The 115,343-nt window shown below is 69.5% G+C and carries 97 protein-coding genes and 1 pseudogene (2 of these 98 cut by a window edge); 49 read left to right on the top strand and 49 right to left on the bottom strand.

Features of this window, described 5'->3' with window-relative positions; translation table 11 throughout:
• A protein-coding gene (locus ACUZ2Y_RS26025) for a hypothetical protein (RefSeq protein ID WP_476323719.1) crosses the window boundary here: on the top strand, positions 1 to 1,009 show its 3' portion. The gene continues 98 nt to the left of window position 1, outside the view; only the last 1,009 of its 1,107 coding nucleotides appear in the window; its start codon lies beyond the left edge, outside the window; the stop codon is at positions 1,007 to 1,009.
• 73 nt (positions 1,010 to 1,082) lie between these two features.
• On the opposite strand, the gene ACUZ2Y_RS26020 is transcribed toward ACUZ2Y_RS26025, so the two are convergent.
• The 7 genes from ACUZ2Y_RS26020 to ACUZ2Y_RS25990 form a co-directional block, all read right to left on the bottom strand.
• Positions 1,083 to 2,099, bottom strand: a complete 1,017-nt coding sequence (locus tag ACUZ2Y_RS26020) for a carboxymuconolactone decarboxylase family protein (RefSeq protein ID WP_476323716.1) — start codon at positions 2,097 to 2,099, stop codon at positions 1,083 to 1,085.
• A gap of 13 nt (positions 2,100 to 2,112) precedes the next feature.
• Entirely contained in the window at positions 2,113 to 3,318 is a 1,206-nt protein-coding gene (locus ACUZ2Y_RS26015; RefSeq protein ID WP_476323713.1) for a methyltransferase, read from the bottom strand.
• A gap of 107 nt (positions 3,319 to 3,425) precedes the next feature.
• Positions 3,426 to 4,808: a cytochrome P450 gene (locus tag ACUZ2Y_RS26010; RefSeq protein WP_476323710.1), complete on the bottom strand. Its 1,383-nt coding sequence runs from the start codon at positions 4,806 to 4,808 to the stop codon at positions 3,426 to 3,428.
• A complete protein-coding gene (locus ACUZ2Y_RS26005; RefSeq protein ID WP_476323707.1) occupies positions 4,805 to 5,833 on the bottom strand; it encodes an enediyne biosynthesis protein in 1,029 nt (342 codons plus the stop codon). Before ACUZ2Y_RS26005 ends, ACUZ2Y_RS26010 begins: the two co-directional genes overlap by 4 nt.
• Before the next feature lie 8 nt (positions 5,834 to 5,841).
• Positions 5,842 to 7,812: a CRTAC1 family protein gene (locus ACUZ2Y_RS26000; RefSeq protein WP_476323704.1), complete on the bottom strand. Its 1,971-nt coding sequence runs from the start codon at positions 7,810 to 7,812 to the stop codon at positions 5,842 to 5,844.
• Entirely contained in the window at positions 7,809 to 8,771 is a 963-nt protein-coding gene (locus ACUZ2Y_RS25995) for a DUF1702 family protein (protein WP_476332072.1), read from the bottom strand. Before ACUZ2Y_RS25995 ends, ACUZ2Y_RS26000 begins: the two co-directional genes overlap by 4 nt.
• 100 nt (positions 8,772 to 8,871) lie before the next feature.
• Entirely contained in the window at positions 8,872 to 9,933 is a 1,062-nt protein-coding gene (locus ACUZ2Y_RS25990) for a DUF1702 family protein (protein ID WP_476323701.1), read from the bottom strand.
• A 290-nt stretch (positions 9,934 to 10,223) separates the two neighbouring features.
• Here ACUZ2Y_RS25990 and ACUZ2Y_RS25985 point away from each other — a divergent pair, with 290 nt between their 5' ends.
• On the top strand, positions 10,224 to 16,055 hold the full coding sequence (locus ACUZ2Y_RS25985; protein WP_476323698.1) for a type I polyketide synthase: 5,832 nt from the start codon (positions 10,224 to 10,226) through the stop codon (positions 16,053 to 16,055).
• 9 nt (positions 16,056 to 16,064) lie between these two features.
• Positions 16,065 to 16,529, top strand: a complete 465-nt coding sequence (locus tag ACUZ2Y_RS25980; RefSeq protein ID WP_476323695.1) for an acyl-CoA thioesterase — start codon at positions 16,065 to 16,067, stop codon at positions 16,527 to 16,529.
• A 213-nt stretch (positions 16,530 to 16,742) separates the two neighbouring features.
• Here the strand turns inward: ACUZ2Y_RS25980 and ACUZ2Y_RS25975 are convergent, their stop codons facing one another.
• A complete protein-coding gene (locus ACUZ2Y_RS25975) occupies positions 16,743 to 17,543 on the bottom strand; it encodes a winged helix-turn-helix transcriptional regulator (protein ID WP_476323692.1) in 801 nt (266 codons plus the stop codon).
• Positions 17,544 to 17,789: 246 nt separating this feature from the next.
• Here ACUZ2Y_RS25975 and ACUZ2Y_RS25970 point away from each other — a divergent pair, with 246 nt between their 5' ends.
• The gene (locus ACUZ2Y_RS25970; RefSeq protein ID WP_476323689.1) at positions 17,790 to 18,476 is read left to right on the top strand and encodes a hypothetical protein; all 687 of its coding nucleotides are present in this window, start codon (positions 17,790 to 17,792) and stop codon (positions 18,474 to 18,476) included.
• Between the two features lie 75 nt (positions 18,477 to 18,551).
• On the opposite strand, the gene ACUZ2Y_RS25965 is transcribed toward ACUZ2Y_RS25970, so the two are convergent.
• From ACUZ2Y_RS25965 to ACUZ2Y_RS25930, 8 genes are all read right to left on the bottom strand, one after another.
• Positions 18,552 to 20,183: an FAD-dependent oxidoreductase gene (locus tag ACUZ2Y_RS25965; RefSeq protein ID WP_476323686.1), complete on the bottom strand. Its 1,632-nt coding sequence runs from the start codon at positions 20,181 to 20,183 to the stop codon at positions 18,552 to 18,554.
• Complete coding sequence (locus ACUZ2Y_RS25960; RefSeq protein ID WP_476323683.1) at positions 20,180 to 20,731, bottom strand: DUF5987 family protein; 552 nt, start codon at positions 20,729 to 20,731, stop codon at positions 20,180 to 20,182. The genes ACUZ2Y_RS25965 and ACUZ2Y_RS25960 overlap by 4 nt, the downstream gene beginning before the upstream one ends.
• A gap of 124 nt (positions 20,732 to 20,855) precedes the next feature.
• Positions 20,856 to 21,905: an SDR family NAD(P)-dependent oxidoreductase gene (locus ACUZ2Y_RS25955; RefSeq protein ID WP_476323680.1), complete on the bottom strand. Its 1,050-nt coding sequence runs from the start codon at positions 21,903 to 21,905 to the stop codon at positions 20,856 to 20,858.
• An 87-nt stretch (positions 21,906 to 21,992) separates the two neighbouring features.
• Entirely contained in the window at positions 21,993 to 22,541 is a 549-nt protein-coding gene (locus ACUZ2Y_RS25950; protein ID WP_476323677.1) for a flavin reductase family protein, read from the bottom strand.
• Positions 22,538 to 23,008 carry an acyl-CoA thioesterase gene (locus ACUZ2Y_RS25945; RefSeq protein ID WP_476323674.1) on the bottom strand — a complete coding sequence of 157 codons (471 nt, stop codon included), beginning with the start codon at positions 23,006 to 23,008 and terminating at the stop codon, positions 22,538 to 22,540. The genes ACUZ2Y_RS25950 and ACUZ2Y_RS25945 overlap by 4 nt, the downstream gene beginning before the upstream one ends.
• A gap of 114 nt (positions 23,009 to 23,122) precedes the next feature.
• A complete protein-coding gene (locus ACUZ2Y_RS25940; protein ID WP_476323671.1) occupies positions 23,123 to 23,545 on the bottom strand; it encodes an SgcJ/EcaC family oxidoreductase in 423 nt (140 codons plus the stop codon).
• Between the two features lie 31 nt (positions 23,546 to 23,576).
• Positions 23,577 to 24,755: an acyl-CoA dehydrogenase family protein gene (locus ACUZ2Y_RS25935; RefSeq protein WP_476323668.1), complete on the bottom strand. Its 1,179-nt coding sequence runs from the start codon at positions 24,753 to 24,755 to the stop codon at positions 23,577 to 23,579.
• Positions 24,756 to 24,987: 232 nt separating this feature from the next.
• A complete protein-coding gene (locus ACUZ2Y_RS25930) occupies positions 24,988 to 26,313 on the bottom strand; it encodes a multicopper oxidase family protein (RefSeq protein ID WP_476323665.1) in 1,326 nt (441 codons plus the stop codon).
• 329 nt (positions 26,314 to 26,642) lie between these two features.
• Here ACUZ2Y_RS25930 and ACUZ2Y_RS25925 point away from each other — a divergent pair, with 329 nt between their 5' ends.
• From ACUZ2Y_RS25925 to ACUZ2Y_RS25910, 4 genes are all read left to right on the top strand, one after another.
• Positions 26,643 to 27,998 carry a condensation domain-containing protein gene (locus ACUZ2Y_RS25925; protein WP_476323662.1) on the top strand — a complete coding sequence of 452 codons (1,356 nt, stop codon included), beginning with the start codon at positions 26,643 to 26,645 and terminating at the stop codon, positions 27,996 to 27,998.
• Between the two features lie 159 nt (positions 27,999 to 28,157).
• On the top strand, positions 28,158 to 29,321 hold the full coding sequence (locus ACUZ2Y_RS25920; RefSeq protein WP_476323659.1) for an acyl-CoA dehydrogenase family protein: 1,164 nt from the start codon (positions 28,158 to 28,160) through the stop codon (positions 29,319 to 29,321).
• A gap of 64 nt (positions 29,322 to 29,385) precedes the next feature.
• Positions 29,386 to 30,963, top strand: a complete 1,578-nt coding sequence (locus ACUZ2Y_RS25915; RefSeq protein WP_476323656.1) for a 4-hydroxyphenylacetate 3-hydroxylase N-terminal domain-containing protein — start codon at positions 29,386 to 29,388, stop codon at positions 30,961 to 30,963.
• A 197-nt stretch (positions 30,964 to 31,160) separates the two neighbouring features.
• A complete protein-coding gene (locus ACUZ2Y_RS25910; RefSeq protein ID WP_476323653.1) occupies positions 31,161 to 31,709 on the top strand; it encodes a dihydrofolate reductase family protein in 549 nt (182 codons plus the stop codon).
• 109 nt (positions 31,710 to 31,818) lie between these two features.
• On the opposite strand, the gene hppD is transcribed toward ACUZ2Y_RS25910, so the two are convergent.
• The 4 genes from hppD to ACUZ2Y_RS25890 all read right to left on the bottom strand — a co-directional run bounded on the left by hppD (position 31,819) and on the right by ACUZ2Y_RS25890 (position 36,645).
• Positions 31,819 to 32,907, bottom strand: coding sequence for a 4-hydroxyphenylpyruvate dioxygenase (gene hppD, locus ACUZ2Y_RS25905; RefSeq protein ID WP_476323650.1), 1,089 nt, complete (start codon positions 32,905 to 32,907; stop codon positions 31,819 to 31,821).
• 81 nt (positions 32,908 to 32,988) lie between these two features.
• Positions 32,989 to 33,198: an MbtH family protein gene (locus ACUZ2Y_RS25900; RefSeq protein WP_476323647.1), complete on the bottom strand. Its 210-nt coding sequence runs from the start codon at positions 33,196 to 33,198 to the stop codon at positions 32,989 to 32,991.
• A 16-nt stretch (positions 33,199 to 33,214) separates the two neighbouring features.
• Complete coding sequence (locus tag ACUZ2Y_RS25895; protein WP_476323644.1) at positions 33,215 to 34,969, bottom strand: non-ribosomal peptide synthetase; 1,755 nt, start codon at positions 34,967 to 34,969, stop codon at positions 33,215 to 33,217.
• A gap of 302 nt (positions 34,970 to 35,271) precedes the next feature.
• Positions 35,272 to 36,645 carry an FAD-binding oxidoreductase gene (locus ACUZ2Y_RS25890; RefSeq protein ID WP_476323641.1) on the bottom strand — a complete coding sequence of 458 codons (1,374 nt, stop codon included), beginning with the start codon at positions 36,643 to 36,645 and terminating at the stop codon, positions 35,272 to 35,274.
• A gap of 148 nt (positions 36,646 to 36,793) precedes the next feature.
• On the opposite strand from ACUZ2Y_RS25890, the gene ACUZ2Y_RS25885 reads away from it, so the two are divergent.
• The 8 genes from ACUZ2Y_RS25885 (at position 36,794) to ACUZ2Y_RS25850 (ending at position 46,270) form a co-directional block, all read left to right on the top strand.
• Positions 36,794 to 38,224, top strand: coding sequence for an extracellular solute-binding protein (locus ACUZ2Y_RS25885; RefSeq protein ID WP_476323638.1), 1,431 nt, complete (start codon positions 36,794 to 36,796; stop codon positions 38,222 to 38,224).
• A 219-nt stretch (positions 38,225 to 38,443) separates the two neighbouring features.
• On the top strand, positions 38,444 to 40,045 hold the full coding sequence (locus tag ACUZ2Y_RS25880; RefSeq protein ID WP_476323635.1) for an MFS transporter: 1,602 nt from the start codon (positions 38,444 to 38,446) through the stop codon (positions 40,043 to 40,045).
• Positions 40,046 to 40,254: 209 nt separating this feature from the next.
• Complete coding sequence (locus ACUZ2Y_RS25875; RefSeq protein ID WP_476323633.1) at positions 40,255 to 40,710, top strand: SRPBCC domain-containing protein; 456 nt, start codon at positions 40,255 to 40,257, stop codon at positions 40,708 to 40,710.
• 209 nt (positions 40,711 to 40,919) lie between these two features.
• Entirely contained in the window at positions 40,920 to 42,227 is a 1,308-nt protein-coding gene (locus ACUZ2Y_RS25870) for a cytochrome P450 family protein (RefSeq protein WP_476323631.1), read from the top strand.
• Between the two features lie 721 nt (positions 42,228 to 42,948).
• Positions 42,949 to 44,421, top strand: coding sequence for an AMP-binding protein (locus ACUZ2Y_RS25865; RefSeq protein WP_476323628.1), 1,473 nt, complete (start codon positions 42,949 to 42,951; stop codon positions 44,419 to 44,421).
• The gene (locus ACUZ2Y_RS25860) at positions 44,418 to 44,681 is read left to right on the top strand and encodes an acyl carrier protein (RefSeq protein ID WP_476323626.1); all 264 of its coding nucleotides are present in this window, start codon (positions 44,418 to 44,420) and stop codon (positions 44,679 to 44,681) included. The genes ACUZ2Y_RS25865 and ACUZ2Y_RS25860 overlap by 4 nt, the downstream gene beginning before the upstream one ends.
• Before the next feature lie 45 nt (positions 44,682 to 44,726).
• The gene (locus tag ACUZ2Y_RS25855) at positions 44,727 to 45,107 is read left to right on the top strand and encodes an ectoine synthase (RefSeq protein WP_476323623.1); all 381 of its coding nucleotides are present in this window, start codon (positions 44,727 to 44,729) and stop codon (positions 45,105 to 45,107) included.
• A 20-nt stretch (positions 45,108 to 45,127) separates the two neighbouring features.
• Positions 45,128 to 46,270, top strand: a complete 1,143-nt coding sequence (locus tag ACUZ2Y_RS25850; protein WP_476323620.1) for an acyl-CoA dehydrogenase family protein — start codon at positions 45,128 to 45,130, stop codon at positions 46,268 to 46,270.
• A gap of 128 nt (positions 46,271 to 46,398) precedes the next feature.
• Here ACUZ2Y_RS25850 and ACUZ2Y_RS25845 read toward each other — a convergent pair whose 3' ends face one another.
• The 6 genes from ACUZ2Y_RS25845 to ACUZ2Y_RS25820 all read right to left on the bottom strand — a co-directional run bounded on the left by ACUZ2Y_RS25845 (position 46,399) and on the right by ACUZ2Y_RS25820 (position 51,532).
• A complete protein-coding gene (locus tag ACUZ2Y_RS25845) occupies positions 46,399 to 46,692 on the bottom strand; it encodes a hypothetical protein (RefSeq protein WP_476323617.1) in 294 nt (97 codons plus the stop codon).
• Between the two features lie 138 nt (positions 46,693 to 46,830).
• Positions 46,831 to 49,023 (bottom strand): PLP-dependent transferase, encoded by a 2,193-nt coding sequence (locus ACUZ2Y_RS25840; protein WP_476323614.1) that lies wholly within the window; start codon positions 49,021 to 49,023, stop codon positions 46,831 to 46,833.
• Positions 49,013 to 49,624 carry a 1,2-dihydroxy-3-keto-5-methylthiopentene dioxygenase gene (locus ACUZ2Y_RS25835; RefSeq protein ID WP_476323611.1) on the bottom strand — a complete coding sequence of 204 codons (612 nt, stop codon included), beginning with the start codon at positions 49,622 to 49,624 and terminating at the stop codon, positions 49,013 to 49,015. Before ACUZ2Y_RS25835 ends, ACUZ2Y_RS25840 begins: the two co-directional genes overlap by 11 nt.
• A gap of 12 nt (positions 49,625 to 49,636) precedes the next feature.
• Entirely contained in the window at positions 49,637 to 50,245 is a 609-nt protein-coding gene (gene mtnB, locus ACUZ2Y_RS25830; protein ID WP_476323608.1) for a methylthioribulose 1-phosphate dehydratase, read from the bottom strand.
• A complete protein-coding gene (gene mtnA / locus ACUZ2Y_RS25825; protein ID WP_476323606.1) occupies positions 50,242 to 51,258 on the bottom strand; it encodes an S-methyl-5-thioribose-1-phosphate isomerase in 1,017 nt (338 codons plus the stop codon). The genes mtnB and mtnA overlap by 4 nt, the downstream gene beginning before the upstream one ends.
• A 25-nt stretch (positions 51,259 to 51,283) precedes the next feature.
• Entirely contained in the window at positions 51,284 to 51,532 is a 249-nt protein-coding gene (locus ACUZ2Y_RS25820) for a hypothetical protein (RefSeq protein ID WP_476323603.1), read from the bottom strand.
• A 197-nt stretch (positions 51,533 to 51,729) separates the two neighbouring features.
• On the opposite strand from ACUZ2Y_RS25820, the gene ACUZ2Y_RS25815 reads away from it, so the two are divergent.
• Together ACUZ2Y_RS25815 and ACUZ2Y_RS25810 are read left to right on the top strand one after the other, a co-directional pair.
• Positions 51,730 to 52,746 (top strand): GNAT family N-acetyltransferase, encoded by a 1,017-nt coding sequence (locus ACUZ2Y_RS25815; RefSeq protein WP_476323600.1) that lies wholly within the window; start codon positions 51,730 to 51,732, stop codon positions 52,744 to 52,746.
• Positions 52,743 to 53,984, top strand: coding sequence for an MFS transporter (locus ACUZ2Y_RS25810; RefSeq protein WP_476323597.1), 1,242 nt, complete (start codon positions 52,743 to 52,745; stop codon positions 53,982 to 53,984). The genes ACUZ2Y_RS25815 and ACUZ2Y_RS25810 overlap by 4 nt, the downstream gene beginning before the upstream one ends.
• A 374-nt stretch (positions 53,985 to 54,358) precedes the next feature.
• On the opposite strand, the gene ACUZ2Y_RS25805 is transcribed toward ACUZ2Y_RS25810, so the two are convergent.
• Positions 54,359 to 55,564: an acyltransferase family protein gene (locus ACUZ2Y_RS25805; RefSeq protein WP_476323594.1), complete on the bottom strand. Its 1,206-nt coding sequence runs from the start codon at positions 55,562 to 55,564 to the stop codon at positions 54,359 to 54,361.
• A 196-nt stretch (positions 55,565 to 55,760) separates the two neighbouring features.
• Complete coding sequence (locus tag ACUZ2Y_RS25800; protein ID WP_476323591.1) at positions 55,761 to 56,297, bottom strand: dihydrofolate reductase family protein; 537 nt, start codon at positions 56,295 to 56,297, stop codon at positions 55,761 to 55,763.
• Between the two features lie 54 nt (positions 56,298 to 56,351).
• Between ACUZ2Y_RS25800 and ACUZ2Y_RS25795 the strand changes: the two genes are divergently transcribed.
• The 8 genes from ACUZ2Y_RS25795 to ACUZ2Y_RS25760 all read left to right on the top strand — a co-directional run bounded on the left by ACUZ2Y_RS25795 (position 56,352) and on the right by ACUZ2Y_RS25760 (position 64,230).
• Positions 56,352 to 57,266: an SDR family NAD(P)-dependent oxidoreductase gene (locus tag ACUZ2Y_RS25795; RefSeq protein WP_476323588.1), complete on the top strand. Its 915-nt coding sequence runs from the start codon at positions 56,352 to 56,354 to the stop codon at positions 57,264 to 57,266.
• 44 nt (positions 57,267 to 57,310) lie between these two features.
• Positions 57,311 to 58,741: an FAD-dependent oxidoreductase gene (locus ACUZ2Y_RS25790; RefSeq protein WP_476323585.1), complete on the top strand. Its 1,431-nt coding sequence runs from the start codon at positions 57,311 to 57,313 to the stop codon at positions 58,739 to 58,741.
• Between the two features lie 88 nt (positions 58,742 to 58,829).
• Positions 58,830 to 61,004, top strand: coding sequence for a molybdopterin-dependent oxidoreductase (locus ACUZ2Y_RS25785; RefSeq protein ID WP_476323582.1), 2,175 nt, complete (start codon positions 58,830 to 58,832; stop codon positions 61,002 to 61,004).
• A gap of 42 nt (positions 61,005 to 61,046) precedes the next feature.
• Positions 61,047 to 61,271, top strand: coding sequence for a hypothetical protein (locus ACUZ2Y_RS25780; RefSeq protein ID WP_476323579.1), 225 nt, complete (start codon positions 61,047 to 61,049; stop codon positions 61,269 to 61,271).
• A gap of 122 nt (positions 61,272 to 61,393) precedes the next feature.
• On the top strand, positions 61,394 to 61,714 hold the full coding sequence (locus tag ACUZ2Y_RS25775; RefSeq protein WP_476323576.1) for a putative quinol monooxygenase: 321 nt from the start codon (positions 61,394 to 61,396) through the stop codon (positions 61,712 to 61,714).
• Positions 61,715 to 61,734: 20 nt separating this feature from the next.
• A complete protein-coding gene (locus tag ACUZ2Y_RS25770; RefSeq protein ID WP_476323573.1) occupies positions 61,735 to 62,913 on the top strand; it encodes a helix-turn-helix domain-containing protein in 1,179 nt (392 codons plus the stop codon).
• 98 nt (positions 62,914 to 63,011) lie between these two features.
• Entirely contained in the window at positions 63,012 to 63,293 is a 282-nt protein-coding gene (locus ACUZ2Y_RS25765; RefSeq protein ID WP_476323571.1) for an AMED_5909 family protein, read from the top strand.
• A gap of 145 nt (positions 63,294 to 63,438) precedes the next feature.
• A complete protein-coding gene (locus tag ACUZ2Y_RS25760; protein WP_476323568.1) occupies positions 63,439 to 64,230 on the top strand; it encodes a TIGR03084 family metal-binding protein in 792 nt (263 codons plus the stop codon).
• Between the two features lie 40 nt (positions 64,231 to 64,270).
• Here the strand turns inward: ACUZ2Y_RS25760 and ACUZ2Y_RS25755 are convergent, their stop codons facing one another.
• Positions 64,271 to 64,918, bottom strand: coding sequence for a class I SAM-dependent methyltransferase (locus tag ACUZ2Y_RS25755; protein ID WP_476323565.1), 648 nt, complete (start codon positions 64,916 to 64,918; stop codon positions 64,271 to 64,273).
• A 265-nt stretch (positions 64,919 to 65,183) separates the two neighbouring features.
• Between ACUZ2Y_RS25755 and ACUZ2Y_RS25750 the strand changes: the two are divergent.
• Positions 65,184 to 65,483: pseudogene (locus tag ACUZ2Y_RS25750) on the top strand (response regulator transcription factor); the annotation flags it as partial.
• Between the two features lie 117 nt (positions 65,484 to 65,600).
• Here ACUZ2Y_RS25750 and ACUZ2Y_RS25745 read toward each other — a convergent pair.
• From ACUZ2Y_RS25745 to ACUZ2Y_RS25735, 3 genes are read right to left on the bottom strand one after another with little or no spacing between them, the layout of a single operon-like run.
• The gene (locus ACUZ2Y_RS25745) at positions 65,601 to 67,835 is read right to left on the bottom strand and encodes a heavy metal translocating P-type ATPase (protein WP_476323562.1); all 2,235 of its coding nucleotides are present in this window, start codon (positions 67,833 to 67,835) and stop codon (positions 65,601 to 65,603) included.
• Positions 67,836 to 67,854: 19 nt separating this feature from the next.
• A complete protein-coding gene (locus tag ACUZ2Y_RS25740; protein WP_476323559.1) occupies positions 67,855 to 68,799 on the bottom strand; it encodes a hypothetical protein in 945 nt (314 codons plus the stop codon).
• A gap of 27 nt (positions 68,800 to 68,826) precedes the next feature.
• The gene (locus tag ACUZ2Y_RS25735) at positions 68,827 to 69,036 is read right to left on the bottom strand and encodes a heavy-metal-associated domain-containing protein (protein WP_476323556.1); all 210 of its coding nucleotides are present in this window, start codon (positions 69,034 to 69,036) and stop codon (positions 68,827 to 68,829) included.
• 160 nt (positions 69,037 to 69,196) lie between these two features.
• Between ACUZ2Y_RS25735 and ACUZ2Y_RS25730 the strand changes: the two genes are divergently transcribed.
• Complete coding sequence (locus ACUZ2Y_RS25730) at positions 69,197 to 69,673, top strand: DUF4396 domain-containing protein (protein WP_476323553.1); 477 nt, start codon at positions 69,197 to 69,199, stop codon at positions 69,671 to 69,673.
• Positions 69,674 to 69,679: 6 nt separating this feature from the next.
• Here the strand turns inward: ACUZ2Y_RS25730 and ACUZ2Y_RS25725 are convergent, their stop codons facing one another.
• Together ACUZ2Y_RS25725 and ACUZ2Y_RS25720 are read right to left on the bottom strand one after the other, a co-directional pair.
• Positions 69,680 to 70,699: a sulfite exporter TauE/SafE family protein gene (locus ACUZ2Y_RS25725; protein ID WP_476323550.1), complete on the bottom strand. Its 1,020-nt coding sequence runs from the start codon at positions 70,697 to 70,699 to the stop codon at positions 69,680 to 69,682.
• 64 nt (positions 70,700 to 70,763) lie between these two features.
• Positions 70,764 to 71,213, bottom strand: coding sequence for a hypothetical protein (locus ACUZ2Y_RS25720; protein ID WP_476323547.1), 450 nt, complete (start codon positions 71,211 to 71,213; stop codon positions 70,764 to 70,766).
• A gap of 4 nt (positions 71,214 to 71,217) precedes the next feature.
• Between ACUZ2Y_RS25720 and ACUZ2Y_RS25715 the strand changes: the two genes are divergently transcribed.
• From ACUZ2Y_RS25715 to ACUZ2Y_RS25700, 4 genes are all read left to right on the top strand, one after another.
• Complete coding sequence (locus tag ACUZ2Y_RS25715) at positions 71,218 to 71,565, top strand: DUF305 domain-containing protein (protein ID WP_476323544.1); 348 nt, start codon at positions 71,218 to 71,220, stop codon at positions 71,563 to 71,565.
• A gap of 196 nt (positions 71,566 to 71,761) precedes the next feature.
• Entirely contained in the window at positions 71,762 to 73,021 is a 1,260-nt protein-coding gene (locus ACUZ2Y_RS25710; RefSeq protein WP_476323541.1) for a pyroglutamyl-peptidase I, read from the top strand.
• 367 nt (positions 73,022 to 73,388) lie between these two features.
• Positions 73,389 to 74,507 (top strand): hypothetical protein, encoded by a 1,119-nt coding sequence (locus ACUZ2Y_RS25705; protein ID WP_476323538.1) that lies wholly within the window; start codon positions 73,389 to 73,391, stop codon positions 74,505 to 74,507.
• Positions 74,508 to 74,720: 213 nt separating this feature from the next.
• Entirely contained in the window at positions 74,721 to 77,096 is a 2,376-nt protein-coding gene (locus ACUZ2Y_RS25700; protein ID WP_476323535.1) for an immune inhibitor A domain-containing protein, read from the top strand.
• A 60-nt stretch (positions 77,097 to 77,156) separates the two neighbouring features.
• Here ACUZ2Y_RS25700 and ACUZ2Y_RS25695 read toward each other — a convergent pair whose 3' ends face one another.
• The 3 genes from ACUZ2Y_RS25695 to dinB form a co-directional block, all read right to left on the bottom strand.
• The gene (locus ACUZ2Y_RS25695; RefSeq protein ID WP_476323532.1) at positions 77,157 to 77,585 is read right to left on the bottom strand and encodes a type II toxin-antitoxin system VapC family toxin; all 429 of its coding nucleotides are present in this window, start codon (positions 77,583 to 77,585) and stop codon (positions 77,157 to 77,159) included.
• Entirely contained in the window at positions 77,582 to 77,836 is a 255-nt protein-coding gene (locus ACUZ2Y_RS25690; RefSeq protein WP_476323529.1) for a type II toxin-antitoxin system Phd/YefM family antitoxin, read from the bottom strand. The genes ACUZ2Y_RS25695 and ACUZ2Y_RS25690 overlap by 4 nt, the downstream gene beginning before the upstream one ends.
• 74 nt (positions 77,837 to 77,910) lie before the next feature.
• Positions 77,911 to 79,107, bottom strand: a complete 1,197-nt coding sequence (gene dinB, locus ACUZ2Y_RS25685) for a DNA polymerase IV (RefSeq protein WP_476323526.1) — start codon at positions 79,105 to 79,107, stop codon at positions 77,911 to 77,913.
• A 73-nt stretch (positions 79,108 to 79,180) separates the two neighbouring features.
• On the opposite strand from dinB, the gene ACUZ2Y_RS25680 reads away from it, so the two are divergent.
• A complete protein-coding gene (locus ACUZ2Y_RS25680; RefSeq protein ID WP_476323523.1) occupies positions 79,181 to 79,924 on the top strand; it encodes a hypothetical protein in 744 nt (247 codons plus the stop codon).
• Between the two features lie 4 nt (positions 79,925 to 79,928).
• Here the strand turns inward: ACUZ2Y_RS25680 and ACUZ2Y_RS25675 are convergent, their stop codons facing one another.
• Positions 79,929 to 81,167: an RNA polymerase sigma factor gene (locus tag ACUZ2Y_RS25675; protein WP_476323520.1), complete on the bottom strand. Its 1,239-nt coding sequence runs from the start codon at positions 81,165 to 81,167 to the stop codon at positions 79,929 to 79,931.
• Between the two features lie 43 nt (positions 81,168 to 81,210).
• Positions 81,211 to 81,552, bottom strand: a complete 342-nt coding sequence (locus tag ACUZ2Y_RS25670; protein ID WP_476323517.1) for a YciI family protein — start codon at positions 81,550 to 81,552, stop codon at positions 81,211 to 81,213.
• 137 nt (positions 81,553 to 81,689) lie between these two features.
• Between ACUZ2Y_RS25670 and ACUZ2Y_RS25665 the strand changes: the two genes are divergently transcribed.
• Together ACUZ2Y_RS25665 and ACUZ2Y_RS25660 are read left to right on the top strand one after the other, a co-directional pair.
• Complete coding sequence (locus ACUZ2Y_RS25665; RefSeq protein WP_476323514.1) at positions 81,690 to 82,130, top strand: GNAT family N-acetyltransferase; 441 nt, start codon at positions 81,690 to 81,692, stop codon at positions 82,128 to 82,130.
• Positions 82,131 to 82,156: 26 nt separating this feature from the next.
• Positions 82,157 to 82,507 (top strand): RidA family protein, encoded by a 351-nt coding sequence (locus tag ACUZ2Y_RS25660; RefSeq protein WP_476323511.1) that lies wholly within the window; start codon positions 82,157 to 82,159, stop codon positions 82,505 to 82,507.
• 272 nt (positions 82,508 to 82,779) lie between these two features.
• Here ACUZ2Y_RS25660 and ACUZ2Y_RS25655 read toward each other — a convergent pair whose 3' ends face one another.
• Positions 82,780 to 85,761, bottom strand: a complete 2,982-nt coding sequence (locus tag ACUZ2Y_RS25655; protein ID WP_476332070.1) for a glycine--tRNA ligase — start codon at positions 85,759 to 85,761, stop codon at positions 82,780 to 82,782.
• A gap of 59 nt (positions 85,762 to 85,820) precedes the next feature.
• On the opposite strand from ACUZ2Y_RS25655, the gene ACUZ2Y_RS25650 reads away from it, so the two are divergent.
• Positions 85,821 to 86,570 (top strand): thioesterase II family protein, encoded by a 750-nt coding sequence (locus tag ACUZ2Y_RS25650; RefSeq protein ID WP_476323508.1) that lies wholly within the window; start codon positions 85,821 to 85,823, stop codon positions 86,568 to 86,570.
• 278 nt (positions 86,571 to 86,848) lie between these two features.
• Here the strand turns inward: ACUZ2Y_RS25650 and ACUZ2Y_RS25645 are convergent, their stop codons facing one another.
• A complete protein-coding gene (locus tag ACUZ2Y_RS25645; protein WP_476323505.1) occupies positions 86,849 to 89,644 on the bottom strand; it encodes a helix-turn-helix transcriptional regulator in 2,796 nt (931 codons plus the stop codon).
• 574 nt (positions 89,645 to 90,218) lie between these two features.
• Between ACUZ2Y_RS25645 and ACUZ2Y_RS25640 the strand changes: the two genes are divergently transcribed.
• The 3 genes from ACUZ2Y_RS25640 (at position 90,219) to ACUZ2Y_RS25630 (ending at position 95,348) form a co-directional block, all read left to right on the top strand.
• Entirely contained in the window at positions 90,219 to 92,387 is a 2,169-nt protein-coding gene (locus tag ACUZ2Y_RS25640) for a CHAT domain-containing protein (protein WP_476323502.1), read from the top strand.
• 2 nt (positions 92,388 to 92,389) lie between these two features.
• A complete protein-coding gene (locus ACUZ2Y_RS25635) occupies positions 92,390 to 93,862 on the top strand; it encodes an alpha/beta hydrolase (protein WP_476323499.1) in 1,473 nt (490 codons plus the stop codon).
• A 163-nt stretch (positions 93,863 to 94,025) separates the two neighbouring features.
• Complete coding sequence (locus tag ACUZ2Y_RS25630; RefSeq protein WP_476331683.1) at positions 94,026 to 95,348, top strand: IS4 family transposase; 1,323 nt, start codon at positions 94,026 to 94,028, stop codon at positions 95,346 to 95,348.
• A gap of 170 nt (positions 95,349 to 95,518) precedes the next feature.
• Here the strand turns inward: ACUZ2Y_RS25630 and ACUZ2Y_RS25625 are convergent, their stop codons facing one another.
• Complete coding sequence (locus ACUZ2Y_RS25625) at positions 95,519 to 96,259, bottom strand: SDR family NAD(P)-dependent oxidoreductase (protein ID WP_476323496.1); 741 nt, start codon at positions 96,257 to 96,259, stop codon at positions 95,519 to 95,521.
• Between the two features lie 292 nt (positions 96,260 to 96,551).
• Between ACUZ2Y_RS25625 and ACUZ2Y_RS25620 the strand changes: the two genes are divergently transcribed.
• The 3 genes from ACUZ2Y_RS25620 to ACUZ2Y_RS25610 are packed head-to-tail and all read left to right on the top strand — an operon-like array spanning position 96,552 to position 100,485.
• Complete coding sequence (locus ACUZ2Y_RS25620; RefSeq protein ID WP_476323493.1) at positions 96,552 to 97,952, top strand: family 2B encapsulin nanocompartment shell protein; 1,401 nt, start codon at positions 96,552 to 96,554, stop codon at positions 97,950 to 97,952.
• A gap of 39 nt (positions 97,953 to 97,991) precedes the next feature.
• Positions 97,992 to 99,386: a family 2B encapsulin nanocompartment shell protein gene (locus ACUZ2Y_RS25615; RefSeq protein ID WP_476323490.1), complete on the top strand. Its 1,395-nt coding sequence runs from the start codon at positions 97,992 to 97,994 to the stop codon at positions 99,384 to 99,386.
• Positions 99,387 to 99,444: 58 nt separating this feature from the next.
• A complete protein-coding gene (locus ACUZ2Y_RS25610; RefSeq protein WP_476323487.1) occupies positions 99,445 to 100,485 on the top strand; it encodes a family 2 encapsulin nanocompartment cargo protein polyprenyl transferase in 1,041 nt (346 codons plus the stop codon).
• 484 nt (positions 100,486 to 100,969) lie between these two features.
• Here ACUZ2Y_RS25610 and ACUZ2Y_RS25605 read toward each other — a convergent pair whose 3' ends face one another.
• Genes ACUZ2Y_RS25605 through ACUZ2Y_RS25575 form a run of 7 tightly spaced genes read right to left on the bottom strand, consistent with a single transcriptional unit; the run spans position 100,970 to position 108,369 of the window.
• Entirely contained in the window at positions 100,970 to 101,413 is a 444-nt protein-coding gene (locus tag ACUZ2Y_RS25605; RefSeq protein ID WP_476323484.1) for a carboxymuconolactone decarboxylase family protein, read from the bottom strand.
• Entirely contained in the window at positions 101,410 to 102,990 is a 1,581-nt protein-coding gene (locus ACUZ2Y_RS25600) for a class I adenylate-forming enzyme family protein (RefSeq protein ID WP_476323481.1), read from the bottom strand. The genes ACUZ2Y_RS25605 and ACUZ2Y_RS25600 overlap by 4 nt, the downstream gene beginning before the upstream one ends.
• Entirely contained in the window at positions 102,987 to 103,775 is a 789-nt protein-coding gene (locus ACUZ2Y_RS25595; protein ID WP_476323478.1) for a class I SAM-dependent methyltransferase, read from the bottom strand. Before ACUZ2Y_RS25595 ends, ACUZ2Y_RS25600 begins: the two co-directional genes overlap by 4 nt.
• On the bottom strand, positions 103,768 to 105,084 hold the full coding sequence (locus tag ACUZ2Y_RS25590) for a protoporphyrinogen/coproporphyrinogen oxidase (protein ID WP_476323475.1): 1,317 nt from the start codon (positions 105,082 to 105,084) through the stop codon (positions 103,768 to 103,770). Before ACUZ2Y_RS25590 ends, ACUZ2Y_RS25595 begins: the two co-directional genes overlap by 8 nt.
• The gene (locus ACUZ2Y_RS25585; protein ID WP_476323472.1) at positions 105,081 to 106,019 is read right to left on the bottom strand and encodes a UbiA family prenyltransferase; all 939 of its coding nucleotides are present in this window, start codon (positions 106,017 to 106,019) and stop codon (positions 105,081 to 105,083) included. The genes ACUZ2Y_RS25590 and ACUZ2Y_RS25585 overlap by 4 nt, the downstream gene beginning before the upstream one ends.
• Positions 106,016 to 107,140 carry a DegT/DnrJ/EryC1/StrS family aminotransferase gene (locus ACUZ2Y_RS25580; RefSeq protein WP_476323469.1) on the bottom strand — a complete coding sequence of 375 codons (1,125 nt, stop codon included), beginning with the start codon at positions 107,138 to 107,140 and terminating at the stop codon, positions 106,016 to 106,018. Before ACUZ2Y_RS25580 ends, ACUZ2Y_RS25585 begins: the two co-directional genes overlap by 4 nt.
• The gene (locus ACUZ2Y_RS25575; RefSeq protein WP_476323466.1) at positions 107,137 to 108,369 is read right to left on the bottom strand and encodes a DegT/DnrJ/EryC1/StrS family aminotransferase; all 1,233 of its coding nucleotides are present in this window, start codon (positions 108,367 to 108,369) and stop codon (positions 107,137 to 107,139) included. The genes ACUZ2Y_RS25580 and ACUZ2Y_RS25575 overlap by 4 nt, the downstream gene beginning before the upstream one ends.
• A gap of 225 nt (positions 108,370 to 108,594) precedes the next feature.
• On the opposite strand from ACUZ2Y_RS25575, the gene ACUZ2Y_RS25570 reads away from it, so the two are divergent.
• The 7 genes in view from ACUZ2Y_RS25570 to ACUZ2Y_RS25540 are tightly spaced (at most 1 nt apart) and all read left to right on the top strand, a layout consistent with a single transcriptional unit that may run on beyond the window.
• The gene (locus tag ACUZ2Y_RS25570) at positions 108,595 to 109,581 is read left to right on the top strand and encodes a Gfo/Idh/MocA family oxidoreductase (protein ID WP_476323463.1); all 987 of its coding nucleotides are present in this window, start codon (positions 108,595 to 108,597) and stop codon (positions 109,579 to 109,581) included.
• Positions 109,581 to 110,417 (top strand): sugar phosphate isomerase/epimerase family protein, encoded by an 837-nt coding sequence (locus tag ACUZ2Y_RS25565; protein WP_476323460.1) that lies wholly within the window; start codon positions 109,581 to 109,583, stop codon positions 110,415 to 110,417. The genes ACUZ2Y_RS25570 and ACUZ2Y_RS25565 overlap by 1 nt, the downstream gene beginning before the upstream one ends.
• A 1-nt stretch (position 110,418) precedes the next feature.
• A complete protein-coding gene (locus ACUZ2Y_RS25560) occupies positions 110,419 to 111,696 on the top strand; it encodes a M20/M25/M40 family metallo-hydrolase (protein ID WP_476323457.1) in 1,278 nt (425 codons plus the stop codon).
• Entirely contained in the window at positions 111,683 to 112,804 is a 1,122-nt protein-coding gene (locus ACUZ2Y_RS25555; RefSeq protein WP_476323454.1) for an Ldh family oxidoreductase, read from the top strand. Before ACUZ2Y_RS25560 ends, ACUZ2Y_RS25555 begins: the two co-directional genes overlap by 14 nt.
• Positions 112,804 to 113,712 carry a Gfo/Idh/MocA family protein gene (locus ACUZ2Y_RS25550; RefSeq protein WP_476323451.1) on the top strand — a complete coding sequence of 303 codons (909 nt, stop codon included), beginning with the start codon at positions 112,804 to 112,806 and terminating at the stop codon, positions 113,710 to 113,712. Before ACUZ2Y_RS25555 ends, ACUZ2Y_RS25550 begins: the two co-directional genes overlap by 1 nt.
• On the top strand, positions 113,712 to 114,113 hold the full coding sequence (locus ACUZ2Y_RS25545) for a DUF6917 domain-containing protein (RefSeq protein ID WP_476323448.1): 402 nt from the start codon (positions 113,712 to 113,714) through the stop codon (positions 114,111 to 114,113). The genes ACUZ2Y_RS25550 and ACUZ2Y_RS25545 overlap by 1 nt, the downstream gene beginning before the upstream one ends.
• Positions 114,110 to 115,343, top strand: partial view of an NAD(P)/FAD-dependent oxidoreductase gene (locus tag ACUZ2Y_RS25540; protein WP_476323445.1) — the 5' portion only. Its footprint extends 95 nt past the window's final position; the window shows 1,234 of its 1,329 coding nt (coding positions 1-1,234); it begins with the start codon at positions 114,110 to 114,112; the stop codon falls past the right edge of the window. The genes ACUZ2Y_RS25545 and ACUZ2Y_RS25540 overlap by 4 nt, the downstream gene beginning before the upstream one ends.

Below are 115,343 nucleotides of genomic sequence, written 5' to 3'. Positions count from 1 at the left end.
GACCGGGGCCAACTCGGTCACCGTGAAGCTCGGCGCGGACGGCGCGGTCAACCTGTACAACCACGGCGCACCCGTCCACCTCATCGCCGACGTCAACGGCTGGTACGCCAAGGACCGCCTCTGCTGCAACACCTACATGGGCGGCCAGTACCACCCGCTGGCCAATCCCGGGCGACTCGTGGACACCCGCGACTGGGGCATCGGGCGGGTCCCGGCCGACTACTACGTCAAGGCGATCGCGTCCTGGGGCTCCACGATCAACCCGAAGATCCGCGCGTTCGCGGTCAACATCACCGCCACCGACCCCGTCACCTCCGGCTATCTCAGCGCCTGGAACGGATATAACGGCACCGCGCCGAACACGTCCACGCTGAACTACACCAGGGGCACCACGGTGTCGAACTTCGCGGTCGTGCCCGCCATGGCGTGCGTGGACTGCGGCAGCCTCACGGGTGCGCCGTCGATCGCGGTGTACACCAACAACGACAGCCACATCATCGTGGACATCGTCGGGGTCTACGACGACGGTTCGCTGCCCGACGGGCTGCGGTTCGAGCCCGTCGTGCCCACCCGGATCACCGACACGCGGATCGGCCAAGGCTGGCCCGCGGCGCTCGGCCCGGCGGCCACGGCGAGCATCGCCACGCCCGACACCATCGCCGGGGCGGACACCGAGGCGCTGGCCACCAACGTCACCGCGGTCCAGCCGACGGCCTCGACGTATCTGACGGTGTGGCCCACGGGCGCCGCGACCAGGCCCGGCACGTCCAACCTGAACCCGGCCGCGGGTTCGATCGTGCCCAACGCCGTGCAGACCATGGTCGGCCCCGGAAACGGGTTCCGCGTCTACAACAACGCGGGCACGACCCACTTCCTCGTGGACGTCGTCGGCACCTTCTACCGGTACCCGTCGAGCGCGCCGGCGGGACCGTCGGTGCAGTCGGCGGAGTCCGCGCATGAATTGGCGTCCCCGAAGGCGATGCCGGAGAACCGTTTCCACCGCGCCTGACGCTCTGTCCAGGCGGAAACGCCGCACACGCGACAGCGTGTGCGGCGTTTCGCATTCCGGGTTGAACGGCGGACTACGTGGGGTTCACCGCCTGGGCGGCGAGCCTGACGCTGATCCGCCGGGCCGCGGTCATGCTCGCCCACGCGGCCAGTTCGATGAGCGTGTCGTCGCCCGGCGCCGTGTGGCGGAACTCGTCGACGAGGGTTTCGTCCACCTGGTAAGACGCGTGCGCGATGAGTAAGGCGAGCTTGCCCGCCGCCCGGTCGGGCTCCGGCAGCCCGGCCACCGCCTCCTCCACCCATGCCCGACTGATGCCCGGCGCCTCTCCATCCCAGGTGGACAGTCGATTGTGGACGAGGGTGCGCACGCTCGATGGCACCGACCGCTCCCCCGCCGCCTCGACCGCCGCGTAGGCGCGGGCGAACGCGTCGGCGACGGACGGGTTGGCAAGTGCCCAGGACAGGTCCTCCGGCAGCGGCACCGCGGGCAGCAAGTCCAGCGACGCACCGGGTTGCGCGCCGCCGTCCGACGGGCGCAGGACCCCGCCCAACACGTGCCGCGCCTTCGGCTTGGCCGATTCCGGCACGTGCGAGGGGAACGGCGAGTCGCGCAGGAAGACGTTGACCATGCGGTTGTAGTACTGGAACGCCACAGCGACGCCGATCAGTTCCGGGCCCTGCTCCGGGGGGAACGGCGGCACGACCGCGGCGGTCGCGGACGTCTGGGCCCACGCCTCAAGCTCGGAGCTGTCCGACGCGTCCGCCATGGCGGCCAGCGTCATGCCGTGTACATCGGCGCAGTACGGGCATTCGTTGGCCACCGACACCCCGGTGGCCACCGCCTCCTTGCTCGCCCGGTCGGCAACGCCTTGGGCCAGCAGGGTTTCCCGCAGGATCATCCACGACGCGGCCAGCACCTCCGGGGCCGCGGAGTGCAGCGCCACCGGCGGTGCGAGCATGCGGAAGTCCCGCTCCACCTGCCGGTACACCTCGGCGACCACCCCACTTGCCTTGCGCGGGGCCACGACCTTGACATGCCGGGTGTCGCGGAGCGACCGCCGCACCGCCAGCCGGACCAACATGGCGACCATCGTTGCTCCTTGATCAGTCCGTTGGGTTCGCTCGGGCCACCACGGCGCCCACCACGAAGTCCGGGTATTTCTCGGCGATCGCGTCGACGTCCGGAAGCACCGTCACCTCGCCGAGGCCTGCCGCCTCGAACGTGGCACGCCATGCCGCGGGCGTCAGGAAGCCGTGCGTCGGCCGTTTCACCGGTTCGGTGATGACGTCGGTGAAGCTGTCCAGGAAGTCGAAAATGATCTCGGCGTGGATGGGCCGCGCCAGCTTCGTCGGGCGGACGCACTCGGAGACGACGACCGCCCCGCCCGGCTTGAGTGCCTTCGCCGCCTCGGCGATGACGAAATCGAGGTCGGGCGCCACATGGAAGCAGTTGACCGAGTAAACCGCGTCGAACGTGCCGGGCTCGACGCCTTGGGCCTCCCACGAGGTGGTCATGTCGAGGCGTGCGGTCTCGACGACCGTCGACGGCGACGCCGCCGCCTTCGCCGCCGCGTCGCCGTGGCGGGCGAAGGTTTCGGCGACCTCGGTGAACCGGTAGCGCGTGACGTCCGCGCCGAGTTGGCGCAGCGCCCGTTCGGCGGCGCTGCCGCAGCCGCCACCGATCTCGAGGATCTCGAACGGGCCACCGTCCGCGGGCACCAGCCGGGCGAGGGCCTCCGCGCCGATCTCGTTGTTGATGGCGTACAACAGGTTGTCGTTGGAGAAGTACTTCAGCCAGAGCGGAAGCTGCTTCGGGGCGAAGAGGATCTCGTCGCCCGTCGCCGCGCCGCTGAAGTAGCGGTCCGCCTCGTCGACCAGCGTCCGCAGGATCTCGGCGGCCACCGCGGCGCCCGGCTCACGCTCGGCGAGCTCGGCCGCGACGGTGTCGAAGTCCTCCACCGGAACCATCCCGGGGAAGTACCGGCCGTCCTGTCGCTCCAGGATGCCGGTGTCCGAGAGCTTCTCGTACAGGAACTTCAGCGGAACCGTGCGGCGCCACGGGATCGAGAGTTCCTTCTTGGCCTGCTGGACGGTGATGCCCGTCGGCTCGGGCAGCGCGTCGATCGAGGTGAGGATGCGGTACGCGGTCGCGTCGACGAGGCGGGCGAAGATCTCGTTCGCCTCCAGGAACCGAAACGGGAAGAGCTCCCGGACCCGCTCGTCGGCGATGGCGGCGCGGAGCTCCGCCAACCTCGCCGCCTGGGCCTCCGGGTCGGGTCGACCGTGCGGGTTCGCCGCGGGATTGCTCAAGGTGTTCACCCACTTCGTGACTAGGGGAGATCTCGGCCGCGGTGACGTCTCGGGTGCGTGAACGCGCCGACGAAGTCTGGCGTGTTCACGTGCCCGAGACGTCACCTTTAGGCGGCCGAGTCGCGCTCCCGGAGGGAGCGCCATGTCTCGACGGTCAAGGGGAGTCCGCCGCCGAGGCGCAGCGACATCATCGGCTCCGGCTTGACCTCGACGCCGGGCACCTTCTCCAGCCGCAGGTCGCGCATCAGCGTGGAGATGATGAAGGCGGACTCCATCATCCCGAGGTGGTTGCCGACGCAGAACCGGGGACCCGCGCCGAACGGGATGTGCGCGTACCGCGGCCGGTTCGACGGCAGGTCCGGGTCGAACCGCTCGGGGTTGAAGCGGTCCGGCTCCGGCCAGTACCTCGGGTGCCGGTGCAGGGTGTAGGGGCAGATGAGCACCTCGGCGCCCGCCGGCACGTGGTAGCCGCCGACCTCGTCGTCGGCGAGCGCCCGCCGAGGCAGGATCCACACCGGCGGGTACAGCCGCATGGCCTCTTCGAGCACCATGTGCGTGTACCGCAGCCGGGTCAGGTCCTCGTAGGCCGGGCGGCGGTCGCCGTAGACCGCCACCGCCTCCTCGTGCAGCCGCTGCCGGACGTCCGGGTGCTTGCTCACCAGGTTCAGCGTCCAGCCGACCGTGCTCGCCGTCGTCTCGTGCCCGGCGAGCAGCAGCGTCACCAACTCGTCGCGCATCCGGCGGTCGGCGACCCGCTTGTCGGGTTCCTTGGCGGTGGAGGCGATGAGCCGGGTCAGGACGTCGTCGCCGGACTCGATCGGGTTGCCTTTGCGTTGCGCCACCAGGGTTTCCACGATCCGCTCAAGATCAACCCTGGCCTTGCGGAGTGCCCGCTGCCCCTTGAGCGGCAGCCATTGCGGGACCATGCCGAGGGTCTCCATCTCGAACATGGCCTGGTCCTGCACGGCCTCGAAGGAGTGCCCGATCGACTCGAACGCGCCGAGGTCGGCGTCGAGCAGGGTGCTGCCGAGCACGCCGAGGGTGAGCGCGGTGACCTCGTTGAGCACGTCCACCGGCCCGGCGCCCTGGTGCACGCGCAGCCGCTCCACCAGTTCGAGCGCCTCGTCGATGATCACGTCGGCCCGCCCGGCGATCCGCTTGTGCTGGAACACCGGCTGGATGGCACGCCGCTGCTCCTTCCACAGCGCGCCCTCGCTGGTCAGCAGCCCGTCGCCCAACGCCCGCTTGGCCTCGGTGTAGCCGATGCCCTTGTGGTAGTTGGCGGCGTTGTCCGCGAGCACGTGCTTGGCGTGGTCGGGGTGGTTGAAGATGTAGAGCGTCTTCGGGCCGATCGCCACCCGGACCGCGTCGCCGTACTCGCGGACCGCCCCGCTCATCAGGCCGAGGCGGTCCGCGCGGAGCTGGCGCAGGATCCCCGGGGCCGCCCGGCGGGGCGGCCCCGGTGGCACACGGCGGGTCGAGGCGGTCATGCCGCGGCCGGGTGAGCGGCCTGCCCACCGTCGTCGCGAACAACCGCGACCGGCGGCTTGGCCGACTCGGCCTCGACCTTGGCCGCCTGCTCAGCCTCGAACTGCGCCTTCGCCTTGTTCACGAAGTGCAGACCCCACAGGAACATCCCGCGGATCAGGCAGACGATCGCGGTGGCGAAGAACAGGCCGTACGCGACGTGGGCCACCATGAAGATCCCGTACACGATCGCGACGCCCCCGCCGAACGCGAACTGCGCCCACGGCTTGGACGGCGTCGTGCCGGGGTCGGTCACCATGTAGTTGGTGTAGAGGATGAACGCGACACCGGTCATGACCGACAGCGCGCCGGTGATCGCCGTGTCGAACAACAGCCCGCGGACGATGGCCTGCAGCGCGAAGATACTGAGCCAGCCGAAGATCAGCCACATGCGGCCGGTCAGCTTCGCGTTCAGCATCGTGCCGGTGATGATGATGACCGCGGGCAGGATCCAGCTGCCGATGTCGTTGAGGCCTTCGGTGAAGTGGTACGGCGGCGCGATGCTGCCCCAGGGGAACAGCACGAGCACCATCAGGATTCCGAAGTTGGACGGGTTCATGTAGTGGCGCAGCTTGCCGCGCACCGGGGCCCGCAGGATCCACTTGGTGGCCACCGCGAGGGTGACCGCGAAGATCATCACCCAGATCCGGTCGTTGACGTAGATCAGCATGTTCACGGCGATGGCGGTGATGTGCGCCGGGAACAGGAACTCGATCAGACCCTTGAGACCGCCGCCGCGATAGCGGGGATCCCGTCCCTCGACTCGGGCGCCGATCGTCTCGAACACGAGCTCGGTGGCGTAGCCGGTGGCGATCGCCACGAACGGCCAGATCCACGGCTGCTCGAACCCGAGGAAGATATAACCGACGATGTTGAACACGGAGATCGAGATGGCGAACCTACGCAGCGCCTTGATGATCTTCGGGTCGTGCCGCGGCGGGCCGCCCGCGGGCGGTTTCCCGCCGGGCTTGGCTTCCTGGATAACCATTTCCCTGCTCACCTCTCCTCAGCGGTGTCACCGAGCACGAGCGAGTGCTTGCCCTGATCGAGCCGCAGCACCTGCTCATGCGCCTTGCCCTGGCGATCCCGCCAGTTCAGCTGCACCTGGACCGCGCCCTTCGCGTCACCGAGGCCGATGTGCACCTCGCTGCTGCGCTTGCCGCCGTGGCCGCTGCCGCCGTCGACCCGCTGGATGTACTTCTTGCCGTCCGCCGTGGTCACCGTGACCTGGGCGCCGGTGGCGGGCGAGCCTGGCGCGGGGGCGCTGCCCGCCGACGCAAGCTGCTCGTGGGTCAGCGCCAGGTTCAGGTAGCCACCCGGAGCGCGCGCCTCGTTGTGGTAGAAGATCGGCTCGCCGTACTGGCGGGCCACCGCGAAGTCGAGCAGTCCGTCGCCGTCGGCGTCACCGGTGGCGATGCCGCGGGTCGGGATCGGCACGGCCAGGCCCAATTCCGGGGCGAGGTCGGTGTAGCGGCCGTCGGCGCCCTTGACGAAGAAGCGCATCGTCTCGCTGCCCGCGATGTCGTCGCCCGCGTTGGCGTTGGGCCAGAAGGACGGGTTGGCCACCAGGGCGTCGTTGGCCATGGCCAGTTCCTGCAGCTGCGGCCAGCGGTTCGTCGAGCCCTTGATGAAGCCGTTGGTCTGGGCGATCTGCTGCTCACCGGAGTTGGCGAAGTCGGCGAGCTTGACGTCCCATGACCAGCCGGCCCACGCGGTGCCGTCCCCGCCGCTGACGTCGCGGAACGGCGCCTCGCCATTGCGCAGCCGGGCCCGCAGGTCGGCCTGGTTCGCCGCGGTGTTGACGAAGTGGAAGTTGCTCTCCACGATGCCCCAGCCGACGGTCAGGTTGGAGACGAACGCGTCGTAGAGTCCGTCGTGGTTGGTGTCGCCGAAGTCGACGCCCATGCCCTTGAACGAGTCCTCACCGATCCGCTTCGACTTGGGGGTGCCCGGCGTGCGGGCCGTCTCCACGTTGGTGAAGCTCACCTTGCCCGGCGTGGACTGGTTGTACAGCAACCGGTCCTGGCCGAAGTCGTTCGCGATGTAGAGCTCCGGCAGCAGGTCGCCGTCGAGGTCGTTGGCGCTGACCGCCAGCGTCCAGCCGTTCCTGGCCTCCTCGGGGAGCACGTCAGCCGGAACCGCCTCGAACGTGGCCGTCGGGTCCTGTCCCGCGGTGGCGCCCTTGCACAGCAGGATGTGCTTCCCGCCGCCGTTCTGGGCGTGGGACAGGGAGTGGTTCATCGTCACGCCCCCGTCCTTGCTCGGGTCGATGATCGGCCCGTCGGGGAAGTAGTTGCCGATGAAGACGTCGTCGTGGCCGTCACCGTCGAAATCGGCGACGGTCGCCGCGTTGGAGTTCCACTGTGGACCGACGTACTCGCCGTTCGGACCCGTGTGGTTTCCCGGAATCGCCTCGGTCGGCTTGAACGCGTCGGCCGAAAGCGTGCCGTGGTCGGCTTTCTGCAGGTGGATGACCGGGGTGCGGCCCCACATGTAGATCAGCAGGTCCATCCGGCCGTCCTCGTTGAGGTCGGCGGGCACGCAGCCCATCGGCGCCATCACGTCGTTGACCGGCAGCGGCGCCGCGTCGAGCTCGAAGGGCTGGTACCGGTGCTCGCCCTTGCCCGGCGTCGGTGTCACGATCACCTGGTCGGTGCGCGGGTCGACGATGCACAGGTCGTTGGGGAGGCCGTCGCCATCGAGGTCGTTCATCGCGACCGCCGCGCCGACCGAGGACATCCAGGCGTCGATGTGCTTGTACGCCTTGTTGACCTGCCTGATCGACTGCTGCTTGTCCGACGCGGGCAGCGCCGGGGTGTGACCGGAGAACGCGTAGGTACTCGCCAGGTCGTTCTTCGTCTCTGCCGAACTCTGCGGCAGCGTGACCGCGAAGAAGAAGCCGACGACGACCACGAGCGCGATGACACCGGTCAGCTGCCTGCGCAGCATGCCAAGTATCGCGGTCATGTGTTGACACCTCCAAGGGAAACGAATTCGTTGGCAAGGCGCTGTCGCCAGACCTCATAAGCGGGAACATCGCCGTCGACCGGGAGTGTCGGGCGCAGTGCGGTCGTCAGCCGGGCCACCTCTTGCGGCGTCGCGTCGCAGAACTGCCGGGTGGCGCGCGCCGAGTGCTCGGGAATGACGCCTGCCCGCACGCGGGCGTCCGCGGCGAACGCGCTCCCCTGCGCCAGGTTGGCGCGGAACCGGCCCGCGCGGCGCAACACGGTGCGCAGCTCGTCGTCGTCGACGCCGCCCGCGTACGTGGCGGCGAGCCCGACGCCTGCCCACAGGTCGGCGCGTCTCGATTCGGGAAACGCGTCGACCTTGTCGGCCACGAGGGTCGGGTCGATGCCGCCGATGAACCACAGCGCGCGTCCGATGCCCTGGTCGATGGCGTTGTTCGCGTGGGCGCCGTGCCTGCCGCCCGGCCACGGGAAGTTCGGGTCCTGGTACTGGCCGTCGACGTAGCGGGCGGTCTTGAAGTAGGCCTGGTGGAACCCGTAGCCGTCGAGCACCAGGGGCACCAGCATCGGGTCCAGGCTCTCCGGCTTCGGCCAGCGGAACCGCGGGACGCGGGCCATCGCCCAGCCGATCCCGACGTAGACCAGGTACCGGTACGCCTCGCCGCGCTCGGTCTCCAGGAACCGGTCGACGTTGTCCGAGCGGCCGAACGGCAGGCCGTCCAACACGGCCAGGCCCATGCCCGCGCCCTCGTAGGCGAAACCACGCAACCAGTCCGGCAGCTGCTCCAGCGGCCCTACCGCGTCGGCGGGCGTGCGGGCTTCCATCGCGTGCGCATAGCCTTCGAGAAACATTTTCCCCACGGTCTCAAGTCGTTCCTGAGCCTCGGGGGATTTCTTGTGGAAGCCGCGTTTGTCGAGAGTCGTCTCGACCACGCCAGGCGTCATGAGGCGACGTCGCAGCGCTCGCCATGAACCGGTCACGTCAATCCCCTAAACGTCGTCCAAACGGCGTCGTTGTTTCACGAATTAATGGTTTCACGCCATTGTGATCAGCACGTCTTCACGCTTGCTGGGTGCCGCGCGGGCGCTTCGCGCGCGACTGTCGGCTATTCCGGCCGATCGAGGAAATCGTGACCGCGGTGAACTGCGCACGAATTCGACTGCGCCACTGCTCGTAAAGTGGCACAGTGCCCTCGCCCGGTTCGGCGGTGTCGGCGGTGTCAGTTTCGGTGCGGTCGGCGATGGCCACCGCGTCCGACACGGAGAGGCCGGCCAGCCGCTCGGCGGCCAGCGCGGAGTGCTCCGGCACGTGTCCGGCGAACTCCCGCGCCTTGATCGCGAAGACCACGCCGACGCCGAGCTGCGGCCCGTGCTCGCCCGCCAGTTCGCGCAGCAGCGTCAAGCCCTCGGCCGGGCAGCCGCCCGCGAACGTCGCGGCCAGCGCGACACCGCTCCACAGGTCCGGCCTGCGGTCCTCGGCGAACCGGTCGACGGCGGCGGCGACGGCCACCGGGTCGGCGCCGTTGATGAACCACAGCGCCCGCCCAATGCCCTGGTCCACCGCGCGCGGGAAGTACTCGGGCGAGCCCTCCCACGGGTAGGGCGCAGGCACCCGCTGCTCGTCGACGTAGCGGGCAGTGTGGAAATAGGCGAGGTCGAAGCCGTAGCCGTCGACGGCCAGCCAGGTCATGGTCGGGTAGTACGGCGAGCCGGTCAGGTCCGGGATGATGTTGCGCCACAGCGGGCGCGGCAGCCGCGCCATGGCGAACCCGATACCGATGTAGGTGAGCAGCACGTGCGGCGCGCCCGGCCCGAGCAGCAGCTCGCGGGTGAGCTTGCCGCTGCCGCCCGCCATCGCGTCGCGGACGGCGAACGCCATCGCCGCGCCCTCATAGGCGAACCCGCGCTGCTCCGGCTCGACGAGTTCCAGCCGACGCTCCACGTCCCACAGGTCACGGCCCGCGATCCCCCACTCGAACCCGCACACCACCGCCTGCGGGATGGCTTCGAGCCGCGCGGTCGCGGGAACGCCCGCGCCGGGGAACCCGCGCTCGGCGAACGTGACGGCGGACAGTCTGGGCGCCAGCACGAACTGGCGCAGCGAACCGAGAAATGATGGCATTGATTCCTCCGGAGCTGGTGACATTCCCAGAGTCGCCTCGGCAATCGTCTCCGCGCATCTCCACCGGTGCGATGTCGCCGGAGACCAACCACTATGGGAGCACTATCGGAGCGGGCGCACGGCACAGAGGGAGATGGCACGGCCCGCACCCCTGTTGCACCCTTGATGAGGAAAATAGGAACCGTTTCGAGGACTTTCGTCGAACGCGGCTTCGACGCCGCGCCAAATGGCTCATGCCTAGAGGCGCGCCGATTCGAAACGAATGGTCGTCGAGGAATGGGCGGTACAGGTTGAGCTCCGAGCGAATTGCTATCGTTGGCATCGGACTTCGTTATCCCGACGCCGCTAGCACCGAAGATCTCTGGCAGAACGTCCTGTCCGGACGTCGAGCGTTCCGCAGGCTGCCCGACGGGCGGATGAACCAAGCGGACTACTACTCGCCGGACCAGAATGCGCCGGACCGGTTCTACGCCAACAAGGCGGCCGTGCTGCGCGACTTCGAGTTCGACCGGCTGAAGTACAAGGTCGCGGGCAGCACCTTCCGGTCGACCGACATGACGCACTGGCTGGCGCTGGACGTCGCCGCGACGGCACTGGCCGACGCGGGCTTCCCCGAAGCCGCCGGTCTGCCCAAGCAGGCCACCGGTGTCGTCTTCGGCAACAGCCTCACCGGCGAGTTCGCCCGCGCCAACCTGATGCGGCTGCGCTGGCCGTACGTGCGGCGCACCCTTGCCGCCGCGTTGGAGGCCAAGGGCTGGGACGCCGACGAGACCGGCGCCTTCCTGCGCGATCTCGAACCGGTGTACAAGGCGCCCTTCCCGCCGATCGACGAGGACACCCTCGCCGGTGGGCTCGCCAACACCATCGCGGGCCGCATCTGCAACCACTTCGACCTCGGCGGCGGCGGCTACACCGTCGACGGCGCCTGCTCCTCCTCCCTCATCTCGATCGCCACCGCCGCCAACGCGCTGGCCAACGGGGACCTCGACGTCTGCCTCGCGGGCGGCGTCGACCTGTCGATCGACCCGTTCGAGGTGATCGGCTTCGCCAAGACCGGCGCGCTGGCCACCGGCGAGATGAAGATCTACGACAAGGACTCCAACGGCTTCTGGCCCGGCGAGGGCTCCGGTGTCGTCGTGCTGATGCGCGAGGAAGACGCGATCGCCCGCGACTTGCGGATCTACGCGTCGATCACCGGCTGGGGCATGTCGTCGGACGGCAAGGGCGGCATCACCCGCCCGGAGGCGGCGGGCCACCGGCTGGCCATCAGCCGCGCCTACGACCGTGCCGGGTACGGCCCGGAGACCGTCGCCTACTTCGAGGGCCACGGCACCGGCACCGCGCTCGGTGACGCGACCGAGCTCGAGGCGATCGGCTCGGCCCGGCGCAACTCCGACCCGGCGGCCCGCCCGGCCGCGATCAGCTCGATCAAGGGCAACTTCGGCCACACCAAGGCCGCCGCGGGTGTCGGCGGGCTGATCAAGGCGGCGCTGGCGGTCCACCACCAGGTCATCCCGCCCGCCACCGGCCACTACGACGCGCACCCGAAGCTCACCGGCGACGACCCGGCGCTGTACGTGCCGCGCGAAGCCGAGCTGTGGCCGACCGACCAGCCGATCCGGGCGGGCGTCTCGGCCATGGGCTTCGGCGGCATGAACACGCACATCGCGCTGCAGCAGGCGCCCGGCACCACCCGGCGCGCCGAGTTGCCGCGCGACACCGCGACGCTGACCGCGAGCAGGCAGGACGCCGAGCTGCTGCTGCTCGACGCCGCCGACCACGCCGCGCTGCGCGAGCAGCTCACCGGCCTGGCCGAACTGGTGCCCGCGATCTCGTTCGCCGAGGTCGCCGACCTGGCCGCCACGCTGGCCGGACAGCTCTCCGGCGGGCGGGTGCGGGCCGCGATCGTGACGACCGGCCCGGACGACGCCGCCGCCAAGATCGACCGGCTGCTCGCCGCGCTCGACGAGGACGAGCCGAAGAGCCTGTTCGGCGCCGACGGCGTGTACCTCGACCACCGGCAGAACGCACCGAAGATCGCCTACCTGTTCCCCGGCCAGGGATCCGGGCAGGGCGCGGTCGGCGCGATCCGCCGCCGCTTCGCCGAGGCCGAGGCCGTGTTCACCACGGCGGGCGTGCCGACCGGTGGCGACCAGGTGGCCACCGAGGTGGCCCAGCCGCGCATCGTCGCCGGGTCCGTCGCGGCCATGCGGGTGCTGCGGACGCTCGGTATCGACGCCGACGTCGCGGTCGGGCACAGCCTCGGCGAGCTGAGCGCGCTGGCCTGGGCGGGCGCCATCGGCGACGAGGACGTGCTGCGGCTGGCCAAGGCGCGCGGCGCGGTCATGGCCAACGCCAGCCAGGGCGGCGGCGCGATGGCGAGTCTCGCCACCACGCCGAGCCGGGCCGAGCAGCTCTTCGAGGACTCCCCGGTGGTGATCGCCGGATACAACGGGCCGAAGCAGACGGTCATCGCGGGCGAGGCCGCCGCGGTGGACCGGGTGGTCGAGCGGGCGCGGTCCGCGGGCATCACCGCGAACCGGATCAACGTCTCGCACGCCTTCCACTCGCCGCTGGTGCGGCCCGCCTCCGACGCGATGACCGAGCAGCTCGCCGAGTTCACCTTCACCAGGCCGACGCGCGACCTGGTGTCCACCGTGACCGGTGACCTGCTCGACCCCGACACCGACCTGCGGGTGCTGCTGCGCGACCAGGTCGTGTTCCCGGTCCGCTTCCACGAGGCGGCCGCGAAGGCCGCCGCGGGCGCCGACCTCGCGGTCGAGGTCGGTCCCGGCCGGGTGCTGGCGGGTCTGCTGCGCGACATCGCACAGGACACGCCGGTGCTGTCGATCGACACTGACAGCCAGTCGCTGAGCTCGCTGCTGTCCATCGTCGGGGCCGCGTTCGCGCTGGGCGCCGACGTGGACGCCCAGGCGCTGTTCGCCGACCGGGTCGTGCGGCCGCTGCCGCTCGACGGCGAGTTCTCCTTCCTGGAGAGCCCGTGTGAGGCCGCCCCCGACCTCTCCGCCGGGTTGGCCCAGCTCGCCGCGGCCATCACCGTCGACGCGTCCTCCTCCGCCGCCGAGTCGGCCGGGGCCACCGGTTCCGGCGAGGACGGCCCGTCCACGCTCGACTTGCTCCGCACGCTCGCCGCGGAACGCGTCGAGCTGCCGCTGGAGACCGTGACCGCGGGGACCCACCCGCTCGACGACCTGCACCTGAGCTCGATCACCGTGGGGCAGATCGTCAACGACGTCACCCGCCAGCTCGGGCTGCCGACGCTGGAGGCGACGACCAACTTCGCCACCGTGACGCTGGGCGAGCTCGCCGAGCTGATCGACGGGCTGGCCGAGTCCGCGCAGGGCGGGGACACCGGCGGCAGCTCCGAGGTCGGCGGTGTCGGCCAGTGGGTGCGGCCATTCTCGGTGGACTACCAGCCCGCCCGGGAGCCGAGGGTGAAGGTCGGCACGGGCCCGGCGGGCACCTGGCAGGTGTTCGCGCCGTCGGGCCACCCGCTCGCCGAGCGGCTGCGGGTCGCACTCGCCGAGGCGGGCATCGGTGACGGTGTGCTGCTGTGCCTGCCCGACAGCGGCGAGCAGCACGTCGACCTGATCCTGAAGGCGGGCCAGACGGCGGTCGACTCGCCCGCCGACACCCGGTTCGTCGTGGTGCAGAACAAGTTCGGGGCGTCGGGCCTGGCCAGGACCGCGTTCCTGGAGGCGAACGGCGTGCCGACCACGATCGTCGCGCTGCCCGACCTCGCGCCGTCGACCGCGGCGGACGTGGACGAGGCGGTGCGCCGGGTGATCCTCGAAGCCACTGCCACCAAGGCGTTCAGCGAGGTCCGCTACAACGCCGACGGACAGCGGACGGCGCCACTGCTGCACGTGCTGCAGCCACCGGTCGAGCCCGGCACCGGCACCCCGCTCGACGGCTCCGACGTGCTGCTGGTCACCGGCGGCGCGAAGGGCATCACCGCGGAGTGCGCGCTGGCCATGGCCAAGGACTCCGGGGCCAAGCTCGCGCTGATCGGCCGCGACGACGTGGCCCAGGACGAGGAGATCTCGACCAACCTGGCCCGGATGGCCGCGGCGGGCATCGACGTCCAGTACGAGCGTGCCGACGTCACCGACCCCGCGCAGATCGCCCGGGCCGTGGCGGCGTTCGAGGCCAACCTGGGCCCGGTCACCGGCGTGCTGCACGGCGCGGGCCGCAACGAGCCGTCCGCGCTGGCGGGCCTGACCGAGGAGCGGTTCCACCAGACGATCGCCGTCAAGATCGCCGGTCTTCGCGCGGTGCTCGACGCGGTGGACCAGGACAAGATCAAGCTGCTGATGACCTTCGGCAGCATCATCGGCCGCGCCGGGCTGCGCGGCGAGGCGCACTACTCGACCGCGAACGACTGGATGTCCGAGCTGACCGCCGACTTCCAGCTGGCGCACCCGAACGCGCGGGCGCTGGCGATGGAGTGGTCGGTCTGGTCGGGCGCCGGGATGGGCGAGCGGCTGGGTGTGGTCGAGGCGCTGGTGCGCGACGGCATCACCCCGATCTCCGTCGAGGACGGCCTCAAGGTGCTGCGCCAGGTGCTGGCCGACCCGTCGGCCGGTCCGCTGGTGACGATCACCGGCCGGATGGGCGGTCTGCCGACGCTGCCCCTGGACATGAGCCAGGAGCTGCCGCTCTCGCGCTTCGTCGACCGGGTGATGGTCCACTACCCGGAGGTCGAGCTGGTCACCGAGGTGGAGCTGTCCGCGGGCAGCGACCCGTACCTGTCCGACCACGAGCTGGACGGCGACCTGCTGTTCCCCGCCGTGGTGGGCATGGAGGCGATGACCCAGGTCGCCACGGCCGTGCTCGGCCGGACCGGCGCGCCGATGTTCGAAGACGTCGAGTTCCTCCGGCCGATCGTGGTCCGGCCGGGCACCGCGACGACCGTCCGGCTGGCCGCGCTGGTCCGCGACGACGAGACGGTGTCGGTGGCGATCCGCGCCGAGGACACCGGGTTCAGCGCCGACCACTTCCGGGCCACGCTGCGGCTGCCGCAGCCCGCCCTGCCCGACGACGGCCCGTCGCGGGAGGCCATGCTGCTGGCGCCGGTGCCGGTCGACCCGATCACCGAGCTCTACGGCGGGGTCATGTTCCAGGGCAAGCGGTTCCAGCGGCTGTCCGGCTACCGGCGGGCAAGTGCCCGGCACGCGGTGGCGGAGCTGTCCACCACCTCGCCGGCGCCGTGGTTCGCCGCTTACCTGCCGCAGGACCGGGTGCTCGCCGACCCGGGCACCCGCGACGCGGTGATGCACTCGCTGCAGTGCTGCGTGCCCGACGCGACCCTGCTGCCGCAGGGGGTCGAGAAGCTGTACCTGTCCTCTCCCGAGGACCAGGACGTCGACTTCGTCATCATGGACGCCAGGGAGCGGTCGCAGGACGGTGACAGCTACGTCTACGACATCGACGTGCTCACCCCGTCCGGCAAGGTGGTCGAACGCTGGGAAGGCCTGACGCTGCGGGCGGTCCGGAAGAAGGACAGCTCCGGCCCGTGGGTGCCGTCCATGCTCGGGTCCTATGTGGAGCGTTCGCTGGAGCGGGTGCTCGGTGGCAGCCGCGCGGTCGTGGTCGAGCCGGACCCGATCGGCGACGGCCCCGCGGACCGCAGGGCGCAGACCGAACTCGCCGCAGGCCGTTCCGTCGGCGGTCCGGTGACGGTGCGGTACCGGCCGGACGGCAAGCCGGAACTGGACGGCGTCGCGATCTCGGCCGCGCACGGCGCGGGCATGAGCCTCGTGGTGACCGGCTCGGGCCGACTGGGCTGCGACGTCGAGGCGGTGGTGCCGCGCACGGAGCAGGACTGGGCCGGGCTGCTCGGCGAGGGCCTGAGCCGGGTCCGTGACCTGGTGATGACCGAGGCCGGTGAGGACGCCGACGTGGCGAGCACGCGGGTCTGGACGGCGCTGGAGTGCCTGCGCAAGACCGGCACGACGACGCGGGACATCACCGTCGACCGGGTCGAGTCCGACGGCTGGGTCGTGCTCTCCGCGGGCGACGCGCGGATCGCGACCTGGGTGACCACGGTCAACGACCTCTCCACCCCGGTGGCGTTCGCCGTCCTATCGGGAGAGGAGTGACTGGAAGCCATGGCTGGGTACTACGAGCTCAGGCATCGAGTCGGCTTCGAGGAGACGAACTTCGTCGGCAACGTGTACTACGTCAACTATCTGCGTTGGCAGGGACACTGCCGGGAGCGGTTCCTGATCGAGGAGGCGCCCGGCGTGCTGGCCGAGATCATGGACGACGACCTGAAGTTGTTCACCCTCATGGCTGAGTGCGAGTTCTTCGCCGAGATCACCGCGTTCGACGAGCTGTCGGTGCGGATGCGGCTCGACGAGCTCACCCAGACCCAGGTCCTGTTCAGCTTCGACTACGTCCACCTCAAGGACGGACAGGAAAGCGTCGTGGCCCGGGGAAAGCAGCGGATCGCGTGCATGCGCGGCCCCAACAACGACACCGTGCCCACCCGGGTACCGGCCGAACTGCGCGAGGCACTTGCCCCGTACGCGGTCGACCAGCAGCCACAACCAAGAAAACACACCGCCGCCTGACCGGCGACGCAGTGCCACGAAAGGCGCGTTCGGGAACCCCCCGAACGCGCCTTTCGCCGCACCCGGACCCCGCAAACCCACGCTGACACCGCGAGTCGCCCCTTCAGGCAAACGAGTCGCCCCGTCCGGGCACGTGAATGTCGAACTCACTTGCCGGGAGGGGCGACTCGTTTGCCGGGAGGGGCGACTCGCGGTGTCAGCGTGGGTTGTGGGTTAGACCGAGGAGCGCTGCGGCGCGGGCTGGTACGGCAGGGCGAACATCGAGATGAACGTGTGCAACGCGGTCGGGTCGCCGCTGATCTTGACGGTGCCGGTGGCGATCGCGTCGTCGACCGTCATCTCCCGGGTCAGCACGTCCTTGAAGGTGGGACCGGGCTCGATCCTCGGCGCGCCGAGCAGTGGGCCGCGGCCGACCTCGAGCTGTCCGTCTTCGACAACGACGTGGATCACCACCTCGCCGAAGTGCATCTGGAACCGGGCGGATCGACCGGCCGCTGCCTCGGGGAGGAACGTCGCCCGCATCGACACCATGATCGAGTCCTCGGTCACGATGTCCTCCGGCCGCGGCTCGTTCAGCATCGCCGAGCCCCATCGGCCGAACGCCAGCAGGATGTCCTCCAGACCGCGCCCGTACTCGGTCAGCTGGTACTGGTCGGCGCCCGCCTCGTCGGTGGTCTCGGACCGCTCGATGATGCCGATGTAGGCCATCTCCTTGATCCGCATGGCCAACAGGTTCATCGGCACGCCGGGCAGTCCCCCGTGCAGTTCCGCGGTGGATTTGGGGTTCACGAGAAGATCGCGGACCACCAGCATCCCCCACCGCTCACCTACCGCCTCGATGGCGCGGGAGAGGCCGCAGTACTGCCCGTAAGAGGCCCTGGAGACGCCCTGCAGCGCGGACACCACCGAATCGAGGCCACCCGGGTCGGAAGTGGTCGTGCTGAGCGAGAAACTGTCACCGGTGATCGTCAGACCATCCTCGTCCATGACCACTTTCCAGGCGGACTCGGTCATCGTCAGCGTCCAATCTCCTCAGCCGTACCGGGTGTTCTACCAGGCAGCGACGCCACACCAGGGCGGAGTCCTGCCTCTGGGGTCCATGGTCCGGCTCGGGGGGAGCGAGACGCATCTTCGGGTATGCGCAGCGGATCGCCCGCTGCCGGTTCCCGACCGATCTCGCCGATCGGAGCTAAGAGGTCGCCTCTCCCACTAGCCTCGGGGTGCGGACCGCCAACCGAGCACGGACTGGGAGTGATCGTCATGGTGCGACATGAGGACCACTGGGACGACAGCGGACACGACCAGCCGACCTGCCGCAGCAGGCGGCACGAGCCCGGCCAGGCCCCCCAGCTCGCTCCTGGGCTGGGTATCTGCCCGTTCTGCCGCGACCTCACCGAGAAGACCCTGATCGAGCTCCCAGCGCTGTTCGAGCTGTGTGCCGACGCCCTCGACCCGCGGCCGAACGAGCCGCCGGAGCGGGTCGGCGGGCACCGGCCGGGCGGCGTCGTGCGCGACGCGGGCGTCTCGGTGCGGTCGGACATCCTGGGCGTGCTCGCGGCCTGGAGCGGCGTGGTGACCGTCGAGCGCGGCGTGGCGGGCCCGGACGAGCTCGCCATCCGCAAGCTTGTCGGCTTCCTGGCCATCCACGTGCATTGGCTCTGCTGCCATGCGAGGGCGGCCGACTTCGCCGACGAGGTGACCGGCCTGGCCGACGCCGTGAACGAGGCGATGCGGCCCGACGCCGGGTTCCGGGTCGCCGAGGGAACCTGCCCGCGCCCCGGCTGCGCCCAGACCGTCTACGCCGAAGCGCACCGGGAAGGCGCCGAGCCCTACGAGGTCAGCTGCGAGGCCGGGCACGTGTGGGCTCCCCGACACTGGCAAGCCCTGCGCGCCAAACGGAACGGACACGGCGGCAGTCAGTCACCGTATGCCAAGGACGGCGAATAGCGTTCACGACCGGCACGGAATCGCCCACCCGGCGCTCCAACGCCGGGTGGGCGATTCGTCACTATCGGGGACAGGTCAGGCCGCGGGCCTCGCCACGCTGTTGGGGACCGACTTGGGCAGCGGCGCGCCGTAGGTGACGTCGACGCCGCGGTCCCGTGCCGCCGTGACGATGCCCGGGATCGCGCGCTCGGCGAGGGCGGCGATGGTGAGCGCGGGATTGACGGTCAGCCCGCAGGGCACCGACGAGCCGTCGGTGACGAAGATGCCGGGGTGCCCGCGCAGCTCGTGCCGGTCGTCCAACGCCGAGGTGGCCGGGTCGTCACCGATGCGGCACGAGGAAAGCGGGTGCACCGTGTACGCGCCGACGACGTCGTTGGTCCACGGCATGACCTTGGCCAGCCCATCCTTCTCCAGGATCTCCTTGACCTTGGCGTCGGCCGTGGCCCAACCGTGCAGCGTGTTCGGCGTCGGGTCGTAGCGCAGCGGGCCGCGGGCCAGCATCTGCTGGGAGATGCGGTAGGAGTTGCCGGTCGGCGGCGGCGGGCCGAACACGCCCTCGTTGTCGTCCTCGGTCATCAGGAAGATCGTGAGCCACGACTTCCACTGCTTGAGGATCTCCTTCTTCTCCTTGCCGAACCAGCTGGGGCCGGTCGCGCCCGGCGCCTGGGCCAGGATCGTGCCGAGACCGGGCGGGAAGTACAGCTGCTCCATGGAGAAACGCTCGTACTCGGGCAGCGCGGAGTCGACGTAGTCCCAGCACGCCACGACCGGGCCCTTGCCGATCTGGTTGGCCTCGTACACCTTTCCGTTGGGGCGCCGCAGACCGAGCACCTCGGCCACGCGCTCCTCGTTGATGATCGCGGTGTTGAGTCGCTCGCCGTTGCCGGAGAAGTACCGCCCGACGGCGTGCGGCATCGCGCCGAGGGTCTCCTCGGAGCGCTGCAGGATCGGCGGGGTCGCGCCCGCGCCCGCGGCCAGGATGACGATCTTGGCTTCGATCTCGCCGGAGCCGGTCGTGATCCGGTAGTCCTCTTCGTCGATGTGGTTGTAGTGCACTCGATAGCCGCCGTCTTCGGTGCGCGAGAGCTTCTGGACCTCGTGCAGCGGACGGATCTCGGCGCCGTGGGACAGCGCGGCGGGCAGGTAGTTCATCAGCAGCGACTGCTTGGCGTCGAAGCGGCAGCCCGCCATCATCCAGTTGCAGTTGGTGCACCGCTTCGCGTCGACGCCGACCGGCACCGGGTTGGCGGTGTGCCCGCTGTGGTCGCAAGCCGCCCCCCACAGGCCGCCGGCGTAGGTGACGTCATTCCAGTCCTGCTGGGTCACCGGCAGCACTTCCGACACCCGGTCATACCACGGGTCGAGCGTCTGCCGGTTGATCGCGGCGGGCCACATGCGGCGGCCGATCGAGCCGTGCCGCTCGAAGACGTACTTCGGCGCGCGGGGCAGGGCGGCGAAGTAGACGACCGAGCCACCGCCGACGCAGTTGCCGCCGAGCACGCTCATCCCGTCGCCCGCGACGAAGTCGAAGACCTTGGTGTACGAGGAACCCAGGAGGTAGTCGTGGTCGAAGTCCTTGCCGGACAGCCAGGGGCCGCGCTCGAGCACGGTGACCTTGGCGCCGCCCGCGGCGAGGTGGTACGCGGCGATCGACCCGCCGAACCCGCTGCCGACGATGAGGACGTCGGTCTTCTCGATCGCGGTCATTCAGGGCTCCCGGATTCGGTCGTGTTCGGGTGGCGCTTGGCGAGTTCCCGGCCGTAGCTGAAGTCGGCGAACCGCCACAGGCCGTCGGTGTCCGGTTCGGCGAACCCCATGGCGAGCAGGCCGGGATGGCCCTCGGCGATCGCCTCCGCGGTGTGGCGGTGCGCGGCGCTGTCGTAGGCCATGTTGGAGAACATGGTGAGCAGCACCCAGCCGTCGCGCTCCGGGTTGCCCCACGCGGTGAGTTCGAGGATCAGCGCGGCGCGGTGGTCGTAGTCGAGCGCGACGAACGCGGGCAGGTCGGCGTCCAGGGCCAGCCCCACGCGCTCGGCGTAGTCGGCCGCGCGCTGGTTCAGCATCCCGGACAGTGGAACGAGACCCGCGGTGACACCGGTCGCGGGATCGCCGAGCAGTTCCAGCGCTCCCGCCTCGACCGCGCCCGGGTCGTCGCACACGCCCGCTATCGCGTGATCGGTCGGGAAACGCTTAGCGCCGGGGACGATCGTGTCCGCGAACGCCTCAAGCGTCATCGTCTGAACGTCGTCCAACATTTCCGGGGTCGCCACCACCGAGCCTCCAAGCGCATCGCCAAAATGGGCGGTCGAACCATCGACGCCAATTGTTCACAGCTTTGTGGCCGGTCGACATCTCCGCCGTTGCTTCGTTCGAAAACCCTTATCGCATAATGATTTTCTGCCCGACAACGGTATGTGAGGCGGCGCCCGCCGCGCGGTCGGAGAGGTGACCGGCGCGGTGCAGCCAGCGCACGGTGTCGGTGAAAATCTCGGCCACCGGCCGAGCTGTTATCCCGTTGATGGCAGCACGTTCATCGACCCGCACCGCGCAGGCGCACGTGTAGATCGCGCCGTACTCGGCCGGGATGTGCCACGGACACACGCGCTGCACCAGGGTGGCGAGCAGGCCGACCGGCAGCATGGCGCGGGCGGGCAGGTAGATCGTCGGCAGCGCCCGCCCGGTGACCGCGCGCAGCGTCCGCACGTACTCTCGGGTGGTCAGGTAGTGCCCAGGGCCGAAATGGCGGTTCGCCGCCAGGTCCGCCGGGCCGAGCAGGGCAGCGTGCAGCGCCGCGGTGTCGCGCACGTCGCCGATCGGCAGTCCGCCGAGCGGCCACATCGGCATCCGGCCCCGCAACGTGTTGCGCAGCCGGGTGGTCTGGTCCCCCAGCTTCGGGTCGTGCGGGCCGAGCAGGGCAGGTGGGTAGGTGATCACCACCGGCGCGCCCGCGGCCTGCTGCTCGCGCGCGATGACCTCGGCGGCGGCCTTGGTCGCCAGGTACGCCTCGCGGGGGCGGCCGACGGCTGAGTCCGGGCCGATCACCCGTCCCCGAGCGGGCACCAGCGCGCCGAAACTGGACACGTACACGGTCCGGCCGACGCCTGCCCGACGCGCGGCGTCGAGCACCAGTTCGGTGCCCGCCACGTTGGTGGCGCGCATCGCGCTGTGCAGGCGGCTGTCGAAGGAGTAAACCGAGGCCGCGTGCAGCACCACGTCAGCGCCACGCACCAGCCGGGTCACCTGGGCAAGGTCGAGCACGTCCCCCACGACGACCTCGATCCCGCCCGCGGACAAGCCGAGCGGGGCGAGCGCACGTTCCACTGTGGACTCATCGCGGGCGAGCAACCGGACCCGGTGGCCCGCCTCGAGGAGCGCGGCGACCGTGTGGGCACCGAGGAAACCGGTGCCACCGGTGACACTCACCAACATGGGAGACCTTTGTTTCGTCAGGACCATTCAACGGCACGTGCGGACGAACTCCCTGTCAGCCGAGGGGATTTTCCTACTCAGGCATGGTCAAGCGCTGCGCGACGAGGGCATTCCCTGGTGGAAACCACCGGCGAAGAACAGCAGCGCGTCACCCTCACGACGGGCCGCGTCGAGCACGGTGCCGACGAAGATCGAGTGATCGCCGCCGTGGTAGACCTCGGCGAGCTCGCATTCCAGCCAGGCGAGGGAACCGGCCAGCAGCGGCGCGCCGCTGTGCCGCGCCGGGAACCAGTCGACCTGGTCGAACTGCGCCTGGCCGCGCGGGCGGCCCTTGCTGGCGAAATATCGCGCCAGGTGCTCCTGCTCCGCGCTGAGGACGCTCACGCCGAAGTGCCGGGTGCGCAGGATCGCCTCGTGCATCTGCGCGGTGCGGGCGATGCAGCACAACACCATCGGCGGCTCCAGCGACACCGAGCTGAAGGCATTCGCCGTCATCCCGTGGCCGTGGTCCCCCGCCGCGGTGAGCACGGTGATCCCGGTGGCGAAGTTGGACATCACGTCCCGCAGCACCTTCGGCGACGCCGTCGGCAACAGCTCCGGTGTGGGCAAGGGCGTCAGGTGACGTTCGTCGGTCACATCGCCCTCCCCATCGTCTGCTTGGCAGGCTCTGCGGCCGCCGTGGCGTAGGGGGCCAGTGCCTCGAGCAGCTGGGCGGGCACCCGGGTCGGCACGGTGGCGTTGTTGGGTCCGCGCATACACGCGATCCGCTGCTCGCCCCGCGCGACAAGGCTTTCCTGGTCGTCCTTGATCTGCACGTAGTCGAAACTGAAGACAATCTGGGTCTGGGTCAACTCATTGAGCCGCATCCGCACCGACAACTGGTCGAACGCCGTGATCTCCGCGAAGAACTCACAGCTGGCCTTGAGCGTGAACAACTTCAGGTCGTCGTCCATGATCTCGGCCAACACCTCGGGCGCCTCCTCGATCAGGAACCGTTCCCGGCAGTGCCCTTGCCAACGCAGGTAATTGACGTAGTAGACGTTTCCGACGAAGTTGGTCTCCTCGAACCCGACCTGGTGCCGCATCTCGTAGTACCCAGTCATATGTCAGTCAACTCCTCTTCCGGGTGGCACGGGTGGCCCACACCACGAGACGGCCATGACCGGATGGGCCGTTGTCCGCTCGGACGGACAACGGCCCATGCTTCGCCCTGACGGTCAGGCGGCACGCTCAGCGGTCTCGTGCACGTCGTGGCGCGGGGTGTTCTGGTACGCCGCCAGCCGCCACTCACCCTCGCGGCGGACCACCAGCCAGGACGCGCGGATCGCGCCCTGCTCGGAGACCTCGGTCTCGCCCGCCTCAAGGACACCGCCTTGGCTCAGCAGGATCGCCGCGTCCTGGCTGAGAGGCCGGATGCTGATCGGCTTGCCGGTCACCTGAGTGCCCTTGTACTTGCCCTCGAACGCCTTCGTGAAGTAGTCGCGGACCTCCTCGCGGCCGTTGCAGAACGTGCCCGCGAGGATCAGGGTGCCGTCTTCGACGAACAGGTTCGCGATCGTGTCCGCGTCCCCGTAGGCCCACCCGGCCACCATCTTCTGGGTCAGGGCGGCGATCGCGGCTGCGTCCGAATCGAAGCTCATGCTGGTCTTCCCTTCTGGTGATCGAACCGGGTCAGATGTAGAGCGTGTTGGGCTCGAGGCCACACAGCACCCGGCCGTAGAGTTCGGTGTTCGTGTTCGGGTGCATCAGGGCGTGCTGGTTGACCGCCTGGATGTCCCGGTTGATCCGCTGGATGGGGATCCCGCTGTAGATGGACGATCCGCCGCTGGCGGTGGCGAAGATGTCCACCGCCTCCTTGGCCAGCCGGACCGTCGCGCCCACGTCGGCGCGCGACTGGGCGCGCTCTTCGAGCTTCCACTCGGTGCCCTCCGCGGCCTTGGTGTCCACCAGGGTCGCCAGGCGGTGCGCGTGGAACTCGGCCTCGTCGACCTTCATCGTCGCCTCGGCCATCTGGAAGTGCGTGATCGGCGCCTCGCGCTGGCTCTCGTAGGCGGTGTAGGTGATCTTTCGGTCCGGCAGCCGGTTCAGGAACGCCTGCTGCGCGCCCTTCGCCATGCCGACAATGGTCCCGACGGAGGCCGCGGAGGCGATCGGCAGCAGCGGCGAGCGGTAGAGGGGCGAGTCCGCGTTGCGCTGGGAGGCGATCTGCCCCTGCAGGATGGCGGGCAGCGGCAGAATCCGCTCCTGCGGGATGAACAGGTCCTTCGCCACCGTGCTGACACTTCCGGTGCCGCGCAGGCCCGAGGTGTGCCAGTCGTCGACGATCAGGAGATCGGACATCGGCACCAGCGCCATGACCGGGTACGGCTCGCCGTCCGGCGGGACCAGGATGGCGATGATCTCCTGCCAGTGCGCGTGGTGCGCACCGCTGATGAAGCCCCACTTGCCGTTCACGATGATGCCGCCGTCGGTCGGGGCGGCCATCGCCGACGGGCTCAGCGTCCCGCACACCCGCACGTCCGGGGTGGCGAACACCTCGTCCTGCACCTCATCGGGGAACTGGCAGGCCATCCACGTCGGGATCCAGTACACCGACGTGACCCAGGAGGTGGATCCGCAGCCCTGGCCGAGCACGGCGCCGACGTCGGCCAGCGTCCGACTGTCCACTTCGTATCCGCCGTAGTGCTTGGGCCGCCGGAACTTGAACACACCGGCGTCGGCGAGCGCCTCGATCGTCTCGTCGTGCAGCCTGCGGTTCTCCTCGACCCAGTTCGCGTGCTTGCGCAGCAGCGGGGTCAGTTCCGACGCCTTGCGCACGAGTTCCTCGCGCGCTGGGATCGTGGTGGCCAAGATTTCCTCCAACCAACGGAAAAACCGGACGGAACGAGCGCCAAGTCGCGCGAGGCCGCCCGGCTGCTCTCGTTCGAGACTGCCTGGTCGGGAGGGTCCGGCGCATCTCATGACATGCGGGTTGCCGTGGGGCGCAGGGAACCTGGCCGCGACCGGAGAAGGGGATGACTGGGCGCGGCGAAGCCCCGCACCGAGGTGCGGGGCTTCGCCGACGTGACAAGGCCGCTGTTCGTTAAGGCACGATCTCCATCTGCGCCATCATCCCGAGCGAGGAGTGCTCCAGGAAGTGGCAGTGGAAGGCGTACTTGCCGGTGTAGCTGTCGAAGGTGGCCTTGAGCTTGACCTTGTCGCCGGAGTCGAACCAGAAGGTGTCCTTGCGGCCCTGGTAGTCGATTCCGGGCGGGGCGCCGTTGACCTCCAGCACCTGGAACTGCACCAGGTGCATGTGGAACGTGTGGAAGATGTACTGCGGGTCGGCGTTGGTGATGTTCCAGATCTCCGTGGTGCCCCGCTGGATGACGAAGTCGCTGCGCGCCGGGTCGTACGGCCGCCCGTTGATCAGCCCGGTGGGGAACGGAACCGTGGTCAGGTCGAACGACATGGACACGTCCCGAGTGACCGTCGCCTCCGGCAGCACCGGCAGCGGCCGCAGCGTGGCGGGCACTCGGCTGGAGTCCGACGCGGCCCGCGTGACGTCGAAGCGGAGCACCGGTCCAAGCTTGGCGTCGTTGAGGACCAGCTTGGTGCCGACCGGGTAGCGGGCGAAGTCGATGACGATCTCGACCCGCTCCGCCGAGGAGATCCGCACCGACTTGCGCACCACCGGCGCGGGCAGCAGGCCGCCGTCCGTCGCGATCTGCGTCATCTCCTGGTCGGCGCCCAGGGTCAGATTGAAGGTCCGCTCGGTGCCCGCGTTGAGCAGCCGGAAGCGGTACTTGCGCGCGTCGACCTGGAAGTACGGCGCGGGCTTTCCGTTGGCCAGCGCGGTGTCGCGGTCATTCGGGTTTCCGCCGAAGAGCAGCTCGCCGTTGGCGTCGAACAGTGCGTCGCGGAGCACGATCGGCACGTCATAGGCGCCCCGGGGAAGCCCGAGACGATCCTCGCTCGGGTCATCGATGATGTAGAAGCCGTTGAGACCGCGGTAGACGTGCTCGGCCTCGGTGTGGTGGCTGTGGTCGTGGTACCAGAGCGTGCAGCCCTGCTGGGTGTTCGGGTAGTCGTACGTACGCGTCTGGCCCGGTTGGATCACGTCCATCGGGTGACCGTCTTGGGCGGCCAGGACGTGCCCGCCGTGGAGGTGCACGTTGGCCGGGCGGTCGAGCAGGTTGCGGTAGACGATCTTCGTCCGACGGCCGACCCTCGTCCTGATCGTGGGGCCGGTGAACTTCCCGTTGTAGGTGAACGCCGGGGTGCTGATGCCGGGCAGGATCTCGACGTTGGCCGGCCGGATATCGACCTGGTAGCAGTCCATGTCATACGTGGACGAGACCGGTCGCTGCTCCGGCAGCCGCGGCATCGGCACGGAGAACGGCTCCCCGGCCGCCAGCGGACGCTTCACCCGAGCGCCGGGCACGGAGCCGATGTGGTGCGGCTGTTGAGCCTGCTGGTGTCCGGTCGCTTCAGCCGACAGCCCGCGGACAAGGTCCGGCAGCAGAAGCGCCCCACCCGCGACACCGCCGCCTACCACGAGTAACTTTCGTCGGTCCAGCATGTGTTCCCCAATCAGTGCATACGTCAGACGAACCCGCTTCGGGGATGGTTTCACCGGGTGTCAGCCTCGGTCGCCTTCGAGAGTGCTCTCAGCACCGTGGGCATGATCACGGGAGTTCGTGGACTCGGCATTCTGGACGAAGCGGGATCGCGATGGGGTCATTACCGTCTCTGCGTATGACGGAGCAGACGAGCCAAATCCCCTTGTCTTTCAACCAGACGTTCCTGTGTGCCTTCGACCGCGGCTCCGAGCACGGGGCGTTCGGAGACAAGCACACGTTGTCCTTCGGCTGTCGCCTCAGCGGAGAGGTCGACGTCGACGCCTTACAGGGCGCGCTGAACGACGTCGTCGAGCGGCACGAGGCGCTGCGCACCGAGATCGTCCGGACCGACCCTGAGAACCAGCACCAGGTCGTGCACGCGCCGGGGCCGGTTCCCTTGGTGATCAGCGACTTCCCGGCCGACGACCTCCGGCCGCGCGACGAGCAGGCCGAGGCGTTCCTCAACGAGCTGGAGGCCGGTTCGTACAGTGTGGAGCAGATCCCGCTCGTCTGGGGATTCCTCGGCAAGTTCGACGAGTCCGCCTCGGTGCTCGTGGTCACCGTCCACCACACGGCCACCGACTCGTGGTCGATGGAGATCATCATGCGGGACCTGGCCGAGTTCTACACCGCACGCCGCGGTCTTGGCGAGGCGAATCTGCCCGAGCTGCACGGGTTCCCGGCGTTCACCACGTACCAGATGGAAAGCGCGGCGAGCGAGCCGACCCAGCATGCGTTGGAGCACTGGAAGACCAAGCTCGCGGGGGCTCAGATCCTCGCGGTGAAGACGGACCGGCCGTTCGACGAGAACGTGACCAACCAGTACTCGGCGTACCGCTACCTGTTCGACGCGGAGCTGACCGAGACCACGCTGAAGTTCGCGACGGTCAACCGCAGCACCGCGTTCATGGTGCTGATGGCCGCGTACAACGTCCTGCTGCACAAGCGAACCGGCGCCACCGACATCGTGGTGCCGACGTTCACCTCCGGCCGCAACGACGAACGGTTCCTGGCCACGGTCGGACCGATCTTCAACTATCTGCTGCTGCGCACGGACATCTCCGGCTGCGCGTCCTTCCGCGAGGTGCTGGCCAAGACCCGTACCACGTGCTTCGAGGCGTACACCAACGACATTCCGTTCGCACTGGTGGCGAACCAGTCGCCGGAGGTGTTGGCCCCGTTCCAGGACCCGACCCTGGCGGTGATCGCCTTCGAGGTGCTGCAGACCCCAGCGGACATCACCGATGACCTGATCGGCGACCTCAAGTACACCGAGATCCGGCGGCGCCTGCTGCGACACCCGCTGAGCTCGCACATCCCCAACGGCGCGCTGTGGGCGACCGATGTGCTGCCGTCCGGGGAAATGGTCGGCAGTCTCAAGTTCGACCTCAACCGATTCGACGAGGCCACCGTGATCGGGCTCGTCGACGGACTGCGCGAGACCTTGCGCAACGCCGTCACCAACCCCGACGCACCGCTCGCGAACTTGTAGTCCGGCCAGGCAAGCCGGGAGATGTGCCCGACCGCCGCCGCGTGTGAGTCTGTACAAGCCGCCAGCCGATAATAGAAGGGCGCTGCAATGAGTGTCGTCCCGAGTGATCCTCAGAACGTCGTTCAGCTACCTCCGGAGCCGCACCTGACTCCGCCCGAGGTGATCGCTCGCGCCAAGGCGATCGCGGCGACTCTGGTCGATCGGCAGGCCGAGACCGAGCAGCGCACGTTCTACGCTCAGGACACCCACGAGAAGTTCGCCGCGGCCGGCTTCTACCGGCTGCTGGTGCCGCAGAGCTACGGTGGCTATGAGTTCGGCCCGGACACGTTCCTGCGGGTCGCGATCGAACTCGCCCGCGGCTGCCCGTCGACCGGCTGGATGTATCTGTTCGGTGCGGCGCACGCGCTCCCGGTCGCCTCGCTGTTCCAGGCCGACGCCCAGGACGAGCTGTTCGCCGATGGCGACTTCATCTGCCCCGCGACGGTCGCACCAGCCGGTAGCGCCGAGCGAGTGGACGGCGGATGGAACATCTCCGGGGTCTGGTCCTACAGCTCCGGCTCACCGTATTCCACGCACTTCCTTGGCCACACGCTGGTTCCGCAGGGCGAGGGCGAGCCACCGGCGCCGCTGATGTTCATCGTCCCGCGCAGTGCCTACAAGCGGCTCAACGACTGGGGCGAGCAGCTCGGCCTGCGCGGCAGCGGCTCGCACAGCGTGCAGATCGACAACGCCTTCGTGCCGGACCGGTTCACCATCAACGACCACCTGAGCCAGCTGTCGATCACCGGCGGGACGCCGGGCCAGGCGCTGCACCGCAGCACGATGTACGGCGGCGGGCCGCTCAGCTTCATGCTGCTTGAGCTCGGCGCACTGGCCGTGGGCATCGCCCAAGGCGCGCTGGACGCCTACGAAGAGCTGATGACGAGCCGGATGACGATCTACCCGCCGATCGTGCCCCGCACCGAGGACCCCGACTACCAGCTCCACTACGGCGAGGCGACCGGCAAGATCAGCGCGGCGTCGGCGGCGTTGTTCGGGGCCGTGCAGCAGTGGAACGATCTGTGCGAGGAGGGCCCGGCCGCGTTCACCCGCGAGGAAGAATGGCGGCTGGCCACGATCAGCCGCGAGGTGATCCGGTTGTGCTGGGACGCGGTCGAGGGCGAACTCTTCCCGACCGCGGGCTCGTCCGCGATTCGGCACGGCGCCCGGATCGAGCGCGTGTGGCGGGACCTTTCCATGCTGCATGGCCACGCCGGCTATGCGATCGCCCTAAAGACCATGGCCAACCGCGAACTCGCCAAGGCTCACTTCGGCATCGGCTGACCGGTTCACCGCGGTTCCTACGGCCAGGAGGGGGTGGGCTGAGCCCCATGGAGGGAAAAGTCCTATGACCGAGCGCCCGGACGACGCCACCAACACCGAAGCACCCCGGAAAAGCCGGCCACTCACCGGTGACGAGTACATCGAAAGCCTGCGCGACGATCGCGAGATCTTCATCTACGGCGACCGGGTCAAGGATCTCACCACGCACCCGGCGTTCCGCAATCCGGCGCGGATGACCGCGCGGCTGTACGACTCGCTGCACGATCCGGCGCAGCGCGGCATCATCACCAAGCCGACCGACACCGGCAGTGACGGCTACACGCACAGCTTCTACACCACGCCGAAAACGGTCGAGGATCTCGTCGACGACCAGCGCGCGATCGCCGCGTGGGCGCGGATGAGCTACGGCTGGATGGGCCGCAGCCCCGACTACAAGGCTTCGTTCCTCGGCACGCTCGGCGCGAACGCGGACTTCTATGAGCCGTTCGCGGACAACGCGCGCCGCTGGTACCGCGAGTCGCAGGAGAAGGTCCTCTACTGGAACCACGCCATCGTGCATCCCCCGGTGGACCGCAGCCGACCGCCGGACGAGGTGTCGGATGTCTTCATTCACGTGGAGAAGGAGACCGACTCCGGCCTGATCGTCAGCGGCGCCAAGGTGGTCGCCACCGGTTCCGCGCTCACCCACTACAACTTCATCGCCCACTATGGACTGCCGATCAAGAAGCGCGAGTTCGCTCTGGTCGCGACGGTTCCGATGAACGCAAAGGGCATGAAGCTGATCTGCAGGCCGTCCTACACGGCCACCGCCGCGGTGATGGGCAGTCCGTTCGACTACCCGCTGTCGTCGCGGTTGGACGAGAACGACACCATCCTGGTGCTGGACAAGGTGCTCATCCCGTGGGAGAACGTCTTCATCTACGGCGACACCCGCAAGGTCCAGCTGTTCAGCGGCCGCTCCGGGTTTGTCGAGCGGTTCACCTTCCACGGTTGCACCCGGCTCGCGGTGAAGCTGGAGTTCATCGCGGGGCTGCTGGCCAAGGCGCTGGAGACCACCGGGACCATCGACTTCCGCGGCGTGCAGAGCAGGCTGGGTGAGGTTCTGGCCTGGCGCAACCTGTTCTGGGCATTCTCCGACGCGGCCGCGCGCAATCCCGTGGTCTGGGAGAACGGCGCGCTGCTCCCCAATCCCGCGTACGGCATGGCCTACCGCTGGTTCATGCAGATCGGTTACCCGCGGATCAGGGAAATCGTGATGCAGGACGTGGCCAGCGGGCTGATCTACATCAACTCCAGCGCCGAGGACTTCAAGAACCCGGACGTCCGCCAGTACCTGGACAAGTATCTCCGCGGCTCGGACGGCGTCACCGCCGTCGAGCGCTCCAAGGTGATGAAGCTGCTGTGGGACGCGGTCGGCACCGAGTTCGGGGGCAGGCACGAGCTCTACGAGCGCAACTACGCGGGCAGCCACGAGAACACCCGGGTCGAGCTGCTCTCCGCGCAGGTCGCGAACGGGGAGATGGACGGGTACAAGGCCTTCGTCGACCAGTGCCTAAGCGAGTACGACCTGGACGGTTGGACGGTGCCGGACCTGTCCTCCTTCGAGGATCTCAAGCATCTGCGGAACAACATCAATGGTTAACAGTTCCGCCTCCCCGGAATTCGGACATCTGGTCACCTGACGCGGACGACTGCGGATACGTTGTAGCCGTGGTCGTCCGCCGTCACGGTCCCCTTAGCTCGCGGCGGCGGCCCAGGTGAGCACGTTCGGATACGCCACTCTCTGGGTCGGTGTTGGTACTGTGAGTCATCAACTGTCGTACGCCCAGGGGAGCAGAGTTGCGGAAAATCACCTCAAGCTTGTTCGTGTCGCTTGACGGCGTGGCCGAAGCGCCGGAGAAGTGGCACCTCGAGTACTTCAATGACGAGATGGGTGCCGTGGTCGGGGCGCACTCGGCGGCCGCGGACACCATGTTGCTGGGGCGGGTCACCTACGAGGAGTTCGAGGCGTACTGGTCTGACAAGGCAGGCGACGGCGGGCTCGGCGACTATTTCCGCGATGTCCCCAAGCTGGTCGCGTCGCGCACGCTCGACTCCGTGGAATGGGCGAATTCCACGCTGATCAGCGGCAATGTCGCCGAGGAGCTGACCCGTCTCAAGGAGACCGAAGGCAAAAACATCGCCGTCACCGGCAGCATGGCGCTGATCCGCTCGCTGCTCAGCGATGGTGTGCTCGACGAGCTGGAGCTTCTGGTGCACCCGGTCGTCGTGGGAAATGGCGCGAAGAAGCTGTTCCCGGACGGCGGTGCCGACCAGTACACGCTCAAGCTGCTGAAGTCGACGACGTTCTCGACCGGCGTCGTGCATCTCGTCTACCAGCCGGCCTGATCGGGAAAGTCCGCCGGTTGAGGGGCTGTCGCCTCTCCGGTCACGAGGGCAGGCCGTCGGCCCCACCCTCGTGACCGGAAGCGATGTCGGCTGATCCGGTCGAACGACCTCAGGCCGCGGCCGCGTCCGACCCGCCTGCCGCTTCGGTCTCGGCCCGCTGCCGTTCCAGCTCGACGGCCTCATACAGGGAGGCGATGTTGCCACTGCCGAACGTGCTCGCGCCGAGCCGCTCGATCAGCTCCATGAAGATGGTGTTGCGCGGATGCACGGACTTGGCGAAGATCTGGTAGAGCTGCCCGTCATGATCTTCGTCGACCAGCACGCTGAACTGCTTCAACTCATCGACGGTGTACCGGACGAGCTCGACTCGCTCGGGTAGCAGCCGGTAGTACATGTCCGGAGCACCGAGGAATTCCACGCCGTTGTTCCGCACGGCCTCGACCGCCGCGACGACGTTGTCCGTGGTGAACGCGATGTGCTGCACGCCCGCGCCGTCATGGTCTTTCAGGAAACCGTCGATGTGCCCGGGATCGCGCGACACATCCGGCTCGATCAGGGTGAACGTCACCGATCCCGACTGACTCTGCACGACCTTCGTGGTCATCGCCTGGGTGCCGACCTCGACGCGCTCGACGAAGATCAGCTCGAAGTCCAGCACCTGCTGGTAGAACTCGACCGTCGCGTCGAGCGTGCCCGCCTCGACGCAGACGGCGAAGTGGTCCACCTCGCCCAGGCTGTACGTGCTCGGCCCGGCGCCGACCGGAACGGGGTGGAAACCCGGCAACACGTGGTCGTCGGCATCCGCGGCACGCTGCACGAACGTGTGCCCGACGTCGCCGAAGCCCTGGATCGTGGCGGTGATCAGGTCACCGTGCCGGGTGGGCGGCGCAATCGAGGTCGCCCCGCGCGCGAGGGCCTCCTGGTAGGCCGCGGTCGCGTCCGCGGTGCGCAGTGCGATATCGAAGACGCCGTCGCCGTGTTTGGCCAGGTAGGCGGTGCCGGGGTGATCCTCGCCCGGCTCGGTCAGCACCAGGTGGATCTGGTTGCTGCCCAAGGCCACCGCGGCATCGCCCTTGGCGTACACCGAGAAGCCGAAACTGTCGGTCCACCAACGCCCGGTCGCGGCGAGGTCGCTGACATAGAACCCGACGTGGTCGAGCACGACGTCATCGAAGGTCCTGTTTGCTGGGGTGGCCATAGAGCATCTCCGTTGGTAGGCGGCGTGCGGTGCGATACGAAGCGGATGAGGTCCAGCAGGTGCGAGGAGGACTCAGCGGACTCACGAGTCCACGCGGGCCGCGACGCCGCGCGGGCGCAGATCAGTCCAGTTCGCGTTGACGTACTCGACGCAGGCATCCCGCGCGGCCGGACCATGTACGGCGCTCCAACCGGCCGGCACGTCGGCGAAGTCGGGCCACAGCGAATGCTGGCCCTCATCGTTGACCAGCACCGAATACGTGCCGTCCTGCGCGTCAAAGGGACTCGTCATCACCGATCTCCGATTCTCAGGCCGCCTGCGCCCGTTCTTCCAGATAGCCGGCCAGCCCGGTCACTGTGGGAAGGTCGAACAGCACCGCGATCGTCAGCTCCTCGCCGATCGCCGACCGGATGCGGCTGATCAACCGCATCGCCAGCAACGACTGGCCCCCGAGGTCGAAGAAGCTGTCGTCGACGCCGACCTGGGACACCCCGAGCACGTCGGCGAATGCCTTGCAGAGCGCCTCCTGCCGGGCGCCGACCGGAGCTCGGTAGGTCGACACGTTCTCGAAGTTCGGCTCCGGCAGCGCGCGCCGGTCCACCTTTCCGTTGGGGGTCAGCGGAAGTGCGTCCAGTGCGACGAACGCGGCAGGCACCATGTACTCCGGCAGCGCCGCGCCCGCGTATGCCTTCAGCGCGGCCTGGTCGACCTCGCCGGTTTCCGGCACGACGTAGGCCACCAGCCGCTTCTCGCCGGTGCTGCTTTCCTTTGCCACCACCGCGACATGCGCGAGTCCGGCATGCTTGGCCAGCACCGCCTCGATCTCGCCGAGCTCGACCCGGAAGCCCATGATCTTCACCTGGTCGCCTGCCCGGCTGACGAACTCCAGCAGCCCGTCGGCGTTGCGCCGCATCAGATCGCCGGTGCGGTACATCCGCTCACCGGGGCCACCGAAGGGGTTCGCGACGAATCGCTCCGCGGTGAGGTCGGGCCTGCCGAAGTAGCCGCGGGCAAGGCCGCGGCCGGTGATGTACAGCTCGCCGACCGCGCCGGGGGCCACCGGGGTGAGCCGCTCGTCGAGGATGTGCAGTCGGACGTTGTCCATCGGGCCGCCCAGCGGCACCACGCCCGCGGCTTGGTGGCCGGCGGACATGGGACTGTGGGTGGAGAACAGGGTCAGCTCCGTCGCCCCGTACATGGCCCGGATCACGATGTCCGGGTTGACTTCCAGCACCCGGGCCACCGCGCCGGGCGCGATCACGTCGCCGCCGGTGAGCACCTCCTGGACCCCGGCGAGGCTCTCCGGGGCCTCCTCGGCCACCACCCGGAACAGGCCCGCGGTCAGGTGCACGCCGGTGATCTGTTCGGCGCTGATCAGCCTGCCGAGGACGGACACATCCAGATCCCCAGGCGGCCCGACGACAATCTGGCCGCCGTGCAGCAGCGGCACCCAGAACTCGTAGGTGGAGACGTTGAACGCGTAGGGCGCGATCATCAGGCTCTTGGCGTGCCTGCCACTGTCCCAGATGGAATCGAAGACCAGGCCGATGACATCGCGGTTGGCGACCGCCACACCCTTCGGGTGCCCGGTCGAGCCGGAGGTGTAGATCACGTACGCGAGCTGCCCGGGGTCGACCACGACATTCAGGCTCTCCGGCGACTCGTCGACCAGGCCCTCCTCTCCGTCGACCAGGACGACCTCGGCACCCGTCGGCAGACCGCGGGATCGGGTGACCTCGTCGGCCAGCAGCACCGGAGCGGCGGACTGGTCCATGATCCACTGCATCCGGTCGAGGGGGTAGGAGTCGTGCAGCGGCAAGTAGAAACCGCCGGACTTCACCACGGCGAGCAGGGCCACCACCAGATCGACCGAGCGCTCCATCAGCACCGCGACCGGCATCTCGGGGCCGACCCCCAAGCGGCGCAACCGATGCGCGAGCCGGTTGGCCCGCTCATCGAGCTCCCGATAGGAAAGCCGCACATCGCCGCGCGACACCGCGATCGCGTCCGGCGTCGAGCCGACCTGCTCGGCGAACCGCTCTTGGATGGTAGAGGACCCCATCGCATTCTCCGTTCATTGAGGACAACCACACCCGCGGTCATAGCCCTGCAGCCAGGGTCACACCGACCCGCACGTCGAGCGCCTCCCGAATTGCCCTACCGGTGGATCGCGCTCGATGACGGTCCACCAGTCATGGGCGTCGACCACCGACACGGCAGCCGACTCGAACCGAACTCGGCGACCGAAACCGTCCTAGGTTTGTCTGACCATCACGACAACTGACCGCAACCCAAGGGGCACCGTGACGGACCCAGCCACGGTTACCGACCCAACCGCACCAGTAATCGCCCGGTGACCCAACCTTAAAATTCCGGGGAGGCGGGCAGGGCGGTGGCGTTGGGGGCGATGTCCGCTCGGAACAGACCGTCCGGGTCGACCTTGACCCGAACGTCGTCGACGGCGGCGATGCCGTCGGCGTCGAGATGCCGTTGGGGGCGTTCGACATCCTCGACGAAACCCGGCACGGTGCGTCCGGTGTCCCACGGGGCCAACGCTTCGCGGACCTTGGTGCAGTGGCCGCGCAGGATGTCCGGGGTGATCGGGTCGAACGGCACGCCGGAGCCCGCGTAGGAGTAGCGGGCCTCGAGATGGGAGAGCGCTCCCCCGGCCGGGTCCGGCTCCGCGAACGCCCCACCCAGCTGCCGCAGTCCCGCGACCACCAAGGGGGAATCAGAGCCAGGACCGAGCACCCGCAGCAGTTCCGCGGCGCCATCCTCGCCGAGAGCGCCGAGCAGCATGTGGTCGCCGACGAACGGCACCGGGTCAGCGGGGTCCATGTGCGCGTGCAGCACGGCCGACGGCCCGGTGGTCGCCCAGGTGTCCATCACCGGCTCGGCCACCGCGCGCAGCGGGCCGAGCAAGTCGTCGGCGATCCTTCGCGCCTCGGTGACATCCTCGGTGGTGCTCATCACCGCACCGTCCACAGAGAACATCGGGCCGCCCGCGAGCTCCGGCGGCACCCCGGGCACCGGCGGCAGGTTGAGCACCCGCACCGAGGTGGTCGCCTCCCGCGGCGCGTCGTCGGTCCACCGCAGCCAGATTTTCAGCAGCCGCTCGGCGTGCTCTGCGGGCCAATACGCCCCACCGGTGATCACCGCGGCCACTGGGAACAGGTTCACCTCGATGGCCGTGACGACACCGAGTCCCCCGCCCCCACCGCGCAGGGCCCAGAACAGTTCGCGATCGTTCTGCGCGTCCACCCGCACCTCGTCACCATTCGCGGTGACCAGCTCGATCGCCCGCACGCTGTTCACCGCGAGCCCGACCTTGCGACCGTAGAAGCTCATCCCGCCGCGCAGCAGGTACCCGACGGCGCCGACGCTCGGCGAGGACCCGTGCGGCGCGGTCAACCCGTGCGGCGCGGTCGCCTCGACCACGGCGCCCCACCGGGTGCCCGCCGGGATGCGCGCGATCCGGCGCGCGGCGTCCACCTCGACGCCGCCTGCCAACTCGGTGCGGATCAGCACGGAACCATCCATCGGTCGCGTCCCCGCCGCCGCGTGCCCCGTTGTGTGCGTCCGCACCGGAAGTCGGTTGCCCCGGGCGAAGTCGAGTGCCGCCTGGATGTCCACAATGGATCGCGCGGTGACGGCGGCGGCGGGCCGGGCGGGCGCGGACAGATTGAAGACCTGCGTCGCGGCGTCGTAGGCCGCCTCTCCGAGTCGCGAGATGCTCATGATGGACCATCATCCTTTCCGGCTTCGCGCGCTCGCATCTCCGCGCTTGCGATGGCCTTCGAAGGACGGCACGCGCGGAGATGCGACCGCCGTCGGCGGCCAGCGATCCTGGGTCGCGATGCATGTCCGGACAGCAGGAGGAGATCGAATGAGTAAGACCGTCGTCGACGTCTGGGTCGCCGATCTGACCTTCCCTGGCTACATGGATCGGTGGCTCAAGCTGGGCGAGGAGTTCAACGCCAAACACCCCGACTACCAAGTGAACGTCGTAGGCAAGGACTTCCGGCTGTTCCCGGTGGACATCGCCGACGCCGCACGGGCGGGCAACCCGCCTGCCGTCGCCGAGTACTACTTCTACCTCGTCCACCAGGCCCGCGACTCGGTCAAGCCGGACGGCAGCCCGCTGTTCGTCCCGATCGAGCGCGCGGTCGCCGGTCGGGACGAGATCCTCGGCGAGCCCAACGTGCTGCCTGACCTGATCGCCGCGGGCCGTGAGTACTACTCGATCAACGGTGAGCTGACCTCGATCCCGTCGGTGGGCACGACCAGCCTGATCTACGCCAACCTCGACATGCTCGAGCAGGCCGGGGTCACCAAGCTGCCGGTCACCTGGGACGAGGTCACCGCCGCGTGCGAGGCCGTCGCCGCGGGCCCGAACCCGCCGGAGAAGCCGATCACCTGGTCCAACCACGGCACGTTCTTCCAGCAGGCGGTCGCCTCCCAAGGTGGCCTGCTGGTCGACAACGACAACGGCCGCTCGGGACGCGCGACGAAGGCCGATCTGTCGTCCAAGGAGATTCTGAGCTTCGTCAAGTGGTGGCAGCGACTGCACGCCGACGGCCACTACCTGTGGACCGGCAAGATCCCGGACTGGGAGAACACCTACAAAGCGTTCGACGAGGGACGAGTGGCGATGCGGATCTCCTCGTCCAACGACGTCAACTACATGGTCGCGGCGGCCAAGGCGTCCGGCGTCCGGCTCGGCGTCGGCATCATGCCGTACAACAGCAACGTCCCCTACCACGGCAACGCCATCGCGGGCACCTCGCTGTCGGTGACCGCCGGGCTGGACAAGGCCGTCGAGGACGGCGCGCTGGCCTTCCTGATGTTCGCGCACAACCCGCGCAACGACGCGAACCGGCACAAGTTCAACAGCTTCTTCCCCGTCACCCACGCGGGCTACAACCTGCTGGACGAGGAAGGCTGGTTCGACGAGCACCCGTACCACCGGGTGGCCAGCGACCACGTGATGAAGTTCCCGTCGACCGCGATCATCGACGAGACCGCCAAGGCCAACATCGTCCCGCCCTCGACCGGCGCGATGATGGGCGACTTCGCGGGCAACCAGGACGTCATGACCAACGCCATGGGCGATGTCCTCAACGGCGCCGACGCGGACGAGCGGTTCGCCGCGGCGACCGTCGAGGCGCAGACCGTGCTGGAGACCTACGAGCGCAACATCGAGGGCACCGGGCCGGTGACCGAGGAGACGCTGCGGGTCGAGTACTTCCGCGACGCCGAGTGGTACTCGGGCCTGGTCATGGAGAAAGTCCAACAACTCGACTACGACGGCAAGTAGCCGACAGCCTTCTGCGGGATCTCGTCCCGCCATCCGACGACAGGAAGGAGCCCCTCAGCTCGTCCGGATGTCGTTTGGTTACTCAGCGCGCACGACATAGCACTCTGGGAGATGCGGCCGGGGTCGTACCGGAACCATGATGGCGTCGAAAGACCTTTGGCGCACAGCGGCACACGGAGTTGAACCGTGGTGTGCGCAAACAACGAAAGGACCAGTACTGTGACTGGCCAAATTCCAATCAAGGCGGGGCGACGGGAGTGGCTGGGGCTGCTGGTCATCGCCCTGCCCACCTTCGTCGTGGCCATCGACCTGTTCGTGCTGCTGCTGGCGGTCCCCCAGCTGTCCGCGGATCTGAAAGCGGACAGCAACCAGCAGCTGTGGATCATGGACATGTACGGGTTCCTGCTTGCCGGGTTCCTGGTCACCATGGGAACGCTGGGCGACCGGATCGGTCGTCGCAAGCTGCTCATCATCGGCTCGGCGGCGTTCGCGGTCGCCTCATTGCTCTGTGCGTACTCGCAGACCCCTGAGATGCTGATCGCGGCCCGCGCTCTGCTGGGTATCGCGGGCGCGACGCTCGGTCCGTGTGCCCTGGGCCTGATCGCGTTCATGTTCAAGGACCCCAAGCAGATGATGGTCGCCTTCGGCGTGTGGGGTGGCACGTTCACGGTCGGCGCCCTGCTCGGCCCGATCCTCGGCGGCTTCCTGCTCGCCAACTACTGGTGGGGCTCGGTGTTCGTGCTCGGCGTTCCGCTCATGATCGCCGTGCTGATCTTCGCCCCGATCATCCTGCCCGAGTTCAAGAATCCGAACGCGGGCAAGCTCGACCCGACAAGCGTTGTCCTCTCGCTGGCCGCGATGCTGCCGATCATCTACGGCATCAAGCAGCTGGCGAAGGAGGGCTGGCAGTTCCTGCCCGTCGCCTCGCTGGTCTTCGGTGTGCTCTGCGCCATCGTGTTCGTGCGGCGCCAGCGCACGCTGACCGACCCGCTGGTCGACCTGTCGCTGTTCGGCAACGCCAGGGTGACCTCGCCGCTGTCGATGGCCTTGTCCTACAGCAGCGTCGGCGGCGCGGTCATGCTCTTCATGGTGCTGTACTTCCAGCTCGTCGAGGGCATGTCCGCGGTCGGGGCGGCCGTGGCGATGATCCCGGGCATGGCCACCGCGACCATCGGCTTCAACGTCGCGCCGAAGCTGGCCGCGAAGTTCAAGCCGGGCTTCGTGATCGCGGCGGGCGGCATCGGCGTCGCGATCGTGATGTTGAGCTTCGTCGCCATCGGGACGACCGGCGGCACGTGGCACTTCATCATCGGGTTCGCCATCTTGTCCTTCCTGGGTGCGCCGATCATCGGGTTGGCCACGCCGCTCGTGCTCGGTGCCGCCCCGCAGGAGAAGGCGGGCGCGGCGGGTTCGCTGGTGCAGCTGTCCAGTGAGTTCGGTGGCACGCTTGGGATCGCGGTGCTCGGCACCGTCGGCACCGCCGTCTACCGCGCACAGATCGCTGACAACGTTCCGGCCGACCTTCCGGCAGGCGCGGCGACAGCGGCCGGTGACAGCCTCGCCGGCGCCTACGACGCGGCGGCGACGCTGCCCGCGGCACAGTCGGGTTCGCTGCTCGAACCGGCGAACGTCGCGTTCGCCAGCGGACTGCACACCGTCGCCCTCATCGGCGGGCTGCTCATCGGCACCGTCGCGGTCATCACCGCGGTGCGGTTGCGGCACGTCGAACCGATGGGCGGTGGCGCCCCCGCCGACGCGGCGGAGGAGCAGGCCGACCCGGCCGAGGAAATCGGGAAAGAGTCCGTGAAGCCGGTGGCTTGATCTCCAGTGTCCACCGCGCAAGACAAGTAGTTCCCTTGTTGCCGGGAGCCGCCCGACGGCTCCCGGCAACAAAGGCGTTCGGGTCAATTCGGGCATTGTATGAATCTCCCCGGACACTCATTGTTCAAGTTGACAAGCAACAACGGCGTCAATAGCATCGAACATGCAATTCGGCACTATTGACATACAATAACGGAGGATGGCCAGTTATGGCAGAGCGTGCGTTTACCGCAGAGCCAGGCAGCACGGAAATCAAGACCACCTACGTCTTCGACGCGCCGCGCGAACGAGTTTTCGAGGCCTACAACGACCCCAAGCTCACCGCCGAATGGTGGGGTCCGGAAGGGCACCCGCTGACCGTCGACAAGCTGGAGGTCGAAACAGGCGGCTCATGGCGATTCGTGGTGGACCTCGGCGAGGACTTCAACTTCCGCGGCGTTTACCACGAAGTGACCGCCCCTGAGCAGCTGGTCTTCACGTGGCAGTACGAGGGCGCACCCATCGTCATCCTGCAGACGGTCACCTTCGAGGAACTGCCCGACGGCAAGACCAAGGTGACCGACCAGGGCATCTTCGAGTCGGTCGAAGCCCGCGACGGCATGGTCAGCAACGGCATGGGCGAGGGTTCGATGCCCGCGTTCGACCGCCTGGCCAAGTTGCTCTAGGGCTCCAGCCACCTCCGCGCGGCAGCCACCATCATCGCCGGCAGCGGCGTGCACTCCACCGCGGTAATCCAATCGCGGTGGAGGTCGCGCTGCTGCAGGCGACTGCCCTCCATAATGCCCGTCTTGCTGATTGCTGACAATAGTCGGTGACGTCAGGAATCCCTTCTCAATTGCCTGAGCCCCAGTATCATTTATTCAAGTGCTAATGGGTGCCCGTCTGCTCGGCGCTGATAGTCCTGGGCGGAGCCATTGAGAGATCTCGGGAGACAGCTATGGAGACAAGCCGTCCAGTTCCGTTAGACAACACTGGTCGATACCTGCATGCCCAAGCCGACCAACTGCGCGCGCAGGGTCCCGCCACCCAGGTGGAACTCCCCGGCGGTGTCCTGTGCTGGTCGGTCAACAGCTATGAGGTCAGCAAGAAGCTGCTGAGCGACCCGAATGTCACCAAGAGCGCCCGGAACCACTGGCCCGCCTTCATCAACAACGAGGTCCCAGCCGACTGGGAGATGATCAGCTGGGTCGCGATGGACAACGTGTCCACCACCTTCGGCCAGGACCACCGTCGCCTGCGCAGGCTGATCGGCAAGGCCTTCAGCTCACGCCGACCCGAGGCGGTCCGTCCGCTGGCGTCGGAGCTGACCAACATGTTGCTGGACCGCATGGAAAGCGCCGCGGCCTCCGGTGAGGTGATCGACCTGAAGGCGGCGTTCGCCTATCCGTTGCCCGGCATGCTGGTGGCCGAACTGATCGGCATGTCGGAGGAAGCCAGGATCGCCGCCGCGAAGGTCATGGACCTGATGGCGAGGACCGATGTGACCTCCGAGCAGGCTCAGGGCATCTTGCTCGGCTGGCGCGGCGCCATCGAGGATCTCATCGCACTCAAGCGTGCTCAGCCCGGCGAGGACATCACGAGCGACCTGATCGCCGCGCGGGACGAGGACGGCTCGGTGCTGACCGAGCAGGAGCTGGTGGACACCACCTTCGCCATTCTCGGTGCGGGCTCGGAGACCACGATCAACTTCTTCGACAACGCGGTCACCGCGATGCTCACCCATCCCGAGCAGCTCGAGTTGGTCAAGTCGGGCCAGGTCTCCTGGGACGCCGTCATCGAAGAGGTGCTGCGGGTGGAGTCGCCCCTCGCGAGCCTGCCACTGCGCTACGCGGTCGAAGACATTGCGTTGGACGGCGTGACTATCCCCAAGGGCGACCCGATTCTGATCAACTACGCCGCCATCGGACGGGACCCCGCGCTGCACGGCGACTCGGCCGCCACCTTTGACGTCACCCGTCAGGACAAGGAGCACCTGTCGTTCGGCCACGGTCCCCACTACTGCCTCGGCGCCGGCATCGCCAGGATGGTGGCCAAAACCGGTCTCTCGGCCTTGTTCGAGCGGTTCCCCAACCTGACCCTCGCCACCGCGCCCACGGAGCTCGTGCCCATTCCGACCTTCATCATGAACGGGCACCTCGCCCTGCCCGTCCACCTCAACGGCGTTGCCGCCGCGGCGGCCTGAGGTCGCACCAGGCTTCAGTTCAGTCTCCCGGCGCACTGCCGGGAGGCTGAATTGCTTTATGGGACGACCTGCCGGGCCAGGAAGCCATCCTGACCATTGCCCGAGCAGTTCGGATCCCCTTGTCCTGGCGAGGATCCCTCGCTGATGTGGCCGGGATCGGCCGCGACGTCCACATCGGATCGGGACGCGAGTCGTGCCTGTCACATGACTTGCGCATGCTCGAAACATGACGTGGCGCAATCGCGGAGATGACGAGATCGCGGTCCGGAAAGGACACTTGAGGTGTGCCGCGCCGGAGTCACCGCGAAGGCGCGAGCGCGTTCGAGCGACCAGAGCGGAGACCGCCGATGACCGTGCTGGAGACAGGCCCGCCGATCCCGGGCATGTCGCACACGACTTCGCCCGAATCGATCCCGCGGTACGCAAACGGTTGAGAAATTGTCCACAGTGGACATATGGTCCGCACCGCACTGGTCAATGTGGACGATCCTGTTCGGATCGAGCTCCCTCCGCGACCACCGCTGATCGGCTCAATTTCCCTTGTGCGCCTTCGTATTCAGCTTCGCCGCGCATGGCCCGCGCTGACCGGATCTATATCGCAGCCATGAGGAAGTCCGTGACGAATTCATGGACTACCGTTCCATTTAACACGATTCGCCGCACTACCAGTCCCCTTCCGCCACGGCGGCTCCCGCGGGTTTGGGTTGCTTCTGGAGACCTTATGGAAACGCGATCGCTACTCGACCGTATCGCCGAGCAAGCCAGGACCCGCCCGGACGCTGTCGCGCTCGTGTCGGGGCTCCGGCAAGTCGACTACGCCGAACTCGATGCCATGGCCGATGCCGCACTGGCCGGTATCGACGCGCTCAACCTCGCCGCGGGCGCGCCCGTCGCGGTGCACGCCGCCAAGACGCCGGAGACTGTCGCGCTGATCGTGGCCTGCCTGCGCGGACGGCGGCCCGTGCTCATCGCGGCGGCGGACCTGGGTGAGCGGACATTCGCCGAACTCGTGGCCCGGACGGGCTGTGCGGCAGTGCTCACCGCGGACCCGGCCGGTCCGCTGGACCTGGCCCCGGGCCGGATCCCGGGCGCCCCGGTGCCTGACGCGGCTGAGGACACCGCGCTGCTGTTGACGACGTCGGGCTCGACGGGAACGCCGAAGATCGTCCCGCTCACCCACGGCGCGATCGCCCGGTTCGCGCGGTGGGCGGCAGACCAGTTCGACATCGGGCCTGACACGGACGTGCTCAACTACGCGCCGTTGAACTTCGACCTCGCGCTGCTGGATGTCTGGTCGACGCTGGCCGCGGGCGGTACCGCCGTGCTCGTCGGCAGCGACCGGGCCACCGATGGCAGGCATCTGGCCGAACTCGTGCGCCGCGGCACCGTCGTGCAGGCGGTGCCGATGCTGTTCCGGCTGCTCGCCGACGCCTGGGACGGCACGGCGTTCACCGCCGTGCGCCACGTCATCCTGACCGGCGACCGCACACCCGCGCCGCTGCTGGCCAAGCTGCCCGCGATGTTCCCGAACGCCCGGCTGCACAACATCTACGGCTGCACCGAGACCAACGACAGCTTCCGGCACGAGCTCACCGCCGCGAGCGGCGACGGCGAGCTGCCCATCGGATTCCCGCTGCCTGGAGTCGACGCCCTGGTGCTCGACGCCGACGGCGCCGTCCTCACCGGCGAGTGCACCGGCGAGCTGGTGGTCAACACGCCCTTCCAGACCACGGGCTACCTGGCCTCCGACGGCGCCGAGTTCGTCCGCGTCGGCACGCACGACCGACCCTACTTCCGCTCGGGTGACCTGGTCCGGCGCGACCGTGGCGGCCTGCACACATTGGTGGGCCGCACCGACTTCAGGGTCAAGGTGCGCGGCACCCGGGTCAACTTGGAGGAGGTCGAACAGGTGCTGCTCGATCACGCGCAGGTCCGCGAAGCCGCCGTCATCGGTGTGCCGGACGAGGTGGCCGGGATCCGGCTGCACGCCGTGGTGCGTGGCAGGGACAGCGAAGACACCGAAAGCGCGGCACTCAACAGTTTGGCCCTGCGTGAGCACTGCCGCCTGCGGCTGCCGCGCGCGGCGATCCCCACCTCCATCCAGGTGGTCGGCATCGCGTTGCCGACGACCTCGACGGGCAAAGTCGACCGGCGCGCGATCAGCGCCCGGCTGCTGAACAGGAGTCAATCGTGACCACATCCGAGGTGATCAGGAGTTTCGTTGTCGCCGAGTTCCTCCCGGACCTGCGGCCCGCGGACCTTGCCGACGACTACGACCTCATCGGCAACGGCGTCATCGACAGCCTCGCGCTGCTTCGAGTCATCACCTGGCTCGGCACCGAGTTCGACATCGACCTCGACCAGGTGGAGTTCGCGGAGCACAACTTCACCTCGGTGTCGGCGATCCGCGCGTTCACCGAATCGGCACTGAGCGAGCAGTACCGCGCCGCCTGACCCCGTACCGCCTGACCCCCACACCACTACCGAAGGGCCGCAGCCATGATCGTTCGCAAGTTCTCCGACATCGCCCCCGTCGAGTGGGGCAACGGCACCAGCACGCGCTTTCTCGTCGCCGCGGACGGAATGGGGTACACCCTCACCGACACCTTGGTCCGCGCGGGCACACGGTCGCCGCTGCACTACCGCAACCACCTTGAGGCGTGTTACTGCATCGCGGGCAGCGGCATGGTCGTCGACGCGGAGGGCAACGAACACGCGATCGAGGTCGGAACCATGTACGCGCTGAACAACAACGACGCGCACTACCTCATCGCGTCCCCGTGGGAGGACTTACGCCTGGTGTGCATGTTCACCCCGGCGCTCAAGGGTACGGAGGTGCACGACTTCAGCGAGGAGGCACTCAGATTCTCCAACTACTGACCTGAGAGGTGGCATCTTCGATGTCAGCACGGATGGAAGGCGGGCAGGCCATGCGCGCCCGTTTCGCGCCCGAGTTCGCCGCCTGGGGCGAGGGTCACCTCGAGCGCGACACAGCCGCTGAGTTCCCCGCCGACCAGTGGAAGCTGATCGGCGACTCCGGCCTGCTCGGCCTGCCGTTCGACGAGGAGTTCGGCGGCCTCGGCCAAGACCTGGTCACCACCATGACGGTGCTCGAGGAACTGGGCCACGGCTGCCGGGACGCCGGGCTCAATTTCTCGGTGTCGACCCACATGGTCAGCACCGGGGTTCCCATCCACCGGTTCGGTTCCCGGCAGCTGCGGGAGCGGTACATGCCCAGGGTGTGCGATGGGTCGGCCATCGGCGCCCACGCCATCACCGAGCCGCAGGGAGGCTCGGACGCCACCGCCATGCGCACCACCGGGCGCCGGGTCGACGGCGGCTGGGTCGTCAACGGCGAGAAGTGTTTCATCAGCAGCGGACCGGTCGCCGACCTGATTCTCGTCTACGTCCGCACCGGCGGCGAAAAGGGCCCGTTCGGGCTCTCCGCGCTGTTGGTCGACAAGGACAATCCTGGTCTGCTCGTGGGGCCGGCGGTGGACAAGATGGGGCTGCGCACCTCGCCGCTGGGTTCGCTGACCTTCACCGACTGCTTCGTGCCGGACCGCGACGTCGTCGGCAAACCGGGTTCCGGGTTCCTTATTCTCGACCACGTGATGAAGTGGGAGATCCTCTGCTCCTTCGTGATCACGCTGGGCTCGATGCGCCACCGCATCGACCGGTGCGTCGAGTTCGCCAGGTCGCGCAAGCAGTTCGGCAAGGCCATCGGGGAGTTCCAGCAGATCTCCGGCCGCATCGTGGACATGCGGATCGCGTTCGAGACCGCGCGGCGCTGGCTGTTCGACACCGCCGTCCGCAGCTTGGCGGGCGATGACGTCCGGGCCGACGTCGCGATCGGCAAGCTGCTTGCCAGCGAGGCGAACCTGAAGTCGGCACTGGACGCGGTGCAGATCTTCGGCGGCCGCGGCTACCTGCACGAGTACGGCATCGAGAAGGATCTTCGAGACGCCACCGCGGGCACCATCTATTCCGGAACGTCGGAGGTGCAGCGGGACAAGGTCGCCCGCTTCCTCGGACTCTACTGAGGACACTCTATTGAGGACAGAGCACCTATGGCCGCGGCTCCCGACTGGGGGCCGCGGCCATCGGCGTGCGTCCGGCAAGCACGGCCATGCCGTGGCAAGATCTTCCTGACGTTTCGGCAGCTGCGGTCTTAGTCCCCGAGAAACCACAGGTACAAGTGCTGTGCATCGAGAACCGCCTGCCCCAGCTCGGCGAGTTCTTGCGCGAATTCATCGGTAACCACGCCCGGTGGCAGTCGCGGTATCTCGTCCAACAGGGTCGACACCTGCCGGTGGTTGAACATGGTGTCTGCGTATGGCAGGAGGTGCGCGAGCATCGGAAACTCCGACTGGTTGAGCCCGGCCAGCTCCGGGCTCCAGGCCACACCATGCCTCGCGCGAAGCGCGATCGCGCCGCTCTCGCTACGGACCCGGACGTTAATCATGGCCAGAGTCTATGGCCTCGTGATCCGCCGGAGAGGCCGCAGGCACTGTCCGGTAAGTCCGCCGCCACCGGCATTGCACCGCAAACGCCACAGGCCGCGGCTTCCGTTTCCGGTAGCCGCGGCCTGTGGGTCGCCGAGTCAGGCGGCCAGCTCGCCCGCCTGGCCGTCGGACATCTTGGCGTGCGCCTCGGCCAGGCCGTCGGCGATGGCCGCGGCGAGAACGTCGATCTGGTCGCCGCGGTCACCCGCGAAGATGCGGACGAACCACGGGTCGTCGTCGGTGATGTCCTGGACCCAGAGGCGGGGCACCGCGTAGCCGAAGCTGACGCCCTTGGTCAGCTGCACGCCGCGTTCGCGGGCGTTGGCCAGGATCAGCTCGATGACGCCGTGCAACTCGGGCTTGTTGTTGCGGCCGTCCTCGTGCAGCAGGAACGTCACCACGCCGCCCGCGTACGGCAGCGCCGCCGCGATGTCCGCGTCCGGGTGGTGCGGCAGCTTGGGGTAGACCACCACCCCGGCGTCGCGAACCCGGGCGTCGGCGTGCAGCGCGGTGGCGAGGTCTTCGGCGTTGGCGCAGATCCGCTCCATCCTGCGCTTGAGGAAAGCCCGGTCGTAGCGCGGGAACAGCTCGGCGTTGTGTCGGTAGAGGACGGTGCCGGTGTTGCGGCGCAGCTGGTCGAGGCGGGGCCGCAGTTCGATCGGGAAGGCGATCATGCCCGCCAGGGTCGCGTCCATCCCCAGCTGCATGTACTTCGTGCAGCTCTCGTAGTACACGATCTCCAGCTTGTCGTCGCTGCGCAGCAGGTCGGCGGGCAGCGCCGCGGCGAGCATGGTGCCATCGACGATGACGGTGGTGCGGTGGGTGACCACCTCGCGCATGCGGGCCAGCAGCCGGGGGATGTCGACCATGCGCTGCCGGGCGCTGTTGGCCACCGGGTCGGCGAAGACCACCTTGGGCCGGTGCCGGACAACCTCGGCGATGATGTCCTCGACCGAATAGCTCGCCGAGCGCACCAGGTTGATGAACGACAGTCCGTCGAGCTGCTCGGTGGCCTCGTAGTAGGTGTAGGGCGCCTGCAGGACGGTGTCGCCCGCCGTGAGCCGGTCCCGGATGAGGAACGCCTCGATCGCGGTGAACGCCGCCATTCCCGAGGACGCCACCAGCAGGCCGAACTCGTCGGGCGGGAACTCCAGCACGTCCAGCAGTTGGCGCTCCACGCGCAGCACCGCACTGTGCGTGCCGTTGCGGTCGTAGTTCATCTCGGGTGACTCCTGCGAGCGGGTGTCGAAGAACTGCACGACCTTCGACTGCCCATAGGACTGCGCCGACCACTCCGCGGCGTTGCGCACATAGGCGACGGTCGCCAGCGCGAAGCGCAGCACCGACTCACCCGCGGTCAGCACGTCGGAGTCCACGGCGCGATGCGAGCTCACCAGCGCACGCTGCACCCCCACCCGTTCCTGCGCGTGCAGGGCGTCCGCGGCGAGCCGGTCGAGCACCGTCCGGTCGAGCATCAGCCCGTGCTCGGCGCAGAAATCGGCGTGCTCGGTCAGCTCGGCGCGCGCGGAGCGCAGTTCGCGCGCGGCGAGGTCGAACTGCTCGACCAGGTCGGCGGCCTGCGGGGACAGCTCAGCCCGGGCGGGCTCCGCGCCCGCGGGCGCCGCCGCCTCGGCCGCGAGTGAGCCTTCGGTCAGTTCGAACTGGCTGGCGAACAGTTTCGGGTGCGCGGCCCGGATTCCCTCGGTGACCAGCAGGAACGGGAAGTCGTCGAACTCGCCGTACTCGTGGAGGAATTCCATGTACCGCTGCCCACCCTTGTCATACGGGTGGTACACACTGTCCTCGGTGCCGTCGAACTCCAGCGGCGTGATGCCGTAAACCTTGCACAGCAGCTTGTTGAACACCGGCGTCGCCCTGACCCACTTGCCCTCCAGGTACACCGACGCCAACGCGTGGAACCGGAAGACATCGCCGCCGACCAGCCGGCGCAGCCGTGGCGACGCCAAGTGGTTGCGCACATCGGTCATCACCAGCCGGGCCGGGATGCCCGCGGCCCGACAGGCCGCGACGAACACGATGGACTTGTGCACGCAGAAACCACGCCCGGTCTCCAGAATGGAACTGGCCTGGAGTCCCTCCCTGCGCAGGTTCGCGCCGTACACCTCGTAGAGGATGTCGTCGCGCACGGCGTAATAGAGCGCGACGGCTTTCTCGGTCGGGGTTCCCCCCGTACCCCGCAGCGCGCGGTCGACGAACTCCCGCACGGTCGGGCTCTCGTGATCGAGGAACTCCGTGGCCGCCAGCAGCCTGGTGGTCTCGTCAACCAGCATTCCGTTCACCTTCCAAAGACAACAAATCGGACGCCGCTGGGGCAAGCTCGTCGAGGGTGGGCATGGTGGCGGCGATCGCGGACCCGGTGAACCCGGCCACCCAGCCGTCCTCGGCCTGGAAGAACCGGATGGCGCAGAAGCTGGGTCGAGTCCCCATGTCGAACCAGTGCGTGGTGCCCGCGGGCACCGACATCAGGTCGCCCGCCGTGCACACCACCGCGTATACCTTGTCCCGCAGGTGCAGGTAGAAGCACCCGGTCCCCTCGACGAAGAAGCGCACCTCGTCCTCGTCGTGGGTGTGCTCCTCGAGGAACTTGAGCCGCGCCGCCCGCGTTCGTTCGCCACCCGGATCGGCGTCGTCGGGCACCATGCGCACGACGTCGACCAGCGGGTAGGGGCCTTCCGCCGACAGTGTGTCCACTTCGGACCGATACGCGGTGAGCACGTCGTCCTGCGCGGCAGCGGCGGGCAGCGGCACCGTGGCCCAGCGCCGGAGGGTGACGCCGAACGGCGCCAGGCTCGCGGCGATCTCGTCGAGGTCGTCGGTGCGGAGCAGCACACTGGCGGCGTCGTCATCAGCCATGATCTGCAGCAGAGTCATCGCGCTCTCCTCTCAGCTCGCGGCTCGGTCGATCAACAGCCGCAACCGGCACAGCGTCTCCAGGCACTCCATCCGGTCGCGCGCCACGCGCAGGCTCGGGCCCCAGCTCGTCGCGCCGTGGGCGCCGATCAGGAACACCGGCGGCGTGCGCATGGCCACCCGCGCCTCGACTTCCGCGGCGATGCGCGGCACTTCGGCGTGGTTGGGGAAGACCGGGACCGTGACCGAGGCCGGGTCACCCCCGCGGAGTCCTTTGATGATCTCCAGTCCGGAGAACGTGACCATGTCCTCGCCGCGCGCGGCGGCGATCGCCGCCACCGCGGTCGCGTAGGGCGGGTGCGCGTGCACGACCGCCTGGCAACCGGCGAACCGGCGATACAGCGCGGTGTGGATGGTTGTCTCCGCCGACGGTTGCCTCCTGCCGGGTTCGACCGGGCGTGAGTCGGCGATGCTCACCCGCACGGTGTCCGCGGCCGTCAGTTCGCCCTTGCTGACCCCACTCGCGGTGATCAGGGCCGCCCCGTCGGGCAGACGGACCGAGATGTTGCCCGCGGTGCCCTCCATCCAGCCCCGCGTGTACAGCTTGGCGGCGAACTGGGCCAGTTCCTCCGCGGGGGTCACGAGGCCACCTCGCGACGAGCGCCGACCGGGCGGTACGTGCCGTTCTCGGTGACCACGGCGGTCACCAACTCGGCGGGGGTGACGTCGAACGCGGGATTGAACACGCGAGTGCCCACCGGGGCGATGGCCACGCCCGCCAGCATGGTCACCTCGTCGGGCTCGCGCTGCTCGATCACGATGGCGCCGCCGTCGGCCACCGTTTCGTCCACAGTGGACATCGGGGCGGCCACGATGAAGGGCACCCCCGCCTGATGCGCGGCCAGGGCGAGTGAGTAGGTCCCGATCTTGTTCGCGACGTCTCCGTTGGCGCACACCCGGTCCGCGCCGACGAGCACGCAGTCGGCCATGCCCGCGGCCAGCGCGGCGGGCAGCGCCGAGTCGACGCACAACCGGTGCGGGATGCCCGCCTCGGCCAGCTCCCACGCGGTCAGCCTGGCGCCCTGCAAGAGCGGGCGGGTCTCGCCGAACAGGACCTCCTCGACGTGGCCCGCGTCGGCCAGCAACCCGATCGCACCGAGCGCGGTGCCCCGCGCCACGGTGGCCAGGCGCCCGGTGTTGCAGTGGGTCACCAGCCGCAGCGGCCGATGGCCACACAGGCGCAGCACCAGATCGGCGGTGTGCTCGGCGACGGCGAGGTTGAGCCGCTCGTCCTCGGCCAGGATCACCAGCGCCTCGTCGAGCACGGCGCCGGCGCCCTGCGGGATGCGCTCGGCGACCCGGCGCACCGCCCAGGTCAGATTCACCGCGGTCGGTCGGGCGTCGGCGATGCGGCGGGCGTCGGCGCGCACCGCGATCTCGTCGCACTGCCCGTTCCTGGTGTGCTGGGCCGCGGATATCGCGACGGCCAGCGCACCGGCGACCCCGATGGCGGGGGCGCCCCGGATCGCCAGCCGGTTGATCGCGTCGATCACCTCATCCACCGTGCGCAGGTGAAGAAGCCGGTACTCGTGCGGAAGTGCGCACTGGTCGACCGCGACCAGCGCGGCGTCCTCCCAGGCCAGCGAACGTGTCATGGCTCCGTCCAGGTTCGTGGTCGGTTCAGGCGGCCAGCCGGTCGGCGACCGGGTATGGCGTGGGCCGGACATCCGCCGTGACCGTGGCGGGCGGCGCCGTCTCGTATCGGTGGCACGCCACCACACCGAGCGTGACGAGCACCAGGATCAGCACCGACACCACGATTTCCACCGGATCGAACGACTGAACGATGAATCCCGTATACACATCGGTGGCCGCGACGAGGACGATGAACGGGAACCACCACAACACTCCGCGTGCGGTGCTCGACATTCTCGTCTCCGATGATTCGCGCCGGCAGATGCCGGTGTGGGGCATCGGGTTCCAGCATCGCGATCGCCGCGGGCCGGGGCATCTTCTGGATTGCCACCCGACTTCTTCGAGAATGCGCATTCCATTTGCCGGCCTGCCCATGGGGCAGCGGCGGCGTTATCGTCGAAGTCGAGTCCAGGCCAACCCAGGGAGTTCCGATGACCCTCGCCCCGGACATCCGCCGTCACACCGTCTTCGACACCGACGAATGGCTGGATGCGTGGAGCAAGTCGACCATCGAACAACAGCGGGTGCTCCACCTTGGCGCCCCGGGGCGCTATCTGCTGGAGTCCTCCCCGTTCTGGCTGGGTTATGAGGTCGAGGCCGGGTTACCGCCGACGTGGGATCGACCGTTGCTCACCGTCGGCTCGGTCTACTCGGTGTACGGGCCGACGTTCCTCACCGCCGATCCCACCGCGGTCGCCGACCTCGTCGACGACGCCCGGGCACAGGCGGCCGATCTCGACACCGCGGGCGCCATGGTGTTCAACCTGCCGGACGCCGACGCCCGCAAGTGGGCCGCGGTGCGCGAACCGGACGCGGTGATCCGTCTGGACATGTCGTACTACCGGGTGCCCGGTGTCGGCAAGGACCCGGTGATGGGCGATACCAAGCAGCACCCGCGCAGCGAGTGGCGCAGGCGGTGGCGGCGGGCGACCGAGAAGGGCGTCAAGCTGGTCGAGGAGTTCGCGCCGACCGCCGCGGACATCGATCGAGTCGTGGAACTGACCAACGGTTCCGCGGTCAAGCACGGCTGGCCCGCGCTCTACGACCACGCGACTATCGCCGCCGTGCTCACCGTGCCCGGCGCCCGGCTGATCCAGGCCGAGTGGGAGGGCGTCGTCATCGGCGCGTTCGTGGCCATCGAGCACGACAGCAAGCTGTACCTGTGGGCGGGCGGCACCGACCACACCGTCTACCACCTGGTCAGCCCGTACCCGTTCATGCTCTATGAGCTGTTGGCCCAGGGTGTCGAGCGCGGCTGGCAGCGGCTGGAGTTCGGTCGGGGCAACGACGACTTCAAGGTCCGCCACGGTTTCGACGGGGTCGGGCTGTGGTCGCTGTGGTACGCGGCCCGGCCGGAGCAGGTGGCCCGCTACCGCCCGCGGCTGGCGGCCCTGCACCGTTCCTGTGTCACCGCACAGGGTCATCCTGACCAGGAGCCGATCTTGTGACGACCGGTATTCGCGCGAAGATCGCCGCACTGCTGCTGAGCGCGGCGATGATGAACGTCGCCTACACCGTGTTGATCCCGCTCGTCCCGACCCTCAGCGACCGATTCCACCTCTCGCCGTTCGAGATCGCGGCGGCGTTCGGCGGCTTCGCGCTCGCCAAGGCGCTGGCGCAGCCGCTGGGCGGCATCCTTGTCGACCGCGTCGACAACCCGGCGCTGCTCGGCTTCCTCGGTCTCGGGATGACCGCGGGAAGCATCGCCGGCCTCGCCTTCGCGGGCGCGGGCTGGCAGATCCTGGCCTGGCGGCTGGCCTGGGGCGTCGCCGAAGGCCTCACGATGCCGGCGCTCTACCGGCTGGCCAGCGCCCTCGGGGGCGAATCCGAGTACGGCACGTCCAAGGTCATGGGCTGGTTCGGCGCGGCGTGCGCGGGCGGCATGGTCATCGGGCCGCTGCTCGTGGGCGCGCTGTATCCGTTCCTCGGCTTCACCGGCGTGTTCCTGACCGGTGCCGCGGTCACGGCGGGGGGCGGAGTGCTGCTGCTGGGCATGCGCCACTCGCTGCGCACGCGGCAAGAGTCCGAAAGCGACACTGGGCAGGATGGGGCGGCGACCGGCGCGACGATGCGGCTGGTCGCGGTGCTGGTCGGCTTGTTCGCCGTGGTCGACCTGGTGAACAACGCGGTATTCGCCGCGATGGAGCCAGTGCTCCCGCTGCACCTCGACCGCGTGACCGGCGATGGCGTCGCATTCACCTCCGTGATCTTCAGCATTGGCCTCGCGGTGTTCATGGTGGGCACTATGGCGTCGTCGCGGGTGGTCGAGCGCAAGCCGCTGCTGGTGGTCGCGGGCGTGTCGTTCGGCGTGGAGACCATCGGGCTGGCCGTTCTCGGTCTCACCGACGGCATTGTCGCGCTGTGCGCCGGATTCCTGCTGTTCATGGCCGCTCAGCCGGTGCTGTACATGGTGGCGCGTCAAGGGGTCAACCTGGTCCCGCGCCACCAGTTGGGGCGTGCGTTCGGCGCGTTCGGTCTGGTATCGGACATCGGCTTCATCGTCGGGCCGCTGATCGGGGCGCTGGTCTACCACTGGACCGGGTCCGGAGTGTTCCTCGCGCTGGCCGCGGTGACGGCGGTGACCGGTGTGGCGTTGTTCGCCGCCCGCGGGCTGCCGGAGCGGCTCGTGGCAGGCATCTACCAGCCCGCGCGGGCAGAGTCGCGGGATGCCACACCCGCGTCCTGAGCGGTTCCGACAGTTCGGCCCATTCCCGCAACGCTCGCCTTGAGCGGCGGAGACCGAACTTCAGCAGGTGACACAGACAAACCCGGCGCTGTCCACACTCGACACACTTGGTCCGCGGTCCACACCGCCGTTACCGCGGATGCCCTCCACACCCAACGCGAGCAAGTCGAGTTCCTCCGTATCCAGGGCGCCGCACCAAGTGCGCACCACCGTCACCGCCGGTTCGCCTCTTCCCGCACCCCCGCACCCCGCACAGATCATCCAGATCCACGCAAGACCCGGCCGCCGCCCAGCGCACCCGACACTGACCTCCTGAACACACACGACCGCGCGGGCCAGACGATGTGTCTGACCCGCGCGGTTCGTGTGTGTCCTCAGGAGGCGAGGCGGTCACCCCCGGGTGGAGCGGCCGCAAGGGGCGCGGCAGGCACGGAGGCCAGCTGCGGGCGGCGGGAGCTGGCGAAGCGGCGCATGATCGGGCGTTCGACGCACGTGTACAGCACCGTCGCGGCCAGGAGCGCGCCCGCGAACAGCAGCGCGAGCACAGCCAGCCCGACCGGGGTGCTCCAGCTCGTGGTCTGCCCGAGCAACCGGTGACCATAGTCCAGGACCAGCTGGTGGACCATGTAGAAGGCGAACGAGATGTCGCCGAGCCAGACCATGAACCGGCTGGACAACCAGCTGTCTTCCTTCGCGGCGTCCATCTTCGCGCCGGCGATGATGATCAGGCCGAGCGGCACGACCATCGTGGCCGCGACCCGGTAGGGACCGGAGAACAGCGGCGTGAGCGCGTAGGCGGCCACCGCGAGCGCCACCGCGCCACCGAAGCCGAGCGGGATCGTCCGGCCGGTGATGACGATCCGGGCCAGGAAGATGCCGAACACGAACTCCAGCATCCGCACCGGCGGGAACGAGGCGACGAACCACTGCTCGAACAGGGTCAGGCCGGTCGGCATCATCGCGCCACCGGCAAGCGCCTGCGCCTCCGGCAGCACGGTGGCCAGCGTCGGAACGAGGAAGATCGCCAGCACAACCACGCCGGTCCAGGCCCAGAGCCGCTCGGGGCGAACCCGCTTGATGCCGAAGTACAGGGCCGGGAACGCGAGGTAGAACAGCAGTTCACAGGACAGCGACCAGGACACCACGTTGCCGCTGTAGAGCACGGACAGGTCCGGGAACCAAGCCTGGATCAGCAGCAGGTTGTACCACCAGGTGCCCTTGGCGGCCGCGCCCGTGACCACGATCAGCAGGACGAAGGCGACGACGGCGGTCACCAGGTGATTGGGGAAGATCTTGAACAATCGCCGCCGGTAGAACTTCCGCACCGTGTCCGCGGACCGCACCGACCAGGTCAGGACGAATCCACTGAGGATGAAGAAGAACGAGACCCCGGTCCAGCCGCCCCCGCCCACGACCGCGCCGAGTGTCTCCGTGGTGCCGGGCGAAGAGAACAGCCCGGCATACAGGACCCCGTGGAAAGCGAAGACCATCAGCGCGGCGATGAACCGCAGTCCCGTCAGCGATGGCAGGCGAGACCCCGTGATGTCCGCCCGCGCGGGTAACTCGGTTTGTTGAGGCATTTGTCGCCCTCCGCTTTGGTCGGCCCCACAGTGTCGAACACACCATGGTCGTTCCCAGTAGGACCCGCATCCTCGTGGTTGCGGAGGTCCGTCCGGCCCAAATGGACACTCCGCGCTCTCGTCGAAGAGGCCCGGAAAATGCGGCGGCGCCTCCCGGGTTCTCCGGGAGGCGCCGCGGCATGTCGTGTCCGAGTGGCTACGCGTCGACCGACAGCGGTTCGTACTTCTGCAGGATGACGCCGGTGTGCAACACGTGGGCGGCCTTGAGCTTCATCCGCACGTGGCCGAGGCCGTGGAACGGCCGAACCGGCTCGCTCCAGACAATCGGGTGCACCCAGAAGTGGATCTCGTCCGCGAGGCCGTGCTTGACCAGGTTGAAAGCCAGTTCACCGCAGCCGTAGCTCAGCAGGTTGCCGGTGTGGTCGGCCTTGATCCGGCGCACCTCGTCGACGAAGTCGCCCTTGATGAGCGTCGCGTTCCAGTCGAGCGGCTCGGTCAGCGTCGTCGAGGCGATGTACTTCGGCATGCTGTTCACCCGCTCGGAGAACGGGTCGTTGCGAGGCTTCCAGTACGGGGCGATGGTCTCGAACGTCTTGCGGCCGAGCAGCATCGCGTCCCCGAGAACAAGATCGTCGGCGTCGGCGCCGTCCTGGCCGCCACCCTGATGCCATCCCATCTCCGGGCCGATGCTGCCATCGGCCGACGTCTGGAACGTGATGATTACCTTGCCCATCAGACTTGCCTCTTCCCTTTCGTCGGGCACTGCTCGCGCATAAGGTCGGGCCCGGTGTCGACGCGCGGTTTCGCGCGCGATACTCCACCGGTCGATTGTCCTCGCCCCGACCGGATTCGACATCTTCGAGGTTGCGCTCTGCCACGAAGCGGCCCCCGATCCGCCGCAACGCCGGAGATGCCGCGCGCGGGGGGCGGATGTCAGGCTTGCCGCATGTCTGAATTCGACGGCAAAACCGTTCTCATTACCGGCGGTGGGAGCGGAATCGGCTTTGCCACCGCCCGACGATTAGTGGACGCGGGCGCGAATGTCGTGATCGCCGGCCGCCGCGTCGATCGGATCGACGCCGCGGCGAAGGAGCTCGATCCCGACGGTGACCGGGTTCTCGCCGTGGCCACCGACGTGTCCCGCACCGAAGACCTCGACGAATTGATCGGCCGGATCCAGCAGCGGTACGGCAGGCTGGACGGCGTTTTCGCCAATGCCGGTATTTCTTTCAACGCACTGAGCGCCGATGTCAGCGAAGCCGATTTCGACCGGGTCGTCGGCATCAATTTCAAGGGTGCGTTCTTCACGATCCAGAAAGCGGTGACCCTGTTCGACGCGGGCGGCGCCATTGTGGTCAACGGCACCTGCCTCGCGCACCGCGGCATGGGTCCGGCCTCGGTGTACGCCGCGACGAAGGCCGCGGTGACCAACCTGACCCGTTCGCTCGCCGCCGACCTGGCGGGTCGAGGAATCCGGGTCAACGCGGTCAGCCCCGGTTTCATCGAGACAGACATGCTCGACGAGGTCGCCCCCAACGAGCAGGCGCGCGCGGGGATCAGCGGCTTGGTCCCGCTCGGCAGGCTCGGCAAGCCCGAGGAAGTCGCCGACGCGGTGGCGTTCCTGCTGTCCCGACGCGCTTCCTTCATCACCGGTCAGGACCTCGGTGTCGACGGCGGCATCGTCAGCTCATTCCCGATGTGAGGACGTCCAGGAATGCCAACCACGGATTCAAGGAGGTGACCGCGATGGGCCAGCAGGCTGGGACTCGCGCGGTGGTGCTCGGCGGCAGTATTGCCGGGTTGTTCGCGGCCAGGGTGCTCGCGGACGCCTACGACGAGGTGCACATCGTGGACCGCGACAAACTCGTCGGCGTCAAGGGAGTGCGGCGATTCTGCCCGCAGAGCCACCAGGCGAACGGGCTGCTCGCCCGCGGCGTGCAGGTGATGGAGGAGCTCTTCCCCGGGCTCACCCAGGAGATGATCGACTACGGCGTCCCGACCGGTGACCTGTCCGGCAGCTGCCGTTGGTACGCCAGGGGCAACCGCCTCAAGCAACAGCACGCCGGACTGCAGACCCTCGGCGTGGTGCGGCCGCTGTTCGAGTACTTCCTCCGCGAGCGGGTGCAGCAGATCCCCAACGTGGCCTTCATCGAGGAGCACGACATCCTCGGCCTCACCACGACGGCCGACAAGAGCCGGGTCACCGGGGCACGGGTGCAGAAGCGCGGCACCGACACCGCCACGGTCATCGAGGCCGACCTGGTCATCGACGCCACCGGTCGCGGCTCGCGAACCCCGGTCTGGCTTGAGGAACTCGGCTACGAGAAGCCGTTCGAGGAGCGCAAGAAGATCGACCTCGGCTACGTGACGCAGCACTTCCGCCTGCGCCCCGGCGCCAACGGCTTCGTCAACGACGTGGCGATCAACCAGATCGCGAACGCCGCCGCGCCCCGGGGCAACGTCTTCTTCCTCGTGGAGGACGGCAAGGTGGAGCTGACCACCTACGGCATCCTCGGCGACCACCCGCCCACCGAATACGACGCGCTCATGGAGTGGCTGAAGTCGCTGCCCGCCAAAGACGTCTACGAGACGCTGCGCTACGCGGACCCGGTCGACAAGGCGATGCCGTTCAAGTTCCCGACGACGCTTCGCCGGCACTACCACAAACTGCGCCGCTTCCCCGAGGGCCTGCTCGTCACCGGCGACGCCGTCACCACGTTCAACCCTGTGTACGCACAGGGCATGAGCGTCGCGGCGCTGTGCGCGCTGGTCCTGCGCCAGCACCTGCACAGCGGTGCCGCGCCGGTGCCGCAGGACTACTTCCGCGACCAGGCGCACGACGCCATCGACCAGGCGTGGGAGATGACCAACCAGATCGACCTGAGCCTGCCGGGGGTCAAGGGCGAGCGCACCGTCAAGATCCGCGTGGGCAACTGGTTCCTGAAGCGGGTCCAGATCGCCGCGACCCGCGACGGCGACATCACCGCCGCGTACTTCAAGGTCGCGGGCCTCATCGAGAAACCCGAGTCGATGATGCGGCCGGGCTTCGCGCTGAAGGTGCTGTGGAAGTCGCTGTTCGGCCCGTCGAAGGAAAGCCGGGAGCCGTTCGTGTTCGAGGTGGCCCCGGGCGTCCAGCCCGCGTTCGGCGAGCCCGTCGAGCTGCCGAAGGCGGCGTGACGGCACCCACTGTCCACATCGGCCACGGGAGTTCCGTCGGGACTCCCGTGGCCGTGCCCTTATGGGCGATCCCACCACAGGAGTGTCGATGACCACCGCGCACCGGACGTGTCCCATCTGTGACGCCGTCTGCGGCCTGAAGATCGATCTCGACCCCGCGGGTCGCGTCACGAAGGTGCGCGGTGACGCCGACGATCCGTTCTCGAAGGGCTACATCTGCCCGAAGGGCGCGAGCCTGGGACGCCTCGACGAGGACCCGGATCGCTTGCGGCATCCCATGATCCGCGAGGGCGACCAGTGGCGGGAGGCAAGCTGGGACGAGGCGTTCGAAGCCGTCGACCGAGGGCTGTCAGGCGTCATCGAGAAGCACGGCCGCGACGCCGTCGCCGTCTTCTTCGGCAACCCGACTTACCACACGATGGCCGGGTTCATGTACCGGATGCCGTTGACCCAGTCGCTGAACACCCGCAACACCTACTCTTCCGGCACCATCGACCACATGCCCAAGCACGTGGCCTGCGGCCACCTGTACGGCGACCCGTTCGCGATCGCGGTGCCCGACGTCGACCGCACCGACTACTTGTTGGTCATCGGCGCGAACCCCATGGAGTCACACGGTTCCCTGTGCGCCGCACCCGACTTCCCCCGCAGGCTGCGGGCGTTGCGCGAGCGTGGCGGCAAGCTGGTCGTGATCGACCCGCGGCGCACCAGGACCGCGGCGATCGCCGACGAGCACCTGCCGGTCCGACCGGGCACCGACCCGTTCCTGCTGCTCGCCGTCGTCAACACACTGCTGACGGAGGACCTGGCCACGGTCACACTCGACGTCAACGGCCTCGACGAACTGCGCGAGCTGGCGGCGGAGTTCACCCCCGCGGTGGCCGAACGGGTCTGCGGCGTGCCCGCCGAGGACATCGCCCGGCTGGCCCGCGAGCTCGCGGCGGCGCCGACAGCCGCCGTCTACTCGCGCATGGGCGGGTCGGTGGTGGAGTTCGGCACGCTGACCCAGTGGCTGGTCGACGTGGTCAACATCCTGACCGGCAACCTGGACCGCCCAGGCGGGACCATGTTCACCAAGACCGCCGCGCTGGAGGTGTTCCGCTCCGGCGAGCCGTTCGAGGCGGGCCGCTGGCGCAGCCGGGTCCGCGGCCTGCCGGAGGCGCTGGGCGAGCTGCCGACGGCCACACTGGCCGACGAGATCGAGACCCCCGGCGAGGGCCAGGTGCGGGCGCTGGTGGCGATCGCGGCCAACCCGGTGCTCGCGGCCCCCAACGGGCCCCGGCTCGAGCGGGCGTTCGAGGACCTGGAGTTCATGGTCTGCGTCGACCCGTACCTCAACGAGACGACCCGGCGGGCCCACGTCATCCTGCCGCCGCCGCGCATGCTGCAGATGCCGCACTACGACTTCCTGCTGCAGATCGTGACGGTGCGCAACTACACCAGGTTCTCCCCCGCGATCCTGCCGCTGGAGCCGGACCAGCGGTCCGAGGCCGAGATCTTGGCCCGGTTGACCCTGATCGCGGCGGGCGCGGGCGCGACGGCCGACCCCGCCGGGCTCGACGAGACGATCGTCGGGCAGCTCGTCGGCGCGGCCACCCAGATCCCTGGTTCGCCGTACCAGGGCCGGGATCCGGCCGAGGTGCGCGCCGAGCTCGACGGCGACAGCGGGCCCGAGCTGATGCTGGACATCATGCTCAAGCTCGGTCCGTACGGCCTGTCGCTGGCGCGGCTGCGGGAGAACCCGCACGGCATCGACCTCGGGCCGCTCGAGCCGCGGCTGAAGGACCTGCTGTGCACGCCGTCCGGCCGGGTCGAACTCACCCCGCCCCCGGTGGTCGAGGACCTCGGCAGGCTGCGCGCCAAGCTGGCCGCCCCGGCCCCGGAGCTGGTGCTGATCGGGCGGCGCCAGCTGCGCTCCAACAACAGCTGGCTGCACAACGTCCCGTCCCTCCTCGGCGGGAGCAACCGGTGCACGCTGCACGTCAACCCGGCCGACGTCGCCAAGTACGGGCTTGGTGAGCAGGCGGTCGTGCGCTCCGCCACCGGCGAGGTGATCGTCGCCGTCGAGCCGACCGACTCGATCAGGCCGGGTGTCGTGAGCATCCCGCACGGGTGGGGACACAAGGGCAGCGAACAGCGGGTGGCCGCGCAGAACCCCGGCGTCAACGCGAACGCGCTGACCGACGAGCTGGTCGTGGACGTCCCGTCCGGCAACGCCGTGTTCAACGGCGTGCCGGTCACCGTCAGCCCTTACGAGCCGTAGCAAGAACTGTCCGGTACCCGACAAGGAACGGAGAGCACCGCCGTGTCACTATCCGACGCAACACCGCAGCGCCGCAGGCAACAGATCGAAGAGCCGCCCGCCATCCCGGTCACCCTCGTCGACGAGCTGGTGGGTATCACGCCGGCCCCTCAGCACAACCCGAATCTCGCCGCGGGGATCGTCTGGGCCGACATCGTGGCCGACATCGCCGCCGACGAGGAGGAGCGCCAACTACGCGCCGCCGAGCGGCTACGCGACGCCGCATAGCCGCACGCTCCTCAGGTACCAACACCGAAGGCGCCCAGCCCGTCCGGCTGCGGCGCCTTTGTTGCCAGCGCAGCTCACGTGTGAGCTAGTACTAAAAGTGCTAGTCTGCCGGCTCCGCACGAATGGAGCTGCGCATGTGGGCTTTGACCGTCCGATTCGACCTTCTTGACGAGAACGCGGCAGAGGGTTTCGACGCGCTTGTCGCCGAACTCGTCCCACAGATCGCCGAGCGTGAGCCGGGGACTCTGATCTACGCGGTGCATTCCGTCGAAGGCGAGCCGCTGTCCCGGGTGTTCTATGAGCTCTATGCGAGCCGGGGGGCTTTCGAAGACCACGAGCGGCAGGCGCATACGAAGAGGTTCCTGGCCGCACGGGAGCAGTATGTGGCCGATCTCCGGGTGGAGTTCCTGACTTCGCCGATAGGCAAGGGGATCCAGCTGTGAAACCCGCGGACGCCAAGGCGTTGGGGCGGCAGGTCGCGTTTCACCGGAGCCGACTGGGACTCTCGCAGCGTGAACTCGCCGCACGGCTGTCACGCTCCGAGAGTTGGGTCAGCCAGGTCGAGCGAGGCGTGCGGCACGTGGATCGCATGTCGGTTCTCGAGAAGCTCGCGGAAGTTCTCGACGTCCCGCTGTCCGAGCTCGCCACGGAGAGCGTCGTCGCGCCCCCGGAACGACCGCGGGCCGCTACCGCGCTCAGCCTCGCGCTGTGTTCCAGCGACGCGCTTCACGCGGTGCTCGCCGAGGTCTCACCGGTTGACGTGGAGCGGCTCAGCCTTCGGGCGGACCAGGCTTGGGAGTTCGCGCACGATTCCCGCCACGAGGATCTGAGTCACCTTCTGGGCACGCTGATCCCCGAACTCGAATACGCGTCGAGGAAGACCACGGGGGCACACCGGCGACACCTCTGCGCCGCCAAGGCGAAGGCCTATCACGCGGCGGCGGGCGTGTTGTCGAAGCTGGGTGAGACGGCGGCGGCCTGGGTGGCGGTCGACCGCTCGATCGCGGCGGCCGAGGACGCCGATGACCCATTGCTGATGGGCGCGGGAGCCTTCCGCCTCGCGATCGTCTTCCAACAGGCGCGTCGGTTCGATCTGGTGAAGCGCACGGCGACCACCGCCGTCAACGCCCTCAGCCGGTTGGCCGAGAAAGGCGACCTTGGTGCTGTCGCGCTCACCGGAGCCCTGTTCCTTCAGCTGGCGGTGGCGTCAGCCCGATCGAACGAAGGCGACGAGGCCTATTCGTATCTGGCGAAAGCCAGCCGAGCGGCCAAGAGGATCGGCTCGGACAGCAACAGCCACAACACCGAGTTCGGGCCGACGAATGTCGCGCTCCACGAGATCAGCATCGCGGTCGAGTTGGGCGACGCCGGTCGGGCACTGCGCGTGGCGGGGAAAGCTGATGTGTCGTCGCTTTCCCCCGAGCGACAGGCTCAGATGCTGATCGACGTGGCACGGGCACATGCGCAGCGCCGTCAGACATCGGCGCTGCTGGACACACTCCGCAAGGCGTACGAGATCGCCCCCGAGCAGGTGAGCGCCCACCCGACGGTCCACGACCTCGTGCGGGACGCGCTTCGCGATGGCGATATCAACACGTCTGACCTACGGAAGCTCGCTTCGGCTCTCAACATCGTCACATAGTCGCACATTTTGTACCAGCTCACATTTTTATTCTTGCTCGGAACTCGGGATGTGGCTACCTTCCGTCGTACCGGAGGACAACGGAAGGACGGCGTGTCATGAACTCGCGAGGCAAGCCGGGTGGCCGCGAGATACGAACCCTCGCCCAGGCGAACGAGCTGCTCGGCAGCCAACGGCCACGGCAAAGCGCGCCGCTGACCGAGTGGCTGACCTTCTATCGATACAGCGCGAGCGTCTACGCGGAGGTCGCGGAGATCGACCGCGGACATCACCACGAGGCCCAGTACTGGGCCAGTCGCGAGCGAACTCGCGCCGACGAGATCGTCTCCGAGATCGACCGCGCGAAGCGGAACCAAGCAGCGGACCTCACTCAACGCTAGGCGAGGCGAGAATGCCTAGTGATCGGCGGCGGACCTTCCCGTCGAACCTTTGGCGGACAAGCAAAGGGCACGCGCGGATAAGACAGCGAAGCGCGGCCCGGTCATCCTTGGAAGGAGGCAAGCGACGGTCGAGAGGACAAAGCACGTGACGCAGCGAGACGTGATCGCCGACCTGACCGCGGAGGGCGAGGAGGTCGAGGGGATCCTCGCCGGACTCGCCGACGACGCCTGGGGGCAGTCGACCCCGGCACCTGGTTGGACGGTCGCCCACCAGGTCGCCCACTTGGCCTTCATCTTCCGTCTCGCGGGCACCGCGGCCGCCGAGCCGGAGGTCTTCAAGGCGATGGCGGCGAAGGCCGCGTCGGACTTCGAGGGCGCGGTCAACGCCGCCCTCGGCCAGTACCTCGGCGACCCGCCGAACGTGCTGCTGTCGCGCTGGCGCGAGGAACGCGACACCGCGATCAAGGCGCTGGCCGCCGTGCCGGGCGACCAGGTCGTGCCGTGGCTCGTCCGGCCGCTGCCGCCCGCCGTGCTCGCCTGCGCGGGCATGATGGAGCTCTTCGCCCACGGCCAGGACGTCGCCGACGCGGTCGGCGTCAGCCGGGTGTACACCGACCGGCTGTGGAACATCGCCTGGTTCGCGACCCTCACGTGGGACTTCGGCTACCAGTCGCGCGGGTTGCCCACGCCCGACGTCCAGTTCCGCTACGAGCTCACCGCGCCGTCCGGCGCCACGTGGGAGTTCGGACCGGCCGACGCCGAGCAGCGGATCACCGGCCCGGCGGAGGACTTCTGCCTGCTGGTCACCCGCCGCAGGCACCGCGACGACCTCGCGCTCAAGGCGGTCGGCTCGGACGCCGAGCACTGGCTCGACATCGCCCAGGCCTACCGCGGCCCGGCAGGCGACGGCAGGCGACCGGGCCAGTTCCAGGCCTGACCAAACCGGCGCGAGCCGCACGCGTCCCAAGCACGCCTGATCAGTCAGTGGGCGATCGCCGTAGAAGCAGGTAGCAGCGGTCGCTGGCGTGTTCGGGACCGTGCGGGGCCCGGTCGAGGCGGGCGACGACGGTCAGGCCTGCCGCGGCGAGCGCCCCGGTTTCGGCTGTGGGGTCGAGGAAGTGGAAGGTGAGGTCCACGTCGTGGCCCCACCAGCCGTCGAGGTGCCGCGCGCCGCCGGTGGGGATGTCGGCGTCGCTGGTGTGGAAGGCGATCAGCGCGTGCCCGCCTGGCCGCAGGACCCGCGCGAACTCGGCGTAGGCCGCGGCGCGGTGGTCGGTGTCGAGGTGGATGACGGCGTAGAGGCAGACGATGCCGTCCAGCGCGTCCGACCGGATGGGGAGCGCGGCCAGGTCGGCGGCGGAGGCCGGGATGCCCGACTTCAGGGCGGCGGCGCACATCGCGGGCGAAAGGTCCATACCGACGACGGGGACACCGCGGTCGCCGAGGTAGCCGGCGACGTGCGCCGGACCGCAGCCGAGGTCGGCGACGGGACCGCCCGCCAGCTCCGCGAAGGCGTCGAGCAGGGCGCGGTCGAGCGGCTTGTGCCGCAACTCGTCCCCCAGTTCGGCGGCGTACCGCTCGGCGACGAGGTCGTAGCTGCGACGGGTGCGCGAGGCGTCGGTCATGTCGACCAATCTAAACAGACTATTGCGCCAGGTCACGAGGAACGCGCAGTGTTGGCCGCACCGGCGCCCAGGTTGGCGCCCGCCGGCGAGATCCAGCGTTCGGTCTTGCCCGCGCAGCCGGCGACTTGACGCAACATCGGCTGTTCAGTGTGCCCATCGAGCGCGACACGATGTCCACTTTGGACGCGCTGGTGCGGGTGAGCACCTCGTTGACCTTCGCGCCGAGCAGCTCGGCCCAGCGGACGTTCGACTGGTAGCAGGTGTCGTGGTTGATCGGCCCACTTGCGCGCGAGCACCGTCCGACCGCGCGGCGACCGCCTCCACCGAACTGGGGCTGACCAAGGACGCCGCCCGCTGCGTCCGGCTGAGCCGCCGGTTCCGCCAGGGAACTCCGCGCGGCCGCAAGGGCTACGGCGGCGACCTCTCGCCCCGGGAACGCGAGGTCGTGGACATGGTCGCGGCGGGCAAGACGAATCGCCAAGTCGCCGAAGCGCTCTACTTTTCGACCCGCACAGTGGAGAAACACGTCGGTCAGGCGATGCGCAAACTTGGTCTGAGCTCGCGGGCCGAGTTCACGGGAATGCCGCTCTCCGACCCGAGGAATAGATACCGGGCCCTGTGTGCGCAAGGTGATACCGCCCCCACTGACTCGGAGGCGGCATCGCCTGTCGGTCGGTCCTGTTTAGACCGTGCTCGACCGGAATCGCCGCAGCCGCAAGCTATTCGCGACCACGAAGGCCGAACTCACCGCCATCGCCGCACCCGCCAGCATCGGGTTCAGCAGGCCCGCGGCGGCCAACGGCAAAGCGGCCACGTTGTAGGCGAACGCCCAGAACAGATTGCCCTTGATCGTCGCCAAAGTGCTGCGGGACAAGCGGATCGCGTCCGCCGCCGCCCGTAGATCACCCCGGACCAAGGTGAGGTCCGCCGCCTCGATGGCCACGTCAGTGCCCGTGCCCATGGCCAATCCCAAGTCCGCCTTGGCCAGCGCCGCCGCGTCGTTCACGCCGTCGCCGACCATGGCGACGACCTTGCCTTCCTTCCGCAGTCGGGTGACCACGTCGACCTTGTCCTGCGGGAGGACCTCCGCGATGACCTCATCGATGCCGACCTCGCGGGCGACCGACTCGGCCACGGCCGCGTTGTCGCCGGTCAGCAGCACCGGCGTCAAACCCAGACCGCGCAGCATGCGGACGGCGTCCGCCGAGGTCGGCTTGACCGTGTCGGCGACCACGAGCACGGCCCGGGGCTCGCCGTCCCAGGCGACCACGACGGCGGTTCGGCCTTGGGCCTCGGCCGCCGCCTTCGCCTCGGCGAGGTCACCGGGCAGGTCGACACTCCACGCCCGCAACAACTCGGTGCGGCCGACCAGGATGGCGTGGCCGTCGACGACGCCGTGCACGCCCAGGCCCTCGGTCGCGCTGAAGTCCTCGACCGGCGGCAGGTCGCCCAAGCCCTGGGCGGCCACCGCGATGGCTTGCGCGATCGGGTGTTCCGACGCGTGCTCCACCGCGCCCGCCAGCCGAAGCGCCTCGTCGCGGTCGACGCCCTCGGCGGTGACGACGTCCACAAGGGACATCCGGCCGGTGGTCACCGTGCCCGTCTTGTCGAGCACGATCGTGTCGATCCGACGCGTGGACTCCAGGACCTCCGGGCCCTTGATCAGAATCCCGAGCTGCGCTCCCCGGCCCGTGCCCACCAGCAGCGCGGTCGGCGTCGCCAGGCCCAAGGCGCACGGGCAGGCGATGATCAGCACGGCCACAGCGGCGGTGAAGGCCGCGGTGGCGCCGACCCCGGCGCCGAGCCAGAAGAACAGCGTGCCCAGCGCCAGGGCGATCACGATCGGCACGAACACGCCGGACACCCGGTCGGCCAGCCGCTGCACCGCGGCCTTGCCGGTCTGCGCGTCCTCGACGAGCTTCGCCATCTGCGCCAGCTGGGTGTCGGAACCGACCCGGGTGGCCCGCACGAGCAGCCTGCCGCCCGCGTTCACCGTCGCCCCGACCACGGCGTCACCCGGGCCGACCTCGACCGGGGCCGACTCGCCGGTCATCATCGCGGCGTCCACAGCGGACTTGCCGTCCTCGATGACGCCGTCGGTGGCGATCTTCTCCCCCGGCCGCACGACGAACCGCTCGCCCACGGCCAGTTGCTCGATCGGCACCCGGACCTCGACGCCGTCACGCAGGACGGCGACATCCTTCGCGCCCAGTTCCAGCAGCGCCCGCAACGCCGATCCGGCGCGACGCTTGGCCCTGGCCTCGAAGTAGCGGCCGGCGAGGATGAACGTGGTCACGCCCGCCGCGACCTCTAGGTAGATGCTCGCTTCCCCGCCCATGCGGCGGATGGTGAGTTCGAACGGGTGGGTCATGCCGGGCACGCCCGCCGAGCCGAACAGCAGCGCGTACAGCGACCAGCCGAACGCGGCCAGGGTGCCCATCGAGATCAGGGTGTCCATGGTCGCGGCGCCGTGCCGCAGGTTCGCCCACGCCGCCTGGTGGAACGGCCACGCCGCCCACACGACGACGGGCGCGGCGAGCACCAGTGAGATCCACTGCCAGTAGGTGAACTGCAGCGCCGGGACCATCGCCATCGCGATGACCGGCACCGACAGCAGGACCGAGCCGATCAGCCGCTGCCGCAACGGGTCCACGGGCGGCGCCGAGTCGGGCTCGGGCGCTGCGCGGGGCACGGTCGCGGTGTATCCAGCGGCCTCGACCTGGGCGACGAGTTCGGCCGGGTCGACACCGTCGGTGTAGACGATTTTCGCCTTCTCGGTGGCGTAGTTGACAGTCGCGGTCACCCCGTCGAGCTTGTTGAGCCTGCGCTCGATCCGATTGGCGCACGAGGCACACGTCATGCCGCCGATGGCGAGTTCGATCTCAGCCGGGCGGGCCGTGACGATGTTCGTGGTCATCTCTTCTCCTCCTCGCGCGTCAGTTGTGGCCGTGGCCAGGTGCGTCCGAAATGGACGGAGCAGGCGGTTCGACAGCCGGGGACTTGTCCGCTGTGGACACGGTGAACTCGGCCGTGCGCACCACGCCCTCGTGCTGGAAGTCGAGGAACAGCCGGTATGTGGCGGTGGTCGGAACCTCGGCGAAGAACACGACTTCCGGGCCCGGCTGGGTCTTGCCGTCGCCGGGCACGCCTTCCGGGTGCACGTGCAGGTACGCGAGGTCGCCTTGCCGGAGCGCGACCAGGTGCCCGTACGACCCGAGATACGGCCGCAGGTCGGCGACCGGCTTGCCATCCTTGGTCACCGACAAGGTCACCTTCGAGGATGAGCCCGCCACCAGGTCACCGGTGAGACGCACCTCGTAGTCGTCCACTGCGGACACTCGCGACTCCGGGTGGGTGACCGGCTCGACCGCACCGGGCACCGCGAGGTCCACCCCGAGCGTCATCCCTTCACCGCCGGACGGCGCGAAATCGGCGAACGCCCGGTAGCTGCCCGGCTTGGCCAGGTTCAGTCGGACGGTCCACGTCCCATCGGGCGCCATCTCCGGGTGGACGTGCTGGAAGCCCGCGGTGTCGCGGCGCACCACGATGAGGTGCAGCCGCTTCTCGTGCTCGATGTCGAACGCGGTGACCGCTTGTCCCCCGGTTTTGGTGATCCGGAAGGAGAAGGGCTGGTCGGGGCCCGCGGGCAGCGTCGCGTGGGTGGGCGTGAAGGTGTGTCCGCCCCTGGACGACGACAGCCCCTCGGGCAGGTCGTTCGGCGTGCTCGCCGGGACAGTGTCGCCGTGGGTCGCCCCGTGCGCCTGGGCCCGCGCCGCGGGCTGGGCGGAGAAGGGACCGACAGCGGTGCCGACCGCCCAGGCGCCGGTGGCGACCAGGACGAGCGCCGCACCGTAGGCGGTGAGCTTCGCTGGAGTCTTCATGTCTCTGCTTTCTGACGTGCCGCCGGTCTAGGCGGTCAGTTCGTAACCGGCTTCCTCGACTGCCGCGCGAACCTCGGCTTCGGCGAGGTCGCGGGTGCTCTCCACGGTGACCGCGCCGGTCGGGAGGTCGACCTTGACCGACGTGACACCGTCGATGCGGCCGACTTCATCCCGGACGGACTGGACACAGTGGCCACAGGTCATCCCGGCGACGGCGTAGGTGGTGGACTCGGACATCGGGGCACTCTCCTTCGGTTGAACTGGACGCAACCATACCCCTAGGGGGTATCAAAGACAACCTTGCCACCTCCCCTTGACGGTGCTACGTTGCAAATACCCCCCACGGGTATACACGACAAGGTCGGAGGCTCCGATGTCCAGCGAAGAACATCAGCACATGGGTGCGCATGACCATCACCACGACGCCATGGGCCACAGCCCCGTGAGCTGGCGGATGGCCGCGTCGGCCACCCTGCACTGCCTCACCGGCTGCGCCATCGGCGAGGTGCTCGGCATGGTGATCGGCACCGCGCTGGGCTGGGGGAATGTGGCCACGATCGCGCTCGCCGTCACGCTCGCCTTCTTCTTCGGCTACGCGCTGACGATGCGCGGCGTGCTGCGGGCGGGAGTCAGCTTCAAGCAGGCCGTCAAGGTCGCGCTGGCCGCCGACACCCTGTCCATCGCGGTGATGGAGATCGTCGACAACGCCATCATGGTGGCCGTGCCGGGCGCCATGGAGGCAGGCGTGAGCAGCGTGCTGTTCTGGGGCGCCCTCGCGTTCGCCCTGGGTGTGGCCTTCGTCGTCACCTGGCCGATCAACCGGTGGATGATCGGCCGCGGCCTCGGCCACGCCGTGGTCCACGCCTACCACTGAGCGTGCTCAGGTGACGGTGATGACCCCGGTGTACATCCCCATCGAGCACGAGTACTCGAGGGTGCCGGGTTCGAGCACACCGAGGTCGATGCGGGTCTCGCCGCTCACCGGCAGCGTCTGCTCGATGCCGCGGGAGGGCACCACCAGCGCCCGCACGCAGCCCTTCGCGTTCTGCGAGCGCACCAGCAGGGTCGTCGGAACGCCCGCCCGCGCGGCGACGTTGGGCGGGCGGTACGCGCCCGTGACGGCGATGACCTCGACGACCTGCGTGCCGTCGGTGATGGTGGCCGCGGCCTGGTCGATCACCTCTTCGGAACTCATCAGCCTGCTCATAGCCAGCGGTGACCCGGCCAGCTCCAAGCCGCCGTTGACCGTGTAGAGGCCGGTCAGCAGCAGCACGACCCCGGTGGCGATAGCCAGCCTGCCGCGCCAGGCGGTGGCGGCCTTGCGGGCGGCGTAGCCGAGGACGGCGAACAGCGGGCCGGTGCCGAGCACGAAGACCGCCATGGTCGCCGCGCCCGCGAGGGCCGAACCGGACGCCAGGGCCAGTGCCTCGACCGAGAGCGTCACCCCGCACGGGATGACCACGGTGGCGAACCCGAGGACCGCGGGCGCGACCGCGGCCTGCGAGCGCGACTGGTTGCGGACCATGCGCATCCAGGGCAGCGGCGGCATGACGACGATCCGCCGGAACCCGGGCACCCCGAGCTGCGAGAGCCCGAAGACGATGATCAGCACCCCGGCGACGAACTGCAGTGTCGTGCGGGCGCCAAGGGAGAGCTGGACGGCGCCGCCGACCGCGCCGAGCAGGGCGCCGAGCAGGGTGTGGGAGAGCAGTTTGCCCGCCATGAAGCCACCGACGGGCGCGAGGTCGTCACCAAGGCGGGCGAGCGCGGTCTGACCGGCGGGCGCCGCGTCGTCGGGCCGCTGCCGGGCGACGAGCCCCGCGAGCAGGCCGCCCTGCACGGCGGCGCAGGAGATCCCGCCTGCCAGCAGGCCGGTGAGGAGAACAGCGAGAAGGTCCACGGAAGTGCCTTTCGGGGTTGCGTGTCGAGTCGAGGTCGGCGGTCCGGTTTCGGACAGACCTCTCCTACGTACGCAGCACACAGAGGCGAACCGGATCCGGGCTCGGCCAGACCAGATTCGCCATCGCGGCGGGAATCCTGCTCATCGCCGCACGAACCTCGACGGCGCGGGGCTGCCCGAGCCGCACCAGCGCCAGCAGGACGGCCACCGCCACGGAAACACAGAGGGCGACGAGCCCGGTCGAACCGGACTCGGCGGGTGAACCGGGGTGCGCGGCCTGACCGCCAACCGGCCGCAGCGCCACGGGAGCGGTCCCGCCACGGTAAGCGGCCTGATCGGCGTTTAGCCGGAGCGCAATCGAAGCGATGCCACCGCGGTGAGTGGTCTGCTCCGCTGCCGACCAGTGCGCCACCGGCGCGGTCGCGCCGCGGTGAGCGGTCTGATCGGCGATTGGCCGGTGTCCCATCCGAGCGAAGGCGCCGTGGTGCGCGCCATGACCGTCGGCGTCCGCCATCGCGATGGGGGTCGTGGTCTCGGCGGCGGCTGTGCAGTGCGAGCCCAGCGTGGCCACCGCGGCGAGCAGGAGGGTGACCATCAGCCCGGCGAGGGACACTCGCCGGGGTCGATTGATCTTCACCGCGGACACCCCGCCAGGGTACGGGCGCTCGGGGCTCGCGCGGAACCGCGCATCGTTCCCACCTTGCATCACCTTCCCCACTGACATGATCACCCACCACGCCCAGGCGATCGACATGGCCGAGGTGGAGGAGAAGGGCCACAGCGACGTCGCCAAGGCGCCGGCCCAACAGATCATCGACAGCCAACGGGCCGAGATGACACAGATACAGGAGCTACTCCGGGCGTGATCAAGCCGTCGAGACGTGGGTGGCTGTCACCGGCCACCGATCATGCCTCGACCTCCTGCGACCACGTTGACCCCTATTCTCGGTATAGCGGGAATTGATACCCATGTCGCTATAGGGGACGACCCCGATCCCTGCACCAGGATGGTCTTGGCTCGGCGCGCGCGGTGCCGACTCCTCGACCCGCATGGGAGACGATGTGATCAGCAAGGTGTTGGCCGGGGCCGTTGTGATCGCGGCACTGGTGGCGGGCGCGCCACTGGCGGCCGCCGAGGACCGGCGCGACTGCTACGACCCGACCGTCGCGCTGACCGTCGAGGAGAACCGGCTGACCCGGCCGATCCCCCAAGACATCTTGCGCCGCAGCGGTTTCGACCGGTATGCGACCACCTTCAGCGCCGCGCTGTGCGCGCTTCCTGGCACGCCGTCGGCGACCGCGCTGGCCTCGGCGACCGGTAAGACGCTGTGGACCGCGGCCGTGGCCCGCGCGCAGGCCCCCGTGCCGACAGACGGCCTCTCCGTCACCGACGACCGCCCGCTCTACTGGGCACGCCTGCGGTTCACCAGCCTGCTGCGCCAGTGGACACCGGCACGCGGACTGGACGCGCGGGAACGTGAAGCGCTGATCCTGACGTTCGACCGCGCCTCCCGCGGGCAGGACTCGATGCGGCTGCCGACCGGCGGCGGATTCCACCGGATCGTGGTCAGCGGCTTCGACCCGTTCATCCTCGACGCCGACATCCGGCGCAGCAACCCGTCCGGCGCCGCCGCGCTGGCGCTGGACGGCACCATCGTGCGCACGCCGAGCGGACCCGCGCGGATCGAGACGGCGATCTTCCCGGTGCTGTGGCGGCCGTTCGAGCAGGGCACGGTGGAGGACACGTTCCTGCCGCACCTGCGGGAAGGCCGCGCCCGCGCCGACATGTTCGTGACCGTGAGCCAGGGCAGGCCGGGCCGGTTCGACGTCGAGGGCCACAACGGCCGTTGGCGAGGCGGGTTCCCCGACAACGACAACATCTCCTACACCGGTGTCGCCCCGATCCCCGCCCACGTGCCGACCGTGACGCCCGCGCCCGAGTTCGTGCCGAGCACGCTGCCCGCCGCCGAGATGGCCGCGGCGCCGTCCGGGCGGTTCCCGGTGCACATCAACCCGAGCGTGACCGAGATCCCGGCGGGCGCGACCGCCCCGGTGTTCCAGCCGAACGGCCCGACACCGGGTTCGATCGCGCGAGCGGGCAGCGGCGGCAACTACCTGTCCAACGAGATCGCGTACCGCACGACGCTGCTGCGCGACGCCCTGGGTGCGCCGATGCCCGGCGGGCACCTGCACACGCCGGTGCTCGTGTTCGGCCCCGGGAACACCACGGAGATCAGCGACCCGGTGTTCGAGCGGAACCGCCTGGACATCATCGACCAGACCCGGACACTCGTGACCGCCGCGGCGGCGACCCTCGACTGAGGGGGACCATGGCGATAGCACCGGGATCGCGGTCCACAGAGGACATCACGACGCCCTCCGGGCTCCGACTGCCCGATCGGCCCGTTTGGCGGTGCCGTCCACGGTTTCCAGAGGCTCACCCATTGCGGTGTCTGACAAAACGGCCGCGCTATCCGACCGCCGCCTCAGGGGACCGTGACGACAACCGACCACGGCAACCAACAGCCGCACCCACCGGCCACATCTCGCGGTACGCCACGCGAACGCCGGTGCCCACCAGGGCAGGCGAACCCGAGCGGGCGCAGGCTTCGACAATCGGGCGCTCCCCTTCCCCGCCACCATCTCATGATCGCTTGATTCACCGACGGAAAACGGGATACTGCTGGACATGGGCGGACGCGCGGCACGACTCGTGGTGATCTCGGCTTTGCTCCTCGGGGGATGCTCGTCGCCCGCTTCTTCGACGCCGACGGTCATGTTCACCAAGGTCGACCTGCCCGCCGCGCCGGTTGCGCTCACCGTGGACGGCGACGCCCTGGTGATCGGCGTACGCCGGGACGGGCAGGCGACCACTCCCGGCCTGCTGCGCCGCGCCGGGGACGGCACGCTCACCGAGATCCCCGTGCGCGGGGTCAGCCCCTACGGCCTGCTCGCGACCTGGAAGTCGATCGACGTCGACGCGGGCCGGATCGTGGCGGTCGGCGGCGAGCGCGGCGGCGCGCACGGCAACGTGCGGTGGAGCGTGTGGGATGGGTCCGCGTCCGGGGTCGTCGAGAAGCCGCAGGGTTTCAGCACTTTCGGCGGCTACGGTGCGGGCGACCTGACCGCGGCCGTGATCACGCCGGTCGGACCGGCCCTCGTCGGCTCGTGGAACAGCGAACAGGTCGGGCTCGACGTCGCGACGTGGACGGCCGATGGCGACACGTGGACGCGGCGGAGTTCGGCCGGGACGGCCCTGGAAAGCACCGAGGCCGCGCTGGGCTTCCCGATGGCGGCTTCCGCGCTGGACCAAGGTGTTGTGGTCGCGGGCTGGCAGCTCGCCGACGACCGGCTGACGCCGGTGGCGTGGCGCTCGGCCTCGGGCGTCGCCGGGTGGACGAAGACCGCGCTGCCCGACACCGGATCCACGGGGAGCGCGATCTCCTTGGCGTGTCAGGGAAGCACCTGCGCGGCGGCGGGCCAGGTCGACGGAAAGCTCGCGGTCTGGCGGCTGATCGACGGGACGTGGACGCGGCTGCCGGGCGTTCTCCCGATCGCGGTCGGCGACAAAGACCCGCTGCCCGCGCCGGTGGAGATCGACCTGCGCGTGGTCCAGGTCGTGTCCGACGGCGGACAGGTCAAGATCGCCCGGGCGGACGGCGCGGACTGGACCGTGCTGGCCACCGAGGGCCCGACCGGCATGGTGACCGCCGCGACAATCATCGGCGACACCCTGTTCGTGCTGGCGGGCCCGGACGCCGAGCACCAGAGCCTGTGGCGGGTCGACGGCGGCAAGATCATCCGCTAGCCGTCCGAATACTCCGCCGTTTGCCGACGAATTCATTCCGACATTCGTCCTACGCTATTCGGCCTATCAGTGCGTGCTATAGCCGATTGATATGGCCGAAACGTCGGCATGTATTCAATTCGTGATAACCGACTCATGCGTTCTCGCCTACGTTGCGACTCTACCTATCGCCACCGGAAACCTATCTCCACCGAAGTCACCACAGGAGGACGCGTGCGTCGCAGAATGGTCGTCGCGATCGCGGCGGTCGCGGGTATCAGCTTCTTACCGGGGATGTCGGCGAACGCGGCGCCCGCGCCCGCCGCCGCGCCGCAAGGGGGCGTCGAGAACGCGCCCGACGAGCTGGTCTCGCCCGCCGAGAACAAGCGCAGGCAGATGCGCCAGGACGGACTCGCCAGGGTCCTAAAGGGCGAGGCCAAGGCCGAGAAGCGCGGCGCCAGCACCGTCGTGAAGCTCAGCGACGGCACCGGCTCGCGGACCGCCCAGGCCACGCCCGCACAGTACGTGGAGCTGGCCCGGGAGAAGACCGACAAGATCTTCGTCGTGCTCGCCGAATTCGGCGACGAGCGGCACCCCGATTTCCCCGACCGCGATACCGACCCAGCCACCCCGGGTCCCGCGCGGTTCGACGGTCCCCGGCACAACGAGATCGCGCAGCCCAACCGGGCCGTGGACAACAAGACGATCTGGCAGCCGAACTACGGCCGTGAGCACTACCAGGACCTGTACTTCTCCAACGCCCCCGGCGTCGAATCGGTGAAGACGTTCTACGAGCGGCAGTCCTCGGGCCGCTACTCGGTCGAGGGCACCGTCACCGACTGGGTCAAGGTCAAGTACAACGAGGCCCGCTACGGCCGGTCCAACGGATTCCCGTGCGGCGGCCGAATCTGCGGCAACAGCTGGAACCTGGTCTCCGACTCGGTGACCCAGTGGGTCGCCGACCGGCAGGCCGCCGGTGCGACCACCGAGCAGATCCGCACCGAGCTCGCCGAGTTCGACACGTGGGACCGCTACGACCACGACCACGACGGCGACTTCAACGAGCGCGACGGCTACATCGACCACTTCCAGATCGTGCACGCGGGCGGCGACCAGTCCGACGCGGACCCCGCCCAGGGCGAGGACGCGATCTGGGCGCACCGCTGGTACGCCTTCTTCAGCACCACCGCCGGTCCCGCGGGCAACCCCCTGGGCGGCGCGCAGATCGGTGACACCGGCCTGTGGGTCGGCGACTACACGATGCAGCCGGAGAACGGCGGCCTCGGCGTGTTCGCGCACGAGTACGGCCACGACCTGGGCCTACCGGACCACTACGACACGGTCGGCCCCGGCGGCGGCAAGGAGAACGGCGTCAACTGGTGGTCGCTGATGGGGCAGAGCCGCGTCTCGGCGGGCGACGAGCCCATCGGCTTGCGCGCCAACGACCTCTCGGCGTGGGACAAGATGCAGCTCGGCTGGCTGGACTACGAGACCGTCGTGGCGGGCCAGGACACCAAGCTCAAGCTCGGCCCGCACGCGTACAACACCGATGACGCGCAGGGTCTGGTCGTCGTGCTGCCGGACAAGGAGAAGACCACGCTGCTGGGCACCCCGACCGAGGGCACCCACATGTGGTGGAGCGAGCGCGGCGACAACCTGTCGAACACGCTGACCCGCACGGTCGACCTGACCGGCAAGTCAGCCGCGGAGCTCAAGCTCAAGGCGCTCTACGACATCGAGGACTGCGACTGCGACTTCCTCTACGTCGAGGGTTCGGTCGACGGCGGCGCCACCTGGACCGCGCTCGACGGTGTGGCCGACGGCAAGCCGTTCACCCGCAGCGCGGTCGGCCAGCCCGCCATCACCAACGTCACCGGCGGGCGCTGGGTCGACGTGTCGGTGCCGCTGGACTCCCTGGCGGGCAAGAACGCCCAGCTGCGGTTCCGCTACCAGACCGACGGCGGCCTGATCATGGACGGCTTCCGCGCCGACCAGATCTCCATCACCGCCGACGGCGCACCGATCTTCACCGACGGCGCGGAGGCAGGCGACAACGGCTGGACGGCTCAGGGTTTCCGGGTCACCACTGGCAAGGAGTCGAAGTTCTACGACAACTTCTACATCGCGACCTACCGGGCGTACACGTCGTACGACCGCTACCTGCAGGTCGGCCCGTACGACTACGGCCACCCCGACAAGCCCAACTGGGCGACCCGGTTCCCGTACCAGAACGGTCTGCTCGTGTCCTATTGGGACACTTCGCAGCTGGACAACAACACCAGCGCCCACCCCGGTGAGGGCCTGATGCTGATGGTCGACGCAAACCCGGACCCGATCTACAACCTGCAGGGCACCGCCTGGCGCCCCCGGGTCGCCGGGTACGACGCGCCGTTCTCGCTGCAGAAGTCGGACTCGTTCACCCTGTACGCGCAGGGCAAGCCGAGCTACGTGCGCGGCAAGGCGGCGCAGCCGCTGTTCGATGACCGACGCCCGTTCTGGTCGCCGCAGCAGCCGACCGCGGGCGTGAAGCTGCCCGCGGTGGGTGTGGGGATTCGGGTGCTGTCGCAGCAGGACAGCACGATGACCGTTCGGGTGTTCCCGACGAAGTAGGTTGCTTTCTCTCGAAACCGGGGTCCGCCTGTGTGGCGGGCCCCGGTTTCGTTTGCCGAGCTAGGGTCTGTTGACATCCGCTGTTGTCAGCCCAATCGACCCGCACGCCTCCAGCAACTTGCGATCACCGCTGGCCACCACTAGATCGCTGCCGTCAAGACGCTCGGCAGACGCGCAATGGAGGGCATCATAACCACGCAACGCGCACGACTGAGCGAGCTCAGCGGCCCGGCTCACGACATCTTCGTCGACCTCGACGAGGTCCATCTCCGCCCACAACCGCCGCAAGCCACGCAGCGCCGACTGATGGCTTCGAACGGTCAGCCGGTCGAGTCGCAACGCTTGGGCCAGAGCGGCAGCGGTCTCCACAAAAAGCAATCGACTGGTGACGACCGTGTCCGCCTCGTCCCACAGCCTGCCGCAGAATTCGCTGCTCGGCTCCGCGACCAACAACGGGACAAACGCTGACGTGTCGAAATAGACGATCAACGGCGCTGCTCTGCGACAAGGTCACTTACGAGACCGTCCGCGGGCACCGGATTCGGCGCCGCGCGCTTTGGACGCTTCGCGCGCTGCACCCTGCCTTCGGCGACGAGTCGCTCCAACGCCGTCGGAGCGCCCGCGGGCACGATTCGGGCGATCACCTGACCATGATCGGTCACAGTCACCGTGCCGCCGCCACGCACCACGGCCAGGTGTCGGCTCAACCCGTCGCGCAATGACCGCACGCCAACCTCCATGCCGACCTCCTGTAGCCACATCTACTGCCTCCAATGTAGCCACAAAGCGGGATTGGGTCCATTGCCGGGTCACCTCAATCGGGTAGTAGTGGCACCGAGATCCCCGGGTCCCGACCCAGCAGCACCGCCCTCGTCACCGCCACCGAGCCGAATCGGTCGCGTAAGCCGTCGATCGTCACGTCGAGTTCCGAGGTGTCCGAGGCTTCGAAGGAGAAGGCCAGTTGCACCGCGCTGTCCTTGCTCAAGTTGGCCAGCGTCAAGCCGACCAGGGTGATTCCCTGGTCGTCGATTATCGGCATCGCGGTGCGCAGCAGGGTTCTTGCCGCCGCCATGATCTGGGCGGTGTCGTCGGTCGCCTGGGCGAGAGTGTGTGAGCGGGTGGCTCGGGTGTAGTCGTCGAAACGCAGGCGCAGTGTCACTGTCCGGCAGACGCGTTTGCCGTCGCGGAGGCGTTTGGCCAGGCGGTCGGCTATGGCTACGACGGTGGCGTCGAGATCGGCGTGTGTCCTGGGTCTACGGCCGAGGGCGCGCTGGGAGCCGATCGACCGGCGGCGGACACCCACTCGGATGCGGCGGGGGTCGCGGTTGTGGGCCAAGGCATGCAGGTGTCGGCCGGAGGCGCGGCCGAGCATGGACATCAAAGCCGACTCCGACAAATCAGCCACCTCACCGACCGTGGTCAACCCCAGTTCGTGCAGTTTGCGGGCGGTCACCTTGCCCACGCCCCACAGCCGCTCGACCGGCAGCGGGTGCAGGAACGCCGGCTCACCCTCCGGCTCGACGACGAGCAGGCCGTCCGGCTTGGCCACCGCGCTCGCCACCTTGGCGAGGAACTTGGTGCGGGCGACGCCCACGGTGATCGGCAGGCCGACTCGGCGCAGGACCTCGGCGCGTAAGCGGGTAGCGATCTCGGTGGGGGTCCCGGCGATCCGCCAGAGGCCCGCGACATCGAGGAAGGCCTCGTCGATGGAGATGCCCTCGACCAGCGGCGTGGTGTCCCGGAAGACCTCGAACACCGCCTTGCTCGCCGCCGAGTACGCCGACATCCGCGGTGGGACCACGATCGCCCGCGGACAGAGCCGCCGCGCTTCGGCGCCGCCCATGGCGGTGCGGATGCCGAAGGCCTTCGCCTCGTAGCTGGCCGCCAGCACCACACCACCGCCGACGATCACCGGGCGGCCGCGCAGCCACGGCTTGTCACGCTGCTCGACCGACGCGTAGAACGCGTCCAGGTCGGCATGCAGGATCGTCGCGCGGCTCGACACGAACATATGTTCGCATGCCCGGCCGACAATCTCGAATAGATCACAGTCCACACACGCCTATTGCCGATAGGTTGGGGCGGTGTCATTCCCCGAATCCTCATCCGGGCGCCGGGCGACGCCGACGTTCCCGCCCCGGCCCCTCGATGACTCCCGCACCCCTTCGCTGATCCTGAGCGCACTGCCCGACGTGCTGCCGGAGTCGCTGCGCCGGGAGGAGCCGCCGCCCCCACCGCGTCGCACCGGTCCGAGCCGCGCCACGGCCGTCAAGATCGCCGCCGCCCTCGTCCTCGTCGCCGCCCTGGTCGGACTGGGTGTCTGGGCGCTGACCGACTCCGAGCCCGAGCCGCCCGCCCCGGTCGCCAAGCACGAGTTCACCTTCACCCGCGCGGCCCAGCCTGCCGCCGCCGTCCTCGACAGCGACTGCGCGGACCACGCCTACGGCCAGACCAAGCGCTTCCTGGCCACGACCGTCTGCCAGCAGCTGACCCGCGCCCTGTTCACCACGCCCCTGAGCGACGGCCGAGTCGCCTACAGTTCCGTCGCCGTCGTGCGCATGCGGTCCGACGCCGACGCCACGGCCCTGTTCGAGCTGGTGCGCAAGGACGAAACCGGCAGCGTCGCCGACATCGTGCGTGATCGCGCCGCCACGGCCCCTGGGCTCGACCGGCTCAGCAAGGGCGGGTTCGCCGCCGACAAGTACGAGAAGGACGTCGTGATCGTCGAGAGCGACTCCGCCACGAAGGACCCGGATCCCGAGGCGCACCGCAACGAGATGAAGCGGGTCAGCAAAGACGCGCTCCGGTTGGGCCGCGATCTGAAGTAGACGGTCAGCTGACTTCCGCCAGGCGGGCGGTGAGGAAGGCGCGTTCGGCGTCGTTGTCGGCCAGGGCGATGGCGGCCTGGTAGGCCTCCGCCGCCTCCGCATCGCGGCCGAGCCTGCGCAGGAGGTCCGCCTTGGTGGCGGGTAGGTAGCGGTAGCCCGCCAGCCTGCCGTCGCTTTCCAGCGCTTCGATCTCGGACAGTCCCACGGCCGGGCCGAGCACCATCGTGAGGGCGATCGCGCGGTTGAGGGCGACCACCGGTGACGGCCACACCTCCATCAGGGCGTCGTAGAGGGTGATGATCTGCGGCCAGTCCGTGTCCTCGTACCGCTGGGCGGTCGCGTGCAGGGCGGCGATGGCCGCCTGCAGCGCGAAACGGCCGGGGTGGCCGCCGCGGAGGGCGTCCAAAACCAGGCGGTGGCCTTCTTCGATGGCGCCCTGGTCCCAGGCGGTGCGGTCCTGTTCCTCCAGGAGCAGGAGGCGGCCCTCGGCGTCGGCGCGGGTCGCCTTGCGGGCGTCGGTGACCAGCAACAAGGCGAGCAGACCCCAAACCTCACGTTCGTCGGGCATCAAATCGCGGAGCATCTTGGCGAGGTCCAGGGCGCGGTGGATCAGATCGGCGCGGACCAACTGGTCACCCGAAGGCGCGGTGTATCCGGTGGTGAAAAGCAGGTGGATGACGGTGAGGACGGCGTCGAGGCGGTCGGGGAGTTCCTCGGCCGCGGGGACCCGGTAGGCGATGCGGGCGGCGGAGATCTTCTTCTTCGCCCGGGTCACGCGTGCGGCCATGGTGGCCTCGGAGACCAGAAACGCCTGGGCGATGTCGGCCGTGCTCACACCGCACACCAGGCGCAGGGTCAGCGCGATCTGCGCCTCACCCGACAGCGCCGGGTGGCAGCAGGTGAAGATCAACCGGAGCCGGTCGTCGGGTATGACGTCTCCGGTCGACTCAGCGGAATCGTTCACGTCGGCCTCGTCCGGTTCCACGAGCAGGGGAAGCTTCGAGCGGAACACGTTCTGCCTGCGCAACGCATCCAGGGCTGTGCGCTTGGCGACGGTCGTCAGCCAGGCGCCAGGGTTATCGGGGATGCCGTCGCGCTCCCAGACCCGCAACGCGGTGGCGTACGCCTCCTGCACGCATTCCTCGGCCAGGTCCATGTCCCGGGCGACGCGCGTCGTCGCGGCGAGCACGAAGGCCCACTCACGACGATGCGCGTCCGCCACCGCGCGTTCGATCTGGGTCATGCGGCGGAGGCTACCGGCTTGATCGTCCCCGATGGGGCGCCAGTCATTCCGCGGGCGGCTCGAAGATCGGCCGCACCTCGACGCCGCCGCCGGGCGTGGTCGGGACCAGCTTGGCGATCTCCAGGGCCTCGTCCAAGTCCTTGGCCTCCAACAGGAAGAAGCCGGCCAGCACCTCCTTGGACTCGATGAACGGCCCGTCGGTGATGGCGCCCCCGCGGACCGTGGTGGCGGTGGTGCTCGGCTGCAGGGCCTGCGGGTAGAGGATCTGGGTGCCGCGCTTCTCGATCTCCTTGTTGAACACCTCGTGCGCCGCCAGCTCGGCCTCGGTGATGTCCATCGGGTCGGCGGGCGCGGGCGAGTAGAGCAGGATCGCGTACTGAGCCATGTCGGGCTCCCCTTCTAGTTCTCTTGTTCTCGTACGGACGACGAACGGGCGAGGCGAGAATCGACAACTTCCCCACCAAGATTCTTACCCGAACCGCATGTCGCTCCAGGTCGCTAGGCCACCAACGAGCGTGCTGCGTGATAGCGGATCCGCTGTCATCGGCGTCATGGCCGCCACCGGACAAGCAGGTCGACCTGGGACGCGGGCCACGGCAGCCCGACCGGTGTCGCCAGGAGACCGGAGCGGGCTGGGCAGTGGTCGACGGTGGCGGGCTGGTCGGCCAAATCAGCCTGCGGAAACTGAACTTCGTCGACGGACTGGTGGAGACCTCGTACTGGGTGCTGCCCGCCGCCCGCGGCCGTCAGGTGGCCGCACGCGCGCTGACCGCGTTGACCACCTGGGTCTTCGACGAGGCGGGGTTCCACCGCGTCGAGGTGCACCACTCCGCCGCCAACCCGCCGTCGTGTCGGGTGGCGGAGCGGGCGGGGTTTCCGCTGGAGGGCGTCATGCGCAGGCAGGCGCTGCACACCGACGGCTGGCACGACATGCACCTGCACGCCCGCGTCAAAGACGACTGAGTCCCGGATCGCGTTGAATGGACGGCATGAGCGATGCCGTCTACTCAATGAGCCGGGTGGCCACTGGACCGACGCTGTACGTCGCGGGCCAAGTCCCGTCCACCGCGGACGGATCGGTACCCGAGTCGGCGGCGGAGCAGACCGGGGTGGTCCTGGGCAAGATCCACGCCATCCTCGCCGAGCACGGCGTGGACTGGGGCGCGGTCGTGAAGCTCACGTATTTCCTGCGGGACCTCGGTGATCTCGCCGTGGTCCGCGAGGTCCTTCGTGAAGTCATCCCGCACCCGCGCCCGGCCGCGACGCTGGTCGAGGTCAGCGGGCTGATCGACCCCAGGTATCGGGTCGAGATCGACGCGGTGGCCGATCTGGGCGCCTGACCCTCGCCCCAGGAACCTTGCGGAGCAACCCGGTGTTGAGCCCGCGCTGGGTGGTCGGACGCCCGTCCGACCGCCTCACGGCGGGTGTCGCCAGTGCCTCAGCACCACTTGGGCGCGCGGTACGAGGCGATGCCCTTAACGCGGTTCCGCCTCCCCGAAATCAACTCCGGTGGTCGCCGTGGGTTGGTGCCGTTCAGTTCGCTGGGTACCGGTGGCTGGGTTGCGTTCCGGTCCCCTTAGGTGCGGTTGGGAGGCGGGCGGCCAGCCCCCCGCTAGCTCTCCAGGCTGGTGGTTAGGGCCTGCCAGTCCAGGACGGGGGCGGCGAGGTCGCGGATCGAGGCGAGCAGGCCTAGGCGGGCCGCGCGTACAGCCGGGTCCTCCGCCATCACCAGGATCTCATCGAAGAACGTGTTCACCGGAGCCGTGAGCACCGACGCCGACTCCGCGAATCCGGCCAGGTCCGACCCCGCCGAGCGCGCCTTGACGAAGGCCTCGTGCAGGGCCAGCTCGGCCGGTTCGACCAGCGCCGCCGGGTCGTAGGACGACGTGGTGTCGGCCGGAACGATCCGACGGACGCGCTGCAGAGCCGCTGCCAGCGCGGTGAAGTCCGGGTCGGTGACGCGGGCCGACAGTTCGGTCAGGGTCTCGTCGGCGGCGGCCGGGGCGTGGGCCAGTGGGAGGACCGCGGCCACCAGGTCGTGGGCGTTGCCAGCGTCGAGCAGGTGCTGCTCGTAGCGCTTCACCACGAACTCGGCGACGTCGGCGAGGACCGCGTCGGAGACCTCGATGCCCTGGGCGCGAACCCGGTCCGCGGCGGCGGCGAGGCCCGCGGGGATGGTGATCGGGCGCAGGACCGGGTGCGCCCGCAGGATCGCCACGACACCCGCGGCCGCGCGGCGCAGGCCGAACGGGTCGGAGCTGCCGGTGGGCTTGGCGCCGATGGCGAACAGGCCCGCCAGCAGGTCGAAGCGGTCGGCGAGGGCCAGCAGCGCACCCGGAACCGTGGACGGGACCGCCCCGCCACCGCCGCGCGGGAGTTCCATGTCGAACAGGGCCTGGGCGACGGCTTCAGTCTCGCCGGAGCGGCGGGCGTACTCGCGGGCCATGGTGCCCGCCAGGCTGGTCAGCTCGATGACCATCTGCGAGCCGAGGTCGAACTTCGCCAGGGCCGCCGCCCGGGCCAGCGTCTCAGTGTCCTTTTCGGACAGATCGACACCGCGGGCCAGTTCCTGGGCCACGGCACCGATTCGCGAAGCGCGCTCGGCGACCGAGCCGAGCTTCTCCTCGAAGGCAAGCTTGGTGATCCCGACCTTCATCTTGTCGAGCGGGGTCTCCAGGTCGGCACGCCAGAAGAAGCTCGCGTCCTCGTAGCGGGCCCGCAGGACCGCCTCGTTGCCCGCGCGCACCTTGTCGTGGTCGCAGGAACCGTTGGCCACGGCCACGAAGTGCGGCAGCAGCTCACCGGAGGCGGCGCGCACCGGGAGGTAGCGCTGGTGCTTGCGCATGACCGTCGTGAGGATCTCGGCGGGCAGGTCGAGGTAGCGCTCCTCGAACGAGCCGAGCAGCGCGTTGGGCTCCTCGACCAGGTTGGTGATCTCGTCCAGCAGCGCCGACTCGCCGTCGATGTCGACGGAGCCGCCGACCGTCGCGGCGAGTTCCTGCGCGGCGGCGATGATCCGGGCGCGGCGCTCCGCCTGGTCGACCACGATGCCATGGGAGGCAAGGAAAGCCGGGTAGTCCGCGGCGGACGCCACGGCGACCTCGGCCTGCGCGGCCGTGCGGTGCACCCGGGTGGTCGAGCCCGCGACGAGCGAGGACGCGACCACCGGGACCGGCGTGTCGCCGAGGAGCGCGAGCAGCCAGCGGACCGGGCGGGTGAACGACAGCTTCGGGTCGTTCCAGCGCATGTTCTTGTCCGAGCGCAGCTCGGAGACGACCTCGCCGAGGATCCCGCTGAGCACCTCGACCGCGCCGCGGCCGGTGTCGGTCTTGGTGATGCCCACGTAGGTCACACCGTCGACGTCGACGCGCTGCAGCGTGGCCGGGTCGACGCCCTGGCCGCGGGCGAACCCGGCGGCGGCCTTGGTCGGGTTGCCGTCGGCGTCGAACGCCGCGGACTCGCGCGGGCCGCGCACGGTGCGCTCGGCGTCCGGCTCACGGTCGGACACGCCGTCGACGATCGCGACGACGCGGCGCGGGGTGGCGTAGGTGGTGATGTCGCCGTGCACGAGTCGGGTCGCGGCCAGCTTCTCGGTCAGCGCGCGGCGCACGGACTCCGCGGTGCGGGTGACCTCGTGCGGGGGCAGTTCCTCGGTGCCGATCTCGAACAGCAGCGTGTTGTCGCCACTGACGTCGGCGAACTCGGTCGGCGCGGGCGCCGCGGCGGGCACCTCGGCGGTGCCGAGCGGGTGTCCCAGCTCGGTGCGGCGCTCGGCCCACAGGGCGGCGACCTCGCGGGCCAGGCCACGCATCCGGGCGAACGCCTTCGCGCGCTCGGTGGTGCTGACCGCGCCGCGCGAGTCGAGGATGTTGAAGGTGTGCGAGCACTTGAGGACGTGCACGTGCGCGGGCACCGGCAGGCGGGCGTCGAGCAGCCTGCGGGCCTCGGCGGCGTACTCCTCGAAGAGCCTGCGCTGGCTCTCGACGTCGGCGTCGTCGAGGTAGAACCGGCTCATCTCGTACTCGGCCTGGCCGAACGCCTCGCCGTAGGAGATGCCCGGCGCGTAGGCGATGTTCGCGAAGTGGTCGACGCCCTGCAGCGCCATCATGATCCGCTCGACGCCGTAGGTGATCTCCACCGACACCGGGTCCAGCGTCATGCCCCCGGCCTGCTGGAAGTACGTGAACTGGGTGATCTCCAGGCCGTCGAGCCACACCTCCCAGCCCAGGCCCCACGCGCCGAGGGCGGGCGAGGCCCAGTTGTCCTCGACGAAGCGGACGTCGTGCCCGGCCACGTCGATACCGAGCGCCGCGAGGCTGCCCAGGTAGAGCTCCTGGGGGTTGCCCGGGTCGGGCTTGAGGATGACCTGGAACTGGGTGTGCTGCTGCAGGCGGTTCGGGTTCTCCCCGTAGCGCGCGTCGTCGGGCCGGACACTGGGCTCGACGTAGGCCACCCGCCACGGCTCCGGACCCAGGACCCGCAGCACCGTCGCCGGGTTCAGCGTCCCCGCACCGACCTCGGTGTTGAATGGCTGCACCACCATGGCGCCGCGCTCGGTCCAGTACTTGGTCAAGGCGATCAACGCGTCCTGCATGGTCAGCACAGTGGTACCTCATCTACAAGCCTGGCGGGGATGCGGGCAGTCTAGTTGGTATGCCGTTACCGACTGACAACCTGTGGGTCCGCAGATTCCATCCAGCCCCCGCCGCGACCCACCAGCTGGTCTGCCTGCCGCACGCGGGCGGGTCCGCGAGCTACTACTTTCCGGTGTCCAAAGCCCTCTCCCCGGACGTCGACGTGCTGGCCGTGCAGTACCCGGGACGGCAGGACCGGGCCGCGGAACCCCTGGTCGACTCGGTGCACGAGCTGGCCGACCGGCTGGCCGACGTGATCGCGCCCTGGGCGGACCGGCCGCTGACGCTGTTCGGGCACAGCATGGGGGCGGCGGTGGCATTCGAGCTGGCGTCGCGGCTTCAGGAACGTGGGATCACCGCTCACCGGCTGTTCGCCTCCGGCAGGCGCGCTCCGTCGATCACGCGCGAAGACGAGCGGGTCCATCAGGCGGATGACGCTGGGGTGATTTTGGCGATGAAGCGGCTCGGCGGGGTCGATACCGCGCTGCTTGACGAGCCTGAGTTGGTGGAGCTGATTCTGCCTTCGGTTCGGAATGACTTTCGTGCGGTGGAGACTTATCTGGCCCGTCCCGTTCCCCCGCTCGATACGCTGATTGTGGCTTTGACTGGGGATGACGATCCGACTACGTCGGTCGAGGAGGCTCGGGGGTGGGCTTCACATACGACTGTGGGATTTTCTTTGGCGGTTTATTCTGGGGGACATTTCTTCCTTAATGAGCACATGGGGGCGGTGGTTTCTCGCATCCGGTCTGAGCTGGGCGTTTCGTAGCCTGCGACTTTGCCGGGTGATCCGCCGGCTTTGACTCGTGGTGCCTGTTTGGGTGGTTCGCCTTGATTTGGGGATCCCGGAAATGGACCTGCGCGGGTAAAGCGGGCAGGATAGGGAAACTGCACCGCGCCGCGAAAGTTCAGGTCCATTTCACCCAAATCAAGGCGAACCACCCAAACAGGCCGTCGGGATCGGCCCGTTGCTATTTGTGGGTGGCAGGGATCGAACTGAAGCTGGATTTAATTGGGGCCGGTGGGGTGGTGGGTGCGGGTGCGTTCCTAGCGGTCGTCCTGGGTTTGCAGCTGCCTTGGCAGGCCTGCCGGCAGATCTGTTCGGCGGGTGACCTTCAGCTTCTTGTAGACCCTGGTCAGGTGCTGTTCCACGGTGCTCACCGTGATGTACAGCTTTCCGCCGATCTCACGGTTGGTGTGTCCCAGCGCGGCCAGTACCGCGACCCGACGCTCGGCTTCGCTCAGGACGTCCAGGCTGGGGCGGTCCGGTTCCGGCATTCGGTGTGGTTCGTCGTTCGTGCGGCCCGGTAGCAGGGAGCGGCTCAAGGGTTCCGCCTGGCAACGCTTGGCCATCTGTAAGGCGCGGCGGGCGACCGCCCTGGCCTTCTCGGCCGCTCCGACCTCGCTGTGGGCGTGGCTCAGGTCGGTGAGGGCTCTGGCCAGCTCGAAGCGGTCGCCGCCGAGGTGGAGGGAGTCCACGGCTTCGGCCAAGACCGACACGCGGTGGGCGGGGTCGACGGTGGCGGCCAGCACCCGCAGGGCGATGCCCCTGGTGCGGGGGCCCCGGCAGCCTGGGAGGGCGAGGTGTTCGGTCATGAGACCGCGTGCCGCCTCCCGGTTGCCGAGGGCGACCAAAGCCTGGGCCGCGCCCGCGCGCCACGGGACGAGGGTGGGGAGGTCGATCGACCAGGCCCGCAGCAGCTCGCCTGCCCGTTGGAACTCGCCGAGTGCGGCATGGGGGCGGTCGGTGGCCAGATAGTGCAGACCCCGCGCGTAGAGGTAGTGGACGCCGAACTGGGTTTCGAAGACCGGGGCGGGGACCGGCTGCCGCAGGAGGTCGGCGGCGTGCTGGTGGTCGCCCATGGCGGTGGCGGCGCTGACGCGGGTCGCCAGGAGCGAGCCGATGGCGACGCCCCAGCTCTGTGCCGACAAGCCCTCCGTGGCGATCCGGCCGTACCTCGCGGCGGCGGGGAGATCGCCCTGGCGCAGGGCGATCTCGCCGCGCACGCCGTTAAGCACAGCCTGCCAGGTGACCGAACGGCGTCTGGTCGCCTCGGTCAGCAGGGACGCGCACCAGGTGGCGGCGCGGTCGACGCGGTCGGCGTGGATCAAGGCGGCGAGGGCCGACACCTGGGCGCCGAAGGCCTGCTCGCCGAGGCGGCAGCTGCGGAGGATGTGCTCGGCGTCGGTGGCCGTGCGCGCGTCGGACTCGCCTGCCCTGATCCGGTCGAGCAGGGTGCCCGCGCGGCTCCACGGGTCGTTGCGGCCGGACGGCTTCGGGAGCACCTTGATCCGGGCGCTCGCCACCGGGTTGACAAACGACAGCCAGCCGACGACGAGACCGATGTGGCCGGACTTGGGCTTCTCACCCGCCGCGACCGACGCGGCCAGACCCGCGAGCGTGCCCGCGAGGTCCTCGGTGTGGCCGGACCAGAACAGGTGCTTGGCCAGGTGCACGGCGTTGTGGTCGGCCAGCGTGCCCCGGGCCCGGGCGTCGAGCAGCGGGGTGAGGTGGCGCAGGGCGGCGGTCGGGTTGGACCGCCACTCGATGCGCAGCAGCTGGGTGACGATGTCGGCGTGCTCGGTCTCGTCGGCGCAGCAGCGGGCGGCGAGGTCGAGCCGGGCGACCGCCAGGTCCAGCCGGTCGGCGACGATGGCCTCGCGGGCCGCGTGGCGCAGGACGCTGACCGCCCAACTCCCGTCGGGTTGGTCGGCGGCGACGAGGTGGTCGGCCACCTGGGTCTCCGATGCGCCCTCTCGGTGCAGCAGCCGGGCCACCCGCAGGTGCCGGGCGGCGCGGTCGGCGGGGGCCAGCCCACGCAGGACAGCCCCGCGGGCCACCGGGTGGCGGAACCGGCCGCCGTCGAGCAGCCCGGCGGTCTCCAGCACGTCGAGGACGTGGGCGGCGGCGTCCGCGCCCATGTCCAGCAGCTTGCCGACCATGGCGGGTGTTCCGGCGTCCCCGAGCAGCGCGAGCCCGCGCGCGACTTCGAGCATCGCCGGTTCCCAGCGGTGCAGGCAGGCAATGACGGCCTGGTCGTAGGCCTGGCCGACGGCCATCTCCTTCTCCCGGCCCGCCCCGGACCGCACCTCCGCGCGGTAGTCCTCGATCAGGGCGTGCGCGAGCAGCGGGTTGCCGCCGCTCAGCGCGTGGTGCACGGGGGCCAGCGCCCGGGCGGTGACCGGGTCGAGCTCGGCGCGGATCAGTTCCTCGACACCGCGTTTCGACAGCGCCGCGAGCCGCAGGTGCGTGGTGTTGGGCTGGCGGGTCACCTCGGCGCGGAACACCGCGCGGGCGGGCCGGGGCAGCGCCCACTCGGTCAGGACGATCATGACGCGGGCGAAGCGCATCCGGCGCAGCACGTAGAGCAGGGCCTGCAGAGACGGGGCGTCGGCGAACTGGACGTCGTCGACGGCGACGACGACGGGCTGCCGCCTGCCCGCCTCCGTCAACGCGGCACAGAGGCCCTCCAGGACCACCGCGCGGGATCGGCCGATCGAGACCGGGTCGGACTTCACCGCGGAAGGGTCAGCCGTGGCCGCCGCGATGTCGTCGCCCGCGAGCAGGCAGGCGACGGTCGCGGCCACGGCCTCGGGTAAAGCGGGACCGTTGAATAACTGCTTCAGGACACCGAACGGCAGGCTGTGCTCGGCTCGCGAACCGGTGGCGGTCAGCACGGTCGCGCCCTTGCCCCTGGCGTGTTCGGCGAAGGTGTGGAGAAGTTCGGTCTTGCCGCTGGCAACCCCGCCGCTGATTAGCGCGACCTGCCCCCGGTCGCGTGCGCACTCGGCGAACAGCCGATTCAGCGTTTTCAGTTCCTCATTGCGTTCGACCAGCGCCATCCGTCGCCCTCCCCTGCGAGGGACGCGGCCGGGCGGCCCGCGCAAGAGCCCAGTCGCGTCACTCATCGTGACCATATTTTGCCGTTGCCCCACGGTCGACCCTGAATCTAACGGCATTTCCGTGCATTGTGGAAGGTTCGCCAAGTGAAGCCTGGAACAATGCGAGGTCCAGCGCCCGCGCCGGGTTCACGGTGACCCGTTCGGCCCATCGGACTGGACCCGAAGCGGGACAACACCCAGCCAGGTTCGCGGGTCGGCAAGGGCTTTCGCCGAGAGATCGACACCGCCGAAGGACCAGTGTCCGACTACTCCACATCGGAACGACCGTTGGCCAGTTTCCAACAGCAAACATCAAGACGAGATCAAGTCCGGTGTGGACACGGTTGCTGCATCCGGCTCAATGGGACACCGAGTGGCCTATCGGGCACCGCCGATGACCCTTCCGTGTCACCAAATCACTGACTGTGTGTGACCGGCGGCGGTGCACGATTCGTCAATTCGGGGGCACACCCGAGGGGCCATTGAGGTCACGCGACTGACTACGTTGACGACTAACGGTGCGGGAGGGTTCGTGATGCGGCAATCGGAGCGGCAGCAGCTGATCATCGCGCTGGCTACGCCGGGGCGGCACGCCGACGCGGTCGCATTGCTGCGTTCCCTGCCCAGGCCCGGCCTGCGAGTCGGGTGGCGGGCCAAACGGCTGCGCAAAGCCGTCGCCGACGCGCTGGCCCGGAATGTCCCGGCCTGGTCGGTCATGAGGATGCTCAACCGCCACGACACCGATGTGGTCGTGGCCGCGATGGCGCCGCTGGTCGCCGATGGCCCCGACCCTGACCGCGCCGCAGACCTCCTGTTCACGGCGCTGACAGGGAAGGAGAGCGCGGCCCTTCCCAACCAGCAGCGAGACCCCCACGGCGGTTTCTGGCAGGAAGATCCCCACGACCCGCTGACCGGGCGGCCACAGCCGGACATCCCGCCGTTTGGCACGGGGCAGCAGATCGGGGAAACCCCGGTCCAGGGACGGCCGAACCGAGATCTCACCCCGGGTGGCAATGGCGATGAGGGAACGGGCGCGTGGCGGCCACCGTGGCTCGAACAACCCGCGAAACCCCACCCCGGCGAAACCGTCACGCCCGGCAACCCGCCCGACGACTTCGAACCGTTCGAGGACTTCTCCCAGGGACCCCCGAGCGCCCGCGAGGTGTGGCCCACGCTGGAGTGTCCGGCGTCGGTCGACATCGACGAACAGTTCGACCTCACCGTCGGCATCGGCCCGAAACAGGACATGGCGCTGCTCGGCACCGGGCCGATCTCCCTGCCGGACAAGCTGGTGCGGCTGGAGATCGCGCTGATGTACGACCCGACCGCGTTCGCCCCGGTCGGCTGGTCGAACCCGGTCATCCTGACGGTCGGCGCCGAGAACCCGTATCCGGTGGTCACCCTGCGGATGACCGCGCTGCGCGGGGAGAGCCTGCGGTCCCGCCGCGATATCGGCGCGTCGTACTACGTCGACGGCGGTCTGCGCGGATACGCCTCACGCGCCATCGAGGTCACCGGGACGCCGTCGGGCACCGTCCCGCTCTTCGGCGGCGCGATGCTCGACATCGGCCCGCTGCTCAAGCACGAGGCGCCGGACCTGGTCGTCGTGGTGGAGCGCGGCGAGGACGTGCGCGGCCAGACCCTGTTGTGGAGCACCAGAAGCTCGGTTCCCGGGGTGGCCTCCGCGCCGGGTCCGTACCGCAGCGAGATCGGCGAGGACCCGGCGGCGTTCGCGCGCCGGGTGCGGCTCGACGTCGGCGCGTTCGGCGGCGACGCGCGCGGCAGCACCCTCAAGCTGATCGGCGTCGGCCGAGCCATCGCCGACCACATCCCCGACGAGGTCTGCGCGGCGCTGAACGCGGCGGGCGCGGCGCGCTACCCGGACCCCGCCACCGTGCTGCTGCTCAGCTCCGAGCCGCACGTGCCGTGGGAGCTGGCGGTGCTCGACCCGCCGCCCGCCGTCGGCAGCCCGTTCCTCGGGGCGCGCATGGCGATCGGACGCTGGGTGCTCGCCCGGAAGCGGCCGCGGCCGACCCCGCCGACGGAGGTCCGCGCCGACCGGCACATCGTGGTCACCGCCCGGTACGAGGGCGTGCCCGGGTGGGCACGGCTGCCGCACGCCGAAGCCGAGGCCGAGCGGCTGCGCCTGACCTACCCGCCCGCGGTGGAGGTCCAGCCGCTGCACTCGGCGGTGCTCGACTGCCTGGAAGCCGGGCCGGACGGCGGCGTCCTGCATTTCGCGCTGCACGGTAAGTACGACCCCGAGAACGCCCAGGACGGCCTGGTCCTGTTGGCACCATCGGAGGCTAATCCGGACCGGCTGGTTCCCCGGTTCCTGCAGCCGGACCAGGTCTCCGCGATGGCGTTCAGCTCCGCGCCCTTCGTCTTCCTCAACGCCTGCCAAGTCGGGGCCGCGGGTGAGGTGCTCGGCGACTATTCGGGGCTGGCGAAGGCTTTCCTGGCAGCGGGTGCGGCGGGCGTCGTCGCTCCACTGTGGAATGTCAACGACGAGGCGGCCAGCGCGCTGGCCGACGCATTCTACCGGGACGCCTATGGCCCGCAGGCGTTGGCACCCGCGGAGATCCTGCGCCGGTCCCGCGCCGAGGTCTCCCGTGACCACTACCCGACCTGGCCCGCGACCACGCTGGCCTACCAGTTCTTCGGACACCCGCGGCTGCGGCTGCGGCGCGATCAAGGGGCATGACCATGGCTGAACCGCTGCGGCCGGACGGAACCGAAGTGCGGGTGGGCGACGTCGTCGTCGTCTCGCCGGGACTCACCGGACAGGTCGAAGTGCTGCTGCCGGGCACCGACGGCATGCGCGGCGCGGAGGACGCGCGCCTCGCGCTGCTGCGCGCGTTGGCGCGCTGCGACTTCACCGAGCAGCTCTCGGTGCGGGTGATCGACCCGGTGGAGGTCCCGGAGCTCGCGTCCGGTGCGAGCCGGTCGACCAGCCTCGGCGAGCCTGCGATCAGCGTCGAGGTCCCCGGGCCCGGGTCCGGCCTCGGGCAGGTCGTGCTCGCCGCGGACGAGGAAGGCGCGCTGAGCTGGCACCTGCCCGATGACGTGCCGCCCGACGAGGTGCCCAGCCGCGGCGGCGACCGGCGCACGTACACCTTCCGCCGGGCCGTCGCGCCGCCCGCGGATCCCGGTGGTTCCCGCGGGCTGATCGGGGCGGTCGGGTCGAAGTTGTTGAAGGTCCTGGTGTTCCCGCTCATCGACCCCGTGCTGGGCAAGGTCGGCGATCACTTCGCCGGGCGGTGGGAGCAGAAGAACCGGGGCGTGCGGCTGCGGGACTTCGTCGACCACCGGGTCGCGGAAGCAGGTCAGGTCGACTGGCAGGCCCTCGGCGCCGGTCCCGCGCTGCTGTTCGTGCACGGGACCGCGAGCCAGAGCCACACCGGATTCCACGGTGTGGCACCGGAAACGCTGGGCGTGATCTCGGCCCGCTACGGCGGGCGCGTGTTCGCCTACGACCACCACACGCTTTCCGTCGACCCGGTCGCGAACGCGCGCTGGCTGGTCGAGCAGATCCCGGCCGGGGCCGGGCTGACCGTCGACATCGTGGCGCACTCCCGCGGCGGACTGGTCGCGCGCGCACTGTGCGAACTGGCCGACGAGGTCGGCCTGACCGCGGACCGGATGACGGTGCGCACCCTGGTCATGGTCGCCACGCCCAACGCGGGCACCCCGCTGTGCTCCCCGGCGAACATCATCGCCTGGCTCGACCGGATGACCAACCTGCTGCAATGGGTGCCGGACAACGGTCTCACCGACGCGCTGGACATTGTCCTGACGGTCGCCAAGCAGGTCGCGGTCGGCGCGTTCCGCGGTCTCGAAGGCCTGATGGCGATGGACCCGAAGGGGCAGTTCCTGGTGGAGCGCCTCAACAAGCAGGCCACGCACTCGGTGACCTACCGGGCGGTGGCGTCCAACTACGAGCCGATCAAGGGCTCCGGACTGCTGCGCAGCGCGCGCAACGCCTCGACCGACGTGGTGTTCGGGCGCGTGCCCAACGACCTGGTGGTGCCCACCGAAGGCGTGTACGCGGCCAACGGCGCGAGCGCGTTCCCGATCGCGGAGCCACAGGTGTTCGAGGCGGCCGACGGCATCGACCACAGCGGCTTCTGGCCGGACCAGCGGCTGGTCGCCGCGTTCGACCGCTGGCTCGTGGGTTAGCGGGGCTAGTCCCAAGGCCGCTCAGTTAGGCGGTTTGAGGTCTCGTCAAGGGGCCGCTGATCATGAGACAGCGGAGCCCCGGTAGACAGGTTTGTCCTCGCGAGACAACCACTACCAAGGGGCTCCGCTGCCTGCCCAGTCTGTCATCACCCGCACGATCACCGTGGCCCAGGGACCGTTCGCACCCGGTCATCTGGGCGAGTTGACCCAAATCGTGCCCTTCGACATGGTCGACGAGATCCTTGCCGAGACCCGCACCGTGCAGGCCAGGGTGCGGGATCTGCCCTCCCGTGTCGTGGTCTATCTCCTGCTGGCCGGGTGCCTGTTCGCGGATCTGGGCTACGGGCAGGTGTGGCACCGCCTCACCGCCGGCCTGGGTGGTCTGGATGTGGCCACACCGACCACGGGAGCGTTGTGCCAGGCCCGCCGTCGGATCGGGATCGCACCCCTGCGGGCACTGTTCGACCTGCTGCGCGGCCCCGCCGCGGCGGGCACCACGGGCGGGGTGCGGTGGCGCGGGCTGCTGGTCACCGCGATCGACGGCGCCACCATGACCGTCGCGGACAGCACGGCCAACCTGACCGTGTTCACCAAACCCGGCAGCCACAACGGCGGGTCCTCATATCCACTGCTGCGGATGCTGGTCCTGGTCTGCTGCGGCACCCGCACCGTCCTGGACACGGTCTTCGGCCCGGCCACCAGCGGTGAGACCACCTATGCCGCCCGGCTGGTCAGCGGCCTGCGGAAGGGCATGATCGTGCTGGCCGACCGGAACTTCGCCGCCGCGGACCTGGTTGCCGCGATCGCCGAAACCGGGGCGCACGTGCTGTTCCGGGTCAAGGCCGCCCGGAAGCTGCCGCCCTTGCGCCGCTACGACGACGGGTCCTACCTGTCGATGCTGGGTGTGCTCCCGGTCCGCGTCATCGACGCCGAGATCACCATCGCGACCAGTGCCGGGCTGCGAACCGGTGCCTACCGGCTGGTCACCACCCTGCTCGACCACCACCGCCATCCGGCGTTCGACATGGTCAGGCTCTACCACGAGCGGTGGGAGATCGAAACCGCGTTCCTGGAGATCAAGTCCACGATCCTGGGCGGGAAGGTCCTGCGCGCCCGCACCCCGACCGGCGTGGTCCAGGAGGTCTACGCCCTGCTGCTCACCTACCAGGTCCTACGCCTGGCGATGGCCGACGCCACCGACACCCGGCCCGGCATCGACCCGGACCGGGCCGGATTCACCGTCGCACTGCACGCCGCCCAAGACCAAGTCGTCCTGGCCGCAGGCGTCATCGCCGACACCGTGATCGACCTCGTCGGCGCGATCGGCAGGCTGGTCCTGGCCAACCTCCTACCCGACCGGCGCATCCGAACCAGCCCCCGCGTCGTCAAACGGGCCATCTCCAAATACAACGCCCGCGGCACCATCGACCGGACCAGCTACAAAGCCACCATCAACATCGACATCCCCGCCCTGCCCGATCCTTGACAACCAGAGCGAACCCCTTAACTACACGGCCTTGGGGCTAGTCCGCCTCCCCGGAATTTCATGTTTGGGTCACCTGCCGGGTGCTGGCGCGGAGTGTTGGGTGACCGTGGTCGGGTGCCGTCACGGTCCCCTTAGGCGGCGGTTGGACAGCGCGGCTGGTCTACCGGACCCTAGCGGGGCATCTTTCGCCACACGGCGCGCGGCAGCAGCCGCAGCACGGCGAAGATCGGTCGCAGGACGGCGGGGACCCACACCTCGCCGCGTTTGCCGCCGAGCGCGCGCACGGTGGCGGCGGCGACCTGGTCCGGGGTGCTGGAGAACGGTGCGGGCGACATGCCCTCCGTCATCCGGCCCACGACGAAACCGGGGCGGACCAGGAGCAGCCGCACACCGCTGCCGTGCAGCGCGTCCGCCAGCCCGGAGGCGAATCCGTCCAGGCCCGCTTTCGCCGAGCCATAGACATAATTGGCCCGCCGCACCCGCACGCCCGCCACCGAGGAGAACACCACGACGGTGCCACTTCCCTGTTGTCGCAAAAGGTTTGCGATATGGGTGAGGACGCTGACGTGCGCCACATAGTCGGTATGCACCACGCGGACCGCGTGCGCGGAATCCTGTTCGGCGACTTTCTGGTCGCCGAGGATTCCGAAAGCCACCACGATCGTGTCGATCGGGCCGTGCGCGCGGGTGATCTCCGCGAGCAGCGGCTCGTGCGAGGCGAGGTCGTCGGCGTCGAACTCCACCCGGTCCACGCTCGTCGCACCGGCGTCACGCAGGATCGCTTCCTCGACGTCGAGGTCGTCGCTGCGGCGCGCGGCCAGCACGACCGTGCGGGCGCCGCGCTCGACCAGCCGCCGGGCGACGGCGACGCCTATCTCACTGCGGCCACCCAAGATCACCAACGGTCCCATTCCGCCAGTCTGCCCGGGTGCCCGCGGGCGCGACACGCCGGGCGGACCGGACGCGCCGACATGATCGAGTGAAAGATCGACTCGCGACTACTCCAAGTCGAGGATAAATACCACATCGAGTGGACTTCATCGAGTTATCACCATCCCATTCGGGGACTGTCGGGTGACTGACCCCGGTGCTAACTTCGAAAATGTCGGCAGCCCAACAATTCGGACCGACATCCCTTCACACCTCACTTCATTTCCCATACTCCATTTCCCATGCCCTGAACAAGGATTGGCGGTACCAGCGGTGACCGAGACAGTGCATCCCCTCAACCCTGCCCGGCCGGAGGCCGCACAGCAGAGCTTGAGCACTGCGGCGGCGCGCAACCTCGCGACCACAACGAAATCCGCGCCGCAGATGCAGCAGATCACCTCGCGGTGGCTGCTGCGCAAACTGCCGTGGTTGCAGGTCACCGGTGGTACGTACCGCGTCAACCAGCGGCGCAGCTACACCGTGGGCGACGGCCGCGTCGCCGTCGACCGGTCGGGCGCCACGGCCCGCGTCGTCGCGGGCGACCTTCGGGAACTGGCCTGTCTGCGCGACTTCGAGGACGAGGACGTGCTCGGCGCGCTCGCGGGCCTGTTCACACAGGAGGAGTACGCCGCGGGCGACACGATCGTGGAGTGGGGCCACGCCGAAGACCGCTTCCTCGTCCTCGCGCACGGGCGCGCCGAACAGCGGGCCGCGGGCGAGTACGACGACGAGGCCGTGGTGGGTGTCCTCGCCGACGGCGAGTACTTCGACCAGTGGGGCCTGGTCGACGAGCGGATCTGGGACTACAGCGTCCGCGCGGTCACCACGTGCACCGTGCTGGCCCTGCGCCGGTCGGACTTTCAGGCGCTGGCCGACCGCGCGCCCGCCCTGCGCGCGCACCTCGACGCGTTCGCGGCCGACGACACGCAGGGCCGCGACGGCGAGGTGCCGATCAACCTCGCGGCGGGCCACACCGGCGAGGTCGAACTGCCCGGCACCTACGTCGACTACCAGGACGCCCCGCGCGAATACGACCTGAGCGTCGCGCAGACCGTCCTCAAGGTCCACACCCGCGTCGCCGATCTCTACAACCAGCCGATGGACCAGGTCGGCGAACAGCTCCGCCTGACCATCGAGGCGCTGCGCGAGCGCCAGGAACACGAGCTGATCAACAACTCCGAGTTCGGCCTGCTGCACAACGCCGACGCCAAGCAGCGCATCCACTCCCGCACCGGGGCGCCGACGCCCGACGACATGGACGAGCTGCTGGCCAAGGTGTGGAAGGACCCGGAGTTCATCCTCGCCCACCCGCGCGCGATCGCCGCCTTCGGCCGCGAGTGCAGCAAGCGCGGGATCTACCCGGCCAGTGTCGACATGAACGGCCACCAGGTGCCGTCCTGGCGCGGCATCCCGGTGCTGCCCTGCAACAAGATCCCGATCAGCGACACCCGCACCACGTCGATCCTGCTGATGCGCACGGGCGAGCAGAACCAGGGTGTCGTCGGCCTGCACCAGACCGGCATCCCTGACGAGTACGAGCCGAGCCTGTCGGTCCGGTTCATGGGCATCGACGAGAAGGCGATCATCTCCTACCTCGTCAGCGCCTACTACTCCGCCGCCGTCCTCGTCCCGGACGCGCTCGGCGTCCTCGACAACGTCCAAATCGGCCTCTGAACACTCTCTCGACCCGAACCACGATTGGCGGATCACACCGTGACCGGCGTACTCGACCCTGCGGCTACAGCACAGCAGAGCCTGAGCACCAACGCGGCCAGGCAACTGGCCACGACCACCAAGTCCGTCCCGCAGATGCAGGAGATCACCTCGCGGTGGCTGCTGCGGATGCTCCCCTGGGTGAACGCCGCGGGCGCCGCCTACCGGGTCAACCGGCGCCTGAGCTACACCGTGGGCGACGGGCGGCTCACCTTCACCAACGTCGGCGCCACGATCAGCGTCATCCCCGCCGAACTGCGGGAACTGCCGCTGCTGCGCGGCCTCGGCGACGACGCCACCCTCGACGCGCTCGCGAACCGGTTCGTCCAGCGGGAGTTCGCCGCCGGCGAGAACATCGTCACCCAGGGCACGCCCGCGGACGCGGTCCACCTGATCGCGCACGGCAAGGTGACCAAGAGCGGGACCGGCCACTACGGCGACCGGACCGTGCTGGCCGTGCTGGCCGACGGCGATCACTTCGGTGACGACGTGCTGCTCGAGTCGAATGCGGCCTGGGAGTTCACCGTCACGACGGACACCGCGTGCACGATGCTTTCCCTGCCCCGCCAGGAGTTCCTGGCGATGCTCGAACGCTCCGAGCCGCTGCGCGAACACATCGACGCGGTCCGTTCCAGCCCCACGGCCGCGCAGAACAAGCACGGCGAAGCCGAGATCGCGATGTCCTCGGGTCACATCGGTGAACCGGACCTGCCCGGCACGTTCGTCGACTACGACGGCGCACCCCGCGAATACGAACTCAGCGTCGCCCAGACCGTCCTGCGCGTGCACTCGCGCGTCGCGGATCTCTACAACGACCCGATGAACCAGGTCGAGCACCAGCTCCGACTGACCATCGAGGCGCTGCGCGAACGCCAGGAATACGAGCTCGTCAACAATCGCGACTTCGGCCTGCTCCACAACGCCGACCTGCGTCAGCGCATCCACACCCGCGCGGGTGCCCCGTGCCCCGACGACCTCGACGAGCTGCTGTCGCGCAGGCGCCGGTCCAACTTCTTCCTCGCCCACCCGCGCGCGATCGCCGCGTTCGGGCGGGAATGCACCAAGCTCGGGCTCTACCCGTCCACAGTGGAGGTTCAGGGCCGGCCGATGCAGGCATGGCGCGGAGTCCCGCTGCTGCCTTGCGACAAGATCCCGATCAGCCCCACCAACACGACGTCGATCCTGGTCATGCGCACCGGCGAGTCCGACCAGGGCGTCATCGGCCTGCACCAGACCGGCATCCCCGACGAATACCAGCCCGGCCTGTCGGTGCGATTCGCGGGCATCAACGAGAAGGCGATCATCTCCTACCTCGTCAGCGCCTACTACTCCGCCGCCGTCCTCGTCCCGGACGCCCTCGGCGTCCTCGAGAACGTCCAGATCGGCCTGGGCTGACCGGGCCCGACCCCATAGTGTCCACAGTGGACCATTAACGAGGAGATCCGCCACCACAATGTCCACCACCGAGGTGATCACCGGCTTTCGCTCCGCACGCGCGGTGCTCGCCCAAAGCCGAACCCTGTTAGACCCCGCTCTGCGCGCCGCCGTGGACACGCTCCCCCAGTCCATGCGGCGGATAGCCGGCTATCACTTCGGGTGGTGGGACGAGCACGGCTGGGCGACGACAGCGGACGCGGGCAAGGCGGTCCGCCCGGCACTGGTGCTGACCGCGGCGGAGGCGGTCGGCGGGTCGGCGGCCACGGCCGTCCCCGCCGCCGTCGCGGTCGAACTGGTGCACAACTTCACCCTCCTGCACGACGACGTCATGGACGGTGACCGCACCCGCCGCCACCGCCCCACCGCGTGGAGCGTCTTCGGCTTAGGCCCGGCCATCCTGGCCGGCGACGCCCTGCTGACGTTGGCGTACGACGTCTTGGCGGCCAGTGAGCACCCCCGGGCCCAGGAGGGCTCCCGCCTGATGTCGGCGGCCGTCCTCGCCGTCCAGGAGGGACAGGCCGCCGACCTGGCCTTCGAGAAGCGCGCCGACGTCGACCTGGTGGAGTGCGTCCGCATGGCCGAAGGCAAGACCGGCGCCCTACTCGGCTGCTCCACAGCGTTGGGGGCCTTGTTCGGCGGCGGCACCCCCACCCAGGTCGACCACCTGCGGACCTACGGCGAACGTCTGGGCCTGGCATTCCAACTGGTAGACGACCTACTCGGCATCTGGGGTGACCCGGCGGCCACCGGAAAGCCGGTCTACTCGGACCTCGACAACCGCAAGAAGTCCCTCCCAGTAGTGGCCGCCCTGGCCTCAGGCACCACAGCAGGCCGCGAACTGGCAGCCCTCTACCACCGCCGAACCCCCTTGACCGCCGCAGACTTGGTGCGAGCCGCAGAACTCATCGACCAGTCAGGCGCCCGAACCTGGGCCCAAACCCACGCCGACGAAGTCCTCACCGAAGCTTTGGACCACGTCCGAACCGCAGGTGTCACCCCCCGCTCCACCGCCGAACTCGACGCGATGGCCCACCTGATCGGCCGCCGAGACCACTGACCCGTGGGGGTGGGAGAGAGAGCCCGGAAGATCCAGGTGATCGGATCAGCGAGGGCTTGGCTCGCCGGGGGCGGGAGTGGGTTGTTGGGCAGGGGTGATTGAGGTTTGCCGGGTGAAAACTCGCGGTTGAGTGGGGCGCGGCGGTTGGACCAGCGAACGACACAGCCCGACTGAACACCCCACAACCCCACCCCAGACGAGGAACCCCCAAGGGAGCTTCGGGTTTCCTCGTCCGGTGCTAAGAGACGAAGAGCTCCCTGAAGGTTTGCTTGTCCGGGGTGGGCTGCGGGTGGTGCGGTCGTCCGAGGGTGCAGGAATAGAGCACTACCTAAAGGTTCGCGTGTTCGGGCCGGGGCCGCGGGTGGTGCGGTCGTGTCGGTGCCGGGGAGTGATTCCGCGGGTTCGGGTGCTCTGGGGTAGTCACGTCTTGGGATGTTGCTGTGTGGCAAGCGATGCAGCGGGCCGGTCATCTCTGCCGTTGTGGCTACTGCGGCTGGAGTTCTGCGGTCACGGCTAGTCGGTTGAAAGCGTTCACCACCGTGATCGTCCAGATCAGCTGTGCCAGCTGGTCCTTGTCGAACTCCTCCTCAGCCCGCTGATACACCTGCTCCGGCACCCGCCTCTCCGACAGCAACGTCACCGACTCCGCCAACGCCAGCGCGGCTCGTTCTCGGTCCGAGAAGAAGCTCGTGCCGGCCCAGACGCTCAACGAGTGCAACCGTCGAGGGGTTTCCCCGGCTTCCAAGGCGGCCGTTGAATGCATGTCTACGCAGAAGGCGCAGCCGTTGAGTTGGGAGGCACGGGTTCTGACCAGTTCCAGCAGCGATCGTTCCAAGCCTGCCTCGATCGCCTGCTTGTCGACCGCCGCGTGGAGGTCCACCAGCTTGCGGTACAGCTCGGGTGCGAGTGTTGTCGGTTGGATTCTCATGTCCAGCGGCCCGTTCCAAAAGTGTCGTTGCCTCGTCTGATCAGGGTGCGCAGTTCCATCCGGCGAACCTTGCCCGTGCCGGTGCGGGGAACTTCGTCCCACGCCATAACCACTGGGTCGGCCAGGGCTGGAAGGTCCCGTACCGCATGGGTCCAGTCGGCTTGGTTGATGCCATTGGTGACCAACACCGGCAACGGCAACTGCCCAGGCGTTCCGAGGATCACGCATTCGGTTACGGCGGGCAAGCGGTCCTCGATGACGTCTTCCAGTTCGACGCAGCTCTGGCCGGGGATGACGTCGACTTCCCTGTCCAGCAACAGATACGACCCCGTCCGGGTGCGGACGCCGATGTCGCCGGTGTTCCACCAACCGTCGTTTAGCTTGTCCTGCCAGCGTTCCTGCTCGCCCACGTACCCAAGGCACCGCACCGCCGTGCGCGCCAGGACCAGGCCCGGGCGGCCGGTGGGTACGGGTTGGAACGTTCGCGGATCGACCACGCGTAGGCGGACGCTGCCAGGGGCGGGCCTGCCGAGGTTTCGGGTGCCGGGGTGGCGGGCTTCTCGGGGAGTGACTGAGCGGCGGGTGAAAAAGCGGAAAGTGAGGGGGCCCGTCTCGGTCTGGCCCCAGACCTGCACCCACAGCGGTCTGCGCGCGGTCGCACCGAGAAAGGCGCGGACCGTGGGCGGGTGCATCGCGTCGAAGGTGCTGACGTAAAGGCGGACGTCGCGGAACGGGTTGTCGGGGCGTTGGGCGAGGGGTTGCCAGCGGACGAAAGTCGACGGCAGGGCTTCGAGTGTGGTCGGCGGATGCGCGCGCAGGGTGCGTTCGGCGTCGGCGGCATCGGGGATGATGACGACTTTTCGGGGTGCCAGCCACAGCACGCTCGCGGTCCACGGGATGGCCCGGCCGTGGCAGAAGGCGATGGACGAGCACACCGTGTCGGTCGGGCGGCTCGACACCACCGGCAGCCGGGTGGCCTCGGTGGCGGACAGCCCGTGGACGAGGGTGCGCGTGCTGTGGATGACCAGCTTCGGCGTGCCGGTCGTGCCCGAGGTGTGGTTGACCACCAGCGGCTCGTCCACGCCCCGCGGCACCGGCGGCGGGGGCTCCTTGCCGCGCAGCTTCTCCAAGTCCAGGGCACCTGGGTGCGGTCCGTCGAGCGTGAGGGTGCGCCGGGCGAAGCCCAGCAGGTCGGTCTCGTGGTCGCGGGCCCGGTCGAGGACAGCGTTCGTCGTGACCAGCAGCGTCGGGTCGAGTCGCTTCAGCAGCAGCTGCAACGTCGGCGGCGGCAAGTGGTCGGACAGCAGCGCGGGCACCGCGCCGATCCGCACGGCCGCGCAGGCGAGCAGCACGTAGTCCCAGTGGTTCTCCTTGACCACCGCCACCCTGTCCCCGGGACGCACCCCCGCCGCGTGCAGCCAGCCCGCCGCGCCGCGCACCAAGGCGGCAAGTTGCGGGACGGTGTACTGCGTTCCGTGGTTCGGCGCGATGTCCAGCGGCCTGCTCAGCTCCACGACCGTGCGGACGTCGCGGTCGACCAGGTCGTCGAACAGGGTGCCGAGGTCCGTGGGCTTCATCGGTCGTCCTTCCTGCCGGTGACCGTGACCATGACCTGGGACAGCCAGCGGTGCCGGGGGTCGGCGAGGTCGGACACCGCGAGGTCGATGTCCACATCGGACACCGTGCCGCGCGCGACCATGGCGGGCCGCAGGTGCTCCAGCCACAACGCGAACCACCGGGCGCCGTCGCTGCCGCCCCGCACCACCTCCGCGCGCCCGTCCGCGTGCACGCTCGACAACCCCGCGGCCTCCACGAGATCGACGTCGAGCAGCCCGCACCGGGGGTGGTAACCCGCGTCGATCATGACCTCATAAGCCGCTCGTTTGACCAGCGCGTGGAACTCGCCGTCGACGTGGCTGAACAGCGACGTCGTGTCGGTGTCCTCCAGGACCAGGTAACCGCCGGGCCGCAACGCCCGGCACATCCCGCGCACGGCCGCCGCGCGGTCGCCGACGTGCTGCATGACCAGCCGCGCGTGGATGAGGTCGTACGCGCCTTCGGGCAGCGGGTCGCGGCTGATGTCGAGTTCCCACAGGGCCACACCGAGCGCGCCGAGCCTGCCCAGCCGCGAGATGTCGAGGTCGACCGCGGTGACCTCGGCGCCCTGCGCCGCCAGCCACGCCGCGACGGACCCGCGGCCCGCGCCGACCTCCAGGCAGTGCCAGGTCTCGGCGACGCCCAGGTGGCTCAGCTTCTCGATCGTTCCCTTGTCCCACAACGCCTCACCGTGGGCGAGGCGTTCCTCCTCACGGTCGAACGCCGTGCCGAAGACGTACCGGATGGGAGCCGCCGCGTCAGCCACGGAGCACCGCCAACGGGCTCTCGGCCATGATCCGCTGCGACACCAGTTCGGCGGACCGCACGGCGCCCTCACTGCTGGGCCGCTGCACACACCAGTCGCCCGCGTATTCGATGGACGACAACGGCCTGCGCACGAACTCCTCGCGCGCGGCCAGCGAAGCGGCGGTCGGCATCGGCAGTCCATGCCGGAAGCGCACCACCACGGACACCCGGCACGCGGACGCGAGGTCGGGCAAGTACCGGGCAGCGTGCCGAAGGAGGGTGTCGACGACCTCGTCGTTGGACAAGTCAAGCAGCCGCTCCACGCCCGCCCCGGCGACCAGGGTGACCATGCCGCGGCCTGCGGGCACGCGGTCGGGATGCTTGCGGTCATCGAGAACGAAGCCCGCGAACGCCTGGTTCTCCACCGCGGGAACCGCGACAGCCCAGGATGAGCCGCCGGCGCCGATGGGCCGGTCGAGCAGGCACACCACCTTGACCATCGGCTGGAATTCGCACGCGCGCACAAAATCCGGTGCCCCCGCGTGCAGGTCGACGGCGACCGGCGCGGGCACGCACAGCACGACCTGCCGCGCGGTCAGGACCGCTCCGTCGACGGTGATCCGGGCCCCTCCAGGCGTCTGCGTGACTTCCTGGACCGCGACGCCCGTGCTCACCTCCACCCGCGAGGCGAGCATCCGAGCGAGGGTGTCCATCCCGTCGCGCCACGTGCGGAACGAACTGGTCGGGCCGACCGCGAGCAGGTGGCTCAGCAGCGGCCCGGCGGCGGCGCGATCGGTGTCCCAGCCGAAGAATCCGCCGCACAGCGGCTGCAGCAGGTAGTCGTGGACATCGGGATGGTGCCGCCGCGCGAACTCCCGAACCGTCGTCACGCCGAGCGGTGTGCGCTCCGGCCGGTCGACGTCGAACGAACGCTTGCGCACCGCCGCCGACGCCATCAGCTTGGCCAGACTCGCCCGGCCCGCCGCGGTCAGCCCGGCGCCGCTGACCATGCCGCGCGGGTCGCCGACGTGGGGATGCGGCCTGCCCTCGCGCCACATCGCGAGGTCGCCGCCGATCAGCGGTGTGTCCTCTTCGGACATCCCGAGGTCGCGCATCAGCCGCCAGATGGCCGGGTAGCCGTGGGTGCCGATCATCTCGGCGCCGGTGTCGATGAGGTAGCCCTCGCGGCGCACGCTGCGCATCCGGCCACCGACATGCGCGGCCGACTCGAACACATGCACCGAACGTCCGGCCTGGCGCAGCCGGAAAGCGAGGGACAGCCCGGCGATGCCCGCGCCGACGATGGCGACATCGAGGTCGGCGGTCACGACCAGGCTCCGACCAGGTTGACCGCGATGAGCAGCGCCGTGGTCAGCCGGTGCACGCGCAGGCCGAGCTTGCGCGCGCCGAGGAGGTCGCCCAATCCGATGCCGCGGTGCAGCTGGGCCACCCGCAGGATGATCGCGGGCAGCATCACCAGGGAGAACCACCACGGGGCCGCGCCGAGCCCGGCCGAGGCCACGATCAGCGCGGTCTCGGCGACCGTGAGGCCCGCGATGAACAGCCGGTTCCCGTTCTCCGTGGCCAAAGCGGCCACCGTGGGCCGACCCACCGCCGCGTCACCGGCCGCGTCGCGGGTGTTGGAGTAGACGCCGAACATGAGCGGCCCGAGTCCGAAGAGGACGGCCTGCACGATGCCGAAGCCACTGACCGTCCCAGTGGCGAACCCGACCGCGCAGAGCACCAAGCCGATGCCGAACCCGGCCAGGAACACCTCCTGCCAGCCGCGGTAGCTGATCTTCAGCCCCCACGAGTACTGGACCGCCGTCACCAGGCACAGCGTGGCCAGCCCGACCGTCCATATGAGACTGAATGGCGCGACGAGTGCCGCCAGGACCCAGAACCCCGCGCCCAAAGCCGCCGCGCACCACCCGAAGCGCACCGCTTCTATCACGGTGATCTCGCCGGTCAGCAGCGGCTTGCGCGCGAGCTTGCGGGCGGGCGCGTCCGGCCCGTAGTTGGCGCTGTCGCTGCCGTCGATGAACCCGGTCACGTCGTCGAACGTGACCGCCGAGGCCACCACGAACACCGTGCCGACGCCGAACAGGGCGAGCATCCCGAGCACGCTCGGCTGAAACCACGCCGCGGGCCCGATGATCGACCAGGCGAGCGGCAGGGCGAGGTAGTAGTCCCAGACGTCGAGCTTGGCCAGCCGGGCGTAGACCCCGGCCCGGCCCGGCAGGACGTCGGTGATCGTCGTCATGGTCGTCCTCCCGGGAAGGCACAGACCGCGTCGGCGATGTGTTCCACCTGGGCGTCGGTCAGGTGCGGGTAGATGGGCAGCGCCAGGATCCGGGAACTGGCCAGCTCGGCGTGCGGCCAGAACCGTCCGGGCGGCGCGTATTCGGCGAACGCGGGCTGCGCGGGCAGCGGCGACGGGTAGTAGACGTGCGTGCCGACGCCGTGCTCGGCGAGGTGCCGCTTGAGGTCGTCGCGGCGGTCGACGAGCAGCGAGTAGACGTAGAAGCAGCGACCCTCGCGGCCGGTGGGCGGCGGCTGGATCCCGCGCTCGACCAGACCGCTGAACCGCTCGGTGTAGTAGTCGGCGATCTGCGCGCGGCGTTCGAGCCGACCCGCCAGACCACCCAGCCGGTGCAGCTGGAACTCGGCCATGATCTCGTCGAACCGGCTGTTGAAGCCGACCATGTGGTGCACGAACCGCTGCTTGCCGTCCTGGCCGTGGTTGCGCAGCATCCGCACCCGCCGCCCGATCTCCTCGTCGTCAGTGACGACCGCGCCGCCCTCGCCGATCGAGCCGAACGTCTTGACCTGCACGAACGAGAACACGCCCGCCTCGCCCCAGCGCCCGGCGGGGATCCCGTCCAGGACACCGCCCTGGGCGACCGCCGAGTCCTCGATCAGCCGCAAGTCGTGCCGGTCGGCCAGCTCGCGCATGGTCGGCATGTCGGCCATCACCGAGAACATGTGCGCGGGCATGATCGCCGCGGTCCGGCCGGTGATGGCCTGCTCGACCTCGTAGGGCTCGACCACCATCGTCCACGGGTGCACGTCGGCGAAGACCGGCGTGGCGCCGACGTTGACCACCGACGCGGCCAGCGGCGCGCAGCCGAACGCGGGCACGACGACCTCGTCGCCGGGCCCGATGTCCATCGACCGCAGCACCAGCATCAGCGCGGTCGTGCCGCTGCCGCAGGCCACCACGTCGGCCGCGCCGAGCTGCTCGCGCAGCGCCCCCTCGAACCGGGCGGTGCGCTCGCCGAGGATGAACTTCTGCTCCTCGGCCAGGCCGATCCGGCGCACGGTGTCGAGCAGCAGCTCGCGGTCGTCGTCGAACAGGTCGGGCGGGAAGAACGGAAGGATCACGGCCTGCTCCCGGTGTAGAAGGCCCGGATCAGCTCGCACACCCGGTCGACGTGGCGCTCGGCCAGGTCCGGGTAGAGCGGCAGGGCGACGGCGTGCGCGCAGGCGGCTTCGGCGTTGGGGAACTCGCCCGCCCGGTGGCCCAGCTCGGCGAAGCACGGCTGGCGGTGCAGCGGGACGGGGTAGTACGTCTCGGTGGTGACACCGTTCGCGGCGAGGTGCGCGACCAGGTCGTCGCGGCGCTCGACCTCGATCAGGTACACGTAGAACACCGCGTCGGTCTTCACCTCGCGCTCGACCAACGTCGGCAGCCTGCGCACGCCGGGGCAGCCGGTGAGGCGCTCGGTGTAGGCCGCGGCGAGTTCGGCGCGGCGGGCGATGTCGGCGTCGAGCCGGGTGAGCTTGGCGAGCAGGATGGCGGCCTGGAAGTCGTCCATCTTGCTGTTGAGACCCGGCAGCGCGGTCTCGTTGCTGATGCCCGGGAAGTGGTCGATCGTGCGGCCGAACCGCCCGTGGTGGCGCAGCGCGGCGGCGGTCTCGGCGATCCGGTCGTCGTTGGTGATGACCGCGCCCGCGTCCCCCAGGGCACCGAGGGTCTTGGTCGGGAAGAACGACAGCACGCCGCCGATACCGATCAGCCCCGCGTGCACGCCGTCCCAGCGCATGCCGATCGCCTCGGCGCTGTCCTCGACGACGGTCAGCGCGTACTGCTCGGCGACCTCCGCGATCGCGGCCAGGTCGGCGAGCTGGCTGAACAGGTGCACCGGCATGATCATCCGGGTGCGGTCGGTGATGGCCTCGGCCGCCGAGGCCGGGTCGATGCTGTAGGTCACCGGGTCGATGTCGGCGAACGCGGGCCGCCCGTGGGCCAGCGCCACCGACGACGCCGAGGCGACGAAGCTGAACGCGGGGACGACGACCTCGTCGCCCGGCCCGAGGCCCGCGGCGCGCAGGAGCAGGACCAGGGCGTCGGTGCCGGAGTTGACACCGACGACGTGCGCGGCGCCGATGCGCTCGGCGAGCACGGTCTCGAACTCGGCGACGAGATGGCCGTGGGAGTACTTGCCCCGGTCGACGACGGCGTTGAGGTTGGCCTGGGTCAGCGGCCAGAGGTCCGCGAACGACGCGGCCTGGGTGAAGAAGGGGACAGTGACTTTTACGACTTCAATGTCACCGGTGGCGCCTGGGGCCTGCGCGGCGGCGGGATCCGCGAACGTCGCGGCGTGCTCCATGCGTGTCCTTTCCGGACTGCGTGTTCTTCCAGACGCGACTCAGTGGTGAAATTCCTCGGCTGCGGCGCGACCCCATTCCAACCTAGCCAGACGACATTCGTTGAACCGCAACGGAATCCAAAGATCACACGGACGTGTGGCGGTGCCGGGTCCGCGTTGACACCGCCCCGGGCCGCCACCAGTGTTGACGGGCGTCACCCGATCCCGCGCAGGAGGCAGCAACCGATGCTGGGCACGCTCGTCGTGGGACTCGGTCGAGCGGGGACGGAGCTGCACCTGCCGGTGCTGCGCCGGCTGCGCCCCGACGCTCCCGTGGTCGTCTTCGACCCCCACCGGACGGCGCGGACCGACGGTGTCACCGTCGCCGACTCGCTGCCGCACGCCGCCCGGCTCATCGACCCGGCGAACACCGTCGTGCACCTGTGCACCCCGCCGTCGGCCCGGATCGCCCCGCTGACCGCGCTGGCCGAGCTGGGCTTCCGCCGGGTGCTGGTCGAGAAGCCGCTCGCCGCCGACGACCACGACCTGCGCGAGGTGCTGGCGCTGCGCGAGACCGCGGGCCTGGACCTGCTGCCGGTCGGCCAGTGGCGGGCCAGCGAGCTGACCAGGCGGCTGGCCGCGATCCTGCGTCAGCGCGGGCTGGGCAGGCCCCGGTCGATCACCATCGTGCAGAGCAAGCCGCGGTTCGCCCGCACGGGACTCGGCGACGACCACCCCAGCGCGTTCGACGTCGAAGTGCCGCACTCCGTGCTGCTCGCCCTGCTGCTGGCGGGGCCCGCTGAGGTCCTCGGCGCGCACTGCTCGGACATGCTCCTCGGGGAGAATGTGTACGCCGCGCTCGGCGGCGCCGTGCTGCGGCTGAGCCACGCCAGTGGCGTGCGCACCGAGATCCGCACCGACCTCACGTCCCCGATCCGCGAGCGGCGGGTCACCATCGACCTCGACGGCGGCACCGTCGTCGGCCACTTCGCGGTGAGCGCCGCCGACGACCACGCGCAGCTGCGGGTCAGCACCCAGGGCCAGCAGCTGCGCTCGGTGTTCCGCGACGACTCGCTCGGCGCCTTCCTGGCCCACGCCTACCGGCATTTCGCCGGCGAGGACCGCATCGCCGACGAGCCCGATACCGGCGCCGCGGTCGTCGAGCTGATCAGCGCCGCCAAGCGGCTCTCCGGCATCTCCCCTGCCGCGGTGCCGGAAGGGGCGAGCCGGTGATGTCGCTGCCGGTCCTCGCGGGGATCGGCGACGAAGCCGGACCCGAACTCGCCGACCAGGTGGCCGCCATCGCCGCGCTGGAGTGGGACGCCATCGAACTGCGCACGGTCGGCGGAACCGCGATCGCCGACCTCGACGACCGCGCGTTCGACCTGGTGGCGGCCACGCTGGCCGAGCGCGGCCTGCACACCGTGTGCGTCGACTCCCGCATCGGCGACTGGTCGAGCACGATCACCGGCGACTTCGGCCGCGACCTGGAGGAGCTGCGCACACTCGGACCCCGCTGCGCCGCGCTGGGCACCCGGTACGTGCGGATCATGTCGTACCCGAACGGCGGCCTGGCCGACGCGGAGTGGGAGCGCCGGGTGCTGCGCCGCGTCCGCGAGCTGGCCGCGCGGGCCGAGCAGCACGGACTGGTCCTGCTGCACGAGAACTGCGCGGGCTGGGCGGGGGCGAACGCGAAGCACGCGCTGGACCTGCTGGCCGAGGCCGACAGCCCGGCGCTGCGGCTGCTGTTCGACACCGGCAACGGCGTGGCCTACGGGTACTCGGGTCTCGCGATGCTCACCGAGCTGGTCGAGCACGTCGCGCACGTCCACATCAAGGACGGCGCCGACGGGCTCTTCGGCCCGGCCTGGACGATTCCCGGCCAGGGCGACGCGAACGTGGCCGCCTGCCTGGACCTGTTGGCCGCCAACGGGTACCAGGGAGCGCTGTCGATCGAGCCGCACCTGAACCTGGTCCCGCACGAGGACGGCGGCGGCACGGGCTCGGCCGACGGGTTCATCGCGGCCGGGCTGGCGCTGGAGTCCCTCCTCTTCGATGCGGAGAGGTGACATGGCCGACCTGACCGACGCCGACCACAAGCTGTTGGTGCGGCTGCTCGAACTGCCCACGGCCGGTCCACTGGAGACCGCCGAGCCCGCCCGGCTGTGGGACGCCCAGTTCGCCTACGCCGAGTCCGCGCCCGAGTTCGAGGTCCTGCACCACGCCCCCGCCGACCTCGCGGAGCTGCGCAAGGCGGACGTCCCGGCCACCGTGCGCGAGGCCGCGCGGCACGCCGGGTTCCTCGACGGGCAGCCGAACCTGGTCCTGCGACTGGGCCGGGAGCGGCCACGCGCGCGCACGGTGATGTTCAACGTGCACCTCGACACCGTCTCCGGCATGGAGCCGGTGTCGTTCGACGGCGAGGTGTTCCGCGGCCGTGGCGCGATCGACGCGAAGGGGCCCGCGGTGGCGCTGCTCGCGGGCATCCGCGACGCCGTCGCGCGCGACCCGCGCATCGGCGGCGACGTGTCGGTGCTGGTCCAGGCCGTGTCGGGCGAGGAGGGCGGGGCGATGGGCACCTTCGGGACCCGGCCGCTCGTCGAACGCGGCTACTTCGGCGCGCTCAACGTGTTCTGCGAGCCGACCGGCCTGCGCTACCTGCCGCGCGCCACCGCGTCGGCCACCGCCCGGGTCCGGGTCAAGGGGTTCGGCGCGATCGACGACCGGCCGGGCGACGGGCACAACGCGACCGTCCTGCTCGGCTTCCTGGCCCAGCACCTCGCCGGTGAACTCCGGAGCGACGCGAACGGGCACGCCTGCATCGCGGGCCTGCACACCGGCACGGCGCACAACCGCGTCTACGGCTCGGGCGATCTGCTGGTGAACCTGGCCTACGCCACCGAGTCCGCGGGCGCCCGGCTCACCGGCACGCTCGACCGCGCGGTCGCGGGCGGGGTCGAGCGGTTCGGCGCCCTGTTCGCCGACCAGCCGGAGTTCGCCCGCACGGCCGCCGAAGCCCACTCGGTGACCACAGTGGACTGGATCAAGCGCGGGCTGCCGACGCTGTCCGGCGCCGCGCCCGGTCTCGACGAGATCATGGCCGCCGCCAATGTCCCGTGCTGGCCCGACGACGAGCCCGCGTTCACGTGTGACGCCATCTGGATGTCCGGGGTGCCCGGCACCGCCACCGCGGTGCTCGGCCCCGGCGACCTCGCCGCCAACAACGCGCACGCCGAAGGCGAATTCGCCGCGCTGGCCGACCTGTCGGCGTTCGCCGCACAGGTCTCGCGGGTGCTGCTCGCCTTCGCCGATGTCCCGACGAGAACGGAACACGATGACCGACCTTGACATCGCGGACATCGCGCATCCCACGACCCGGGTCCGGGTTCCGCGGGAAGACCTGCTCGCGTTCACCGCGGCGGTCTTCACCGCCAACGGCGTCCCCGCCGGACGCGCGAGAGCGGCAGCGGCGGCGCTGTGCCATGGCGACATCACGGGCGCGGCGTCGCACGGGCTGGACAACCTGACCCGGATCTACCTGCCGCTGCTGACCTCCGGTCGGTCCCGGCCCGACGCCGAACCGCGGGTGCTCACCGACCTCGGCGCCACGGTCCTGCTCGACGCCCAAGGCGCGCTTGGCCTGTGGCTCGCGGGCGAGGCGATGGACCTCGCGGCCGAGCGGGCGGCGCGGCACGGCATCGGGATGGTGTCCGTGCGCGGCGCGACGCACTTCGGCTGCGCGGGTCCGCACGCGCTGCGCGCGGTCGAACGCGGCATGATCGGCGTGGTCGCGGCCAACTGCGGCCACCAGCGCATCGCCCGCCCACCGGGTGGCCGGGTCCCGATGCTGGGCACCAATCCGCTCAGCGTCGCGGCGCCCGCGGGTGCGCACCCGCCATTCCTGCTGGACATGAGCACGACCACGGCACCGACCGGCAAGGTGCGGGCGGCGGCGCGCGCGGGCGAGCCGATCCCGGCGGGCTGGCTCGCCGACGACACCGGCGCTCCCGTCACCGACCCGGCCAGGTTCGACACCGGCGAGGCCCACCTGACGTGGCTGGGCGGGACGGGATCGGCCGAGTACAAGGGTTTCGGGCTCGGGCTGATGGTGGAGGTGCTCGCCGCGCTGGTGCCCGGCGCGGGTCTGGGGCCCGCACCGGCCGCGCTGGCCGCGGACCGCGCGCCCGACGACGACATCGGCCTGCTGCTGCTGGCCATCGCGCCCGGCGCGCTGCGCGAGCCCGACGGGTTCCAGCGCGACGCCGGTTCGCTGTTCGGGTCCATCCTGGGCTGCCCGCCGCTGCGCCCCGGCGACGCCATCTCCTACCCCGGCTGCCCCGAGGCGCGGCACGCCGCCGAGTCGGCCGAGTTGGGCGTCCCGCTCGACCGCGATGTCTACGTCGACCTGCGGTCGGTCGCCGACCGGTTCGGCCTGCGGCTGCCGGAGGAGTGCTGATGCGGATCGGTGTCGTGGGAGTCGGGGTGATCTCCCGGTTCTACCTGGCGGTGCTGCGCGAGAGCGGGCCGCTGAGGCTGGGCGCGGTGTGCGACGTGCGGCCGGAGGCGCTGGCGCCCTACCGCGACGAGGTGCCGTGCTGGTCCGACCACCGCGACATGATGGCCGCGGGCGGACTGGACGCGGTCGTCGTGACCGTGCCCAACGACCGGCACGCCCCGGTGTGCCGCGACCTGCTCGACGCGGGTCTGCCGGTGTGCGTGGAGAAACCCCTGGCCATCGCCCTCGACGACGGCCGCGAATTGGCCGAACTCGCCGCCGCCCGCGCGGCCGTGCTGTTCACGGCGTTCCACCGGCGCTACAACGCGCGGGTGCGGGCGTTGCTCGACGGACTCCCCGGCGACGTCCCGATCGAGTCGGTGCGGGTCCGGTACCTCGAACGCATCGAAGACCACGTCGGCGACGACCGCTGGTACCTCGACCCGGCGCGCTGCGGCGGCGGATGCGTGGCCGACAACGGCCCCAACGCCTTCGACCTCGCCCGCCTGTTCCTCGGCCCGCTCACCCTGTCCGACGCCGACGTCCGCCGCGACGAGGCCGGGGTGGACCGGCAGGCGGAGATCCGGCTCACCTCGGCCTCCGGCGCCGAGGCGGTGGTGGAACTCGACTGGAGCCACGAGGGCGAGACCAAGGACGTCGAGGTGCGCCTCGCCGACGGCACGGTGCGGCGGGCGGACATGCTCACCGGGTTCCCCGGGTTCAAGCAGTCGCTGTGGCACGAGTACTCCGGGGTGCTGCGGGACTTCGCCCGCGCGGTCCACGTCGGCGGCGAGGACGACGCGGGCCTGTCCGCCCTGGAACTGGTCGACGCCGTGTACCGCACCGAGCTGAGTGTGAGGGGCCGCTGATGATCGAGGATGGCGACAAGCGTTCCGTGGCGGGCGTGCTGGTCAAGGTGCTGGTGCACAGCCGCGACGACCGGGGCATGCGGCTCGAGGAGTTCGCCAGCCGGTGCGTGCGCCAAGGCGAGGTGCACGAGCTGGTCACCACCGACCACGGCGTCGACGACCCCAGCATCGACCGGGTCGGCTTCCTCGGGTTCACCGAGATCTCCCACGGCGGCGTCATCGACCGGGGCGACGAGGTGCGCATCGGCGGCAAGCTCGTCGGCACGGTCCTCGGGTTCGACGCCTGCCACTTCCCGAACCACTACAACATCCTGATCCACCGCGAGACGCCGGTGACCGGCCAGGAGATCGCGTTGCGGCCCGAGTCTGCTGTCCACTTCGTCCAGTCCGCCACCAGATGAGGCGCGTGGTCGTCGCGGGCGGCAGCCTCGCGGGTCTGCTCGCCGCGCGGGTCCTGCACGATGTGGCCGACGAGGTCGTGATCGTCGAGCCTGACGACCTGCCCGACGGCGCGGTCAACCGGGCGGGCACGCCGCACGGCGACCAGTTCCACGTGCTGCTCGGCATGGCGCAACAGCTGTTCGCGCACTGGTTCCCGACGCTGTTCGACCGGCTCGCGCTGGACGGCGCGGTGGGGTACACCCACGACGAGACCCGGATGTTCGTCGACGGCGGGATGCGGCTGCCGGTCCCGGGAGACCCGCTGATGCCGATCATGCGGCCACTGCTGGAATGGCATGTGCGCGGCGACGTGCTCAAGCTGCCGACCGTGCGGCTGGTCCGGGACCGGGTGGTGGGACTGACGGCCGGACTGGGCCGGGTGGACGGTGTCCGCCTCGCATCAGGCGCAAACGTCGGCACGGCCGACCTCGTCGTCGACGCCACCGGGCGGTCGTCCCGGCTGGGCGACTGGTTGCTGCGGCTGGACTTCGCCCCGCCGCCGAAGCGGCGGATGGCCCTCGACCTCGGCTACGCGACCACGCTGTACCGCCGCTTCCCGGAGCAGCGCCTCGACGATTTGGTGGCCGTCCACTCGCTTCGGTCGGCGGCCTCGGCTGAGCCTGGGGTGAGCGTCGTCGCCCCGGCGGGCCCCGACCGGTGGATCTGCACGGTGTCCGCCTACGGGGCGCAGCGGCCGGGCCGGTCGGCGGAGGAGTTCCGGGCGCGCTGCGAACGCGAGCCCGCGGCCGGGTTCGCCGCCCTGGCAAGGGAATGCGAACCCGCTGGGCCGGTGTCGGTCTACCGGTATCCGCACAGCTTCCGGCGGGACTTCCATGAGCTGCAACGGTTTCCCGCGGGTCTGGTCCCGGTGGGTGACGCGGTGGCGTCGTTCAACCCGGTGTACGGGCAGGGAATGCCGTCAGCGGCCCTGCACGCTTCGGCTTTGGGCGCGTGGCTGGCTTCCGGGGAGGACGTCCACGGCTACTTCCGCAGGCTACGGGTGTTGGTGGACGCCGCTTGGCAGACCTCCGTGGTCGCCGACCTAGCCCTCCCCCACCTCCGCGCGGAACGCCCGCGCGGCCACCGACTGATGCGGGCGGTGAGCGAAGCCATCGACCGCGCCACCATGAGCGACCCGATCGTGGCCCGCCGCTTCCTCGACGTGGTCAACATGCGCGCCCACCCCCGCG

Source organism: Actinokineospora sp. UV203 (assembly GCF_056323665.1).
This window is presented reverse-complemented; position numbering and strand designations above follow the sequence as displayed.

Coding starts and splice junctions, on each gene's coding strand:
- ACUZ2Y_RS26020 (WP_476323716.1), bottom strand. CDS start 2,099: ATGGTCGCCATGTTGGTCCGGCTGGCGGTGCGGCGGTCGCTCCGCGAC.
- ACUZ2Y_RS26010 (WP_476323710.1), bottom strand. CDS start 4,808: ATGACCGCCTCGACCCGCCGTGTGCCACCGGGGCCGCCCCGCCGGGCG.
- ACUZ2Y_RS26005 (WP_476323707.1), bottom strand. CDS start 5,833: ATGGTTATCCAGGAAGCCAAGCCCGGCGGGAAACCGCCCGCGGGCGGC.
- ACUZ2Y_RS26000 (WP_476323704.1), bottom strand. CDS start 7,812: ATGACCGCGATACTTGGCATGCTGCGCAGGCAGCTGACCGGTGTCATC.
- ACUZ2Y_RS25990 (WP_476323701.1), bottom strand. CDS start 9,933: ATGCCATCATTTCTCGGTTCGCTGCGCCAGTTCGTGCTGGCGCCCAGA.
- ACUZ2Y_RS25980 (WP_476323695.1), top strand. CDS start 16,065: ATGGCTGGGTACTACGAGCTCAGGCATCGAGTCGGCTTCGAGGAGACG.
- ACUZ2Y_RS25975 (WP_476323692.1), bottom strand. CDS start 17,543: ATGACCGAGTCCGCCTGGAAAGTGGTCATGGACGAGGATGGTCTGACG.
- ACUZ2Y_RS25970 (WP_476323689.1), top strand. CDS start 17,790: ATGGTGCGACATGAGGACCACTGGGACGACAGCGGACACGACCAGCCG.
- ACUZ2Y_RS25965 (WP_476323686.1), bottom strand. CDS start 20,183: ATGACCGCGATCGAGAAGACCGACGTCCTCATCGTCGGCAGCGGGTTC.
- ACUZ2Y_RS25960 (WP_476323683.1), bottom strand. CDS start 20,731: ATGTTGGACGACGTTCAGACGATGACGCTTGAGGCGTTCGCGGACACG.
- ACUZ2Y_RS25955 (WP_476323680.1), bottom strand. CDS start 21,905: ATGTTGGTGAGTGTCACCGGTGGCACCGGTTTCCTCGGTGCCCACACG.
- ACUZ2Y_RS25945 (WP_476323674.1), bottom strand. CDS start 23,008: ATGACTGGGTACTACGAGATGCGGCACCAGGTCGGGTTCGAGGAGACC.
- ACUZ2Y_RS25940 (WP_476323671.1), bottom strand. CDS start 23,545: ATGAGCTTCGATTCGGACGCAGCCGCGATCGCCGCCCTGACCCAGAAG.
- ACUZ2Y_RS25925 (WP_476323662.1), top strand. CDS start 26,643: ATGACGGAGCAGACGAGCCAAATCCCCTTGTCTTTCAACCAGACGTTC.
- ACUZ2Y_RS25915 (WP_476323656.1), top strand. CDS start 29,386: ATGACCGAGCGCCCGGACGACGCCACCAACACCGAAGCACCCCGGAAA.
- hppD (WP_476323650.1), bottom strand. CDS start 32,907: ATGGCCACCCCAGCAAACAGGACCTTCGATGACGTCGTGCTCGACCAC.
- ACUZ2Y_RS25900 (WP_476323647.1), bottom strand. CDS start 33,198: ATGACGAGTCCCTTTGACGCGCAGGACGGCACGTATTCGGTGCTGGTC.
- ACUZ2Y_RS25895 (WP_476323644.1), bottom strand. CDS start 34,969: ATGGGGTCCTCTACCATCCAAGAGCGGTTCGCCGAGCAGGTCGGCTCG.
- ACUZ2Y_RS25890 (WP_476323641.1), bottom strand. CDS start 36,645: ATGAGCATCTCGCGACTCGGAGAGGCGGCCTACGACGCCGCGACGCAG.
- ACUZ2Y_RS25885 (WP_476323638.1), top strand. CDS start 36,794: ATGAGTAAGACCGTCGTCGACGTCTGGGTCGCCGATCTGACCTTCCCT.
- ACUZ2Y_RS25875 (WP_476323633.1), top strand. CDS start 40,255: ATGGCAGAGCGTGCGTTTACCGCAGAGCCAGGCAGCACGGAAATCAAG.
- ACUZ2Y_RS25865 (WP_476323628.1), top strand. CDS start 42,949: ATGGAAACGCGATCGCTACTCGACCGTATCGCCGAGCAAGCCAGGACC.
- ACUZ2Y_RS25855 (WP_476323623.1), top strand. CDS start 44,727: ATGATCGTTCGCAAGTTCTCCGACATCGCCCCCGTCGAGTGGGGCAAC.
- ACUZ2Y_RS25850 (WP_476323620.1), top strand. CDS start 45,128: ATGTCAGCACGGATGGAAGGCGGGCAGGCCATGCGCGCCCGTTTCGCG.
- ACUZ2Y_RS25845 (WP_476323617.1), bottom strand. CDS start 46,692: ATGATTAACGTCCGGGTCCGTAGCGAGAGCGGCGCGATCGCGCTTCGC.
- ACUZ2Y_RS25840 (WP_476323614.1), bottom strand. CDS start 49,023: ATGCTGGTTGACGAGACCACCAGGCTGCTGGCGGCCACGGAGTTCCTC.
- ACUZ2Y_RS25835 (WP_476323611.1), bottom strand. CDS start 49,624: ATGACTCTGCTGCAGATCATGGCTGATGACGACGCCGCCAGTGTGCTG.
- mtnA (WP_476323606.1), bottom strand. CDS start 51,258: ATGACACGTTCGCTGGCCTGGGAGGACGCCGCGCTGGTCGCGGTCGAC.
- ACUZ2Y_RS25820 (WP_476323603.1), bottom strand. CDS start 51,532: ATGTCGAGCACCGCACGCGGAGTGTTGTGGTGGTTCCCGTTCATCGTC.
- ACUZ2Y_RS25815 (WP_476323600.1), top strand. CDS start 51,730: ATGACCCTCGCCCCGGACATCCGCCGTCACACCGTCTTCGACACCGAC.
- ACUZ2Y_RS25805 (WP_476323594.1), bottom strand. CDS start 55,564: ATGCCTCAACAAACCGAGTTACCCGCGCGGGCGGACATCACGGGGTCT.
- ACUZ2Y_RS25800 (WP_476323591.1), bottom strand. CDS start 56,297: ATGGGCAAGGTAATCATCACGTTCCAGACGTCGGCCGATGGCAGCATC.
- ACUZ2Y_RS25790 (WP_476323585.1), top strand. CDS start 57,311: ATGGGCCAGCAGGCTGGGACTCGCGCGGTGGTGCTCGGCGGCAGTATT.
- ACUZ2Y_RS25785 (WP_476323582.1), top strand. CDS start 58,830: ATGACCACCGCGCACCGGACGTGTCCCATCTGTGACGCCGTCTGCGGC.
- ACUZ2Y_RS25775 (WP_476323576.1), top strand. CDS start 61,394: ATGGAGCTGCGCATGTGGGCTTTGACCGTCCGATTCGACCTTCTTGAC.
- ACUZ2Y_RS25765 (WP_476323571.1), top strand. CDS start 63,012: ATGAACTCGCGAGGCAAGCCGGGTGGCCGCGAGATACGAACCCTCGCC.
- ACUZ2Y_RS25755 (WP_476323565.1), bottom strand. CDS start 64,918: ATGACCGACGCCTCGCGCACCCGTCGCAGCTACGACCTCGTCGCCGAG.
- ACUZ2Y_RS25745 (WP_476323562.1), bottom strand. CDS start 67,835: ATGACCACGAACATCGTCACGGCCCGCCCGGCTGAGATCGAACTCGCC.
- ACUZ2Y_RS25740 (WP_476323559.1), bottom strand. CDS start 68,799: ATGAAGACTCCAGCGAAGCTCACCGCCTACGGTGCGGCGCTCGTCCTG.
- ACUZ2Y_RS25735 (WP_476323556.1), bottom strand. CDS start 69,036: ATGTCCGAGTCCACCACCTACGCCGTCGCCGGGATGACCTGTGGCCAC.
- ACUZ2Y_RS25730 (WP_476323553.1), top strand. CDS start 69,197: ATGGGTGCGCATGACCATCACCACGACGCCATGGGCCACAGCCCCGTG.
- ACUZ2Y_RS25720 (WP_476323547.1), bottom strand. CDS start 71,213: ATGGCGGACGCCGACGGTCATGGCGCGCACCACGGCGCCTTCGCTCGG.
- ACUZ2Y_RS25715 (WP_476323544.1), top strand. CDS start 71,218: ATGGGGGTCGTGGTCTCGGCGGCGGCTGTGCAGTGCGAGCCCAGCGTG.
- ACUZ2Y_RS25705 (WP_476323538.1), top strand. CDS start 73,389: ATGGGCGGACGCGCGGCACGACTCGTGGTGATCTCGGCTTTGCTCCTC.
- ACUZ2Y_RS25690 (WP_476323529.1), bottom strand. CDS start 77,836: ATGGAGGTTGGCGTGCGGTCATTGCGCGACGGGTTGAGCCGACACCTG.
- dinB (WP_476323526.1), bottom strand. CDS start 79,107: ATGTTCGTGTCGAGCCGCGCGACGATCCTGCATGCCGACCTGGACGCG.
- ACUZ2Y_RS25675 (WP_476323520.1), bottom strand. CDS start 81,167: ATGACCCAGATCGAACGCGCGGTGGCGGACGCGCATCGTCGTGAGTGG.
- ACUZ2Y_RS25670 (WP_476323517.1), bottom strand. CDS start 81,552: ATGGCTCAGTACGCGATCCTGCTCTACTCGCCCGCGCCCGCCGACCCG.
- ACUZ2Y_RS25660 (WP_476323511.1), top strand. CDS start 82,157: ATGAGCGATGCCGTCTACTCAATGAGCCGGGTGGCCACTGGACCGACG.
- ACUZ2Y_RS25655 (WP_476332070.1), bottom strand. CDS start 85,761: ATGCAGGACGCGTTGATCGCCTTGACCAAGTACTGGACCGAGCGCGGC.
- ACUZ2Y_RS25650 (WP_476323508.1), top strand. CDS start 85,821: ATGCCGTTACCGACTGACAACCTGTGGGTCCGCAGATTCCATCCAGCC.
- ACUZ2Y_RS25645 (WP_476323505.1), bottom strand. CDS start 89,644: ATGGCGCTGGTCGAACGCAATGAGGAACTGAAAACGCTGAATCGGCTG.
- ACUZ2Y_RS25640 (WP_476323502.1), top strand. CDS start 90,219: ATGCGGCAATCGGAGCGGCAGCAGCTGATCATCGCGCTGGCTACGCCG.
- ACUZ2Y_RS25635 (WP_476323499.1), top strand. CDS start 92,390: ATGGCTGAACCGCTGCGGCCGGACGGAACCGAAGTGCGGGTGGGCGAC.
- ACUZ2Y_RS25625 (WP_476323496.1), bottom strand. CDS start 96,259: ATGGGACCGTTGGTGATCTTGGGTGGCCGCAGTGAGATAGGCGTCGCC.
- ACUZ2Y_RS25610 (WP_476323487.1), top strand. CDS start 99,445: ATGTCCACCACCGAGGTGATCACCGGCTTTCGCTCCGCACGCGCGGTG.
- ACUZ2Y_RS25605 (WP_476323484.1), bottom strand. CDS start 101,413: ATGAGAATCCAACCGACAACACTCGCACCCGAGCTGTACCGCAAGCTG.
- ACUZ2Y_RS25600 (WP_476323481.1), bottom strand. CDS start 102,990: ATGAAGCCCACGGACCTCGGCACCCTGTTCGACGACCTGGTCGACCGC.
- ACUZ2Y_RS25585 (WP_476323472.1), bottom strand. CDS start 106,019: ATGACGACGATCACCGACGTCCTGCCGGGCCGGGCCGGGGTCTACGCC.
- ACUZ2Y_RS25575 (WP_476323466.1), bottom strand. CDS start 108,369: ATGGAGCACGCCGCGACGTTCGCGGATCCCGCCGCCGCGCAGGCCCCA.
- ACUZ2Y_RS25570 (WP_476323463.1), top strand. CDS start 108,595: ATGCTGGGCACGCTCGTCGTGGGACTCGGTCGAGCGGGGACGGAGCTG.
- ACUZ2Y_RS25565 (WP_476323460.1), top strand. CDS start 109,581: ATGTCGCTGCCGGTCCTCGCGGGGATCGGCGACGAAGCCGGACCCGAA.
- ACUZ2Y_RS25560 (WP_476323457.1), top strand. CDS start 110,419: ATGGCCGACCTGACCGACGCCGACCACAAGCTGTTGGTGCGGCTGCTC.
- ACUZ2Y_RS25555 (WP_476323454.1), top strand. CDS start 111,683: ATGACCGACCTTGACATCGCGGACATCGCGCATCCCACGACCCGGGTC.
- ACUZ2Y_RS25550 (WP_476323451.1), top strand. CDS start 112,804: ATGCGGATCGGTGTCGTGGGAGTCGGGGTGATCTCCCGGTTCTACCTG.
- ACUZ2Y_RS25545 (WP_476323448.1), top strand. CDS start 113,712: ATGATCGAGGATGGCGACAAGCGTTCCGTGGCGGGCGTGCTGGTCAAG.